Source organism: Achromobacter sp., from assembly GCF_049647645.1.
Taxonomy (GTDB): Bacteria; Pseudomonadota; Gammaproteobacteria; order Burkholderiales; family Burkholderiaceae_B; genus Achromobacter.
The window spans coordinates 1-109285 of sequence record NZ_JBARYB010000099.1 but is presented as its reverse complement, the minus strand read 5'-3'; the positions used below and the strand labels follow the sequence as shown (position 1 = coordinate 109285).

At 64.1% G+C, this 109285-nt stretch carries 100 protein-coding genes; 57 read left to right on the top strand and 43 right to left on the bottom strand.

Annotation, left to right across the window (positions count from 1 at the left end; all coding sequences use genetic code 11):
* The 5 genes from WBB14_RS12235 to WBB14_RS12215 form a co-directional block, all read left to right on the top strand.
* Positions 1-1139 (top strand): thioredoxin family protein (locus WBB14_RS12235; RefSeq protein WP_424240053.1); only part of this gene is annotated, 1139 nt, incomplete at its 5' end.
* Between the two features lie 269 nt (positions 1140-1408).
* On the top strand, positions 1409-1930 hold the full coding sequence (locus WBB14_RS12230; RefSeq protein WP_424240052.1) for a Csu type fimbrial protein: 522 nt from the start codon (positions 1409-1411) through the stop codon (positions 1928-1930).
* 12 nt (positions 1931-1942) lie between these two features.
* Positions 1943-2671: a fimbrial biogenesis chaperone gene (locus WBB14_RS12225; RefSeq protein ID WP_424240051.1), complete on the top strand. Its 729-nt coding sequence runs from the start codon at positions 1943-1945 to the stop codon at positions 2669-2671.
* Between the two features lie 32 nt (positions 2672-2703).
* Positions 2704-4983, top strand: coding sequence for a fimbria/pilus outer membrane usher protein (locus tag WBB14_RS12220; RefSeq protein WP_424240050.1), 2280 nt, complete (start codon positions 2704-2706; stop codon positions 4981-4983).
* A complete protein-coding gene (locus WBB14_RS12215; RefSeq protein WP_424240049.1) occupies positions 4980-5948 on the top strand; it encodes a Csu type fimbrial protein in 969 nt (322 codons plus the stop codon). The genes WBB14_RS12220 and WBB14_RS12215 overlap by 4 nt, the downstream gene beginning before the upstream one ends.
* 3 nt (positions 5949-5951) lie before the next feature.
* Here WBB14_RS12215 and WBB14_RS12210 read toward each other — a convergent pair whose 3' ends face one another.
* Positions 5952-6185 (bottom strand): hypothetical protein, encoded by a 234-nt coding sequence (locus WBB14_RS12210; RefSeq protein WP_424240048.1) that lies wholly within the window; start codon positions 6183-6185, stop codon positions 5952-5954.
* A gap of 227 nt (positions 6186-6412) precedes the next feature.
* On the opposite strand from WBB14_RS12210, the gene WBB14_RS12205 reads away from it, so the two are divergent.
* Positions 6413-8776 carry a mechanosensitive ion channel domain-containing protein gene (locus WBB14_RS12205; protein ID WP_424240056.1) on the top strand — a complete coding sequence of 788 codons (2364 nt, stop codon included), beginning with the start codon at positions 6413-6415 and terminating at the stop codon, positions 8774-8776.
* A gap of 88 nt (positions 8777-8864) precedes the next feature.
* Here WBB14_RS12205 and WBB14_RS12200 read toward each other — a convergent pair whose 3' ends face one another.
* On the bottom strand, positions 8865-9569 hold the full coding sequence (locus tag WBB14_RS12200; RefSeq protein ID WP_424240047.1) for a glutathione S-transferase family protein: 705 nt from the start codon (positions 9567-9569) through the stop codon (positions 8865-8867).
* Positions 9570-9673: 104 nt separating this feature from the next.
* On the opposite strand from WBB14_RS12200, the gene WBB14_RS12195 reads away from it, so the two are divergent.
* Positions 9674-9985, top strand: coding sequence for a winged helix-turn-helix transcriptional regulator (locus WBB14_RS12195; protein ID WP_424240046.1), 312 nt, complete (start codon positions 9674-9676; stop codon positions 9983-9985).
* On the opposite strand, the gene WBB14_RS12190 is transcribed toward WBB14_RS12195, so the two are convergent.
* Positions 9982-10677: a response regulator gene (locus WBB14_RS12190; protein WP_424240045.1), complete on the bottom strand. Its 696-nt coding sequence runs from the start codon at positions 10675-10677 to the stop codon at positions 9982-9984. The two genes, WBB14_RS12195 and WBB14_RS12190, sit on opposite strands and share 4 nt — an antisense overlap.
* A 331-nt stretch (positions 10678-11008) precedes the next feature.
* On the opposite strand from WBB14_RS12190, the gene WBB14_RS12185 reads away from it, so the two are divergent.
* From WBB14_RS12185 to WBB14_RS12170, 4 genes are all read left to right on the top strand, one after another.
* On the top strand, positions 11009-11947 hold the full coding sequence (locus tag WBB14_RS12185) for a TagK domain-containing protein (RefSeq protein WP_424240044.1): 939 nt from the start codon (positions 11009-11011) through the stop codon (positions 11945-11947).
* A 14-nt stretch (positions 11948-11961) separates the two neighbouring features.
* Entirely contained in the window at positions 11962-13044 is a 1083-nt protein-coding gene (locus tag WBB14_RS12180) for a type VI secretion system accessory protein TagJ (protein ID WP_424240043.1), read from the top strand.
* A 163-nt stretch (positions 13045-13207) separates the two neighbouring features.
* Positions 13208-13462 carry a response regulator transcription factor gene (locus WBB14_RS12175; protein ID WP_424240042.1) on the top strand — a complete coding sequence of 85 codons (255 nt, stop codon included), beginning with the start codon at positions 13208-13210 and terminating at the stop codon, positions 13460-13462.
* Positions 13463-13605: 143 nt separating this feature from the next.
* Positions 13606-14277: a lysozyme inhibitor LprI family protein gene (locus WBB14_RS12170; protein WP_424240041.1), complete on the top strand. Its 672-nt coding sequence runs from the start codon at positions 13606-13608 to the stop codon at positions 14275-14277.
* Positions 14278-14368: 91 nt separating this feature from the next.
* On the opposite strand, the gene WBB14_RS12165 is transcribed toward WBB14_RS12170, so the two are convergent.
* On the bottom strand, positions 14369-15049 hold the full coding sequence (locus tag WBB14_RS12165; protein WP_424240040.1) for a GntR family transcriptional regulator: 681 nt from the start codon (positions 15047-15049) through the stop codon (positions 14369-14371).
* 187 nt (positions 15050-15236) lie between these two features.
* On the opposite strand from WBB14_RS12165, the gene WBB14_RS12160 reads away from it, so the two are divergent.
* The 7 genes from WBB14_RS12160 (at position 15237) to WBB14_RS12130 (ending at position 23444) form a co-directional block, all read left to right on the top strand.
* Positions 15237-16232 (top strand): tripartite tricarboxylate transporter substrate binding protein, encoded by a 996-nt coding sequence (locus tag WBB14_RS12160; protein ID WP_424240039.1) that lies wholly within the window; start codon positions 15237-15239, stop codon positions 16230-16232.
* A 101-nt stretch (positions 16233-16333) separates the two neighbouring features.
* Positions 16334-17860, top strand: coding sequence for a M81 family metallopeptidase (locus WBB14_RS12155; RefSeq protein ID WP_424240038.1), 1527 nt, complete (start codon positions 16334-16336; stop codon positions 17858-17860).
* A gap of 441 nt (positions 17861-18301) precedes the next feature.
* Positions 18302-19504 carry a pyridoxal phosphate-dependent decarboxylase family protein gene (locus tag WBB14_RS12150; protein ID WP_424240037.1) on the top strand — a complete coding sequence of 401 codons (1203 nt, stop codon included), beginning with the start codon at positions 18302-18304 and terminating at the stop codon, positions 19502-19504.
* A 43-nt stretch (positions 19505-19547) separates the two neighbouring features.
* Positions 19548-20669, top strand: a complete 1122-nt coding sequence (locus WBB14_RS12145) for an ABC transporter ATP-binding protein (protein ID WP_424240036.1) — start codon at positions 19548-19550, stop codon at positions 20667-20669.
* Positions 20670-20680: 11 nt separating this feature from the next.
* Positions 20681-21727, top strand: a complete 1047-nt coding sequence (locus WBB14_RS12140; RefSeq protein WP_424240035.1) for an extracellular solute-binding protein — start codon at positions 20681-20683, stop codon at positions 21725-21727.
* 2 nt (positions 21728-21729) lie between these two features.
* On the top strand, positions 21730-22584 hold the full coding sequence (locus WBB14_RS12135) for an ABC transporter permease (protein ID WP_424240034.1): 855 nt from the start codon (positions 21730-21732) through the stop codon (positions 22582-22584).
* Between the two features lie 8 nt (positions 22585-22592).
* Positions 22593-23444: an ABC transporter permease gene (locus tag WBB14_RS12130; protein WP_424240033.1), complete on the top strand. Its 852-nt coding sequence runs from the start codon at positions 22593-22595 to the stop codon at positions 23442-23444.
* Positions 23445-23491: 47 nt separating this feature from the next.
* Here the strand turns inward: WBB14_RS12130 and WBB14_RS12125 are convergent, their stop codons facing one another.
* On the bottom strand, positions 23492-24256 hold the full coding sequence (locus WBB14_RS12125; RefSeq protein ID WP_424240032.1) for a hypothetical protein: 765 nt from the start codon (positions 24254-24256) through the stop codon (positions 23492-23494).
* Positions 24257-24288: 32 nt separating this feature from the next.
* The gene (locus tag WBB14_RS12120; RefSeq protein WP_424240031.1) at positions 24289-25470 is read right to left on the bottom strand and encodes an MFS transporter; all 1182 of its coding nucleotides are present in this window, start codon (positions 25468-25470) and stop codon (positions 24289-24291) included.
* Between the two features lie 331 nt (positions 25471-25801).
* Between WBB14_RS12120 and WBB14_RS12115 the strand changes: the two genes are divergently transcribed.
* On the top strand, positions 25802-27016 hold the full coding sequence (locus WBB14_RS12115) for a GGDEF domain-containing protein (RefSeq protein ID WP_424240030.1): 1215 nt from the start codon (positions 25802-25804) through the stop codon (positions 27014-27016).
* A gap of 135 nt (positions 27017-27151) precedes the next feature.
* On the opposite strand, the gene WBB14_RS12110 is transcribed toward WBB14_RS12115, so the two are convergent.
* From WBB14_RS12110 to WBB14_RS12100, 3 genes are all read right to left on the bottom strand, one after another.
* Positions 27152-27760 carry a hypothetical protein gene (locus WBB14_RS12110; RefSeq protein ID WP_424240029.1) on the bottom strand — a complete coding sequence of 203 codons (609 nt, stop codon included), beginning with the start codon at positions 27758-27760 and terminating at the stop codon, positions 27152-27154.
* A 35-nt stretch (positions 27761-27795) separates the two neighbouring features.
* Positions 27796-28725 (bottom strand): DMT family transporter, encoded by a 930-nt coding sequence (locus WBB14_RS12105; RefSeq protein WP_424240028.1) that lies wholly within the window; start codon positions 28723-28725, stop codon positions 27796-27798.
* A 403-nt stretch (positions 28726-29128) separates the two neighbouring features.
* Positions 29129-30058: a LysR family transcriptional regulator gene (locus tag WBB14_RS12100; protein WP_424240027.1), complete on the bottom strand. Its 930-nt coding sequence runs from the start codon at positions 30056-30058 to the stop codon at positions 29129-29131.
* A gap of 174 nt (positions 30059-30232) precedes the next feature.
* Between WBB14_RS12100 and WBB14_RS12095 the strand changes: the two genes are divergently transcribed.
* The 5 genes from WBB14_RS12095 to WBB14_RS12075 are packed head-to-tail and all read left to right on the top strand — an operon-like array spanning position 30233 to position 34608.
* A complete protein-coding gene (locus WBB14_RS12095) occupies positions 30233-31201 on the top strand; it encodes a Bug family tripartite tricarboxylate transporter substrate binding protein (protein ID WP_424240026.1) in 969 nt (322 codons plus the stop codon).
* Positions 31201-32358, top strand: a complete 1158-nt coding sequence (locus tag WBB14_RS12090; protein ID WP_424240025.1) for an NAD(P)/FAD-dependent oxidoreductase — start codon at positions 31201-31203, stop codon at positions 32356-32358. The genes WBB14_RS12095 and WBB14_RS12090 overlap by 1 nt, the downstream gene beginning before the upstream one ends.
* An 11-nt stretch (positions 32359-32369) precedes the next feature.
* Positions 32370-32687 carry a (2Fe-2S)-binding protein gene (locus tag WBB14_RS12085; protein ID WP_424240024.1) on the top strand — a complete coding sequence of 106 codons (318 nt, stop codon included), beginning with the start codon at positions 32370-32372 and terminating at the stop codon, positions 32685-32687.
* Complete coding sequence (locus WBB14_RS12080) at positions 32677-34062, top strand: FAD-dependent oxidoreductase (protein ID WP_424240023.1); 1386 nt, start codon at positions 32677-32679, stop codon at positions 34060-34062. Before WBB14_RS12085 ends, WBB14_RS12080 begins: the two co-directional genes overlap by 11 nt.
* Positions 34063-34116: 54 nt before the next feature.
* Positions 34117-34608: a RidA family protein gene (locus WBB14_RS12075; RefSeq protein WP_424240022.1), complete on the top strand. Its 492-nt coding sequence runs from the start codon at positions 34117-34119 to the stop codon at positions 34606-34608.
* A gap of 117 nt (positions 34609-34725) precedes the next feature.
* Here WBB14_RS12075 and WBB14_RS12070 read toward each other — a convergent pair whose 3' ends face one another.
* On the bottom strand, positions 34726-35592 hold the full coding sequence (locus WBB14_RS12070) for a LysR family transcriptional regulator (RefSeq protein ID WP_424240021.1): 867 nt from the start codon (positions 35590-35592) through the stop codon (positions 34726-34728).
* Positions 35593-35738: 146 nt separating this feature from the next.
* On the opposite strand from WBB14_RS12070, the gene argH reads away from it, so the two are divergent.
* Complete coding sequence (gene argH / locus WBB14_RS12065) at positions 35739-37250, top strand: argininosuccinate lyase (RefSeq protein WP_424240020.1); 1512 nt, start codon at positions 35739-35741, stop codon at positions 37248-37250.
* A 52-nt stretch (positions 37251-37302) separates the two neighbouring features.
* A complete protein-coding gene (locus tag WBB14_RS12060; RefSeq protein WP_424240019.1) occupies positions 37303-38268 on the top strand; it encodes a Bug family tripartite tricarboxylate transporter substrate binding protein in 966 nt (321 codons plus the stop codon).
* A 326-nt stretch (positions 38269-38594) separates the two neighbouring features.
* On the opposite strand, the gene WBB14_RS12055 is transcribed toward WBB14_RS12060, so the two are convergent.
* Positions 38595-39320 carry a FadR/GntR family transcriptional regulator gene (locus tag WBB14_RS12055; protein WP_424240018.1) on the bottom strand — a complete coding sequence of 242 codons (726 nt, stop codon included), beginning with the start codon at positions 39318-39320 and terminating at the stop codon, positions 38595-38597.
* 319 nt (positions 39321-39639) lie between these two features.
* Between WBB14_RS12055 and WBB14_RS12050 the strand changes: the two genes are divergently transcribed.
* Genes WBB14_RS12050 through WBB14_RS12005 form a run of 10 tightly spaced genes read left to right on the top strand, consistent with a single transcriptional unit; the run spans position 39640 to position 49101 of the window.
* Positions 39640-40716, top strand: a complete 1077-nt coding sequence (locus WBB14_RS12050; RefSeq protein ID WP_424240017.1) for a cupin domain-containing protein — start codon at positions 39640-39642, stop codon at positions 40714-40716.
* A 12-nt stretch (positions 40717-40728) separates the two neighbouring features.
* Positions 40729-41865 carry an LVIVD repeat-containing protein gene (locus WBB14_RS12045; RefSeq protein ID WP_424240016.1) on the top strand — a complete coding sequence of 379 codons (1137 nt, stop codon included), beginning with the start codon at positions 40729-40731 and terminating at the stop codon, positions 41863-41865.
* Position 41866: 1 nt separating this feature from the next.
* Positions 41867-42244 (top strand): RidA family protein, encoded by a 378-nt coding sequence (locus WBB14_RS12040; protein WP_424240015.1) that lies wholly within the window; start codon positions 41867-41869, stop codon positions 42242-42244.
* Positions 42245-42284: 40 nt separating this feature from the next.
* The gene (locus tag WBB14_RS12035) at positions 42285-42887 is read left to right on the top strand and encodes a glutathione S-transferase family protein (RefSeq protein WP_424240014.1); all 603 of its coding nucleotides are present in this window, start codon (positions 42285-42287) and stop codon (positions 42885-42887) included.
* A gap of 20 nt (positions 42888-42907) precedes the next feature.
* Positions 42908-43711: an ABC transporter ATP-binding protein gene (locus WBB14_RS12030; protein WP_424240013.1), complete on the top strand. Its 804-nt coding sequence runs from the start codon at positions 42908-42910 to the stop codon at positions 43709-43711.
* Positions 43708-44532 carry an ABC transporter permease gene (locus tag WBB14_RS12025; RefSeq protein ID WP_424240012.1) on the top strand — a complete coding sequence of 275 codons (825 nt, stop codon included), beginning with the start codon at positions 43708-43710 and terminating at the stop codon, positions 44530-44532. The genes WBB14_RS12030 and WBB14_RS12025 overlap by 4 nt, the downstream gene beginning before the upstream one ends.
* Positions 44533-44555: 23 nt before the next feature.
* Positions 44556-45569: an ABC transporter substrate-binding protein gene (locus tag WBB14_RS12020; RefSeq protein ID WP_424240011.1), complete on the top strand. Its 1014-nt coding sequence runs from the start codon at positions 44556-44558 to the stop codon at positions 45567-45569.
* A gap of 9 nt (positions 45570-45578) precedes the next feature.
* Entirely contained in the window at positions 45579-47075 is a 1497-nt protein-coding gene (locus WBB14_RS12015; RefSeq protein ID WP_424240010.1) for an aldehyde dehydrogenase family protein, read from the top strand.
* On the top strand, positions 47072-48685 hold the full coding sequence (locus WBB14_RS12010; protein WP_424240009.1) for a GMC family oxidoreductase: 1614 nt from the start codon (positions 47072-47074) through the stop codon (positions 48683-48685). The genes WBB14_RS12015 and WBB14_RS12010 overlap by 4 nt, the downstream gene beginning before the upstream one ends.
* Positions 48685-49101, top strand: coding sequence for a hypothetical protein (locus WBB14_RS12005; protein ID WP_424240008.1), 417 nt, complete (start codon positions 48685-48687; stop codon positions 49099-49101). The genes WBB14_RS12010 and WBB14_RS12005 overlap by 1 nt, the downstream gene beginning before the upstream one ends.
* A 136-nt stretch (positions 49102-49237) precedes the next feature.
* On the opposite strand, the gene WBB14_RS12000 is transcribed toward WBB14_RS12005, so the two are convergent.
* From WBB14_RS12000 to WBB14_RS11980, 5 genes are all read right to left on the bottom strand, one after another.
* On the bottom strand, positions 49238-50221 hold the full coding sequence (locus WBB14_RS12000; RefSeq protein WP_424240007.1) for a Bug family tripartite tricarboxylate transporter substrate binding protein: 984 nt from the start codon (positions 50219-50221) through the stop codon (positions 49238-49240).
* A gap of 330 nt (positions 50222-50551) precedes the next feature.
* Positions 50552-50908, bottom strand: a complete 357-nt coding sequence (locus WBB14_RS11995; RefSeq protein ID WP_424240006.1) for a hypothetical protein — start codon at positions 50906-50908, stop codon at positions 50552-50554.
* Between the two features lie 186 nt (positions 50909-51094).
* Entirely contained in the window at positions 51095-51220 is a 126-nt protein-coding gene (locus WBB14_RS11990; protein ID WP_424240005.1) for a hypothetical protein, read from the bottom strand.
* Between the two features lie 146 nt (positions 51221-51366).
* Complete coding sequence (locus tag WBB14_RS11985) at positions 51367-52335, bottom strand: prolyl oligopeptidase family serine peptidase (protein WP_424240004.1); 969 nt, start codon at positions 52333-52335, stop codon at positions 51367-51369.
* A 179-nt stretch (positions 52336-52514) separates the two neighbouring features.
* Positions 52515-54044 (bottom strand): MFS transporter, encoded by a 1530-nt coding sequence (locus WBB14_RS11980; protein ID WP_424240003.1) that lies wholly within the window; start codon positions 54042-54044, stop codon positions 52515-52517.
* A gap of 174 nt (positions 54045-54218) precedes the next feature.
* Between WBB14_RS11980 and WBB14_RS11975 the strand changes: the two genes are divergently transcribed.
* Complete coding sequence (locus tag WBB14_RS11975; RefSeq protein WP_424240055.1) at positions 54219-55118, top strand: LysR family transcriptional regulator; 900 nt, start codon at positions 54219-54221, stop codon at positions 55116-55118.
* 646 nt (positions 55119-55764) lie between these two features.
* Here WBB14_RS11975 and WBB14_RS11970 read toward each other — a convergent pair.
* The 7 genes from WBB14_RS11970 to WBB14_RS11940 are packed head-to-tail and all read right to left on the bottom strand — an operon-like array spanning position 55765 to position 62794.
* Positions 55765-56526, bottom strand: coding sequence for an ABC transporter permease (locus WBB14_RS11970; protein ID WP_424240002.1), 762 nt, complete (start codon positions 56524-56526; stop codon positions 55765-55767).
* A 1-nt stretch (position 56527) separates the two neighbouring features.
* The gene (locus WBB14_RS11965) at positions 56528-57286 is read right to left on the bottom strand and encodes an ABC transporter permease (RefSeq protein ID WP_424240001.1); all 759 of its coding nucleotides are present in this window, start codon (positions 57284-57286) and stop codon (positions 56528-56530) included.
* Positions 57283-58065 carry an ABC transporter ATP-binding protein gene (locus WBB14_RS11960; RefSeq protein ID WP_424240000.1) on the bottom strand — a complete coding sequence of 261 codons (783 nt, stop codon included), beginning with the start codon at positions 58063-58065 and terminating at the stop codon, positions 57283-57285. Before WBB14_RS11960 ends, WBB14_RS11965 begins: the two co-directional genes overlap by 4 nt.
* Before the next feature lies 1 nt (position 58066).
* On the bottom strand, positions 58067-59035 hold the full coding sequence (locus WBB14_RS11955; protein ID WP_424239999.1) for an ABC transporter substrate-binding protein: 969 nt from the start codon (positions 59033-59035) through the stop codon (positions 58067-58069).
* Between the two features lie 49 nt (positions 59036-59084).
* Positions 59085-59843 carry a LamB/YcsF family protein gene (locus tag WBB14_RS11950; protein ID WP_424239998.1) on the bottom strand — a complete coding sequence of 253 codons (759 nt, stop codon included), beginning with the start codon at positions 59841-59843 and terminating at the stop codon, positions 59085-59087.
* Between the two features lie 57 nt (positions 59844-59900).
* Positions 59901-60869: a tripartite tricarboxylate transporter substrate binding protein gene (locus tag WBB14_RS11945; RefSeq protein WP_424239997.1), complete on the bottom strand. Its 969-nt coding sequence runs from the start codon at positions 60867-60869 to the stop codon at positions 59901-59903.
* Positions 60870-60901: 32 nt separating this feature from the next.
* The gene (locus tag WBB14_RS11940) at positions 60902-62794 is read right to left on the bottom strand and encodes a metallophosphoesterase family protein (RefSeq protein WP_424239996.1); all 1893 of its coding nucleotides are present in this window, start codon (positions 62792-62794) and stop codon (positions 60902-60904) included.
* A gap of 82 nt (positions 62795-62876) precedes the next feature.
* Here WBB14_RS11940 and WBB14_RS11935 point away from each other — a divergent pair, with 82 nt between their 5' ends.
* From WBB14_RS11935 to WBB14_RS11920, 4 genes are all read left to right on the top strand, one after another.
* Positions 62877-63686 (top strand): IclR family transcriptional regulator, encoded by an 810-nt coding sequence (locus tag WBB14_RS11935; protein ID WP_424239995.1) that lies wholly within the window; start codon positions 62877-62879, stop codon positions 63684-63686.
* 482 nt (positions 63687-64168) lie between these two features.
* A complete protein-coding gene (gene groES, locus WBB14_RS11930) occupies positions 64169-64456 on the top strand; it encodes a co-chaperone GroES (protein ID WP_006221616.1) in 288 nt (95 codons plus the stop codon).
* Positions 64457-64493: 37 nt separating this feature from the next.
* The gene (gene groL, locus WBB14_RS11925; protein WP_424239994.1) at positions 64494-66134 is read left to right on the top strand and encodes a chaperonin GroEL; all 1641 of its coding nucleotides are present in this window, start codon (positions 64494-64496) and stop codon (positions 66132-66134) included.
* Between the two features lie 201 nt (positions 66135-66335).
* The gene (locus WBB14_RS11920) at positions 66336-67262 is read left to right on the top strand and encodes a YihY/virulence factor BrkB family protein (protein WP_424239993.1); all 927 of its coding nucleotides are present in this window, start codon (positions 66336-66338) and stop codon (positions 67260-67262) included.
* An 11-nt stretch (positions 67263-67273) separates the two neighbouring features.
* On the opposite strand, the gene WBB14_RS11915 is transcribed toward WBB14_RS11920, so the two are convergent.
* Positions 67274-67771, bottom strand: a complete 498-nt coding sequence (locus WBB14_RS11915) for a MarR family winged helix-turn-helix transcriptional regulator (RefSeq protein ID WP_424239992.1) — start codon at positions 67769-67771, stop codon at positions 67274-67276.
* Between the two features lie 82 nt (positions 67772-67853).
* A complete protein-coding gene (locus WBB14_RS11910; protein WP_424239991.1) occupies positions 67854-68588 on the bottom strand; it encodes a helix-turn-helix domain-containing protein in 735 nt (244 codons plus the stop codon).
* 249 nt (positions 68589-68837) lie between these two features.
* Here WBB14_RS11910 and WBB14_RS11905 point away from each other — a divergent pair, with 249 nt between their 5' ends.
* The 6 genes from WBB14_RS11905 to WBB14_RS11880 all read left to right on the top strand — a co-directional run bounded on the left by WBB14_RS11905 (position 68838) and on the right by WBB14_RS11880 (position 74156).
* Positions 68838-69392, top strand: a complete 555-nt coding sequence (locus WBB14_RS11905) for a GNAT family N-acetyltransferase (protein ID WP_013396140.1) — start codon at positions 68838-68840, stop codon at positions 69390-69392.
* 78 nt (positions 69393-69470) lie between these two features.
* Positions 69471-70928 carry a 2-hydroxymuconic semialdehyde dehydrogenase gene (locus tag WBB14_RS11900; RefSeq protein ID WP_424239990.1) on the top strand — a complete coding sequence of 486 codons (1458 nt, stop codon included), beginning with the start codon at positions 69471-69473 and terminating at the stop codon, positions 70926-70928.
* Positions 70929-70953: 25 nt separating this feature from the next.
* Complete coding sequence (locus tag WBB14_RS11895) at positions 70954-71415, top strand: RidA family protein (protein WP_424239989.1); 462 nt, start codon at positions 70954-70956, stop codon at positions 71413-71415.
* A gap of 6 nt (positions 71416-71421) precedes the next feature.
* Positions 71422-72393: a LysR substrate-binding domain-containing protein gene (locus tag WBB14_RS11890; protein ID WP_424239988.1), complete on the top strand. Its 972-nt coding sequence runs from the start codon at positions 71422-71424 to the stop codon at positions 72391-72393.
* 139 nt (positions 72394-72532) lie between these two features.
* Positions 72533-73096, top strand: coding sequence for a 3-hydroxyanthranilate 3,4-dioxygenase (locus tag WBB14_RS11885; RefSeq protein WP_424239987.1), 564 nt, complete (start codon positions 72533-72535; stop codon positions 73094-73096).
* A 49-nt stretch (positions 73097-73145) separates the two neighbouring features.
* A complete protein-coding gene (locus WBB14_RS11880; protein ID WP_424239986.1) occupies positions 73146-74156 on the top strand; it encodes an amidohydrolase family protein in 1011 nt (336 codons plus the stop codon).
* Between the two features lie 82 nt (positions 74157-74238).
* Here the strand turns inward: WBB14_RS11880 and WBB14_RS11875 are convergent, their stop codons facing one another.
* The 10 genes from WBB14_RS11875 to WBB14_RS11830 form a co-directional block, all read right to left on the bottom strand.
* A complete protein-coding gene (locus WBB14_RS11875) occupies positions 74239-75807 on the bottom strand; it encodes a mannitol dehydrogenase family protein (protein WP_424239985.1) in 1569 nt (522 codons plus the stop codon).
* 3 nt (positions 75808-75810) lie between these two features.
* Positions 75811-77022: a D-mannonate dehydratase ManD gene (gene manD, locus WBB14_RS11870; protein ID WP_424239984.1), complete on the bottom strand. Its 1212-nt coding sequence runs from the start codon at positions 77020-77022 to the stop codon at positions 75811-75813.
* 46 nt (positions 77023-77068) lie between these two features.
* Positions 77069-78604 (bottom strand): UxaA family hydrolase, encoded by a 1536-nt coding sequence (locus WBB14_RS11865; RefSeq protein WP_424239983.1) that lies wholly within the window; start codon positions 78602-78604, stop codon positions 77069-77071.
* A gap of 26 nt (positions 78605-78630) precedes the next feature.
* Positions 78631-79497, bottom strand: a complete 867-nt coding sequence (locus WBB14_RS11860) for a fumarylacetoacetate hydrolase family protein (protein WP_424239982.1) — start codon at positions 79495-79497, stop codon at positions 78631-78633.
* 31 nt (positions 79498-79528) lie between these two features.
* Positions 79529-80275: an SDR family oxidoreductase gene (locus tag WBB14_RS11855; RefSeq protein ID WP_424239981.1), complete on the bottom strand. Its 747-nt coding sequence runs from the start codon at positions 80273-80275 to the stop codon at positions 79529-79531.
* A gap of 13 nt (positions 80276-80288) precedes the next feature.
* Positions 80289-81695 (bottom strand): TRAP transporter large permease, encoded by a 1407-nt coding sequence (locus WBB14_RS11850; RefSeq protein ID WP_424239980.1) that lies wholly within the window; start codon positions 81693-81695, stop codon positions 80289-80291.
* Positions 81696-81747: 52 nt separating this feature from the next.
* A complete protein-coding gene (locus WBB14_RS11845) occupies positions 81748-82374 on the bottom strand; it encodes a TRAP transporter small permease (RefSeq protein WP_424239979.1) in 627 nt (208 codons plus the stop codon).
* A gap of 64 nt (positions 82375-82438) precedes the next feature.
* A complete protein-coding gene (locus WBB14_RS11840) occupies positions 82439-83413 on the bottom strand; it encodes a sialic acid TRAP transporter substrate-binding protein SiaP (protein ID WP_424239978.1) in 975 nt (324 codons plus the stop codon).
* Between the two features lie 61 nt (positions 83414-83474).
* Complete coding sequence (locus tag WBB14_RS11835) at positions 83475-84509, bottom strand: L-idonate 5-dehydrogenase (protein WP_424239977.1); 1035 nt, start codon at positions 84507-84509, stop codon at positions 83475-83477.
* Between the two features lie 49 nt (positions 84510-84558).
* Positions 84559-85296 (bottom strand): FadR/GntR family transcriptional regulator, encoded by a 738-nt coding sequence (locus tag WBB14_RS11830; RefSeq protein WP_424239976.1) that lies wholly within the window; start codon positions 85294-85296, stop codon positions 84559-84561.
* 172 nt (positions 85297-85468) lie between these two features.
* Here WBB14_RS11830 and WBB14_RS11825 point away from each other — a divergent pair, with 172 nt between their 5' ends.
* Genes WBB14_RS11825 through pyrF form a run of 3 tightly spaced genes read left to right on the top strand, consistent with a single transcriptional unit; the run spans position 85469 to position 88061 of the window.
* Positions 85469-85867 (top strand): diacylglycerol kinase, encoded by a 399-nt coding sequence (locus tag WBB14_RS11825; protein WP_054451923.1) that lies wholly within the window; start codon positions 85469-85471, stop codon positions 85865-85867.
* A 49-nt stretch (positions 85868-85916) separates the two neighbouring features.
* Entirely contained in the window at positions 85917-87236 is a 1320-nt protein-coding gene (locus WBB14_RS11820; RefSeq protein WP_424239975.1) for an NAD(P)/FAD-dependent oxidoreductase, read from the top strand.
* Between the two features lie 6 nt (positions 87237-87242).
* Complete coding sequence (gene pyrF / locus WBB14_RS11815; protein ID WP_424239974.1) at positions 87243-88061, top strand: orotidine-5'-phosphate decarboxylase; 819 nt, start codon at positions 87243-87245, stop codon at positions 88059-88061.
* A 44-nt stretch (positions 88062-88105) separates the two neighbouring features.
* Here the strand turns inward: pyrF and WBB14_RS11810 are convergent, their stop codons facing one another.
* The 6 genes from WBB14_RS11810 to ribBA all read right to left on the bottom strand — a co-directional run bounded on the left by WBB14_RS11810 (position 88106) and on the right by ribBA (position 92574).
* The gene (locus WBB14_RS11810; RefSeq protein WP_207470570.1) at positions 88106-88672 is read right to left on the bottom strand and encodes a CinA family protein; all 567 of its coding nucleotides are present in this window, start codon (positions 88670-88672) and stop codon (positions 88106-88108) included.
* On the bottom strand, positions 88669-89175 hold the full coding sequence (locus WBB14_RS11805) for a phosphatidylglycerophosphatase A family protein (protein ID WP_041656413.1): 507 nt from the start codon (positions 89173-89175) through the stop codon (positions 88669-88671). Before WBB14_RS11805 ends, WBB14_RS11810 begins: the two co-directional genes overlap by 4 nt.
* Positions 89176-89232: 57 nt before the next feature.
* The gene (gene thiL / locus WBB14_RS11800) at positions 89233-90198 is read right to left on the bottom strand and encodes a thiamine-phosphate kinase (protein WP_424239973.1); all 966 of its coding nucleotides are present in this window, start codon (positions 90196-90198) and stop codon (positions 89233-89235) included.
* A 196-nt stretch (positions 90199-90394) separates the two neighbouring features.
* Positions 90395-90889 (bottom strand): transcription antitermination factor NusB, encoded by a 495-nt coding sequence (gene nusB / locus WBB14_RS11795; protein WP_332016307.1) that lies wholly within the window; start codon positions 90887-90889, stop codon positions 90395-90397.
* Positions 90858-91388: a 6,7-dimethyl-8-ribityllumazine synthase gene (gene ribH, locus WBB14_RS11790; protein WP_006391339.1), complete on the bottom strand. Its 531-nt coding sequence runs from the start codon at positions 91386-91388 to the stop codon at positions 90858-90860. The genes nusB and ribH overlap by 32 nt, the downstream gene beginning before the upstream one ends.
* Positions 91389-91398: 10 nt before the next feature.
* Positions 91399-92574 (bottom strand): bifunctional 3,4-dihydroxy-2-butanone-4-phosphate synthase/GTP cyclohydrolase II, encoded by a 1176-nt coding sequence (ribBA, locus tag WBB14_RS11785; protein ID WP_424239972.1) that lies wholly within the window; start codon positions 92572-92574, stop codon positions 91399-91401.
* Between the two features lie 151 nt (positions 92575-92725).
* Here ribBA and WBB14_RS11780 point away from each other — a divergent pair, with 151 nt between their 5' ends.
* The 6 genes from WBB14_RS11780 to phnE (WBB14_RS11755) all read left to right on the top strand — a co-directional run bounded on the left by WBB14_RS11780 (position 92726) and on the right by phnE (WBB14_RS11755) (position 98011).
* Positions 92726-93541 (top strand): HAD-IIB family hydrolase, encoded by an 816-nt coding sequence (locus WBB14_RS11780; RefSeq protein ID WP_424239971.1) that lies wholly within the window; start codon positions 92726-92728, stop codon positions 93539-93541.
* A gap of 12 nt (positions 93542-93553) precedes the next feature.
* Positions 93554-94372 (top strand): IclR family transcriptional regulator, encoded by an 819-nt coding sequence (locus WBB14_RS11775; protein WP_424239970.1) that lies wholly within the window; start codon positions 93554-93556, stop codon positions 94370-94372.
* A 161-nt stretch (positions 94373-94533) separates the two neighbouring features.
* Positions 94534-95532, top strand: coding sequence for a phosphate/phosphite/phosphonate ABC transporter substrate-binding protein (phnD, locus tag WBB14_RS11770; RefSeq protein WP_013396167.1), 999 nt, complete (start codon positions 94534-94536; stop codon positions 95530-95532).
* Between the two features lie 6 nt (positions 95533-95538).
* Positions 95539-96309, top strand: a complete 771-nt coding sequence (phnC, locus tag WBB14_RS11765) for a phosphonate ABC transporter ATP-binding protein (RefSeq protein WP_424239969.1) — start codon at positions 95539-95541, stop codon at positions 96307-96309.
* Positions 96306-97190, top strand: a complete 885-nt coding sequence (gene phnE / locus WBB14_RS11760) for a phosphonate ABC transporter, permease protein PhnE (protein ID WP_424239968.1) — start codon at positions 96306-96308, stop codon at positions 97188-97190. The genes phnC and phnE (WBB14_RS11760) overlap by 4 nt, the downstream gene beginning before the upstream one ends.
* A complete protein-coding gene (gene phnE / locus WBB14_RS11755) occupies positions 97187-98011 on the top strand; it encodes a phosphonate ABC transporter, permease protein PhnE (protein WP_424239967.1) in 825 nt (274 codons plus the stop codon). Before phnE (WBB14_RS11760) ends, phnE (WBB14_RS11755) begins: the two co-directional genes overlap by 4 nt.
* Before the next feature lie 87 nt (positions 98012-98098).
* On the opposite strand, the gene WBB14_RS11750 is transcribed toward phnE (WBB14_RS11755), so the two are convergent.
* Positions 98099-105952 (bottom strand): autotransporter-associated beta strand repeat-containing protein, encoded by a 7854-nt coding sequence (locus WBB14_RS11750; RefSeq protein ID WP_424239966.1) that lies wholly within the window; start codon positions 105950-105952, stop codon positions 98099-98101.
* A gap of 343 nt (positions 105953-106295) precedes the next feature.
* Between WBB14_RS11750 and WBB14_RS11745 the strand changes: the two genes are divergently transcribed.
* Positions 106296-107954 (top strand): CHAD domain-containing protein, encoded by a 1659-nt coding sequence (locus WBB14_RS11745; protein WP_424239965.1) that lies wholly within the window; start codon positions 106296-106298, stop codon positions 107952-107954.
* 79 nt (positions 107955-108033) lie between these two features.
* On the opposite strand, the gene ftsY is transcribed toward WBB14_RS11745, so the two are convergent.
* Positions 108034-109113: a signal recognition particle-docking protein FtsY gene (gene ftsY, locus WBB14_RS11740; protein WP_424240054.1), complete on the bottom strand. Its 1080-nt coding sequence runs from the start codon at positions 109111-109113 to the stop codon at positions 108034-108036.
* Positions 109114-109285 lie beyond the last annotated feature (172 nt).

Here is a 109285-nt window from a genome sequence, read left to right as displayed (position 1 = left end):
CCCAGGGTTTGCGCCGGCTGGCCGGCGCTGCCGTATTGGCCGGCGTTGCCCTGCCGGCGCTGGGCTGGAACCCGGCGCTCCTCTCCAGCGCCTCCGCGCCGGGCGCCGCGCGGCTGGAGCAGCAATTGGTCGAGCAGGTGCGTCCGAGCGAAGCTGCCCAAGCGTCGCCGCGCGCAAGCGGCCCGCTCGCGTCGCTGCCTGGCGCCAACGGCTGGCTGAATTCGCTTCCGCTCAGCGCTGCCGATCTCGACGGCAAAATCGTGCTGGTCGACTTCTGGACCTACTCCTGCATCAACTGCTTGCGCACGCTGCCCTATCTGAAGACCTGGCACGATAAGTACAAGGATGCGGGGCTGGAAGTGATAGGCGTGCATGCGCCCGAATTTGCCTTCGAGAAAAACGCCGCCAACGTGCGCCGCGCGGTCGAGGACCTGGGCATCCAATACCCTGTAGCCCAGGACAACGGGTTCCTGATATGGCGCGCGTTCCGCAATCAGTCCTGGCCCGCCTTCTATCTGCTCGATGGCCAGGGCCGCCTGCGGTACACCGTCGCGGGCGAACACGATTACGAGCAGACTGAGCGCATGATCCAGCGTCTGCTTGCGGAAGCGGGCCGGACGCTGCCCGACACCGGCGTCGCCCTGCCCCCGGCTCGCGGCGTGGAAGCGCCCCCGCAGTGGTCCACGCTGCATTCGGGCGAGAGCTACCTCGGTTACGGCAAGGCCACCAGCTATGCGCCGGGCGGCACCCGGATCAGGCAGGACCGGGACACGAGCTATGTCGCCGCCGCCGAACTGGGCGCCAACCAGTGGACGCTGGCCGGGCCATGGCGGCTGGAGCCGGAGCGCGCAGTGGCCGCCGGAAACAACGGCCGCATCATCCAGCGCTTTCGCGCGCGCGATCTGCACCTGGTGCTAGGCCCATCCGCCGACGGCCGGCCGGTGCGCTTTCGCGTCACGCTGGATGGCAGGCCGCCACTGGCCGACCACGGGACAGACGTCAACGAACAGGGGGAAGGCGTGATCGACCGGCAGAAGCTCTATCAGCTCATCCGGCAGCAGACGCCGGACCGGGACCGTGTCTTCCAGATTGAATTCCTGGAGCCAGGCGCCGAGGCTTATGCCTTTACTTTCGGCTAGGCAGATCGGCACTATCGGAACGCGGTCATCGCCCAAGGCGGCATACAAGGGCAGGGCCGCCTCTTTCGAAGTTGTGTCATTTCCTTTCAGTTTTAGGCGGAGAACAGGACAAAGATCCGCGATGTCCCAGCAACCACACAAACCGAAGTGAGCGGGCGCGAAAAATCCGCTTCTGAGTCAGCAACCGAACAAGTTGGAAATAATGCGAAATAAATTGCGCCACGCCCTCCGCTAAGGTCATTCCAGCCACGACTTGGAGGAGAGCGAGCATGAAGGCCATCGGTTCTGCTGCGATTCTGTCTGCGACTATCGGCTTTTCCCTGCCCGGCGCAACCCTGGCTCAGGTGTATGAGAACGGGAGTTCGACGGCGACTTTCAATGTGTCCCTGACCGTGCAGGCGAATTGCACGATCGCCGCCGATCCGCTGGTGTTTCCGTCCACCGGCCTCCTGAGCGCGCCGGTAAACCAGGAAACGACGCTCAGGGTCACCTGCACGAATACCACCCCCTACAACGTAGGCCTGGATGCCGGGACCGCCACCGGGTCGACGGTTGCGAACCGCCTGCTTGCGGGTACGGCCCCGGGCAACACCGGCACCAATGTGGGCTACCAGCTCTACCAGAACGCCGGCCGCACGACGGTGTGGGGCAACACGCAGGGCACGGACACCGTGGGCGGCACCGGCACTGGCACGGCCCAGGCGTTGACCGTCTACGGCCGGGTTCCGCCGCAGGCCGCCCCCACGCCGGATACCTATCAATCGACGGTCACGGCCACCGTCTACTTCTGACCCCGGATCGACATGACGACGCTTGGGATCGTTCGCCAGGCGGCGGGAGCCTGTCTCTTCGGCATGGCGCTGCATGCGCATGCCGCCAGCCTGCAGATCTCGCCGGTGATCCTGAACATGGACGGCGCGGAGCGCGCAACGAGCATGACCTTGCGTAACGAAGGCGCCGAGCCCATCTATGGCCAGGTCCGCGTCTATGCCTGGCGCCAGACCACGACCGAGGATGTGCTGCAGGAGACATCGGCCCTGGTGGCCAGTCCGCCCATGATCCAGATCGCTCCGGGCGGCACGCAAGTCGTCCGTCTCTTGCAGCCCGAGGCCGCCAAGCGCCCCGGCGAGGCGTCGTACCGCCTGATCATCGACGAAATCGCGCCGCCCGACCCGTTGCGCGCAACGGGCGTGCAGGTGCGGCTGCGCTACTCCGTGCCGGTGTTCGTGGGAGCTGTGCCGCAGAGTCCGGCACAGCGGCACCTGACCTGGTCCCTGGTGCGCGACGGCCGCGATTGGGCCTTGCGGGTCGACAACAGCGGCGCGCACCGCGCGCAGCTCAGCGATGTGGCGCTGGTCTTCAACGGCAAGCGCCACAGCCTGCGGGACGGCTTGCTCGGCTATGTCCTGGGCGCCAGCGCGCGGCAGTGGCCCCTGCCCTTCCAACCCGCCATGCACGGGGCGATCACGGTCGATGCGCGGGTGAACAGCGTTCCCGTCCAGGCCGACGTGCAAGCCGATAACGGGAAGTGACACATTGCGCGCGCGCTGCACAGCTGACACTGATGCTCGCCGTCGCAGCCGTTCATTGCGGCGTGCGGGCGCAGCCCGCCCCTGCGGCGGCCATGGGGCAGGCGGCCATCGACGTCTATCTGAACGTCAGCTTCGGCGGCCAGCCCAGCCATCAAATCGCCCGCTTCGAGGACGAGCATGGCCGCCTGTCGGCGCGCGGCGCGGACTTGCGGGGGATGGGGATCGATACCCGGGCCCTGGGCATATCGGACGAGGCACGCGTTCCCCTGGAGCGGATTCCGGGCCTGAAGTACCGCTACGACGCAGCCGCGCAAGACGTCGATCTTGACATGCCGGTCCGCTATCGCATCCCGAACCGCATCGATGCGCGGGGCCTGCCCCCAGTTGCCGCCGCAACGGCAGATCGGGGCCTGCTCATCAATTACGATCTTTATGCCCGCACCGACCGCGAGAACCCGCTGGCGCTCTGGAGCGAACAACGCTATTTCGACAAGCACGGGGTCTTCAGCAATACGGGTACGGCCTATCTGTATCGCGACCTGCGGCGCTATGTCCGCTTCGACTCCAGTTGGGCCCGCTCCGATCCGGCCACGCTGACCGCCACCCAGGTGGGCGACACCATTTCCGGATCGCTGGCCTGGTCGCGCTCGATACGCATGGGCGGCCTGCAATGGCGGCGCAATTTCTCACTGCGGCCCGACCTGGTCACATTTCCCATGCCGGATTTCGCCGGCAGCGCCGTGGTGCCGTCCGCAGTCGATGTCTACATCAACAATATCCGGCGCTATTCCGGCAATGTCCCCAGCGGCCCTTTCGTGGTGGACAACGTTGCCGGCATCACGGGCTACGGACAGGCGAATCTCATCACGCGCGACGCCCTGGGCAGGCCAGTGTCGCAGTCGGTTCCCATCTACATCGACACGCGGCTGCTGGCGCAAGGCATGTCCAGTTATTCGGTCGAAGCAGGCTTTCTGCGCCGCGCCTACGGCTGGCGCTCGTTCGACTACAAGGACGATCCGGCCTTCAGCGGCACGTGGCAATACGGCGTCTCGAACGCACTGACCGTGGAAGCCCACGGCGAAGCAAGCGCCGGCCTGTACAACGCGGGCGCCGGCATGCTGGCGAAACTGGGAATGGCGGGCGTCATCAATGCGTCCCTGGCCGGCAGCGCGGGCAGGAACACGGGCCTGCAGGCCGGCCTGGGTTACCAGTATGTGGACGAGCGCTATTCCATCGACATACAAAGCCTGCGCGCAATCTCGGATTATGCGGATCTGGCGGGCAACGACGGCATCCCTGTGCCCCGCGCCAGCGACAGGGCGACGCTGGCCGTGCCATTGGGCGGCGGGCAGACCGTATCGCTGAGCTATATCGGGCAACGCTATCCGGGCGTCGAGGCCGCCCATATCGGATCGGTGGCCTACAGCACACGCCTCGGCAATCGCGCCACGCTGACCATGAGCGCCTATCAGGACTTCAATGACAGCAACAGCCGCGGCGCATTCCTCAGCCTGGGCATCACCCTGGGCGACGTTTCGCTCAATGCCATGGCCGGACGCCAGGACGGCGGCGCGTACACCAACGCCAGCGCGATCCGCAGCCCCGACTATGGCGGCGGATTCGGCTGGGGCGTGCAAGCCGGCACCTACGAGGCGGGCCGGTACGAGCAAGGCTGGGGCCGCTATCTGGGACGCTACGGCGAGATCACACTGGGCGCGCAGCGCTACGACGGACGCACCACGGGAGAACTCGACGTCAATGGCGCCGTAGTGTTCATGGATGGCGTGGCGCAGGCCTCCCGGCGCATCGACGACGGCTTCGCGCTGGTTTCGACCGGCGAGCCCGGCCTGCCCATCCTGCATCAGAACCGGGTCATCGGCCATACCGGCTCCGACGGCCATATGGTGGTGCCGGACCTGAACAGCTATCAGACCAACACGCTGGAACTCGACGGCCTGGACCTGCCGCCCAACGCGCAGGTATCGGCCTATGCGCTCGACGTGGTGCCGCAGTCCCGGTCCGGCGTGCTGGCGGAGTTCGGCATCACCCGGGAAGCCGCAGCCACTGTCGACCTGGTGGACGGCGGCGGCAAGCCGCTGCCGGTAGGCGCGCGCGTCGTGCACAGGGAAAGCGGGTCCGAAAGCGTGGTGGGCTATGGCAGCCAGACATTCGTGCGCAACCTGGGCAAGCTCAATCATCTGGACGTGCGCGGGCAGGATCTGGCATGCACTGCGCGGTTCGCCTTCCAGGCGCCAGCCGACGGCGGCCTGCCGCGCCTGGGGCCAGTGGCTTGCGTGGAGCCGCAGCCATGAAAAAGCTGATTGCCGCGTTGTTGCTGGCGGCCCTGTGGCTGACGGGAAACAGCGCGCAGGCGCAGACCTGCACCGTGTCCATGGCCCCCATCGCGTTTCCGAACGTCAATCCGGTGCTCGGCTCGTCGGTGACACAGACCGGCACGCTGACAGTGACCTGCACTTGGGGACTGCTCACAGGAGGCTATGCCCGGGTGTGCGTGAACCTGGGCATCGGCAGCGGCTCGACCGTGCAAGACCCGCGGCAGATGGCCAATGGAGCCAATCGCCTGCAGTACCGGCTGGCGCCCAACACGTCCATGAGTCCGTTGTGGGGTTCGGCCGCCAACGGCTCGACGCCCGTCGTCGTCGACCTGACCCAGCCCCTGCTGGGAAGCCAGGCCAGCGTCAACCAGCCCATCACCGGGCAGATCCTGCCAGGCCAATACACGGTGCCGACGGCCAACAACGCCACCACCGCCTACTCGGAAACCTTCCCCGGCGTGGCGACCTTCAACTATGGATTCTCCATCCTGGTCCGGCCCGCGTGCGCGTCGCTGACCTCCCGTGGCAGCTACAACTTCACTGTGCGCGCCAATGTGACCAACAACTGCACCATCTCCGCCGCCCCGTTGAACTTCGGGTCCATGGCGGACTTTCGCTCTGCCCGCCTGGCCAATACGACGCTGGCGGTGCGCTGCACCAACAACGATGCCTACCGGATACGCTTGAACGGGGGCCAGAACGGCACCGTGAGCCAACGCTACCTGCGAGACGCCACAGGCACGCGGCTGGTAAGGTATGACCTGCACACGTCGGCGGACCGCACGGTTCCCTGGGGGGACGGCACCGCGGGCACCGCATTCGTCACGGGCACGGGGACCGGCAACATCCAGCAGGTGCAGGTCTATGGACGGGTGCCCGCGCAAGCAGCGCCGCGTCCCGGGCAATACAGCGACGTGGTGACCGCCACCATTGAATTCTGATGGTCAGAACACCACCGTCCAGTGCTGCTCGCCCATCGCGCGTTGCGCGTGCCAGGGCGTTCCTTGGGAGCAGCGCACCGCCGGACGGGCCGGACCTGGACTGACCGTGCAAAGGCTGGGGACCGTAAAGCGCACCAGCATCGGCGCAAGAGGCGCGGACTTTGCCTGGTGAGCCGCCAGGCCGACGCTGCCCGCAAGCAATAGTCCCAACGCCGGGAAGAAAAACTTGGACGCCATGAAAAGCTCCAGACCAGAGTTGAGCCACTTGCAGTAACGGCGACGCGCGGATTTTCTTAAGCATGGCTCGGCCCGCCCCCTTTTTTTGGCAAGATCGCACAGGAGATTCTCTAGTGGTTGGATCCGCAACGACAGCATCGATTCCTTTCCCGCCCCGCATCCAAGCCGCCCCCCGCTGGCGGCGCCGATACGAGAGGCCATGGTTGGCGGCCCTGCTGCTGGCGGCGATGCTGTGTTGCCTGTCCTTATCCTGGCAAGCCCAGGCCGCCGGGCTGCTGCAACCGCAAGCAACGGCGGCTTCGTCCTCCGCCCTGACCCCGGCCGCGCTGGCCGACCTGTTGGAAAATCCCGAAGCGCGCAAGGCGTTGGTCGACGAGTTGCGGACGCAGGCGGCCGGCGCGAAGCCCGCTACCTCCCGCTCCCCTGGTACCGCCGCGGCGCCCGCACAGCCCGCCGAACCCGGCCTGCAGGAGCGCATGGCCGACAACGTCCAGCGCTTCCTGACCGGTCTCGCGACCGACATGGGACAGGGCGTCGAAGACATGCGCGCGCTGGCCTCGGGCGACAGCCTGCGGATGGACAGCGACGCCGCGGGCCATGCCTTGAAGCCTCTCGCGCTGGCCGCCGCCGCCACCATCCTCGCCTTCATCCTGCTGCGGATGATCGCCATGTACGTCTATGGCCGCATCGACCGCTGGGTCGCCGAACAGCGCCATCATCCCGAAGCGCCTCCCAGGCGCGGCGCGCCGGCCTCCATGCGCGTGCTGTCCCGGCGCGCGGGCGCCATCGTGGGCGCGCTGGCCATCGACGCAGGCGTGGTGCTGCTCGCCGCCATGGCGGGCGGCGCCGCGGCCCTGTGGGGCACGCCCGGCCGCGGCTCGCTGGACTCGCTGGCGGCCGTGTTCCTGCGGGCCTTCGTGTCGGTGGAAATCGTCAAGGTGCTGATCCGCACGGTGTTTGCGGTAAAGCATCCGCACCTGCGCCTGCTGCCCATGACCGACGACAACGCCAAGTACTGGAATGCCTGGCTGCTACGCATCGCCACCGCAGCCGGCTATGGCACGCTGCTGGTCGATCCCGTCGTGTCGGCTTCGCTGTCGCCTGCGCTGGGCCGGTTGGCCAATCTGCTGATCATGCTGGCAGTCTACGTCTACGCCGTGCGCGTCATATGGCGCAACCGCCAGTCGGTGCGCGAGCATCTGGACCGGCGCGCGGCCGGCGCGACCACGTTCATGGGCTCGCGACTGCACATCCTGGCGCGCGTGTGGCATGTGCTGGGCATAGGCTACTTCACCATCCTGCTGGTAGTCAGCCAGGTGGATCCGACCAACGCGTTGCCCTTCATGGCCCGCGCCACCGCGCAGACCCTGCTGGTGATCGGCGTGGGCAGCCTGCTGATCCTGCTGCTGAACGCCGTGCTGGCCAAGCCCATCAGGTTGCCGGACGACCTGCGCAAGCGCCTGCCGCTGCTGGAGGCGCGCGTCAACGCCTATGTGCCGGCCACCTTGAAACTGGTCGGCCTCATCATCCGCATCGTCCTGGTGCTGCTGGTCCTGGACGCGTGGCGCGCCTTCGACCTGTCGCGGTGGCTGGCCTCGGATTCCGGAGGCGCGGCCATCAGGATGACCGTGAACATCGCCATCGTGCTGCTGATCGCGGCCCTGGCCTGGACCGTGATCGCCAGCATCATCGAACACCGTCTCAGCCAGAGCGAGGGACGCGGCATGCCCAGCGCCCGCGAGCGCACGCTGCTGGCGCTGTTCCGCAACGCCGCGCTGATCGTCATCGTGACGATGACGCTGATGGTGCTGCTGTCGCAGATCGGCATCGATGTCGGACCGCTGATTGCCGGCGCCGGCGTGGTCGGCCTGGCCATCGGCTTCGGCGCGCAGAAGCTGGTCCAGGACATCATCACGGGGATCTTCATCCAGCTTGAAAACGGCATGAACGAGAACGACGTGGTGCAGGTCGCGGGCGTGTTCGGCACAGTCGAGAAGATGACGATACGCTCGGTCGGCATACGCACGCTGGACGGCGGCTATCACCTGGTTCCGTTCTCATCCGTCGACGTCGTGACCAACCACATGCGCGACTTCTCATACCACCTGGGCGAATACACCATCGCGCATCGCGAAAGCGTGGACGACGCCATCTTGCATCTGCGCGCCGCCTTCGCCGAGCTGATGACCGACACGGTGCTGGGGCCCGAGATCCTGGAAGACATCACGGTCGCCGGGGTCACCGCGGTCAACGAAAAGGGCGTGACCATCCGGATCCTGATCAAGACCACGCCAGGCATGCAGTGGGCCGTGCAGCGCGGCTACAACCGGCTCCTGAAGAAACATTTCGACGCCGCCGGCATCGAGCTGCCCTATCCGCACACGGTGCTGTACTTCGGCCAGGACAAGCGGGGATACGCGCCGCCAGCCAATGTGGTCATGCAGCCCGAGCGTCCCGACGAAGGCGAGAACGCCCGCGCGGCCGGGCACACCCGGCGCCCGCTGGAACCCGCGCCGCGCGGCGAGGATTCGACCGAAGTGCTGGGCAACGAGCTGGAGGCGCGCGAGGAAGGCGAAGCGCCGCGGACATAGCGACACGCGCCGGACATGGGAAGCGCATTGCGCGAGGCTGGCAGCGGCAGGCTGCCGCCTCGCTTTTGCGAGCCGCCGGTCTATCCGTCTACTTCCCGTAGGTCGCGATCACGGTCTCCAGCGGCACATGCCCCTTGCAGAGCCCCGAGTAGACGGGGCTTGCGCCATCTTCCAACGCGACGGCATATCTCACCGCGGGGTCGCTTTCCAGGCGCTGCCGCAACGCCGCCAGCTTGGGCCAACGCGATCGAGCCGCGACCTCATGGAAATCCAGCCAGCGCGCCACGCCGACCAGCACGGCGTCGGCCAGCGTCGGACGATCGCCCATCACGAACAGCGTGTCGCCCAACATCGCCTCGATCTTGTCATGGCGCTCGATGACGCGTTGTGCACCCCAGGCCCGCAGCGTTTGCTGCAATGCCGGATCGGGCGGGTCCATTTCCAGGGCGACCCAATGCGGAGTGAAGGCCGCGGTGAAGCCGGTGTTCAGGAAGGCCATGAACTGGTGCATGCGATCGGACTCGGGCGAAAGAGGATCGAAACTGATCCTGCGTTCGCTGTCCCGGTTCTCGATCCACCGCGCAATCGCCATGGTCTCCGTAAAAACAGCGCCCCGCTCGCTGACGAATGCGGGGGTCTCGTGGCGCGCATTGATTCGCGCATAAGAAGGCAGCCGCATTTCCCCAAGCATGTCCACGCGGCACAAGCGATACGGTTGTCCCAGCCACTCCAGCGCAGCGACCAATCCCATTGAACTTCCCAGCGGAAAGCCATAAACCAGTATGGGTTCCAAGATGATTTTCTCCGTAGATGAGGGTTAAGCTGCGCAGCGGATCGAATTCTACGGATCTGATAGCCTAAGTAAATTACGCACATTTTTGTCACCACGACTCTCCCATGAAAGACTTGGTTTCGCGCTGCCCCATCGAAGAAGTCATGCAGATACTGAGCGGCAGATGGCCGACGCTGCTGATCTACTACCTCAAGGACGGCACCAAGCGCTTCAGCGACCTGCGCCGCGACAATCCGACCATCTCGCATCGGATGCTGACGCTCGAACTGCGCAAGCTGGGATTGGCCGGCATCGTCCAGCGGACCGATTTCGACGGCTATCCGCGGCGCGTGGAGTATGACCTGACGCCTGCGGGAAAAGCACTCGTGCCGCTGCTGGACGCGTTGGGTGATTGGCGGGAAGGCCTTTTCCCCTAGCCGGGCATCGCCGCCAAGGCCACCGCGCCGTTCTCCGGCGCCGGGCTGCCCCCTTCCGCCAACAGCCCCATCTCGTAAGCGAACCGGAAAAGCTCCACATCGCGGTCTACGCCCAGCTTTCGCATGGCGCTGGCCTTCTGCGAACTGATGGTCTGCTTGCTGCGCTTGAACTGCTCGGCGATCTCGTTGATCGACACGCCAGACACATATAGCCGCACCACCTCCGTCTCGCGGCGCGTCAACCGCGGGACGGGCTCGGTTTGCGCAGCCGGGCGGTCATTCAGGGCAGCGCGAAGCTTCGGAGAAAAATAGGTCGCATCAGCGTGCACCGCGTGGATCGCCGAAATGAGGTGTCCAATAGCGTCGACCTTGCTCAGAACCGCACGAACCCCAACCTTGACCATCTCTGCCACTATCCCTCCGTTCTCGATGGTTGTGAACACGATGATCTTGAGATCCGGATAGCGTCTACGCAGAAACGACAGCATGGTCATGCCATCGCCAAATTCCCCTCCAGGCATTATGTAGTCAGTGACCAGGATGTCGCATTGCGACTGCGCCAGCAAATCAAAGATCTCGGTTGAATTTCTGGCTGTTCCCACTATGGAGATCGTGTGGAACTCGGCGAGTTGATACGTAACGCCTGTGATCAACGCAGGATGATCGTCGGCGAGGATGAGAGATATCTTCATGCGTCACCCCGCTAGACAGCTTTTTCGTCTGAAAATATCACCAATGTAGTACCCGGCCCCGCCGCATCATCTAGTACATATCAGAGAAATCCGTAGGGTCCTTACGAAAAATCCCACAAAAGCCGGGCGCTCCCCGAGAGACAGCCATTGATCGGCAACAGATGATTTCGCAAGCGGAAAGGTAGCGGCAAATAGGCCGCAGAATTTTCCCGCCGCCTCAGACAACGCTGATGGCTATGCGGTCGAACGCGCCGATATCATCCCTCCGGGTCAGTCTCCGGATTTCCCTCTTTCGCCCCGGATACACCAACCTCACCGGGAGCCTCATGGCATGACAGCCGTCGCCACAGATCGATCCGAACCCATTGCCTGGGGAATATCGCTGGCCGCACATGCCGGGTATCCACAGCCATCCATGCATATCCACGCTTTGCAGGCGCAGCCCTTGTGCCTGCAAACGCAAAGCGCCCGCCTCCGCCCGTATGAGGAAAGCGAGAACACCTCCACGGACCATGCGGTATTCGGCGTCGACGACGGCCGTCGCGCCTGGATCAAGAATTGTTGCCTGACGCTTTCGTGCCGGGTCAATGGCGCCGAAATGCGGCCGGGCGAACGTTGGATGCTGGCGGACCGGGACCAGGTGACCGTCGGGCTCACGCAGCTATTGGTGGTGCAGTCCGACTCTACCCAACAGTGGGACGCGTGGGCGGGAAAGCTACCCGGGAGCGACGCTCCGGACGAAGCGGCCGCACTCGAAGCGCTGCGTGCGCTTGACGACCCTTTAACGGAGGGCGGAATGCTCGCCCCCGAAGAGCGCCCGCACAATCGCGGGCTTGCGATCCCGGATGCCGCGCCGCGCGCGCAGCAGGACCCGTTTCAGGCGCTCGCCGCCGAGTTTGACCAGGCGATTCTGGGCACCCATCAAGGAGCGCGCGCCATACACACGGCGACAGCCAGCGGCCCGCAAAGCGCGCTCCCCCCTCCGCCGGATCCGTTTGATGCGGCATCGCCTGGCAGCGGCACACGCATGCTGTTGGAAGGTCTGCTATCCGAGGTCACCGACATCAACGCGATCCTCCTGGGCATGAACGAATTCGAGGCCAGCGAATTCTTCGCTGAAGCGCCTCATGAAGATGTCCTGCGGCTACTCGCCGGCAAGGCCGGCGAGCCGGCTGGCGCCAGGGCGCTGGCGGCGCTCTCCCGCCGCGAGCACCATGACCTGTCGATCGACAGCTACTTCGAGCAAGACCTTTCAGAACCCACGCAATAGGCGGCCTTCCACTCATGCCACACACCGAAGAGCAAACCACCGAACCACGTGACTCGCTGCGCCATCTGCTTGACGGACACACGCTTGCACACACGATCGAAGATACCGTTATCCAGGTGCGGAAAAATCCAGCACAGGTCAGCTTGCGCTGGATGCTGTTCCAACTGCTATGCCTCGAGGGAGAGTGGGAACGAGCGCTCACGCAGTTGCAGATCTGGGCCAGTCTCGATACCCGGCATCTCCGCGAAGCCCAAATGCTACGCGAACTCCTGCGCGCGGAGAGCTATCGCGCGGAAGTCATGGAAGGCCGCAAGCAACCCGGTTGGCTGGACCAACCGCCCCGCTGGGCCAGCCTGTTGATCCAGGCGGCCGAAGCCATGCGGGCGGAAGATCCACGGCAGACGGACATGCTTAGAACGCAGGCGCTCGACCTGGCGCCGGACGAACCTGGACACGCCAACCCCGGCCCGACCTTTGGCTGGATCAGCGACAGCGATTCCCGTCTGGGTCCGATGTGCGAGCTCATGTTCTCCGGCGGCTATCGCTGGATTCCGTTTTCCCGCATTGCCTCATTGTCCTTTCCTCCCGTAACCGCGGCACTGGACCTGGTATGGCGGCCGTGCAGCGTCACATTGCGCGATCTGACGGTTCTCAACACCTATCCGACCGGAACGCCGGGCGTTGGCTATCGCGTCAAGTATGTACGCGCGAGCGGGAGGGAAGGCCTGGAACCGAGACTCCGAGTAGTCGCCGTGAGCTTCGTTCGATGCGATGGGCGCCAGGCGGTCGGGCAGCAAGTGCTGCAGGGCCGGATCGATGTAGCGGCCGCCAGCCTGAACCCTTCGCAGTGCGCGGAGGATGATCTCGTCGGGGGCTCGTTTGGTCACATAGCCGTGTGCGCCAAGACGCAATGCCAACGCGACAATGCTGGGATCGTGCGAGGCGGAGAAGACCAGTATGCGGGTTCGGGGGTGTCTACGACGCCGCGGGCCGGCTTGTCGGCCGACGGCGCGTGGATCAGGACGATACGACTTCGCATACCCTGCTTTGGGAAGGCTCGCGATTGGTTCAGGAAGGGGGGCCGGGGCGGCGCGTGACATATCTCTATGAGCCCGCGCCGGCTGGATGGCTCTCGTATGCGCCGGCGGCGCGGCTGGTGCAGCGGAAGGCCTGCGCGAAGATGCCCTGGTCCGCGCCGGAAGTGCAATATCTGTTTGCGGACGCCGCAGGCCGAGTGCATGCCGTGGCGGACGATAGGGGTTGCTGAACAGCGCCGAGTTGTCGCCCGGCGAGTACGACGTCTTACGAAGCCTGGCCGCTGGCGCCAATGTGATGGAAATCGCGGCCCAGCTGCGCAAGAGCCCAAAAACCATCAGCACGCAAAAGGCTGCGGCCTTTCGAAAGCTTGGCGTCACCACCAACAACGGCCTGTATCGCCTGGTCGGCAAGACTGTGGATTCCGCTCAACGCGCCGGTGCCAGAGCGAAGAGCCGCTCTGGCTTGGGGCAGTGCTGATCATGCACTGACGTGACTTCCACGGGCCTCCAGGCGCTCTCGCCGTATTTGCTCCCCGAAAGACCGCCAGCCAGTAAACTGCGCCCTTATCTCGGTGCCAACGAGCTGGCCGAACGTATACACACTCTGGAGAGCTACACGCGATGATCCGTCATCTGGTCCTTGCAGCATCGTTGGCCACGGCAGGCAGCGCCGCCGCCGCCCCCTCTTTCAACTGCGCCAAGGCCACGACTCCGGTCGAAAAAGCCATTTGCGCCCAGCCGGCGCTGGCCGAACAGGACGCGGCCATCGCACAACAGTACAAAGCAGTGCGTGGCAAACTCGATGCCGAGGCGGCCAAATCGCTGACCGCCGATCAGCGCTATTTCCTGAGCGTGCGCGACAATATCTATGCCGATCCCTACACGGGAAGCACGCCGGTCAAGGAGATCGGCACCCGCATGCGTTACCGCCTGGATTTTCTGAAGTCCATCAATCCGCAGCCGCCGGCCGGGTATGTCGGCAAGTGGAGAAACGTCGAAGGCGAAATCGAGATCACTCAAACCGCCGATGGCCAGTTGTTCGTGGCGGCCAACTCGGCCCAGCCCTACCACGGCCGCTGGGTCTGCGATTTGAGCGGCAAGGCGGTCGCCTCCGGTGATAGCCTGCACGTCACCTATCAGGACGGGCCGCCCTGGACCCTGGACCTGACGCGCCGCGGCGCCGTGCTGGTGGTGCACGAAACGCCGCCCGCCGGGGTGGCCAACGACGGCTTCGGCCCGCCGTTCTGCGGCATGAATGGCAGCCTGGAGGGGGCTTGGTTCGCGGTGCGCTGAACACTGGGGTATTGGGCATGCTGAATGGACTTCGTTCCGCCCCCTAGAGAGCGGCGGGACGCCATCACTCCATGCTCAACAACCGTCGCTCTCACGCATGGTTGATCAATGCGGCCGCGTCGAAAAGATTCGCTAGATAAGTGAGGGCTTCGGAAATGTCGGTCTCTATCAATTTCCGTGCCTTGCCACCGTCTCGCTCACGCAAAGCGTCGCACAACTCATATCGCCAACCCGCGCGCACTTGCTGCACCATGCGGATGAAATCTGGATGCAACAGCCGGATGTAGGGACCGGTCTGCAGCCACAGCATTTCGATGTGCCGCACGAGTACAGGCATTTCGCTTGCCCGGTAAAGAGCGACCTGAAACTCGGCCACCTTCTGCGTGTCCTTTGCGATATCGCCTGAACGGCGGGCCGCCTCGACCTCGCCCGCCAACCGCTCCAGTACCTTGATGTCCGCCGCCGTTGCATTCGCAGCGGCGCGTTCAGCAGCCAGGCCTTCCAACGAAAGACGGATGTCCCGTAGCTCCAGCACCCGTGCTTTCGACAATATGGGCACACGCACGGAGCGGCTGTGCTCCTGCGTCAGCACGCCCTCCGCAATGAGGCGGTGCAGCGCCTCTCGAACCGGGGTCAGGCTGACCTCGAATTCCGACGCGAGTTGCCGCAGCAGCAGTTTTTCTCCGGGCGCGAAACGCCCGCAGATCAGAGACCCACGAATGCCTTGATAGACGCTCTCGCGCATAGCTGTTTCTGGGGTTGCTTCGGACATGACACGCTGCATGACGGAGTTGAATGTGACATAAAACAGGGCCAATTCTCCCAGAATTTCGCACGGCGCACTCCGGCGTCCTTGCCTAGCTACGTGGCAAGGGATTTCCCTGGCATTATTTTGTGATCACATTAATATCTATTAGTGATATATTTCTGCAACAGAATCGACACTCCAGGGATTCGACATGGCCAACACCACGTCCCAGAATTGCAGCATTGATGCCAGCCCACGCGCGCACCTAGCCCTCGCCGCCTTCCTTGCCCTCTCGAGCCTGGGGACAGCCGCCGCGGCGGCTGACTTTCCCAGGAACGAAATTCACCTCGTCGTAAATTACGGCCCCGGCGGTAGCACCGATGTAGCTGCGCGCGTTCTGGCCAAGGGCATGGAAGCGAGACTGGGCCGACCCGTGGTGGTCGAAAACAAGCCCGGTGCGCTCGGTACGCTCGGCCCAAGCTATGTCGCGCGCCAGGCGCCAGACGGCTATACCGTCGGCGTGGTCACTTATTCAACACAGGCCATCCTGCCCCACCTGATGAAGCTCCCCTATGCCGATCAGGATTTCGCCTTCGTGGCTGGCGTGGGGCGGTACCGTTACGGCATCGTGGTGCGCGCCGATTCCCCCTACCTCACTTTGCAAGACTTGCTGAACACCGCCAAGAAGGGAGATGGCGTTTTTCTCGGCTCACCCAGCGCGGCAGTCAACCTCGCAGTGCTCGAGCTAAGCCGGCAGACCGGAGGCAAGTTCGAACAAGTCCTGTACAAGTCCGGCACCGAGACTGTTAACGCGCTCCTGGGCAAGCAAATAGACGTCACCGTCGCGAACCCCTCCGACGTTCTACCGCACATGCAAGCCGGCAAACTGCGAATGATTGCGTCAGTCGGTCCGATGCGTTGGCCCGAGTACCCAGACGTACCAACTCTTAGGGAGAGCGGCTGGCCCGTGCAGATCGACTCGTCGATCGGGCTTGCAGCCCCCCTCGGCACTCCGCCCGAGGTGCTTGCCATTTTGCAAGATGCAGCCATCGCAGCAGTCCGTGATGGCGCGACGCTCGAGTCGTTCGACAAGTTGGGCATGGACGCAATGCCGCTGAACGGCGCCGAATATGCTGCACAGCTATACCAGGGCCTCCAAGAAATGGGACAGATGATTCGCGACACGAGAATGCCGCGAATCAACTGACCATAACAGCCATGGGATCATGCTGACCACCGCATGATCGTCGACTCGCCATACTCGATCATTGATTTCCTGCACATTGCTGCAACAGAGTTTGAACTGTCATGAACACCGAATCCTTGAAAATTGTTGTTGGCGGTTTTTTCCACGAAACCCATGCATTCAGCCCTCGCCGAACCACGGCAAGCGCATTCACATGGATCGAAGGTTCTGAACTCATAACTGCGATGCAAGGTGCAGGCACCACCTTGGGAGGCATCGTTTCGGAGCTGACGCAACGGGAGCACATCGTGATACCCGCCCTCTTCGCCGAGGCGGCGCCTGGCGGCCCCGTCGATGAGGACGTGTATGAGAATCTCCTAGCGCGGTTCAAGACAAGCATCGAAAGCGCTCTTGACCAATTTGGACGAATCGACGGCATCGCGCTGGAGCTGCACGGCGCCATGGCCACCCCTTCGATCAGCGATGTCGAAGGCAACTTCCTTAAACTCCTGCGCGCCTGGGTGGGCGAGGACGTGCCAATTGCCGTCGGCCTGGATCTCCACTGCCACATAACGGCCGACATGCTGAGTGCGGCGGACATTGTCAGCGCCTGCAAGGAAAACCCCCATCGCGACGTCATGGACTGCGGCCGCCGCTGCGTCCAATTGCTGGAGGCCGCGGTCCGCAAGGAGATCAGGCCGGTCTCGGTGCTCACCAAGGCGCGCATGATTCTGCCCGGAAATGCCGACACCAGTTCTGGCCCGCTCCAAGCGCTGCACGAGCAAGCCCGCCAGATGCTGCGTCAGCACCCAGCGGTATTGGATGTTTCTCTATTCAACGTTTTTCCCTATGCCAACGGTCAGGCCATGGGCCAGGGCGCCCTGGTCATCACCGACGGCGATGCCGTGCTCGCCGCCAAGTTGTCCGAAAAGCTAGCGAGCGATTTCTGGCTTCGGCGTGATGAATTTCTGGATACGCTACCGACTGTAGAAGCCGCTCTCGACAAGATTCAGGAAAACCCAAAAGAGCGGCCATTTCTTTTGGCGGACATGGGAGATCGTGTGCTTGCTGGAGCGCCAGGCGACAGCATTGAAATCCTGCGCCATGCGCAGCATCGCCAGCGGCCACTACGCGGCGCCGTCACAGTGACCGATGCACAGGCGGTCCAACAGGCGCATGCGCTTGGCGTCGGAGCTCGCTTCGCTGTCAGACTCGGGGGCCTTGTTACGCCTGGCCTGTCGTCGCTGGAAACCGAGGTCGAGGTCATCGCCTTGGGGCCGGGCAGCTACGTCGTGAGCGGGCCATACAAGCAGGGAACGCGGATTCAACTTGGCCTGGCAGCTACTTTGCGCATGCCCGACGGTTCCGTCGTCATCGCCACCAGTCAGCCTGGGCTGATTCACGATCCACAGGGGTTCCGCAGCCATGGCGTCGAACCCATCGAATTCGATTTTGTCGGCATAAAGTCCGGCTACCACTTCAAGCTGAACTTTGCGGGCATCGGAACAGCGCTCGCTGTCGCCACCCCAGGTCTTAGCATCTATGCTCCCCGCCGCTTCGCCTGGAGCAACGGTCGGATTTGGCCTGAGCACGACGTCACGGCAGATCCCCTCCTGGGACCGTGGCACTCGGCTAATCGTTTCGCCTAAGCCATTGCGGCATAGCGCGGCGCGTGGCGCACCGATATCTGGCCGGCTATTGCCACGGGCGCCCGGCGCATCGGCGGAAGCGCTCGCCACGGTAGTTCGTCTTCCCGCCCCGCGCGGCCGGAGCGCGACATCTTTCATGCCTCGCGGATAGGCCTTCTCGCAAAACAGCAATCACATTGAACGTCGATCTTTCGGCGGGCATTCGCGCGTCCACGGAACTGGGCGTTCTCACAGAAATTTCGCGGATCACTATGGATCGTCCTGGCCACATACGGGAATTCCCGATCTATTTTTGTGATCACAAATTAAATAGTTCGTGATATCTTAATTTTTCATTCACTTTCACATAAAGCACCTGCCATGACGACGCCTCATTCCCCTCTATCCCCGCGAATCGAATTTCCAGCCACCGGCACACCCTGGCCAACGCTGGAGAAGCGCTTGGATGACGCCAAGAATGGGGACTACCGCTGGGACGAAGGCAGGATGGCGCTCTATGTCTATTGGCTGGATGACGCGCTCGGCGCCGTATCGAAGAACGCCTCGGCAAAGTACTTCATGGAGAACGGCCTGGGTCGCAAGGCGTTCCCCAGTGTCCAGCGCCTTGAATCCGAAGTCATCGACATGGCGCTGTCCTTGTTCAATGCTCCGGCTGGCGCGGCCGGCAGCTTCACATCGGGGGGGACCGAGAGCATTTTCCAGGCGGTGAAATCGGCGCGTAGCCTGAAGAGAGCGACTGGGGCTGTTGCCAGCCATGAACGGCTCAAGATCGTGGTTCCGCGCTCAGCACACCCGGCCTTTAACAAGGCCGCGTATTACCTGGACATGGACGTGCAGCGTATTGCCATCGGCGACGATTTCCGGGTCGACGTCCAGGCGTTGAATGCCGCCGTTGACGACCGCACGGCACTGATCGTGGGTTCCGCTCCTGCATATCCGCATGGCGTCTACGATTCGATCGCCGCACTTTCGGAGGTCGCGTTGAAGCACCAAGTCCCACTGCATGTGGACGCGTGCGTGGGCGGATTTCTCGGCCCGTTCATGAAGCTCAATGGCGAACCCATTCCTGACTTTGATTTCTCGCTGCCTGGCGTCACAAGCATGTCGGCCGACATCCACAAGTACGGATTCGCCGCGAAAGGCGCCTCGCTGATTCTCTATCGCAACGACATCTTCAAACAACACCAGCGCTTCGAATTCGACGATTGGCCCCGTGGCCACTACGAGACGGACACCTTTCTCGGTACACGCCCGGCCAGCCCCGTCGCCTCGGCTTGGGCGGTCTTGAACTACCTGGGCACAGAGGGATATCGGGGTATCGCCAAGATCGTCGCCGATACGCGCAATCGCATGATCCAAGGAATCGAGGATATCGACGGCTTGGAGGTTCTCCGTCCTCATAGCGAGCTCTCTTTCGTGCTTTATCGATCGCGCGATCCATCGGTCGACATCAACGCTGTCGCCCAGGAGCTGGACAACAAGGGATGGTTCGTCGGCGTCGGCGTGGATCCCGTGGCAATCCATTTCATGGTGAATCCGGTGCACCAATCCATCATGGACAGGTACCTGGACGACCTGCGCGCAGCCGTCAAAAACGTACGCGATAACAAGCTGACGGCGCAAACCAACGCTCATACCTACTGAGCACCCAAGCGCTATAGCGCCAACAAGAATAGGGGGAGTCGACATGACAGCAATCACCATTGCGAACCTGTCCAAGCATTACGATGGCACGACCGCCTTGCGCGATTTGAATTTGCACGTGGAACAGGGGGAGTTCCTGACCATCCTCGGCCCTAGCGGCTCCGGCAAGAGCACTACGCTGGCCTTGATCGCCGGGCTTACGCTACCCAGCGAAGGAGCAATCTTCCTCGGCCCGCGCGACGTCACCCGACTCCCCCCCGCACAGCGCAATATCGGTCTCGTCTTCCAAAGCTATGCACTTTTTCCCCATTTGTCGGTGCGCGAGAACATCGCGTTTCCCTTGCGAATCCGGCACAACGACGCCGCCGCAATAGACAGGAAGGTGAAGGAAGTGCTCGCGTTGCTGCGCCTGGACGGTCTGCACAGCCGTCGGCCCGCGCAGCTATCCGGCGGGCAACAACAGCGCGTGGCGCTCGCGCGAGCCCTTGTCTTCCAACCCGACATCCTGCTGCTTGACGAACCGATGGGAGCGTTGGACAAACAACTGCGCGAAGAGGTGCAGGTGGAATTGCGGCGCCTGCAGCGTTCTCTGGGTACGACGACCATCCTTGTTACCCACGACCAGGAAGAGGCATTGTCCATGTCTGATCGGGTGATGCTCCTCGCCGATGGCATGATGCAACAGGTCGGGTCGCCGCAAGAAATCTACACACGGCCAAGCAATTCTTTTGTGGCCGGCTTTTTGGGAACAGCCAATTTCCTGCATGGCCGTCTTGCGACGGCAGGTTCCAATTTCATTCTTGACCTTGGAGAAGGGGAAAGGCTGGTAGTCCATCCCTCGGGACAATCACAACCGCCATCGGACGGCGATCTCGTGCAGGCGATCGTCCGGCCCGAACGGGCCACGCTATCCGCCCCATCCGCCGGGCACGCAGGCCTCAGAGGGCGCGTCCTGGACATCGTTTATCTGGGGCAGTCCGTACGCTATCACGTCCAAACCCGCCAGGCGCGTCCTTTCATAGTCGCCGCCGGCGACGAACAAGTCCGGTTCGCCATCGGAGACCATGTCGCTCTCTCGTGGCCAGAAGATGCCGTCTGGCTGCTTCCGGCCAAACGACGCGCCGCAATAGCGCCTCCCCTCGCCGCTGCCACCCACCTGCATTAATGGAGTCCTTCATGGAACGTCGCACTTTCATCAAGTCGTCGCTGGCCACCATGGGTGCGTGCGCCGCACCTGCCTTGGCGCATGCCGCAGCATCAGCGTCGGAAACGGTCAAGTCCATCCGCATCATCGCGGCCGGGGGCCAGTCCGGCGAGGCTCTCCAAAAAGGTTACATCGATCCCTACACCGCGCGCACCGGCATCAAGGTGCAACGGGAAGACACCACCGGGACGCCCCTGGGAAAACTGCGGGCGATGGTCGAATCAGGGCGCATCGACGCCGTCCTGCACGAAATCGGCGGGCCCGCCCTGGCCCAAGCCATGGCGCTTGACCTGATTGCGCCTTTGGACTGGGCGCAGATCGATCCCGCTGCGATGTTCCCCGAGGCTCGGCACACACATGGCATGGGATATCAGTATTTCTCTGTCGCGTTATCCGGACGGGCCGATGCCGCTCCGTTGGCCAACTGGAAGGATTTCTGGGATACAGCGAAGTTTCCGGGCGGGCGCTCATTGCCCGATATCCCGTACTACTCCCTACCCATCGCGCTGCTTGCCGATGGCGTGGCGCCCGAGAACCTGTATCCGATCGACTTTGATCGCGCCTTCGCCAGCCTGGAGCGGATCAAATCGCACGTACCGGTATGGTGGTCCAGCGGCGCCCAGCCCGCGCAACTGCTGTTGGATAACGAAGTCCGCTACGCGGCCTCCTATTCGGGCCGCGTAGCGGGAAACCCAAAGCTGCGGCTGGAATTCAATCAGGGGCTACTCAATATCGGCTACTTCGTCATGCCGCGAGGCGCTGCACCAGGCCAAGCCAGCGCCGCCTTTGGTCTGCTCCATCAGATGACGTTGCCTGCTTCCCAAGCGGAAGCAGCGAAGATCATCCCCTATACCGGCAACAGTCCCCACCTGGACAAGCTGCTCCCGCAGGACAAGCTGGCGCAGTTCCCGACGAGCCAGGCCAATCGGGAGGTACAAATCCTCCCCAATGAAGCATTCTGGGCCGCCCATGCCTCCGTGGTCGAAAAGCGGTGGCAACTCTTCAAGTTGGGGCTATGAACATGCACCCGACACCCAAACACGCTGCTCGGCAGCGCAGCAGCCGAGCGGAGCTAAAGCTGGTCGCACCATTGCTCATGCTGATGGTATTGGCTTTCAATCTACCGCTACTCGACACGCTAATCCGCAGCTTCGGCTGGCCACATCCGACGCTGGCGCACTATGGCGAGCTGCTCGGCTCGCCGCTCTATCTGAAGGTCATTGCCAATACCTTCATCATCTCCGCGCTCGCCACGCTGGCCTGCATGGCGCTAGGCTATCCCTTGGCATACTGGATCAACGGTCTGGCTCCCAGGGCACAACTCTTCGCCCTTGCGCTCGTGGTCATCCCATTCTGGGTTAGCGTGCTCATCCGTACCTATGCCTGGATCATCCTGCTGGGCAACGCCGGCATCGTCAACGGCCTGTTGCAAGCTGGCGGTCTCATCGACGGTCCGATCGCATTCCTGTACAACCGCGGCGGCGTAACTCTCGGCGTGGTCAATGCCCTGCTGCCCTTTCTGGTATTGCCCCTGTACGCGGCAATGCGCAAAGTCGATCCACGACTCCTGCACGCGGCGCGATCCCTGGGATCGACGGAATGGACGGCATTTTGGCGAATATTCTTGCCGTTGACTCTGCCTGCGCTCGCAGCGGGAGGGCTCTTGGTGTTCCTGATGGCTCTCGGCTTCTACGTAACCCCCATGATTCTGGGCGGCGGACGCGTGCCAATGTTGGTCAACATGCTTGATTTGCTGATCAACCGCATGCCCGACTGGAACCTGGCATCCGCCATTTCCATCGCCCTGCTGCTTGCCTGCCTGGCTCTGTACGCCACAAGCAGAAGGCTTGGGCCACTCAATCTACGTTCGTCATGAGGTCTCCCATGTCGTCAAGGCTTCTAGTGGAAGAATCCAAGGCTATGCAGGGCAGCAAGAGAATCCGCACACCAGGCCGCGCCGTACTGGCCGTCTATGCATCTCTAGTCCTGTTCTTCATTTGCATTCCCGTCGCCATCGTGGTGCCGATGTCCTTCTCGAGTTCCAGCACCCTGGAGTTCCCTCCGCCTGGCTACTCGTTGCGATGGTACGAAGCATTCTTCGGCGACCCGCGATGGATCGAAGCACTCCGGAACTCCGTATTCATCGCACTGATTTCGAGCCTTATCGCTCTTTGCCTCGGCAGCGTCGCCGCATACGGACTGGTTCGCGGCAAGTTCCGTGGCCGGTCTCTACTCGAGTTGAATTTCGCGGCGCCCATGGTGGTACCGCACGTCATTACGGGCGTCGCACTCTATATCTTCTTTGCCAACATTGGCCTGCTCGGGACCATGGGCGGACTCGTTCTGGCGCACGCGGTGCTGGCCGCGCCCTATGTCGTACTGGTGGTGTCCACCGGTCTGGCCACGCTCGATGTCCGCGTCGAGCAGGTCGCTTGCACACTTGGCGCATCGCGCGCAATTGTGCTTTGGCGGGTGGTCGCGCCAAACATGGCTCCCAATCTATTCGCTGCCTGGCTATTCGCTTTCATGATCAGCTTTGACGAAATCACTGTCACGATTTTTCTGGCCGGGACGCACGACACGATACCCAAGCGCATGTTCACTCAGCTTCTCGAACGCATCGATCCCACCATTACCGCAGTGGCGACGATGCTGGTCGCGGTTTCCATCCTTATGGTGGCGGCGATCGCCGCGCTGATGCGACGCCCGAAATTGGAGCGCAGCAGCACCGGGTAGAAGTTGCGTTGCTGCCTGCAGGCAGCAGTGCATTTCCATGCGGGCAATCAGCTCGATCCGACAGCCATGGGGCCGCATGGCTGCGGCCGCCCGGCATGCAAATCTTCGCGCGCTATCGCCTCGACAATGTGCCGCGCGTCTTCGCCCACTCCCATAATCAATGCTGACGCGCGGTTGCGTTGCCACGGGCGGCCGACATGGCTCAATCCTGGCACGGGCGAGACACCCTCGCTGTGGTGGAAGCGTCCGTTCGTGTCGACGGCGCCCGGAATATCGATCCAGTTGGTTTGGTCTCGATAGCCGACCGCCCACACCGCCGACGCCACCTTGCGGCGCTCGCCGTCGGCGAAGAGCGCCGTGTCGCCATCGGTTCCGATCAGCCTGGGCCGTAGTTCGACGCCGCGCCGCGCAAGGCTCGCCAAGCCGCGTTCGCGGTCGGGAAAAGGATCCCTGCGCCGCAATGCCTGTCCGATGAAGGACGCAGTTGGCGCCCGCATCAGCCCCAGGCTGCGCAGCCACCACCAGATCGTTTTCCCCAGTACGCATTCGGGAACCAGCTTCCTGGGTTTGCCCGTCGCCAGCATCACCGGATGCGTGGCCGAGGCCAACACGGCAAGATCGCGGCCGCTGGCCCCGTCCCCTACCACCAGGACAGGCCCGTCGGGAAGCGACTCGCCGGCGCCGAAACTCTCCGGCGTCAACTGCACGACCTGCTCGCCGAAGCCGCGCGCGACCGGCGGCTTCACCGGCGCCTGAAACCCGCCGGTCGCGACGATGACATGCGTGGCGGCAACAGTGCCTCCGTCCGACAAGTCGGCCAGAAAACTTCCATCCGCGTCCGCGCTCAGGCCTGCGCGCCACGCGGCAGCCAGCGCCAGAACACGCCGGCCGCTACCAGGCCCAGCGTGCCGACGCCGAACGATGCGCCGCCGAGCGACACCAGGGCGGTCAGCACCGACAGCGCCACCGGTCCGCCGCTCGAACCAAGGTCGGCCATGAAGCGCCAGATGCCGAGAAACTGCGTACGCGCGCCGGCTGGCGCGGCGTCGGCGCCCAGTGTCATCACGATGCCCGATCCTATGCCGTTGCCGAATCCCAGCAGCGCCGACGCCAGGATGAAACTCGCCACCCCGTTGGTGAGCGGGATCGCCATCAGGCTCAGCCCCATCAGCAGCGTGCAAGGCACCGCCACCCACATGCGGCCGCGCTGGTCCATCACCTTGCCCGCCGGATAAAAAACCGACATGTCGACTGCGGCGACCAGCCCGTAGATGAGCGAGGTGGTGGTAGCGTCAAGACCCAGATGGTCTGCCCACAGGGGTATCACCACCTGGCGCGACGCGCGTAGCGCGCTGATCAGCATCACGCCCACGCCGAGCGTGGCGTAGACGCCGCGATGGTCGCGCGCGACCTCGCCCATGCGCGCACGCCGCGCACCCGCGCCCACACCCGCCGAGGGCTCGATGTCTGGCGCCTTGATGGCAATGAATCCCGCGCCGAGCATGGCGCAAATGGCAATCCAATAGGCCCCGTCGAGCCCCAGGAAATGGATCAGCGCCGCCCCCGCGAAGGGGCCGAAGAAGGTACCGATCCGTGTCGTCCCGCCGAGCGTGGACAGGGCGCGCGCCCTGTACGCCAGCGGCACGACCTCTATCATGTAGCTCTGGCGTGCCAGCTGAAACACCGATTGTGCGCACCCCTGCATCAACATGGCCAGCGCCAGCACCCAGAGATTGGGCACGCAGATCACGAGCAGCAGGCCGACCACGCTCAACACGGCTGCGCCGGCCATGGCGCGCTTCTCGCCGTAGCGATGGGTGATCAGCGCGGACGGGATGTTGGAAAGCAGCGAGCCGACTCCGATGAGGGCGGCTATCAGGCCGGCGGTGGCCATCGACGCTCCCTGATCGCGCGCGGTGAGCGCGATCACGGGAAGGATGGCGCCGTTGCTGATGCCATAGAGCAGCGACGGGCCGAACGCCGGCACGGCGATCTGCTTCAGATTGAACGAATCGGGTTGCGGCATGGCGGGAGAATGAGAGGTCGGCCGCCTGCCAGCCGCCTTGCCCCAGGGCACGGAACCGGTCCGGCGGCCATCGGCGCGGGATGCCGGAAGTGTAGCCGCAGCCCCTCGCGCCCGGCTGTCGGCTAGCTGACAACCGCCACGCCTCTTCCCGGCCGCTCAGCGTCCAACGGACACCGGCCTTCGCTTCCCGGCGAAGATGGCCGAATCGCTTGACAATCCTTGACTGTTGAACTCTGGCGATACATTGCAACACACCGTAATATTTTCCGACACAAACCGTGTCAGCCGAGCATGCGCTCGACTGGGTGCTGTTCCACGCATTTGCCTGTCCATGCCCGCAACCCTCCTTGAATGGTCCGTGCCCGCGGCGATCCTGATGTGTGCCATCGGACTCTGCGCCGCACGCTTCATAGGCTTCAATACGCTCCGGTGGGGCTGCGCCCTGGCGTGCCTGGGCGCGGGCTACGCCGTCATGCTGGTGCAGGCCAGCGCGCTTTCCCCATATAAACAGGTCGTCGAGGATGCTTTCATTCTGGGCGGTGTCATCCTGGCCTGTCGCGCCCTCCAAAGCCGCCGCCGCAGCCAGGTTCCGCCCTACTTCGATATTGCAGTACTGCTTGCGTCGACGGCGATGGTAGTCGTCTCGGTGGTGCTGTTTGCCAGCGCAAAACTGGAGACGTTCTTCGTGCAGGCCTGTTGCGCGCTCGTGACCTGGCGGGCCACGCTGTCCTTCGCCAGGCAGGCCGTGACTACATCGGACAGGGTGCTCGCCGCCGCGTTCCTCTTCATCGCGCTGGTGTTGACGGGCCAGTGCATCCTGTACGTTGCCGCCCCGATAGCGCCGCTCGCAACGGGCGAATGGAGAACGTCTGTCTGGGGCATCCTGATCCAATACACCGGACTGCTCGGAAGCATCGTCCTGACCTTCGCGGTCTTCATCGCGACGAGCTACGACGCCATAGAGAAATACCGTCGCCATGCCCATACCGACGCCTTGACGGGCCTGCTGAACCGCCAAGGACTTGATAGCCTGCTTGCCTCCGTTTCCGGGCGCCTGTTCTCGGATGCGGCGACGCCGGCCGCGTTGATCATGGCCGACATCGACAACTTCAAGCGTATCAACGATGACTTCGGCCACCCATTTGGCGACATGGTGCTGGCGCGATTCGGCGCCCTGCTCAGACCGCAAGCAGACACCCGCATCCATGCTGCCCGGCTGGGAGGAGAAGAGTTCCTGCTGCTGCTGCCCGCAACAAATCTTGAAAGCGCCAGCGCCATGGCCGAGGAGATCCGGGCCAGTTTCGTGGCGCAGCGCTGGGCGCCGCAGGTTCCAAACTCGCGTTTCACTGCCAGCATGGGGGTGACCCTCGTACAAGCAGGAGAACCTTTCGCCAGCGCGTTAAAGCGAGTGGACGAACTGCTATACGAGGCAAAGCGACGAGGACGAAACTGCACGGTTGCGGGTGAAGCGTCTGCCGACACCTGGCATGGCCGCCGTGCGCCTGGCGACAACGCAAGCGCTCAAAGTTGTTGCGCTCAGGTATGAAATCGCCGGTCTTCGATCTGGAAGCATGCCGTCGCCATCGCCATGCCGCGACGATCACTGCTCCACGGCGCGTGGCGCATCACTATATCCCTGATTGCGGCGGCCCGGCGCACGCGCTATGGCGTCCCCCGGCCTTCAGCCCCGCCGGCCAAATAGCATCGCCAATCCGAACAGCGCGCCCAGCCCGCCAACGATAGCCAGCGACATCGATGGCTCGCGCAAGGTCAGCGCCATGATCGCCGAACCCACCCCCAGAAAGGCAATCAACAAGCCCACCAGGCGCCCCGCCGTGGAACCATAGAAATGCGTGCGACGCGCCGCCTGCGTACCGGCGGGCTGGCGCTTTTGCCATGCCGCCAACGCCTGCTCGAACTCGCGCAATAGACGTTCACGCGTGGGCAGGTCCACCGCGCTGACCAGTAACGTCGGCAGGCCGGGGCGGACCAGCTTGAGATAATCGTCAGTACCCCAGCTGGACAGCTGAGCGAAGGCGACGGGAGAGCGGCGCGAAAACTCCAGCCCCTCGGACGTCACCTTGACGGTATTGCGTGTGGGAAAACCCTTGAACGCCACCAGCGGCGGCGCCAGCAACCCCAGCACCGCCAGCACGGCCGCCAGGCCGATCGGCCCGCGGTTGAACACCACCAGCATGAAACTGCCCGCCGCCAAGGCAAAGCCCAACGGCACCGACAACTGGTGCCACCGGGTGTAGACCGACGCCTGGATCCCTCCGTTGCCAATCATGTTTGAGCCAATTGCATATTGCATAAGAGGACCGGCTATCGGCGCTGTCGCGCCTCGGCGCGACGCCGGCCGAAGTGCATGATCGCCATGCCCGAGATCGCAAGGGCGGCGCCGATGAACAGATTCGCGGGGGTGGCTTCGCCCAGCCAAAGACTGGAGAACAACACGCCGAATACGGGCACCAGCGTGATGTAGCCGGAGGCCGCGCCGGCACCCAGCATCTTCACGCCTTCGAAATACCAGGCATAAGCGATCGCGGTCGCACCGAACGCCAGGGCCAGCAGGCTGCCCCACGCGCTGGCGGGGGCCTGTCCCAACTCGGCCCAGGCGGGAGCGCCTTCCACGATCAGACTGGTCAGCAGCAACATCAGCGCGCCGATCACGGTGGTCACCGTGGTGGTGGTCAGGGCGTCCACGCCTCTGAGCACCAGCCGGCCGATCAGGGTGTAGGCCACCCAGCAGGCCACGCAGCCTAGCAGCAGCAGTTCGCCGAGGCCCAAGCCGGAACCGGCAGCGGCTTGCGTGGCCCCGCCGCCGATGGCGATATACGCGCCTATGGCCGACAGGACCATGCCGGCCAGGATGGCGGCGTTGAGGTGTTCGCGGAACAGGATCGCCGCCAGCAACAGCGTCGCGCCGGGGTTCAGCGTCACCACGATCGCGGCCTTGCCGGCCGGCACCAGCTGCAGGCTCAACATGAAGAAGCTGGAGTAGCCGAAGACGCCGGCCAGCGCGGCGGCGGCCAGGCCGAGCCATTGATTGCGCGTCAGAGACTTCAGGCCCCGCAGGGCCGAGGCGCGATGCATCCACAGGACCAACGCCACACTGGCAAACAGGAATCGCAGGCTGGCCGCAGCCAGTGGGGCCATCGACTGGGTCACGACCTTGCCCCAAGACCAGGACGCGCCCCATAGCGCCGCCATGCCGACCAGGCGCAGGTGCGTGGCCATCAACGTATTTTTCATCTGTGCTTCGAAGGTGAGGCGCGGTGGGCGCGCAAGGCGAGGGTGCAAATGCAAGGCATCGAGGTTGCCATTCTGGACAGCCGTCGATGCGCATGCGGGATTTTAGCTGGCAGTGGCAGACGCCACGGCGGCCTGGAGGCGGATGTCGAAGCCCACTGATGTTGGAACGACTCGCCATTAAAAAACAATGATTTAGAGAATTTCCACCATCGAGGGTGGAACCGGTGAGTCATTGAGTCTGGAATTTTGCGGGAAAAAGTTCATTGAACTTGGAATTCTTTGCGGCCCGCATCGCTTGGCCGCCGAATAGCCACGTTAGATCGGCTGAAATTCATGCCCAAGCGTGGACTCCCCGTGCACTGGCCACACCCAAATAACGGAACGCCTGTTGCGGGCAAAGCGACTACCGGATGCGGCTTTCACTGCGGCCACCGTTCGGCCTTCGCGCGACCGCGCGTCGCCGAGGGAGTTCACTATTCAGACATCGATATAGCTCTTTGACAGCTTGTTGCACCGGAGCATGGGGCACGAGCAACGCAAAGCATGAGAACACCACATCCCCCTTGAAAGGGATTTGCTTGATGCCCGGAACGTTAAGACTCTCGCTGACCAGCGGGTTCACGATGCTAACGCCTAAGCCCGTCGCCACCATCGTGCAGATCGCTGGAGCAAATGCCGTCTCGATGATGAGCTTGCGCTTATCCGGCCGGAAGGCATGGTCGATAATCCGGCGTGTTCCGTCGCCTGGCGGAAGTGAAATGAAGTCCTCCCCATCCAGGTCGGAAACCGTAATTTTCTTCTTGCGTGCCAGACGATGGCCATCTGGCACGATACAAACGCCTTGCTCTCGGTGCCACTCCGTCACCTTGAGATCAGAGTCGTCCGCGACATAAGCCACCAGGCCAATGTCGCACAAGCCATTGGCGGTCCATTTAGCTACAGTGGGCGAGTCACTGATCTCGACCGAAATCGGAACGTCCGGATACACCTTCCGAAGCGCGAGAAGCGCCTCTGGTAGCAGCCCAATTGCTATCGATGAAACGGTACCAATGCGTACTGCGCCGGTGCCGTGTTCGCGAATGGTTGCGGCAGCTTTCGCAATTCCATCCAGCCCGGCGAATGAGCGCGCCACTTCGCGATACAACGCGTCGGCCTCCGGTGTCGCAATGACACGCCCACCATGTCGCTCGAACAGGGGGAACCCAGTCGCTTTCTCTAGAGACTGAACCAATCGGCTAATGTTCGGCTGCGTGGTGTACAGCTGCGCAGCTGCGCCCGTCATCGAGCCGGTCACCATGACAGCTCGGAACGCCTCAATCTGCTTGAAATTCATGGCCTACCCCGTTCCTGCGCTTCAAAGAATGAAGCGTTAGCGGTGCTAATTTCACCATAATAATTTGACATGACCTACCCCACATATCTTATTTGACCGCATAGTCTACGGCCATGCAGACTCCTCCCATGTCGATGCCCCCCAACATTACTCACGAAGACATTGAGGAACGCCATGAGCATGAAGAAGGTCTTTGCAGCGGCAGCACTTGCCTTTGTCTCGACAACCGCATTTGCGCAAAACTACCCCACGCAACCGGTCAAGCTCATCGTCGGCTTTTCAGCCGGTGGCGCCAATGATGTCATCGCGAGGATCATTGCGCAGGGCATCCAAACCCGCTCGGGTCAGAGCGTCGTTGTCTACAACAAGCCCGGCGCGGGAAGCACACTAGGCACTGACGAGTTGGCTAAAGCCTCCCCGAACGGCTATACCTTGCTGCTCGGCTCCACCGGGGGCCAAGCGATTGCACCGTTCATCTACAAGACACTTCCGTACGACCCGGTGAACGACGTACAGCCCGTCACGCTGATCGCCAAAGCAGCCATTGCGCTGATTGTGAGAAATGAATTTCCAGCTAAGTCCGTCAAGGAACTTCTAGCCTATGCGAAGGCTAACCCTGGCAAGCTCAACTACGCTTCACCTGGCAATGGGACGGGCTCCCATCTGACTGCCGAGCTATTCAAGAAGATGACTGATACGGACATTGTCCATGTTCCATATCGGGGCGACATGCCCGCCATGTCCGATGTAATGGCAGGGCTCGCCGATATGACTTTCGCAAGTCTTCCATCGGCAATCGCCGGTCTCAAATCCGGAAAGGTGCGCATTCTTGCCGTCACAAGCGCGCAGCGCATGAAGTCAATGCCGGACGTCCCGACAATTGCCGAGTCGGGAGTGGCGGGTTTCGATGTCTCGACCTGGTATGGCATGTTCACGACCGGCGGCACCCCAGCTGCGGTTGTGGACTCCATCGCCCATGAGATTGCTCTGGTCGCTCAAGATCCTGCCGCGAAGTCAGCAATCGAAAAACAAGGGGTAGAGGTGGCGGTGAGCAAACCGACCGAGTTCCGCGAGTTCATGAATACGGAAATGAAGCGATGGGGCTCTCTCGCGCGCAGCCTTGATATTGAAGCAAACAACTGATGATGCCCGAAAAATCAATCTCGTCGCTTACTGACTCCTGCGACATTGCCATTGTCGGAGCGGGCCTGGTAGGTCTGGCTATCGGCTATGGAATGCTGCGACGAAGCAGAACGGTCTGCTTCTTTGACAAGGAAGATACGGCCCAGCGTGCTTCACGCAGCAACTTTGGCTTGATTTGGGTTCAAAACAAGGGCGAAAACCTGCCTCGCTATGCAGAGTGGAGCCGAGATTCGTCCCGCCTGATGCCAGCGCTGGCAACTGCCCTCAATGCCGAGACGGGCGTCGATGTTCACCTCGAACAGCCCGGCGGATTCTACTTTTGCTGGTCCGACGAGGAAATGGCGCGTCGGGCCGAGAGCATGCTGGCCCTTCAATCGGCCGTGCTCGGCGACTATCCATTTTCAATGCTTGATCATGCCGACGTCCGGGCGCGATTACCCGAAATCGGCAAGGAGGTCGTCGGCGCATGCTTCACGCCCATGGACGGTCACGTGAATCCCCTCAAGCTCTTGCTGGCCCTGGCCGAAGCGAACCACGCTCGTGGAGCGACCTACAGGTTCGGGACGAACGTTACTGACATCATTCCCGACCCCACCGGCTTTCTAGTGTCGACGGCAACTCACCGCGTGCACGCGAGGAAAATCGTATTGGCAGCGGGACTCGGCATTCGAGACCTCGCACCCAAGCTGGGCCTTCACGCGCCCCTTGTCCCGAGCAGGGGCCAGGTTCTTATCACTGAGCGGGTCAAGCGATTCCTGAGCTTTCCAACCAACAAGCTCAGGCAAACCAACGAAGGAACAGTGCAGATTGGCGACTCCGTGGAAGACGTCGGATTCAATGATTCGACATCACACGATGTCATGCAGTTCATGGCGCGCCGAGCCGTTCGTACATTTCCAATCCTGCGCGATGCGCGGATCGTTCGCGCCTGGGGCGGGCTTCGCGTGATGACGCCGGATGGCTTCCCCATCTACGAAGAGTCCGCCCGTTACCCTGGCGCGTTCGTTGTCACTTGTCACAGCGGCGTGACGCTCTCCGCTGCGCACGCGTTTCAGATCGCCCCATGGATAGATGGGGATGAATTGCCAAATGGACTCTCGGTCCTGAACAGCCGTCGATTCCAGCATGAAGCCTTGGGACCCATGTACGTCAACTGATGAAGCCTCTCATGCTGGAAAAATCCGTATTTACATCGCTAGAACCGACAGCCAAGGTCGTCGTCCAGGTGGACGGCACGAGCGTATCGGTCAATGCCGATCAGTCCGTTGCGGCTGCGCTACTCGCCGCGGGCGTGACTCCTTTCCGCACGACTCCCGTTAACGGAGCTCCTCGCGCTCCCTATTGCATGATGGGAGCGTGCTTCGAATGCCTACTTGAAGTCGACGGCAAACAGAACCAGCAATCATGCCGGATTGCCGTGCGCGAAGGCATGCGCATTAATCGGCAGCAAGGCGCGCGTTCACTAGGGAACCACGATGACCGCTGAGCAGGCCGCAGATATCGTCGTCATTGGAGCCGGTCCGGCGGGCCTTTCGGCAGCCACGGCCGCCGCCAATTCTGGTGCGCGTGTCGTCCTGCTTGATGATCAGGAAATGCCTGGCGGACAGATCTATCGTGCGATTGAGCAGGCTTCCGAAGCGCGCAAGAATATCCTGGGCAAGGACTACGCCGCGGGCGCGGGCATCGTCGAGGCCTTTCGGGCGTCCAAAGCCGTTCACGTCGGTGGCGCGGATATTTGGGACATAACTGGCGAGAGGGAAGTGCACTATCTCCGTGATGGACGATCGCATTCTCTATCCGCAGCACGGGTTGTCCTTTGTACAGGGGCGATGGAGCGGCCGTTTCCGATCTCAGGATGGACCCTGCCCGGCGTGATGACGGCAGGGGCCGCCCAGATCATGCTCAAGAGCGCCGCGCTGATCCCGCAAGAACCGGTAACGATCGCCGGATGCGGTCCGCTCCTCTATTTGCTCGCATGGCAGTATCTCCGAGCGGGCGCGAAGATTCAGGCCATCATCGATACGGCGGAATCGGTTCATGCCCTGAAACTTCTTCCTCAGGCTGTGTCCGCCATCCGCGGTTGGCGATACTTCGCCAAGGGCCTCAAGCTGATGCACAAGATTCGCAAGCATCGGACTCCCTGGTTTCAGGGCGCAACCGATCTCCGGATTGAGGGGCGGGAGCGTGCCGACGGCCTGAGCTTCTCGCACAGAGGGACGAGGCATACCGTTGCTTCCCGTCTCGTTCTCCTGCATCAGGGGGTCGTGCCGAACACGCTCATTAGCATGGGCATCGGTGCGCGGCACATCTGGGACGAAGCACAGTTGTGTTGGAGGCCAGAGGCCGACTCGTCAGGCCGCCTCAGCGTCGATGGTTTCTACATTGCCGGCGACGGCTCCGGAATCGGAGGGGCTGAGGTGGCTGCCATTGGCGGACATATGGCAGGCGTCGCTGCCGCATTCGACCTCGGCTTCCTGGACCAGGCCCGCTATGAAAAGGCGCTGTCATCGAGTCAACGAGTATTGCGCGTCCATGCTGGCGCCCGGGCGCTCATCGATGCGATGTACCGGCCGCCTGCGCACACCCGGGTTCCCGCCTCTGACGATGTACTCGTATGCCGTTGCGAAGAAGTCACGGCCGGAGATCTCCGCCACGCGGTGCGCCTGGGCTGTTCCGGCCCGAATCAAGTCAAGTCGTTCTACCGGTGCGGCATGGGTGCATGCCAGGGCCGCCAATGCAGCCTGACGGCCACGGATCTGATCGCGATGGAGCGACAGTGCTCCCCCGAGGAGGTTGGATACTTGCGCGCGCGCCCCCCGTACAAGCCCATCAATCTTGATCAACTCTCTGCCAAGCCGTAGCAGTTCGTCCGGACGAACTCGAATCTGGCACCTTCTCGCACAACGGAAAACACTATGTCCGACTCGCACGAATCCCGTCTGCAGCAAAGCGGCCTACAACTCTCTTCTCCGCCCGCACCGGCGGCGAACTATGCACCCGTAGTGCGCTCCGGAAATCTCGTTTTCATTGCCGGCCAAGTTCCTACTAAGGAGGGCAAGGATCAATACACCGGCAAAGTCGGCCGCGATGTCACGGTGGCCGACGCCGTGTCAGCTGCACGCTTGTGCGCTGCCAATGTGATTGCTCAACTGCGTGCGTATCTCGGCGGGAGCCTGGACGGCGTTGAAAGATGCGTACGGCTTGGAGGTTTCGTCAATGCCCCCGAAGATTTCGGCGGACATCCTGCGGTACTCAATGGAGCTTCCGATCTGATGGTTGAGATCTTTGGCGAATCTGGCCGCCACGTCAGAGTGGCGGTTGGATGTAGCTCGCTGCCACGCGACGTTCCAGTTGAGGTCGAAGCGACGTTCGAACTGAAGACAAATTTCGATACCAGTTCGACGTAGTCTGCGCGAACTCATTCATGGCCACTTTCTTCAGCATTTCAGACTCCAGTTTGGATGGCATTCTTTGCCCCAAATCCGTGTCTAGAAAATTAAGTGATGATTTCGGCCGCCTGGCGCCTACTCCTCCATAAGACATTCACAGAATGCCGCCATTAACGTGGATTCGGCTTGTTGTTGCGCTGCCAAAATATAGCGAGTAAACACGACCGCGGGGGAGAAAGCCAGGCTGACCACACCGGCGATCTTCAAGTGCCGCGTCACCAGAGGGTTGACCACACTGACTCCCAGCCCCATCGCCACCATATGCAATATTGTGGCTGCATATGGTGTGTCCAGAATCAGCTTGCGACGATCCGGTTCAAAAGCAGCATCAATCGCGGTCCGGGTGCCATCGCCTTGCGTCAATGAGATAAACGCTTCGCCATCCAGGTCACCCGCGGTAATCCTGCGTTTTCGCGCCAAGCGATGTCCTGTCGGCACAATACACACGCCCTCTTCCTCTGCCCAGAGGCTCGCCGTAACGCCTGGCGTATCAGCCAAGTACGAGACCAAGCCTAGGTCACAGTAGCGCGTCGCAGTCCACTTGGCGACCGTGGGTGAATCTCCGGTGTGTATTGAAATCGGCACGTCCGGATAGCGTTGGCGGAACGTCCGAATGGCCTTCGGCATAACGCTCATGGCGATAGATGGCACCGCGCCTATGCGCAACGTACCTGGCCCCACTTGGCGTATCAGGCAGGCAGCATCGGCCAGCGCATCCATGCCCAGGAACGCCCGCTGCACTTCAAGGTAGAACGCTTCTGCTTCGGGTGTCGGAACGAGGCCGCTCGCTCGGCGCTCGAAGAGACGAAACCCTGTCGCGCTTTCCAACTGCCCGATGACTCGACTGACATTCGACTGTGAGGTGTGAAGTTCGCCAGCAGCCAACGTCATGGACCTGGTCAGCATCACGACACGAAAGGTCTCGATATGTTTGAACTTCATCCAAGCGCTCTCCGGCAGGCAGGAACCACGGCATATCAAAACCGCATGCCAATGATGAAAACTGTCATTTGACGTAATGTAGCTCGATTTCCATACTCCACGAATAAGTCAGCGGGCGACTTGCACGCACAGATGGAGCAAATAAGATGAAATCGAAGGTCAGCGGCCGTTTACAGCAAGTCTCCGCGCAGGAAGTCTGCGACCACATTTATCTGCCGCGCCTGAATCGAGAGTTCACCAGCGGATTCGACTACCTTTCAGACATCAACCAAGCGCATCTGCTCATGCTTTTGCATGCAGGCCTCATGCCTCGGGAATCGGCAATCCGCTTGGCGCAGGCTCTGCTGAAAATGGAACAGGACGGTCCCTCGGCCGTGCCGCTGGATCCGCAAAGGGAAGACGCCTATTTCAACTACGAAGCCCAGCTGATGCGACTTGCGGGTTCGGATGTGGGCGGCCGCCTGCATGTGGCACGCAGTCGCAATGACATCCTCGCCACGCACGACCGGCTGCGGGCTCGCAACGCCGGCCTAGACGTCCTCGATGCGCTGAACAACGTGCGCGAGGTGGCGATATCACGCGCGCAAGAGTATGCCAACGTGGTCATGCCGGGCTACACGCATCTTCAATCCGCTCAACCCATCACGTATGGCCATTACCTGATCGCGGCGGCCGACGCCATCGCGCGCGACGCAGCCCGCATTGAGCAGGCGTTGCAACACATCGACGCCTGCCCACTGGGCGCCGGCGCACTGGCCGGCACAACGTTTCCTATACAGCGAGACCATACCGCGCGGCTTCTTGGCTTCGACCACAGCGTGGCCAATTCCCTGGATGCCGTGGCATCGCGGGACTTCGCCTGGGAACTGATGTCCGCCATGACAATCGCGTCCTTGACGTGGGGCCGGATCGCACAGGACTTCTACGTGTGGGCCACTCCCGAGTTCGGACTCATCGAGTTTCCTGACCGGGTGGCAGGCACATCCAGCATCATGCCGCAGAAGAAAAACCCCGTCGTGCTGGAGTATCTGAAAGGCAAGACCAGCCACCTCATTGCGCTGTTTACCGCGTCCATGACGGCTGTGAAGGGCACTCACTTTACTCATAGCGGTGATGGCAACCGGGAAAGCATGCGCAGTTTCTGGGAAAGCTCAGACGAGTGCATCCGCTGCCTGACGCTGTTCCGCCTAGTACTCGAGTCTGCTCAACCGGTCGAGCAGACGATGTTGCACAAGGCACGGACCAACTTCTCCACCGCGACCGATCTGGCAGACGCCCTGGTACGTGAAGTGGGCCTGTCGTTCCGCGAGGCGCATCACGCGGTGGGTGCGGTGGTGTACCAAGCCATCGAAGGCGGCCTGGCGGCCGACCAGATCACGGTAGACATGGTCAACGCTGCCGCCTCGGAGCAGTGCGGGCGCGACATCCGCCTCGATGCCGCGTCAGTACGACGGTGTCTGGATCCGCTGGCCAGCATACAAGCCCGTTCGGCCCATGGCGGTCCCGCGCCCGCTCTTGCAAGCCAGCGCATCGGCGAATTGCATGTCGCGCTGACGGAAGCCAGAAGGCTGGCGGCGGCACACCGAACCGCCGTCGCCGCCGCACGTGTCTCGCTCAAACAGAAGGTCGCCGAGCTAGCCGCGACGCCGTTGCCATAGCGCTTGACTCATACGCAGCGCTTCCTATTCTTACTACACAAGGGGTTCCATCATGAAGCTTGCCTTCACGCTCGCCACCGCCTCAGCCTTGGCATTTTCCTGCGCCGCCGTTGCAGAAACCTATCCAAGCAAGCCCATCCGCCTGATCATCCCGTTCGCCGTCGGGGGCAGCACCGACAATCTGGGCCGGGTCCTGGCGGCCCGTCTGTCGGAAAAACTGGGTCAACAAGTCGTTGCGGACAATCGCCCCGGGGCCGGCGGGAACATTGGCACCGACCTGGTGGCCAAGGCCCCGGCGGATGGGTACACGCTCCTACTAGCCACTGAAGGCACCTTGGGCATCAACCCATCCCTCTACAAGAAGCTGCCGTTCGATCCGGAAAGGGACTTCACGCCGATCGCGCTGTTCGCCAGCGTGCCCAATATCCTGGTCGTCAATCCCAAGGTCCAGGCCAAGACGGTGGGCGAGCTTGTCGCCTATGCCAAGAGCAAACCGGCGGCGTTGAATATGGGTTCGGCAGGCAATGGCACCACCAATCATCTCTCAGGCGAACTATTCCAGGCAATGACAGGTGCGTCCTTCACTCACGTGCCGTACAAAGGCAGCGGTCCCGCCATGGCGGATCTCCTGGCGAACCAGATTCAGTTGATGTTCGACAATTTTCCCGGATCGTTGCCCCAGGTAAAAGCGGGGGGACTGCGCGCCCTGGCCGTGACCAGCGCCAAGCGCTCGCCACTGCTGCCGGATGTCCCCACCATGGCCGAGGCGGGCGTGCCCGGTTATGACGTGGAGGTCTGGTTCGGCGTAGCAGCCCCCAAAGGCCTGCCCACGGACACCCTGGCGACTCTCTCCAAGGCGATCACCGAAATCACGGAGGAGCCTGCCACGGTGCAAAAGATCCTAAGCATAGGCGCGACTCCCCTGACGTCTACGCCATCTGAATTTGGCCAGCGGATCCACAGCGCCAAAGAAAAATGGGCGCCGATCGTCGCTCAGTCGGGTGCGACCATTGATTAGGACGGCTGGCTGAAGCGCCCTCGCCCATTTCGAAATCAACAACAGCCGGCAGGCATACAGGACCATGCGAGGAACAGTCGTGCGCGCTGCACCCGTGCGATCGCCTTGCCTTTAGCCCAACAGCCAAAAGGGCGTCAATCCGCAGCCGACGATGTGCTGCCGAGACGCGGTCTCCAGATGTTCCAGCTATCCCGTTCCCATCCGGGTTTTCGATCAATCGACACTGGAGACAGGATAGCCGGCGGAACCTCGACTCCAATGCAATCAAATACTTAGCGAAGCTAGCCAAAAGGCGCAATGTCGCCGCGGTGAGACCTAGCCGTGCGCTATTCGCCCATACGATCTCTTTCGCTTTTCATCCCTTCTGGCAGCGCTGGGGGCTGTGCGCCTGTTCCGACCGGGTTCAAACGATCCGCGATCTCGCGCTGAACTCGCCACAGATGGACGCGCATGCTCTGTTCGGCCGCATCCGGCGATCGGCGCGCGATGGCTTCCGCGATTGCGCGATGCTCCTGATCACGCATCTGTATGCGCTCGCGCGTGGTTTGTGTTGTGGTGGGAATGTGCAGGCGCTGGTCGGCGCCGACATGGCGCAAAAATGCGTAGAGGCTTGCCGCCAGTTGGTTCCCGGAGCTATCCGCCAGCAACTTGTGGAACGCAATATCCCCGGTCGAGCGCGCGACCCCTGATGGCGTTGTAGCGGCTTCAAGAATTTTTGCGATTTGCACCGGCGAGGCCCGGATTGCGGCCAATCGCGCAATTGCCGGCTCCAGCACCGCGCGCAGCTCGATCACCTCAAGCGCATTCGTCTCCTGGACCACTACATCGCCTTTAAGAATAGGCGGATCGTTGCGACGAATGGCAGGCCGCGGCAGTTCCGACACCTCACGCATCTTGTCCAGGGCAAGGCGTAAACGATGACGATTGACGTTCAGTTGCGCGGCGAGAACCCGCTCGGAAGGCAATTCTTCTCCTTTGCCCAACAACGCTCGGATCTGCGTAATCAACCTGCGTATGTCATTGGAAACCTCGGGTTGGCGGGTACGTGCCATTGTTTCCTCGCGTCATATTTTCGCGACCATCTTAGATTCGAAAGCGCTTAAATCGCAATAAAAATAAGCAACCGGTTGAGAATTTAGATAACTCCATTTTTTTAATTAACTCATTGTTTTTAAAATGAATTTTTTAATTTCAATGTACAGCAACCCTAGAAATTAGGGGTTTTCCATATCGAACCACAAATACCGTTTACACAACCATTGGTTGTTATTAGATTTGTTCCGCCATGTTGTTAATCAATAACTTTCAAGGGGAACGTGTATGCACCCAACCAGTCCCGCCAGCGGCGCTCGAGAAGCGGATTTGCGGTCCATGTATGAGCAGATCGACCGGAAATCCATGTTTCCGTTCTGGGCCCGCGAGAACGAGGCGCACGACGACATAAAGCAGCTCGTCAGCGGCCCCAAGGCGGTGCCTTACCGGTGGTCGTACAAGGAAGATATCCAGCCCCTGCTTGCCGAATCGGCGCGGCTGATCTCGACCGAGAACACGGACCGCCGTTCGCTGATCCTGGTCAATCCGGCCCTGGCCCCGCGCCGCGCGACCGTATCGACCCTCTACACGGCATACCGGCAGAACGATCCCAACGAGATCATGCCGCCGCACTCGCACACCGCCAGCGCCATCCGCTTCGGACTGACCGGCCAGCAGAACTTCACGGGCGTCGAAGGCGAAGACATCACCTTCCTGCCTGGCGACATGGTGCTCACGCCGCGCGACACCTGGCACAACCATGGCAATCTCGGCAACGAGCCCGCCATCAATCTGTCGGTGCTCGACTACCCGCTAGTCGAAAACCTCAATGCGCTGAGCTTCAAGCACGACTACCAGGAGAATGGCGAAGTCGTGCGCAAGCAGAGCGCCCGCTTCCAGACGGAGTACTCGCGCACGGTCTATGGCGTGGGCGGCCTGACGCCCCGCTTCGTCGACCACCGGCGCGGCGGCGGCGACTCCTCGCCCATGTTCGTCTATCGCTATGAAGCCATGCGCGAGCTGCTCTACCGCTTCCGCGACTGGGACGAATCGCCTCAGGAAGGCCTGCTCGTCGAATACACGCACCCGTTGCGGGGCGGCCCTGTGTACCGGACGATGACCTTCTTCATGCAGATGGTCCGTCCCGGAGAGAAGACGCTTCCCCTCAAGCAAACGGCCAATCTCCTGGTCGCGCCGTTCTCCGGCCAAGGTTCCATGACGATCGGCGAAGACAGCTTCAAGCTCGAGCCCTTCGACACCGTGGCCGTTCCCAGCGACACCTGGGTCCAGTACCGCAACGACCACACCGAACCGCTGATCCTCTTCATCGCCAGCGACGAGCCGGCGCTGCGCGCGATGGGCCTCTTCCATCAGTGGGGCCGCACCGCACAGGGCGACCTCATTGAATTGGTCTGAGGGAGACCGGTCTTGGCTAAAGCTTGGAATACCTCGTTGGTCGCCCATGTGGACTGCGAAGGCGGCGGGCAGGTCTGGGTGGAAGGGAACACGATGTTCGTGTCCCACATGCGGCCGCCCTATGGCACCTCGATCTACGACGTCGAGGATCCTCGGCGGCCCCGGCTGCTGGCCTCGCTCGAAGTGCCGATAGGATGGCATTCGCACAAAGTGCGGGCCAAGGACGGCCTGATGATCGTCAACTATGAGAAGTTCCGCACCGGCGCGGACGACTTTGGCGGCGGACTAGGCATCTACGACGTCAGCCGTCCCGATCGTCCCCGCCTCATCAAGCACTGGAAGACGGGCACGCAGGGCGGAGGCGTGCATCGCTACGATTTCGACGGCCGCTACGCCTACATTTCACCCACGGCTCCCGGCTTCATCGGCAACATCGTGAAGATCCTGGACCTGCAGGAACCATCGCGTCCCGAAGAGGTGGGAAGCTGGTGGATTCCCGGCCAGAACATGCAGGCCGGTGAAGACTATCCGTGGGAAAACTATGTCCCGCCTCGCTGCCATCACCCGCTGCGCATGGGGAACCGCCTGTACGTGTCCTATTGGCACCATGGAATGTTCATCCTGGATATCGAGGACCTGTCGCGGCCCAAGCTGGTCTCGCAATTCAACACAGGTCCGGCGCATCCTCACCCGACCCACACGGCCCTGCCGATGCCCATGCTGCTGAAAGGCCGGCAGATCCTGGTCGTGGCCGACGAAGACGTCGCCAAGCTGCGCCCGTCGCCGCCGGCCTTCACCTGGCTGTTCGACATCACCGACGAGCGACAGCCCATCCCCGTCTCGACGTTCCAGGTGGACGGCGTCGATCCGGACGGCACGCCGAAAGAACCCATGTCGGGCTGTCACCAGCCGGCCGAGCGCTTCACGGGCAGCGTCCTGCCCTTTGCCTGGTTCGCGCGCGGCCTGCGTCTGGTCGACGTCAGCGATCCCTTCAGGCCCACGGAAGTCGGCTACTACGAACCGGACACGCCCGCCGGGTTCGAGCGGGTTTCGTCGAACGACGTCACGACCGACTCGCGCGGTCTGCTCTATCTGCTGGACAGGCAACGCGGGCTGGACATCATCGAAAGCTCCGTCTACGGAAACTGAAATGGCATATCTACAGCAAGCCTTTGGCAAAAAAAATCCCAACCTTCCCTTCCACCCCGCAGTACGCGCGGGTGACTTCGTCTTCGTGTCCGGCCAGGTCGCCAAGGACGAGAACGGCGTGATGCAGGACGGCACGATCGAGCAATTGACGCGCAGCACCATCGAAGCGATGCGCCGCGCCCTGCAGGGCGCCGGCTGCGACCTGGCGGACGTCGTCAAGGTCACGACCTACCTGGAAGACGCGCGCGACTTCGGCCGCTACAACGGCGTCTTCAAGGAGTACTTCCCGGACGGCATGCTAGCGCGCACCACGGTAGAAGCGCGTGCCGTCATCGACACCAAGATCGAGATCGAATGCATGGCCTACAAGCCGCTTTGACCGCACGTACATAACCAAACCAATTCAAGGGAGTCTCATCATGTTGGAAGTTCTCGGCCGCGCCACGTCCGGCAATGTTCAGAAAGTGCTGTTCCTGCTGGAGGAACTGAAGGTTCCCTACCTGCGCAAGGACTACGGCAAGACGTTCGAAGGAACGACGCTCACGGGGGAATACAAAGCCATCAATCCCACGCAGAAGGTGCCGACGCTGCGCGACGGCGACCTGCACATCTGGGAGTCGCACACGATCCTGCGTTACATCGCCAACACGCACGACGGCGTAGCGCTGTACCCCGCCGATCCCGCGGCGCGCAGTCAGGTCGAGCGCTGGATGGACTGGACCCTCGCGTCGCTGAACGTCGCCTACCTGGCGGGCTTCAAAGAGGCCAAGCTGCCCGCGGAAGAGCTGACCGACGCCGCGGCCAAGCTGCTGACCGCGGAGCTGTCCCTGCTCGATGGCCATTTGGCGGGCAAGACCTGGGTGGCAGGCAATGCGTTCTCCCTGGCCGATATCTGCCTGGCCCCGCTGGTCCGGCGCTGCCTGAAATTCCCTCACGCCAAGCCCGAACTGCCCAACGTGAAGGCCTGGATAAAGCGAATCGAGGACAGGTCCGCTTTCGGCACGGCCGTCGCGGCCGGTTGAGGTCGGACATGGAGACCCGCATGCACAAACCGCCTGACGACTCGCAGATCCGCGCACGCGGACTGACTGTCGACTTCGACACTCGCGCCGGACGCGTGCGGGTGCTCAACGACATCGACGTCGACATCGCGAAGGGATCCTTCACGTCCATCATCGGCCCGTCGGGCTGCGGCAAGAGCACCCTGCTGAAGGTCTTCGCCGGACTCGTTCCGCCGACCGGCGGCGACGTCCGCGTGGCCGGCGTCCAGCCCACGGAAGCGGTGCGCCAGCGCCGCGTGGGCATGGTCTTCCAGGAAGCGGCGTTGATGCCCTGGCGCACCGCGCTCGAAAACGTCTGCTCGCTGATGCACCTGGTGCATGCGCGGCCCAAGGATGAAATCCTTCAGCGCGGCCGCGACATGCTGCGGCTCGTAGGGCTGGAGTACGCGGCCGACCGGTATCCCGGGCAGCTGTCGGGTGGCATGCGCCAGCGCGTCTCCATTGCCCGGGCCCTGGCCCTGGACCCGGAGGTCCTGATGATGGACGAGCCGTTCGGCGCCCTGGACGCCATCACCCGCGAAACCATGAGCGACTTCCTGCTGGAAATCTGGCAGCGCACCGGCAAGACCATCGTCTTCGTCACCCATTCCATCGACGAGGCGGTCTACCTCTCGGACCGCGTCTACGTCATGGCCACCAATCCCGCTCGCATCGTCGACTGCCTGCCGATCGCGTTGCCTGGCCCGCGCTGCGAAGCCACATTCGCCAAGCCCGAATTCCACGAGAAGTCCTATCAGCTTCGCCAGCTGCTCAAGACGGGCCATGCCCAGGGGAGCGCATCATGACGGCGGGTACCACCATGAAAACCAAAGCCCAGCCGCAAGTCCCTTCCGTTCCCCGGCTGCCCGGCAGGATCCGCTATGCGCTCGGCTCGGCGATGCCCAGCATCGTGCTCGTTCTGATCATCCTGGCGGCCTGGGAGGCCTGTGTCCGCGTTCTGGAGGTGCCCGCGTTTGTCGTGCCCGCGCCGACGGACATCGCGGCCGTCCTGGTCGAACGGCAGGCGGAGCTAATCCAGGCCTCGCTCGTCACGGGCGCCGAGATCCTGTACGGCTTTTTGTACTCGTGCCTCGTGGGCATCGCGATCGCGCTCCTGGTCGACCGCTATGCCTGGTTCGGCCGCGCAAGCTACCCGCTGATCGTGCTGTTCCAGAACGTGCCCAAGATTGCCCTGGCGCCGCTGCTGATCCTCTGGTTCGGGTACGACCTGCTGCCGAAGATCGCCCTGATCGTGATCATGGCCTTCTTCCCGGTCACGCTCAATATGCTGGTCGGCCTGCGGTCGGCGGACGCCAACCTGGTTGCGCTACTCAGGTCCATCGGCGCAACGCCGAACCAGATACTGCGCCAGGTCAAGATCCCGGCTTCGCTGCCGGCCCTGATGGCGGGGATGAAGGTGGCGATCACCCTGAGCGTGATCGGCGCGATCGTGGGCGAGTTCGTCGGCGCCTCGGCCGGGCTGGGCTACATGATCCAGTTCGCATCGAGTCAGATGGAAACGGCGCTGGTGTTCGCCGCGCTGGTCCAGATCTCGGTGCTCGGCGTCTTCTTCTACTACATCATTGAATTCATAGAACACCGGTTTCTGGGCTGGGCCACTCACTAATCCGAATCAACAAGGGGAAAATCATGAGATCGAGTTGGAGATTCAGCGCGCTCTTCGGAGTGCTGGCATTGTTCGGCGGCGCCGCCCATGCCAAGGACGCTGTGACCGTACAACTGGACTGGGTCGTGCGCGGCAATCACGCGCCGTTCTTTGTCGCCAAGGAAAAAGGGTATTTCGCCGACCAGGGTATCGACGTAACGGCGATCCGCAAGGGCACCGGATCGACCGACGCGTTGCGGCTGGTGGCCAATGGAAACGCCGACTTCGGCTTTTCCGACCTGCCGACGCTGATGGTCGGGCGGTCGCAGGGCGTGGCAAATTCGGCGCTGCTGGCGGTGAACCAGAAGACGCCGCTCGCGATCATTTCGCTGAAGAAGAACTTCGACCTGAAGGACGCCAAGCAGCTCAAGGACGCCAACATCGGCGTGCATCCCAGCGGCTCGACGTATATCTTCCTGAAGGCTGCGCTGGCCAAGAATGGCCTGTCTCTGGCGGACATTAAGCAGTCGACCGTTTCGCCGCCTTACGAAAACCTGCTGCTGCTGAACCGCGTGAACGTGGTGCCGGGCTATATCGACGCCGAGGTTCCCGAGCTCGAACACAAGGCCGGGGGACCGGGCTCGCTGTCCATCCTTCATGGCGCGGACCTGGGCATCCAGAGCTACGGCTCGGGCGTCTTCACCTCGGACAAGAACATTGCCCAGCGCGCCGATCTCGTTCAGCGCTTCGTGGCGGCTTATTCCAAGGCCTTTGCCGACGTGATCCTGAACCCGGAAGCGGCCGCCGACACGCTGATCAAGAACAACCCCGAATACAAGGGCAAGAAAGAAATGCTGGTGGCACAGTTGCGCGCCGACCTGGATTTCACCTTCTTCAGCGACCAGACCAAAACGCACGGCATCGGCTGGATCGACCCGGCCTTGTGGCGTTCATCGGCGACGCTCTTCAAGGAGCAAGGCGCACTGTCGCCTTCCTTCGACGATACCCAGGGATTCGACACGCGCTTCCTGGAAAAAGCGCAACCTCTGAAACGGTGAGACTAGATCATGGCAGGTAATACTCACAAGACCGCCTCGGGCAATGTCCAGCTCCCGACCAGCCACGGCGTCTTCTATGGCGGCGGCTGGCACGCGCCCCTCAGCGAACGCTGGACCGAAGTCGTGGCGCCGGGTACGGGCGAGCGGCTGATGGCCGTGGCCGATGCGGGCGCGGATGATGTTGCGCGCGCCGCCAGCGCCGCCCGGGCAGGCGCCCGGGTGTGGCGCCGGACAGCGCCGCTAGCGCGAGCCGCCACCCTGCGCAAGATGGCCCAGCGCCTGAGGGACAACGCAAAGGAGCTGGCGCTGCTCGACGCCCTGGACTGCGGCAATCCGGTGTCCGAGATGGGCTCCGACGTCATGGTCGCGGCCGCGCTGCTGGATTTCTTCGCCGGCCTCGTGACGGAGCTCAAGGGCGACACCATCCCGATCGGGCACGACGCGCTCGACTACACCGAACGCGAGCCCGTCGGCGTGGTGGCGCGCATCGTCGCCTACAACCATCCGCTACTGTTTGCCATGGGCAAGCTGGCCGCCCCGCTAGCCGCGGGCAATGCCGTGATCATCAAGCCGCCGGTACAGGCGCCGCTGTCGGCCCTGCGCTGCGCGGAGCTGATCGCAGACCTGTTACCCCCCGGCGTCTTCTCGCTCATTCCGGGCGGCGCCGATGCGGGGGCCGCCCTGGCCGCAAGTCCGGACGTCGACATGATCGGCCTGGTAGGCAGCATTCCCACCGGACGCCGGGTCATGCAGGCCGCGGCGGCGCGGCTCAAGCCCGTGGCCCTGGAACTAGGCGGCAAGAATGCGTTCATCGCATGTCCGGATGTCGACCCGGCGCTGGTGGCGCGAGCGATCGTGGACGGCATGAACTTCACGTGGTGCGGACAGTCCTGCGGCTCCACCAGCCGGGCCTTCGTGCATCGGTCCATCTATGACGAGGTCTGCGGCCAGGTGGTTCAGGCCTGCGCCGCGTTCGTGCCGGGCGACCCCACCGATCCCGCCACCACCATGGGCGCGATGATCAGCCGCGAGCACCGCGACCGGGTCAAACAGGCGATCGACGCCGCCGTGACGCAGGGCGCCCGCCTGATCGCTGGCGGCGACATTCCCCGGGCAGGCGTGCCCCCCGGCGGCTACTACCTGAAGCCCACCGTCTTTGCGGATGTATCCGCCACGTCGCCGCTGGCCACCGAGGAGTTCTTCGGCCCGGTGCTCGCGATCATCCCCTGGGACGACGAAGATGCGATGCTCGAGGCCGTGCAGCGCCTTGATGTCGGACTGACCGCGGCGATCTGGACGGCGGATCTGGCGCGCGCCCACCGCCTGGCGCGCGACATCGATGCGGGCTTCGTCTGGGTCAACGAAGTCGGAAAACACTTCCTGGGCGCGCCATACGGCGGCGTCAAGCAATCGGGCATCGGCCGCGATGAATGCATCGGAGAGATGATTTCCTTCACCCGGGAAAAGAATGTCCACATCAACTTCAGGCGGGTGAGCGCAACGTGAAGCCGGAATACGACTACATCATCGTCGGCGCGGGCTCGGCGGGCTGTGTGCTCGCCAATCGCCTGAGCAAGGACCCCGCGGTCTCCGTGCTGGTCATCGAGGCGGGCCCCTGGGACCGCGATCCGCTCATCCACATCCCGCTCGGCTGGGGCAAGATCCTGCAGCAGCGCCTGCACGACTGGGGCTACGACGCCGAACCCGCGCCGCACGCCGACGGGCGGGCCATCGAATGCGCGCGCGGCAAGGTCGTCGGCGGAAGCTCGTCGACCAACGCCATGGCGTTTGTGCGCGGCCATCCCGGCGACTATGCGCGCTGGGCACAACACTACGACCTACCGGACTGGAGCTTCGGAAACGTCTTGCCCTACTTCCGCCGCCTGGAGGATTGGGAAGAAGGACACAACGAGGACCGCGGCGAAGGCGGCCCCCTCCGCGTGCAGCGCTGCCGCTACCAGGATCCGCTACTGGACGCATTCTCCACCGCTGCGCGTCAGGCGGGCCACGCCTGGCTCGACGACTACAACGCCTCGCCGGCGGGCGGCTTCTCGCGCCTGCAGATGTCGATCCGACGCGGTCGGCGATGCAGCGCAGCCACTGCCTACCTGCGGCCCGCGCTCAAGCGCCCCAATCTGACGGTGGTGACGCTGGCCCACGTGCTCGGCCTGGATTTCGAGGGCGACCGCGTGGTCGGCCTGCGCTTTGCCCGGCAGGGGCACACCACGGCGGTGAAGGCTCGCCATGAAGTCATCCTTGCGGCAGGCGCCATCAACACGCCCGCCATTTTGATGCACTCCGGCATCGGCCCGACGCGGACGCTGAACGACGCCGGCATCGGCGTCAGGCTGGACCGCGCCGGCGTCGGCGAGAACCTGCAAGACCATATCTCCGTCATCGTCACCGCGCGCCGCCGAGAACCCGGCCCGTTTGTGCGCGGCATGCGCCTGGACCGCATCGGCGTCTCCATGGCGCGGGCCTACCTGGGCGGGGAAGGCTTTGCTGGCGACGTGCCAGGCGGCATCGTGGGGTTTGTGCAGCCGGACGGCGCGGACACGCCGGATCTGCAGTTTCTCCTGACCGCGGCGCCGTTCAACGCCCATCCCTGGCTGAATCCGGTGCGCAAGCCGTTCGCCGACGGCTTCGCGGTACGCACCGTGCTGCTGCATCCCCAAAGCCGCGGCCGGATCACGGTGGCAGGCCCGGATCCGCTGGCGGCTCCGCGGATCGACCAGAACTTCCTGGCGTGCGACGAAGACCGGATCCGGGTGCGAGAGTCCGTGCGTATCGCGCGGATCCTGCTGGACCAGCCCGCGCTGGGCGACTACGTCGCCACCGAACTGGCGCCCGGCGGCGGCGTGGCCGATGACGACGCGATAGACGCTTTCGTGCGCAAGACCGCCATCACGGTCCACCACCCCGGCGGCACATGCAGGATGGGGCGCCACGACGATCCCATGGCCGTGGTCGACGGCCGGATGCGCTGCATCGGCGTTCCGGGGCTGCGCATCGTCGACGCCTCAGTCATGCCGGACCTGACCTCGGGCAACATCAACGCGCCGGTGCTCATGCTCGCGGAGCGCGCGTCGGACTGGATACTGGAGGAGGCCCGCTGATGATGCGACTTTCGTTGCAGCGCCATCGCTGCGTCAGCCTGCTGCCGCTGGCACACAGCGCCCATCAGCGGCTGGATGACTTCTTTTCCGTGGAGTACTGCAGCCACGCCGACGAACTCCCCGCCGACACCGCGGCCCTGATTGTCGGCGGCGACACGCTGCCGTCGCTGCAGGCAGGGCTGCCGGCGCGGATCCAGTCGGTGACCGTGGTCGGCAGCGACGCGGTGCCGCCGCAGTTCGTGGAACAGATGAGGGCCAAGCACGTGCTGGTGACCTGGCCCCGGGTCGCCGGGGCCGAAGACGAGCACGAGGCGATGGAGATCTGCCACGATGTGATGGCGGCCTTCGGCTTCGGCCGCATGGGGTCGCGGCCGCGCAACGTGGTCAATGACATCCTGCTTTGTGATTGCTGCTGACCGCCTGACTGCCGCACACCGACCCACCCTCGGGGGGTAACGGCGCGAGCCCTGTTGCCGGGTGTGCGCTTGCCCAACGCGGCGGCCGAATCCGAGGGCATGCAGGTCGCAGGCGGAGCTTTTATCGTTGTTCGATCTACTGTTCCTTTAGCCCCAACGACTTCATCAACGGGGCGAACAATTTCTTTTCGTCCTGCACGCGCGCGGCATAGTCGGCCACGCGCAGCGGTAGCGCCTCGGCGCCCGCATCGAGAAAGCGCGCCTGGATATCCGGCCGCGCAAGCACTTTGTTGATCTCGGCGTTCATGTGGTCGACCACATCGTCGCGGGTGCCAGCGGCGGCATACACGCCGAACAGACTGTCCGCGAAAACACCGTCGATGCCGGCCTCAGAGAAGGTTCGTATGTCGGGCGCCACGGCAGCGCGTTGCCGGCTCGCCACCGCCAGTACCTTCAGCTTGCCCGCTTGCACCATGGGAAAGACCGTGGCGGGTCCAAACGCGAAGTCGATCTGGCCCGCTGCCAGGTCTTGTATCGCCGGCGCCACGCCGCGATACGGCGCATGGGTGGCCTGCATGCCGGTAGCCTGCTTGAGCAGCTCGCCGGCCAGATGCGGCGTCGTGCCGTTTCCGGCCGAACCGTAATTGAGAGGATCGGGCCGCTTGCGCGCGTATTCCACAAACTCTTCGAGCGTATCGACGCCAAGCGAGGACCGGACAAACAGGAACAACTGGCTGTTGGCCAGCAAGGCAACCGGCCGTAGGTCCCGCTGCGGATCGAACGGCATGCTGGCGAACATCAGTGGGTTGACCGATTCGGTCGTCGATGGATTGAGCAAGAAGGTGTGGTTGTCTCCACCGTTGCGCACAACCTCGGCTCCCGCCACGTTGCCGCCCGCACCGCCCCGATTCTCCACGATAACGGTCTGCTTCAAGGCCTCGGCCAAGTGCGGCTGCACTGTACGCGCCAGCACGTCGACCAGCCCTCCGGGTGCCAGCCCCACGACCAGGCGCACGGGCTTGACGGGCCAGGCTTGCGACGGCGTTTGCGCATGGCTGCCCGTCGCCCAGCCAGTCAGCGCCAGCATCATCATGGCCAGACAACGTCTACGCAGCAGCATGCGATTCTCCTTATGGGGGGGTCACCCCGCGATCCCGTGCACGGTGCGTCACATGCCGCACCACGGTGAACCGCCTTGATGCCTCATCGCGGCGGCGGCCCTGCATCCGCCGCTCATTCTTCACAAAAGTTTAAGCATAAAGAATCCCGGATAACCCTAACTGCCGGCGACAGGCGCGGCTTATCGAGACGGATTTAGTTCGAACAAAAAAAACGGGATGACTCCAATTCGAGTCTCCCGTTCTTATTGCAAGGTCTGCCGCCAAGCGGATTGGCAGCACTGGCCGCTACGCAGGTTAGATTCCCTTAACCCGCTCCAATCCTTCTCCTATCACGCCACCTCCCACAACGCCGCTGTCACACCCAGCAACAGCAGCATCGCCGACGCGATGAACCATCGCACGGTTTTCCGGTATTCATCCTCGGCTTCATCCTCCAAACGCAAGGCCCGGTAAAGAGCAATTATCTGCAGCAGGCTGGCGAGCAACAGGGACACGCCCGGCAGCACGGACAGCGCGCTCCAATCGCCCGGCGCGTCGAAGCCCCAGTAGCGCAGGAAACCCAGCGAAAAGCCGAGCAATACCGTGATGGCCGTAATCAATCCAGCCCGAAAGCCCTGGGGCAGTTCGCGTGGCCTGTGGCTGCGGGTCCGTACCAAGTCGTCATCTGGCGTTTCCGGTGTCATCATTGAGACATTCCGCACTGAGTACGCTACGGCCCACCCGCTACCGGTTTATGTGGGAGCGAAAACTGAACGCCTGCCATCACTCGGGGCCAGGTAGGATTGATTATGGCTGATATCGCAGCGTACTGGGGGCTGTTTCCCCCCGCGTGTTGGTAATCCCTCATTTTTGGCGATTGTGGATTCAAGCGGTCAGTGCAACATCTCGTCCAGTCGCAATCCGCTATGGCGGTAAGCCGGCTCTCCGGCGAATTGCCGGGCGAGATACTGCACGCGGTCCGTATGCAGCTCGGGATGCGCGCGTGGTACTTCGATCATGAGAAACGCCTGACTCAAAGCCAATTGGCTTTCAATTATTGGGCTTTTTTTGCGGTATTGAACGCTAGTGAAATTTTCGAAGCGGCATGGGCACCGCAGCGAGAATCATCTAGACACCGTGCCTGTAGGTTCTTGCAGCACAGAGCTCATTGCTCGCCCAGAATCTCACGCAACCATGCAGCCATGTCGTTCACCACTTCGGGCATGCGACCAGTCCCGTCCGGAGCAGCCAACCGATGGTCGAGTTCAGGATAGGCGCGGTAGTGGATGTTGCGACTGCCAGAGATACGCAGCTTGGCCACCATATCTAGCACCGCCGGTGGCGACACCGATATATCGCGTCCGGACTGGATGATGAGTGCCGGCTTGGAGATTTTCTTGAGCAGGGCCAGATGATCCAACGCCAGCGCGTCGCTCCACCAGAGATAGCCATGATCGCTGACAACCAGATCCTTTGAAGCCTGGCTTCGGACGTGATCGATAAAGTCCCGCATGCCTTGTTCGGCCTGTCCTTGCTGGACTACAGACATGGGCTCGCTGCGCACACTATGCAGCAGGTCGTCCATGAACCATTGGCCACCACCGTTAAAGGCAATGGTCGCGGCAATATGCGGTGACCTTGCGGCCAGCAGATGCGCCACCACTGCACCTTCACTACCTCCCATGGCAACGACGTGACGATACGCATGGGTGCGCAGTACATCGGCTACCACGGCTTCCAGGTCTTGTGCCCGCTGCGTCAGGCTGTCGTGCCGCAGATAGGCGACCGGACAATCAGCCCGATCAATTCCATCTACATAGGGAAGGCTTGCATCAATGCCATATTTCTCTACCGTCAGCACATCCGCTTGAGGCAGAACTTGGCTCAGGTACTGGGGGATCGCCTTGATTCGGCTAACGCTATTGCAGTCCGAGCCCTGTATTACCAGCAGCAGTTGCTCCGATTGCCGGTCTGGGTCGCGCTGGGTCAAGTAATAGGTGATAGAAGAACCGTCGGCGCGCACCAGCTGCTGCGTCGCGATATCGACAGCTGTGACCGTCGCTGCCGCTCGCGCAGACAAGGTCAGCGCGAAGGCCAACCCTACCCACAGGCACACACCGATCCGTCCCATCATCGCCAATTCTCGTACCTCATTGTCAGAGTAATCCCGCCTTCCAACGTGTTCGGATGATCAACAGGATATGGCATGCATTCACACCTGACGACCTATCAATGCGGCAAGGAGTGTAGCCGCCTTTTTTCCACTTGCTGATGACCCACGCGTTGCAAGGCTCTGCCATGAGCCTGCGCGACTCAGTGATGCATCTTCGTTTTTCCCAACAGTAGAAATACCAAAACTGCTGTCGCTGCCGCAGCAGCTGCCAAGACAAGGAGCTGGAACTGAAAGGCGCTCTCATACACCCGCAGCAAAGAATCTTGTTCCATCATCGGTAGGTGAGCCATGGCGCTTTGCAGGTCGCTCATCGCTAGCCGATTCGAAGCCTTCACCAACTCGCTCGTTTTCATGTGACCTGACGCGCCATCCTCCGCTGCAGCTGCCAAGCCCGATAGAATCCGCGCAGACAGGATGGCCCCGACCGCTGCGATGGCGACGCCATCCCCAGCCAGACGAATCGCGTTGAAGATCCCCGCCGCCATGCCGGCCCGCTCTTTGGGTACCACGCTGACCGCCAGACCGTCCATAAGGCCCCATGGCAAACCGATACCCGCGCCGATCAGCAGCATCGCGGCCAAGCGGTTACTTTGGACATCGCCAGCGATACCGTAACTCAACCAGGACAAACCGACCGCAGCGATGACAAGACCAATACTTGATAACACTCCAACATTGATCCAGCGCGCCAGTTGGCCTGCGATGAAAGGAACCACCAGTAATGGCGCAGATAACGCAATCATCATCTTCCCCGCCGCGAATGCGCTGTAGCCTTCCATCCCGATGAATCGGGCGGGCAAGATGATGAGCAGCACGATGTATGCATAGGCCGGCGCAACCGCCAACACCTGCACTCCTACAAAGCGCGCGTTAGCGAATAGGGAAAGGTCGAGCATAGGCTTGGCTCGCCGCAGCTCAATGAAGACGAAGGCCATCAACAGTCCAACGGCACCCGCCAAAGAAGTAAGTACCGACGTGTGGCCCCAGCCCTTCTCAGGGGCGAGGATGAGGCCGTAGGTGAGCACAGCGAGCCCGGCAGTGAAGGTGATAGCTCCGGGCCAATCCAACCCTGTCGCTTCGGGATCACGTGTTTCACGTGCGAATAGCAAGATCAGGACGGAAGCAAACAGTGCAACCCATGCCGGCAGTAGAAACACCCAATGCCAACCCACGCTATCGATCAATAGTCCGGCTAGGAACGGGCCAAATGCAGCTCCCGCGCCAAAGGTCGTCCCGATCAAACTGAAAACACGAGTCCGCGCGTGTCCGTCGAACTCCTGTGTCAATGCGGCCATCGCGCCCGCGAACGCTGCAGCTGCTCCCAGCCCCTGGATCAGCCTCAAAATGTCGATCCATAGAACGGATTGCATGAAAGGAATTGCAGCCGTTACGAGCGCGAACAGAACCATGCCAGCCAACCAAAGCCGCTTGCGACCATACGTGTCCGCTAGACTCCCTGCAGCTAGCGTCGCACTGCCGTAGGTAAGGATGTAGGCGTTGATGATCCAAGCAAGTTCCGCGGCGCTCCCCCCAAGAGCCTGATTGATTGAGGGCACGACCACAGCGGGGCCGGCGATGCTTAGTGGGATGACCGCTGCTGTCAGGCAGCCAGTCAAGATTAATGGTGCTTTGTAGGCTGTCGAGCCTGCGGCTGAAGTACTGGCTGTCATCGGGTATCCAGGCAATAGGCTAAAGCCACGCAGGAATCCTCACGCCGCGCCGGCTAAGGCGTGGGTGGAGTTCCGCTGTGGCACTCCCGATTAATGCTACAGGGGAATCAATTTGACAAAAATATGGGTAAATTCATTGCTGACATGACTAGTTTGTCACTTATTGGAGGCAAAATGGATAGCCTGAGTGGTATGACAATTTTTGTTCTGGTCGCTGATGTGCGTAGCTTCGCAACTGCTGGGCGCCAATTGGGCGTCTCCGCGTCGGCCATCAGCAAGGGAGTAGCCCGGCTCGAGGAAAAGCTCGGCGTGCGCCTATTTCAGCGCAGTACCCGCAGCGTCAGCTTGACACCAGAGGGCACACTGTTCCTTGACCGCTGTCGACGAATCCTGGCTGAAATCGCCGCGGCGGAGAATGAGTTGGCCAGCACAACCGCCAGTCCTAGCGGCCGCCTGCGAGTAAGCCTGCCATTGGTCAGCGGTCTGATGCTGCCAGCGCTGTCGGCCTTTGCCCATCGCTATCCGCAGATTGAGCTGGATCTGGACTTCAGCGACCGGCTAGTGGATGTCATAGACGAAGGCTTCGATGCCGTGGTGCGTACGGGCGAACTCAGCGACTCCCGTTTGATGAGCAAGCGCCTGGGCAGCAGCCGCTTCGTGTATGTCGGCGCGCCTGGTTACTTCGCACAACGAGGTACGCCGCTCCATCCGGAAGAATTGACGCAACACGCCTGCCTGATGCACCGATTTCCGACTACCGGCACGCTAGAGAAATGGCCATTGATCCGGCCCCCGTCGGAGACGGTGATTCGTCTGACGGCCAGCATGACCAGCAACCATGTCGAGACGCTTCTACATATGGCTGTGCAGGGCCACGGCATTGCCTGCCTGCCGGACTTTGCCGTCCAACCGGCATTGGAAAGTGGCGCGCTTCAGATTGTGCTGGATCGGTGGGCGGGTAGTTCCAGCACGTTTTGGGTCCTATGGCCGTCCAATCGGCAGCTATCCCCCCGGGTCCGGGCATTTGTAGATTTCATGGCAGAGAATCTATTTTCCGAGCCGAATCTTGTTTAACCCCGGTTCATGAAGCAGACTGATTTTATTTTTCACAGGTTAAGAATTTTCGCATGTCGGCATTTGGCTGAGGCCGCGTGAAAGTACTCCACCGCACGTCCAATCAAAATTGAAACGAAGTCGCGGGTCGCTCGCCTCCGTCACTTGGGCCGCCTGGTGTATGTCTTCGTAGGGTCCCACCGCCTGATTTCGAATCCCGGTAGTCGCGGACACCCTGCCCTGCCGGGCGACTCGCGAGGCCCCTTCTGACGGCTTCCGCGCCATCCATAGCGAACTTTTTCGGCCGATTCCCAAGTTGAATGAACCATTTCCTTCGGTTTTTTCAACTTCAATGAACCACAAGTTCGCCATAGCGCCCCTGTACCGGAATGCGCAGGGCGAGCAACTTTTGTTCTGAAAGGGCAGCACTCCGCTAGAAGCCGCACGCCAGCGCGATCTATGCACTTGTTGTTGGAGAGCATTCAAATTAAAAAATCAACTGCCATTGAATCAATGACTTAAGTTCTGTTGATGCATTTGACTTGCAACCGATGATTCACTTAGCTTGCACAATTCCCCGTGAAAGTTCACTTAAGTTGAAAAGCCCGCGCGACCGCCGCCCACTCGCGTAACGACATAGGCGGCGAGGTTTCGAACTGCTATTTCATTAAGGTCGTGCCCGCTGGCGGGATCGACGTTCGGTCAGGGCGTCGAACCCCCATTGCAGCAAGGCGCCCAGGGCGCCTAGGCACAGAATACCGGCGAGCATCTTTGCGGTTTGCAGCGAAAAGCGCGCGTCCATGATGATGTGGCCGATCCCGCTGTTGGCGGCCAGCAGTTCGGCCGACACTAGTGCCACGAAGGCAAAGCCGATGGCGCTGCGCATGCCGGACAGGACATACGGTCGGAGCGACGGAAGAATCACATGGAAAAAGGTGCCACGCGCCGATAAGCCCAGGAATGCTGCCGCCCGCAGGCGGATTAGTGGAATCTCCCGGCATCCTGCCATGACGCTGACCGCCACGACAATCCAGACGATGTAGGCAATGACCAGATACTTCGAGGTTTCGCCGACGCCGAACCAGACCACCAGAATCGGGATCAGCGCGATGGGAGGAATACCCTTGAGAAAATCGAACACGGGGCCGAACGAGCGCGCCAGCAGCGGCACCCGGCCCAGGACCACGCCAGTAAGAACGCCGGCGCAACTGCCGGCGACATAGCCGATGGCCACGCGCGACAGGCTGCTCCACAGGGCGCTTTCGAGGACGCCTGTGCCCAACAGTTCGATGAATTCCTTCAGCACGGCGTAGGGGTCTGGAAACAGCTCGGGCTGGGCCACGCTGCGCGCCACCGCGTACCAGACGGCGGTAGCTATAGCGAGCGAGCAGAGCGACAACGTCAATCTACGGGAATGGGACAATTTCATATCAGCGGATCCTGTATTTTGGCGACCATCGGGGCAGCAGTTTCTCGGAGCCCAACACGAACACGCGGTCCAGCATGATGCTGAGCCCGCCCAGCGTCAAAATGCCTGTCATGAGATTGCCGACGTCGAACTGAGAGCGTGCCTGCATGATCAGGTAGCCCACGCCGCTGTCGGCGCCCAGCATCTCGGCAGCCACCACGACCATCACGCCCAGGCCTACCGCCGTCCTGGTGCCGGCCAGTATTTGCGGCACGCACGAGGGCAGAATGACCCTGAAGAAGATGGCACGCTGGCTCAGCCCCAGCATCTGCGCAGCCCGCAAGCGCAGGCCCGGGACGCTGCGCACGCCCTGCCTGGCGCTCAGCAGGACCGTCAGCGACACGGTGTAGAAGAGCAACGCGTAGCGCGATATTTCGCTGACGCCGAACAACAGCAGGCTGAACGGCACCAGGGCGATGGCGGGAATCGAATTGAACATGCGCACGAAAGGGTTGACCATGGCGTCCAGCGCCGCCCACCGTCCCAGCGCGCAGCCCAGGACCGCGCCAGCCGGCACGCCAACCAGCAGTGCCACCAGCAAGCGGACCAGGCTGCTCAGAATGTGCTGCGGCAGCTCCCCCGACAGCGTCAACGCCAGCGCGCGCTGAACGGTTTCCAGTGGACCGGGAAGCAGCAGCGGGGTGGCCAGCCACCACGCGCCAAGCGACCACAGCAGCAGCATCGCAAGAATTCCGCCCGTGACAGGCATGACGTTCTTCATACCGGTACGCTCTCGGCCGATTTCTGGTTTTCGATGGCCAGTTCGATATCACGGTAGGCTTGGGCGTAGCGTGGATCGGCTGGGCCGTCGGAAGGTATCTCATCGCGCCGGAACCGGGCGATGATCCTGGCGCCAGGCCCCCTGGAGAGGATGACGATGTCAGTCGCCAGCAGCAAGGCTTCGGAAATGTCGTGGGTGATGAACAACACCGTCTTGCCGGTGCGCTGCCACAACGTCTTCAGTTCCAGCTGCAGATGGCGACGCGTGATGGCGTCCAGCGCCCCGAACGGTTCGTCCATCAACAACATGGCCGGGTCCATGACCAGGCCGCGCGCGATCTGCGCACGCTGCTTCATGCCGCCGGACAGCTCCGCCGGAAACTTGTGCATGTGCGCCGACAGGCCGACCGTGTTGAGTGCGGCGCGAACCCGGGCGGCGCGCTCTTCAGCGGACACCTTGCCCTTCAGCCCGAATTCGACGTTCTCGAACACCGTCTGCCACGGAAACAATGAATTGACGACATCCTGGAACACCACGGCCCGGTCGGGGCCCGGTCCATGGATTTCCGTCTCGTCGTAGCTGATGCGGCCCGAGGTCGGGGCCTCGAACCCCGCCACCAGGTCGAGCAGTGTGCTTTTACCCGAACCGCTGGGCCCCAGCACGCACATGAAACTGCCCCTGGGGATGGCCAGGTCGATACCGTCCAGGATCGAGGTCCTGCCGTCGAAACTCTTGCTGACCCCTGTAAGGTTCAGCTGCGTCCATTCGCGTTTGTCCATGTCATTTCTGCTCCGGCAAGACCAAAGAAGGATCGACGTCCTTGAGCACAGTCCAGTCGTAGGCGCTGTTCCAGTCGACCCGCTTGGAGATGAGCTTGCCGTCGGCCAGGAAGGACTCGATCGACTGCATCGTGGCGATGAAGGCGGGCGTCACCGTCATGTCCCACTTGTTATGGGCGATGACCGCGGCCACGTCGTCGGGTGTGGATTTCAGGTAGGAGGCCAACACGCCGCTTTGCTGCTTCATGTCGGCCGAAGCCAGGAAATCGGCGGCCTTCTTCAAGGCCTTCATGATCTTCACCGTTTCCTCGCGATGCCCCTGCAGGAACTCGCGCTTGGTCACGATGCCGGAGTACAGCACGTAGCCCTGCTTTTCTCCCCAGGTTGCGACGCCGTACTTGTTCTTGCCCATCTGCAGGATCTTGGAATCGAACGGTTTCCAGGTGGACAGCGCGTCCACGTCGCCGCGCAGCAGGGCCGCAACCTGGTCGAACGGCGCCAGGTTTACCGTGCGCACGTCGGCTAAAGACAGGCCCGCCGACTTCAAGTAGTTGTTCAACAGGTATTCCGAAGAAGACTTGGTCACCAGGGCGATCCGCTTGCCCTTCAGGAACGCCGCATCCCGCATCTCACCGGGGCCCATCACAACCAGCATGTCGGGATTGGCGGAGAACTGGCCCAGCATGACGCTGTCGCCACCCGACAGCAGGTAAAGCAGCGGCACGTCGCTGGCCACCAGGAAATCCGCCGCGCCCGAGCGAAACCCTTCGGTGGCTTCCGCTCCGCTGGTGAACGGGCGCACCGTCACGTCCAGCCCTTGCTCCTTGAAGAATCCCTGTTTGTCCGCGACGAAAACGGGCGCGAACACCGGGCTCGAACCTGCGACGATGCGTATTGTTCTTGCAGCAGCCGGCAGGGACGCCGCGCAAAAACAAGCCAGCAGGATGGCTTTGAAAAAGTGCTTTTTCATGGAGAACTCCTCTTTTCAACCTGATTACGAGCCGGCGTGGCGACGCCGATCAGCGCTTGTTGGGCCGCAGCGCGGCGACTTCACAACCCGCCTGCGCCAGCGCTTCATTGACGGCACGGGCAAGTTCCACAGCGTTTTCCATGTCGCCGTGCAGGCAGATGGAGTCGGCGGCGATGGGCAGCCAGCTGCCGTCGATCGCGCGGCGCCCGCCATCGCGCACTAGCGACAAGGCATTGGCAGCCACCTTCTGCGGATCGCGCGGCCCGCGGACGCGGTCCAGGATCAGTGATCCGTCCGAGTTGTAGTCCAGGTCCACGAAAGCCTCCTTGACCAGGCGGATGCCATGCTGGTTGCAGGCTTCCTGGACGACAGCCCCGGACAGGATCAGCAGCAGTTCCTCATCCACATCCTTCACCGCGCGCACGATTCCGCGAGCCGTCGTCGGGTCCCGGACCGCGGTGAGGAACAGCTGGCCGTGCGGCTTGACGTGGTTCAGCCGCAGGCCCCGCGTCTTGCAGAATCCCAGAAGCGCGCCAATCTGATAGACGCTGATCTCATAAACTTCCTGTTCGGACAGTTCCATGCGGCGGCGGCCGAACCCCATGAAATCGGGATAGGAAATATGCGCGCCCACCTCGCAGCCGTGACGCTGTGCGAGGGCCACCGCGGCCAGCATCGTGCCCGGATCCGCCGCGTGGTAGCCGCAGGCGATGTTCACGCTTTTTACATAAGGGATAAGAGCGTCGTCGTCGCCGAGCTTGTAGCGGCCGTAGGATTCGCCCATGTCGGCGTTCAGATTGACTTGCATGATGGTGTCCTGAAACTTGGCCACCGCGGACACGCGATGGCGGATATCACGGTTGCGCTATTGCGGCTTGGCGTCCTTGGACTCGGCCAGGGTTGCCCAGCGGCGGTAGTCGTCGGTAATGGTCTGGGCATAGGAGGCGCCGTCCTGGTAGTGCACAGCCTGCCCATAGCGCTCCTGGAACGACGCCACCACCGCCGGGTCGGTCAGAATTTTCTGCAACGCGCGGGCGAGCTTTTCGCGTGCGGCCTGCGGAATGCCGGCGGGCGCGGCCAGCGAGAAATACGAGGTTTGCGCGTAGTCGACCAATCCGGTTTCGCGCAATGTGGGTACGTCCGGCAACGCCGACCAGCGGTTGGTCCCGGCCGCGGCCAGCATGCGCAGCTTGCCGGCCTTGGCTTGCGGCAGCGTGGCGTTGGCCGAGCCGTTGACGACGTCGACTTCGCCGCCAAGCAGCGCGGTGACGCTTTCGTTGTCGCCCTTGTAGGGAATGAACACCCATTGCATGCCTAGGTCCTTGCCCAGTCGGCTCATGACCAGCTGGTTCGTGGTGCCTGCCCCCAGTGTGCCGAACGAAAGCTTGCCGGGATTGGCCTTGCCGTATTCGACCAGCTCCGCGAAGGTTTTCCACGGTGCGTCGGCGCGCACGAAAATGCCGTAGTCGTACGGGCCTACGACCGCCAGGTGGGTAAAGTCATTGAGCGGGTCGTAGGGCACGGCCTGCAGATGCGGAATGATGGTCAGCGCGGGGTAGTTGACCGTGCCCAGCGTATAACCGTCAGGCTTGGCGCGGGCGAGGTTGGACACGCCGACGATGCCGCCAGCCCCGGACTTGTTCACCACCACTACCGACTTGCCGAGTTCCTTTTCCATGCGCATGGAAATGTCGCGCGCCACCGCGTCGGTGGTGGTACCAGGAGGCAGCTGCACTATCATCTGTAGCGGGTGCTCGGGCCAAGTTTGCGCGCCAGCTTGCGCCATCGTCAGCACGCATGCGAGCGCGATGGCTGCGAGGATGGAGTGTTTCATATTGGCTTCCCCTTTCAATTTTTCCGGCGTGCTCAGAACGAGATGTCCGGCCCGATGACGAGGTCCAGGCTCTGGCCGTCTACGGTTAGGTGCAGCGATGCGCGCTGCGTTTCGCGCACGATGCTCTCGATCTGCACGGCGCGTCCCGCCAGGCGTTGAGACAGGCGGTGCAGCACCGCGGCCGCCGGACGCGGGTTGTTGCGCCGGTCGACCAGGCCGTTGCGGGCGAAGTAACCGCGGTCGATGTCCATGAAGGTGTCGAGGGTCATGAGCACGTCCGGATAGGCCGCCTTCGCAATAGCCGCTTCGGCGACGCGCGCGGCCAGCATTTTGTCGTCGTCGTTCACCGCCGAAGATTTGCGGTTGGCCAGGTTGATGTGGACGGCAATGGGTACGCCGCAGCGCTGTGCTTCCGATTGGGCGCGCTGGACCGATTCGAGCACCGGCTCGTCGCCGCCGATACGCACCACGACGCCCGCCGGCCGCGGAGGTCGCGGCTCTGTGTCGAATCGCGCCAGCAGCGGCAATTCGGCAAGGCTCAGGCCGCAGTTCATGACGTGGTCGTAATGGCCCTTGCCCGGCTCGGCCGCCGGCTGCATGACCGGGGCTAGATACAGCGGTATGCCGTGCGCGGCGTAAAGGCTCAGCGCGTTGGCGTCCGGCGCGCCGTCCGGGCCTATCCATTCGTAGGCGTCCAGTCCGGCGCCCAAGCCAGCCAGCCGGTCCATCAGCCTGGGTTCAGGCTCCGAGGTACCGAACACGGTGAAACGATGGCCCATGTCGCTCAGCAGCTTCACGCGTTCGAACGCCCGGTCGTCGCGGATGTCCTGGATGGGAATGCGCACGCTGCGCAGCCCGGCATCCCACAGGTTCAACACGTAGTAGTCGTTGCGCACGCGCTTGCGCACGAAGGCGTCCAGCGGCGGGTTGTACGGCAGCGCTTCGATGCGGGTCCAGTCGTGGCGGAAATCAGCGCCCACAGTGCTTGCGGCGTGCGCGCGCACGTCGCCGTCGACCTGCAGCGCGATCTCCTCGCCCTGCTTGCGGTCGGTCGCACCGTAGGTGCGCACGAAGCGGGCGATGTGGCCGCGTTCATGGATGTCTACGACGAAGAAGCCGAATTTCCCCAGATCGTTGCGGCCCAGTTCCTCGCCCGGCTGCGTCCGGAACAGTTCGGCGTAGTCCTGGCGGAAGTTGGTGGACGACGGCAGCGCGTACGACCACATGCCCTCATGGCGGTTCAGGAAGAAGGTGTGGACGTGCCCCGCGAACAGCGCCTCGACGCCGAAGCGCGCCGTCAGCTCCAGCAGGCGCTGGCGCGGGCCGCTGTCGATGTTGTCGTAGTGGTTCTCTTCGTCGGGTTGCGTGACGTAGGGCGGGTAGTGGGTGAACAGGAAGATGCGCCTGCCGGCCGCAGCGTCTTCCGCAAAGCGCCTTTGGAGGAACTGCCATTGGGCTTCCTCCTGCGGCAGCCCGGACCCGAGCAGGCAGGCATTGATGATGACGAAGCACACTCCATCCTGCACGAACGCCTGCCATTGGACGCCGAAGTGCTGTTCGTACTTGAGGCAGCTGTCGTCCGAAATACAGGCCGCCGGATTGCCGGGCAGATGCTTGTCGCCGATGTCGTGGTTACCCGGGGCGATATAGAACGGAGCGTTCAATCCGCGATAAAGCGAGTTCGCGAAATCCGCCGCACCGTCATAGTCGCTGGAGTGCGGCAAGGGATGGACCACGTCTCCCACATGCACGGTAAAGGCCGGCGCGATCTTGTTGATGGCCGCCACCACGACTTCGTTGCGGGGGTTGGCCTGGTGGTTGGTCTGCCAAGGCGAGGTATTGCCGGCGTCGGCAGGATTGAGGTGCGAATCGGCGACCACCGCGAAACGCATTAACCGACTACCGCTGGTAAAGTTGCTGTTCATGGCTTATAATTCAATATAGTGGAATTGATGAATATTTATTGGACATGCGTTTTATATATTCTTCTAAGGAGGGGTGTCAATCATGGCTGACCTGCCGTTTTCCCTAAGGCCGCGGCAGGAGCTCGAAAGCGAGCCGCGCTTCGCCTCGACCCTGGCCAACGGGCTGGACGTACTGCGCTGCTTCTCGGCCAACCAGCCTGCGCTGGGCAACAAGGAAATTTCGGACGCGCTGGGGCTGTCCCGCCCCACAGTTGCGCGCTTGACGTTCACGCTCGTGACGCTGGGCTATCTACGCAAGGACGAAGCCAGCAAACGCTATTCGTTGGCGCCCGGCGTGCTGTCGCTGATCTATCCGCTGTTGGTGCAATTGACGGTTCGGCGCGTGGCCGAACACGAGCTGGCCGCGCTGTCCGAAGCTGCGGGTGGCCCGATTTCCATCGGCACCCGCGACCTGCTGCAGGTTGTTTATGTGGACACCATCCACGATCGCGGCAACAACGGCGCCAAGCCCGACATCGGTTCGCCTCGCCCGCTGCTGCACACGGCGATCGGACGCGCGCTGCTGTATGCACAGGGAATCGCAGAACGCGACATGTTGCTTCCCTTGCTGGTGGCACGGGAAGGGCTTGATGCGGACGCCATAAAGGCCTCGCTCGAACAGTCGTTCGAGCAGATTGCGCGCAACGGTTTTTGCACGAGCTATGGCAGTTGGCGTCCGGAACTGGCGGGGCTGGCCGTGCCGCTGCGCTACCGCGCCGGCGACCTGCCGCTGGCGGTCAACCTGACGCAGCCGATCGAGGTGGTGAAAAGCGGCAGGATCGAAGAAGAGTACGGCCCGCGCCTTGTGCAGCTGGCGCAAAGCATAGACCGACGGTTGGGCGTGGACGTGTGAACCCCCGCCCCCCTCCGAATGTGCATGAGACCTGAAGACATACCAGCACGCGTCATGCCGCGGGCCAACTTAGACGAATCCTTCGTCATTGCGTCAATTTAGATGGTCTCGGCGCAGGCATTTTCATCGTTAGCGATGTTCAAAGCTATCGGCAAGAACATGCCCTTTCGGCCTGAATCTCTTTGTTTGCACACAACTTCTAGCATCAACCGGCCGAAAATCCGCTCCAGGTAGGTATCTACACGTTTGTTACGTTTCAAGTTAATTGAGCAAACTTGCATCTTCAATGAACTTCTACAGTTGAATGAAATTCGACAGCAGCGGGGCTACCAGGCTTTCCCCGAATATGTAACAGCCCCCTCCCTCCCCCTTGAACCCTAGAACATCATCCCTATAATTAGCACTCGACACCGGTGAGTGCTAACAAGCGCTCCCGGGCCTAACCGATCATTTCCTTCTCTTTTTTGCAACAGGAGTTCCTCATGGCCTTGCGTCCCCTGGGCGATCGCGTGATCGTCAAACGCCTCGAAAACGAGCGCAAGACTGCATCGGGCATCGTTATCCCCGACAGCGCCGCTGAAAAGCCCGACCAGGGTGAAGTCGTGGCCGTCGGCCCCGGCAAGAAGACCGAAGACGGCAAGATCCTGCCGGTCGACCTGAAGGCTGGCGACAAGGTGCTGTTCGGCAAGTATGCCGGCCAGTCCGTGAAGGTTGACGGCGAAGAACTGCTCGTCATCCGCGAGGACGAAATCCTCGCCGTGGTCCAGTAAACCCCGCCTCAAACGAATTTTCGAAGGAAGCTAAGAAATGGCTGCCAAGCAAGTATTGTTCGGTGACGACGCCCGCGTGCGCATCGTCCGCGGCGTGAATGTTCTCGCCAACGCTGTCAAGACCACCCTGGGCCCCAAGGGTCGCAACGTCGTGCTGGAGCGCTCGTTCGGCGCCCCGACCGTGACCAAAGACGGCGTCTCCGTCGCCAAGGAAATCGAACTGAAGGACAAGTTCGAAAACATCGGCGCGCAACTGGTCAAGGACGTTGCCTCCAAGACCTCCGACAACGCCGGTGACGGCACCACCACCGCCACGGTGCTGGCTCAAGCCATCGTCATGGAAGGCCTGAAGTACGTTGCCGCCGGTTTCAACCCGATCGACCTGAAGCGCGGCATCGACAAGGCTGTCGCCGCCGCCGTCGCTGAACTGAAGAAGCAATCCAAGCCGGTCACGACCAGCAAGGAAATCGCCCAGGTCGGCTCGATCTCCGCCAACAGCGACACCTCCATCGGCCAGATCATCGCTGACGCGATGGACAAGGTCGGCAAGGAAGGCGTCATCACCGTCGAAGACGGCAAGTCGCTGGAAAACGAGCTGGACGTCGTCGAAGGCATGCAATTCGACCGCGGCTACCTGTCGCCCTACTTCATCAACAACCCGGACAAGCAAGTTGCCGCTCTGGAAGATCCGTATGTCCTGATTTTCGACAAGAAGATCAGCAACATCCGTGACCTGCTGCCCGTGCTGGAACAAGTTGCCAAGTCGAGCCGTCCCCTGCTGATCATCGCGGAAGACGTCGAAGGCGAAGCCCTGGCCACCCTGGTTGTGAACAACATCCGCGGCATCCTGAAGACGACCGCCGTCAAGGCTCCTGGTTTCGGCGACCGCCGCAAGGCCATGCTGGAAGACATCGCCATCCTGACGGGCGGCACGGTGATCTCCGAAGAAACCGGCATGTCGCTGGAAAAGGCCGGCCTGGCTGAACTGGGCCAAGCCAAGCGCATCGAAGTGGGCAAGGAAAACACGACCATCATCGACGGCGCTGGCGACAGCAAGTCGATCGAAGCTCGCGTCAAGCAAGTCCGCATCCAGATCGAAGAAGCCACGTCCGACTACGACCGTGAAAAGCTGCAAGAACGCGTGGCCAAGCTGGCCGGCGGCGTTGCCGTGATTCGCGTTGGCGCTGCCACCGAAGTCGAAATGAAGGAAAAGAAGGCTCGCGTCGAAGACGCCCTGCACGCTACCCGCGCCGCAGTGGAAGAAGGCGTTGTGGCTGGCGGCGGCGTTGCTCTGCTGCGCGCCAAGCAAGCCATCACCGACCTGAAGGGCGACACGCCTGACCAGAACGCCGGCATCAAGCTGATCCTGCGCGCTGTCGAAGAGCCGCTGCGCACCATCGTCACGAACGCCGGCGAAGAAGCCAGCGTCGTGGTCAGCAACGTGCTGAACGGCAAGGGCAACTACGGCTACAACGCCGCGACCGGCGAGTACACCGACCTGGTCGAGCAAGGCGTGCTGGATCCCACCAAGGTGACCCGCACCGCCCTGCAAAACGCCGCTTCCGTCGCCAGCCTGCTGCTGACCGCCGAAGCTGCCGTGGTCGAACTGGCCGAAGACAAGCCCGCTGCTCCGGCCATGCCCGGTGGCATGGGCGGCATGGGCGGCATGGACTTCTAAGTCCCGCTACCCTTGCAAGGCCTCCCCGGCTTCGGCCGGGGAACGCAGTATCCTGAGAAACCCCCGGTCCTTCGCCCCGGGGGTTTTTCTTTTTCTGCCGCAACGCGACTTCGCCAAAGAACACGTTTGCGCACAATCTGCGGGTTTCGCCGAGGCGCATGCGTCCCTACAATGAAGGGTCCGCAGAACGAGCCTAGCCCCATGCGTTTTCCCAAGACCCTGTTGCGTGTAATGCGCCCGGCCGAAATCGGCGGGCTGTTGATGGACTCCGCCAAGCAGTGGTCCACCCATCGCGCTTCCAGCAAGGGCGCGGCGCTGGCGCTGTACATGGTGTTTTCGCTGGCGCCCATGCTGATCCTGGTGATCGCCGTGGCGGGCGCATTTTTTGGCGAGGACGCGGTGCGCTCGGAGCTGTTCACGCAGCTGCGCGATTTGATCGGCGATCGCGGCGCAGAGGTGATCCAGACGGTGCTGGCCAGCGCCCATGAATCGGGCGGCGGCTGGATCGCGGCGCTGATCTCGATTTTCGTGCTGATCTTCAGCGCCACCACGGCCTTCGCGGAATTGAAGGCCAGCCTGGATGAACTGTGGGAAGTTTCCGCCAACCAGAAAAGCGGACTGCACGGCATGGTGCGCAGCCGTGTGCTGTCGTTCGGCCTGGTGCTGGTGCTGGCGCTGTTCCTGCTGGTTTCGCTGAGCGTGAACGCGGGCCTCGCCGCCGCGCGCAGCTACTACGGCGACTTGTGGACAGCGTCGTCCTTCGCGCTGGTGGCGGAATGGATCTCCAACTTTTTTTCCTTCTCCATCGTGGTGGCGCTGTTCGCGGTGATCTTCAAGCTGCTGCCCAGCGCCAAGATTTCCTGGCCGGACGTGATACCCGGCGCGATCGTGACGGCGGCGCTATTCCTGGTCGGCAAGTGGGGCATAGGCGTCTATCTCAGCCGGGGCGCGGCGGTGTCCGCGTACGGCGCGGCGGGATCGCTGATCGCGCTGCTACTGTGGATCTACTACTCGGCGCAGATCTTCTTCTTCGGCGCGGTCTTCACGCGTCAGTTCGCGCTGCGCTTTGGCAGGAACAACACGTCCGCGCCTACGCCGGCGGACTCAACTCCCGCTCCGGACGCCTGAACCCGGCGCCGTCAGGCGGCGGCATCGTCCTGTTGCTCCAGCCCCGCCATCAGGCGCAGGCATTTCAGGAATGCCGGCCGCAGCTCCTCGGGTATCGGCGCCAGCACCTGCGCTTCCACGGCGGCGTCCTGCGGCAGGATGCGCGCCAGCAGCGCGATGCCCTCTTCAGTAATCTCCAGCGCATAGGCCCGGCCGTCCTGGGCCGAACGCTTGCGGCGCACGTAGCCCTTCTTGGTCATGCGGGCGATCATTTCGGCAAAGGAATTGCGGTCCAGCGCGATCAGTTCGGCGATGCGATTCTGGGTCGCGCCCGGATTCTGGTAGACGGTGATCAGCAGCGCCTTCTGGCGCGGAGTCAGATCTTCGTCGGGAAAGGCCTGGGCGAACAGGGCTTCGGCCCGGAAATGAGCCCGGCGCAGCAGATGGGACGCGACCTGGGTCAGATCGAACGCCTGCAAGGCCTGGGGAGCGGCCTGGTCGGCGGGGGCACGTCGGGATGTAGCGGTCATCGGGCTTCCAAGGGATGGATGTCGGCGGTCTTGGCATTGTTCCGCAGTTCTATAAGATAGCTCACGCCCCTTTCAGGCTTCATCATGCCCTGCCTTTCCGGTAGTCGGTCAACCCCACGCCGGTATGGCGCTTGAAGAACTTGCCCAAGTAGGAGGCGTCGGCGAAATGCAGCTCCTCCGCAATCTGCTGCACGGATTTCCCGGGCTGGGTAAGGCGCTTTTTTATCTCCAGCACGACCTGCCTGTCGATCAGCGTTTTGGGTGCGTCATTGAAGAACCTCCTGCTCAACTGCGACAGGTAGTACGGAGTGATGTGCAGCAGCCCTGCATAGAATGCCACCCCGCGCTGTTGCGCGCAGTGCTCCGAGATCAGTTCCCAGAATTTCCAGCAGACCGCCTCCGATCTGCTGAAGTCATTCTTCATGCCGGCTCCCAGGCCGTCCGTCTTTTCGCAAATCCACAAGAACAGGTTCTGGACATGGTTGACGATCATGGTCCGCTTGTAGGTGTCGCATTGCTCATGGATCAGCGCGGCCTGGCCCTCCCAGGCCCTTGAATACTGTGGCGACAGCTTTTCCGCAGCGAAGAACGGCGAACGGCTCAAGAAGGAAAACAGGCTGTTGGGCAGGGCGTGCGCAATCTCCGCGGCGATGGACCGGTTCATCAAATAGCAGACGCATGAGAAGTCATCCGACTTGCGTTTGATGAGCGCGATGGTGTCTTCCGCCAGGACCAGCAGATCGTTTTTCTTCATGCGGTAAGGCTTGAAGTTCACTTCCCACTCAGCGCTGCCCTCGCGGCAGATCAACACCGCCACATACGACAACGCCAAGGGGTGCCCTACCTGTCCGTCGAACCCATAGAGACCGATGCAGAAGTCTTCGGCGCCCGTATCCGAGAGTTGAGAGAGAGTTTTCATTTATGCATAAATTTTAAAGGAATCCTCATAAATTCCGGCTCTTTGTTTTCATAATTACCTTATCTACTCAAGACTGTCTGTTATCAATCGCGTGGGCAACTCCTAGAATTCCAGCTGTTGTTTTCATTGCTGAAAGGAAGGGAAATCATGCTGCGCACCGAACGCCTCATCTTGCGGCCCTGGCACACCGACGACGCGCCGAGCCTGTTTGAGTATGCGAGCGACGAACGGATTGGCCCCGCCGCGGGCTGGCCCCCGCATACAAGCGTCGAACATAGCCGGGAGATCATCCAGACGATTTTTTCGCGGCCACTGGCCTATGCCTTGACACTGAAGGCAGACAACACCGCCATAGGCCTGGTGGCGTTGCTCATGGGGAAGGACAGCAATTTCGACATTGCCGATGATGAAGCCGAAATCGCGTATTGGATCGGCGTGCCGTTCTGGGGCCACGGACTGATTCCTGAAGCCGTCAGGGAGCTGATGCGCCACGCGTTTGAAACGTTGAACTTCAACGCGCTATGGTGCGGCTACTTCGCCGACAACGAGAAGTCGCGCAAGGCCCAGGAAAAGTGCGGCTTCAAGCATCATCACACCGAGGAGAACAAGTTCAATCAGTTCATGAACGACTACCGGACGGAGCATGTCAGCCGCATCGGCAAGGAAGAATGGCAGACGCTGGCGGCTTCGAAATCGCATTGACTTGAGGCGGGCCGCTGTCTATGATCCAAAATATAGTACGTATACGTATTTATTTTGCATCCTGATCGAGCCCTGAACATGACGATCCGACAACTGCGCAACTACATCGACGGCCGCTTCGAAGACGGCGCGTCCACCTTCGACAAGCACAACCCGGTGGACGGGCGCCTGATCGCCCAGGTCCACGAGGCCGGCCGCGACCAGGTGAACCGCGCCGTGGCGGCGGCGCATCGAGCGCTGCCTGCCTGGGCAGGACTGCCGGTCGCCGCACGCACCGACCATCTGCTGGCGCTGGCCGACGGCATCATGCGGCGCTTCGACGATTTCCTGCAGGCCGAGATCGGCGACACCGGCAAGCCCGTGAGCTGGGCCGGCAAGATCGACATTCCGCGCGGCGCAGCCAATTTCCGCGCCTTCGCCGAACTGGCGCGCACGCTGGACATGGAAAGCTATATGACCGACACGCCGGACGGCAGGCAGGCGCTGAACTACGCCTACCGCAAGCCGCTGGGCGTGGTGGGCGTGATTTCGCCCTGGAACCTGCCGCTGCTGCTGCTGACCTGGAAGGTGGCGCCCGCGCTGGCCTTCGGCAACACGGTGATCATGAAGCCGTCCGAGGTCACGCCGTCCACGGCCACCCTGCTGGCCGAGGTCGCGCACGAAGCCGGCCTGCCGGCCGGCGTGCTGAACCTGGCGCACGGCTTTGGTCCAGGCTCGGCGGGCGAATTCATGACCACGCACCCGGACATCGACGGCATCACCTTCACCGGCGAGTCCGCCACGGGCGCCGCCATCATGCGGGCGGTTGCCCCCGGCGTGAAGCCGGTGTCCTTCGAGCTGGGCGGCAAGAACGCGGCGCTGGTGTTCGCCGACGCGGACTTCGACGCCGCGGTGGACGGCGTGACCCAATCGGTGTTCGCCAATTGCGGGCAGGTTTGCCTGTGCACCGAGCGCGTCTACGTCGAACGCCCGATCTATGAGCGCTTCGTCGCGGCGTTGGCGGCGCGCGCCGAAGCCTTGCGCATCGGCTGGCCCATGGATCCCGCCACGGAGATGGGGCCGCTGGTGTCGCGCAAACATCGCGAAAAGGTGCTGTCGTACTTCGCCCTGGCGCGCGAGGAAGGCGCGACGGTGGTGGCGGGCGGCGGCGTGCCGGTGTTCGGCGACGCGCGCGACGAAGGCGCCTACGTGCAGCCCACGATCTGGACCGGCCTGGCCGAGAACGCCCGCTGCATCAAGGAGGAAGTCTTCGGCCCGGTCTGCCATGTGGCGCCCTTCGATACCGAAGAAGAAGCCATCCGCCTGGCCAACGACACGCGCTATGGGCTGGCGGCCGCGGTCTGGACCCAGAACCTCACGCGCGGCCATCGAGTGGCGCAGGCGATGAAGGTCGGCCTGGCCTGGGTCAATTGCTGGTTCCTGCGCGACCTGCGCACGCCCTTCGGCGGCAGCGGCCTGTCGGGCATAGGCCGCGAAGGCGGCCGCCATTCGCTGCATTTCTATACCGAACCCACCAACGTCTGCATTAAGCTCTGACCCACCCCACGCAAAGGAAGACGCGATGAACCCGTCCCAGCCCGAGACAGGCCGACCCGGCCAGCCCGTCGTCAGCGCCACCGTCGTCGCCGGCAAGGCCACGCCGCGCGGCAAGTATCCGCACATCAAGCGCGCCGGCGATTTCCTGTATGTCTCGGGCACTAGCTCGCGCCTGCCCGACAACCGCATCGCGGGCGCCGAGGTCGACGCGATGGGCACCGCCACTCTGGACATCCGGGTGCAGACGCGCGCCGTCATCGAGAACATCCGCGACATCCTGGCCACGGCCGGCGCCACGCTGGCCGACGTGGTGGAGATCAGCACCTTCCTGGTCAACATGAACGATTTCGGCGGCTATAACCAGGTGTACGGCGAGTACTTCGACTCCGATGGTCCGGCCCGCACCACCGTCGCGGTGCATCAGCTGCCGCACCCGCAGTTGCTGATCGAGATCAAGGCCGTGGCCTACAAGCCGCAGGCGCGCTAGCGGCGCATGTCGGACTTCCGCATCACGCCCAACGCGCTCAGCCGCAAGCTGAAGCTGCACCAGCTGCAGATTTTCGAGCGTGTGCTGGCATGCCGTTCGCTGTCGCGCGCCGCCAGCGAATTGCATCTGACCCAGCCCACCGTCACCAAGGCCGTCCACGAACTGGAGACCTTCTTCGGCGCCGCCCTGTTCGAGCGCTCCAATCGCGGAGTCACGCCGACGGAACTGGCCGTGGTGCTGGGCCGCCGGGTCCACGCCATGATGGCCGAAATCCGCTACATGGCCGACGACATCGACGCGGTGCTGGGCGGCGCCAGCGGCCACGTGGTGGTGGGCACGCTGATCGCCGCGTCCGCCAAGCTGCTGCCCGAGGCCATTGCCCGCCTGATGACCGGACACCCCGGCATCCAGGTCAGCGTGCGTGAAGGGCCGACTTCCCAATTGTTGCCGGCGCTGGCCACGGGGGACCTGGACATCGTGGTCGGCCGCCTGCCCGGCGCCGATATGGCGTCCATCTCCGGTGTGGCGGTGGACCATCACAAGCTGTACCGCGAGGAGCTGTGCCTGGTGGCGCGCGCCGCCCATCCCCTGGCCGGCGCGCCGCCCGCGGCGCTGGCTGAACTGACCGACCATATCTGGATCCTGCCCGCCCCCAGCTCCCCGCTGCGCGCCTCGATCGAGCGCAGCTTCCTGGACGCCGGCCTGCGCCTGCCGGCCCGGCATGTCGAATCGCTGTCCCTCCTGACCAATATCGGCGTGCTGATGCACAGCGACGCGCTGGCGCTGCTGCCCTACGACGCGGCCGCGCCCTTCCTGTCCACTGGCATGCTGGCCCGCCTGCCCACCGACGCCTTCGGCGCGTTTGGCGACGTGGGCTACTCGGTGCGGGCGGACCGCCCGCTGACGCCAGCCTGCCAGCGCCTGGTCGACTATTTGAAGCAGATTGCCGCGCAACGCGCCGAAGCCGGCGCTGGCTGAAATTCTGGTCAGGGTTATCCCGCCATAGACACCACGCATACCCGGCGGCGTAATTTCTATTGTGCAGGTCCGCAAGGTCCCGCCTAGACTGCGGGCTATGGGGCAGCCGCGGTCCGCCCTCAGACTCCCGGAGATCCTCATGCCCGCCTATGGCCCGCCACTGAATTTCCAGCGCTGGATCGACGATCACGCGCACCTGCTCAAGCCGCCGGTCGGCAATCAGCAGATCTGGCAGGACGCCGATTTCATCGTCACCGTGGTTGGCGGCCCCAACCATCGCACCGACTACCACGACGATCCGCTGGAAGAGTTCTTCTACCAGTTGCGCGGCAACGCCTGGCTGTCGCTGTGGGTGGACGGCAAACCGGAGCGCGTGGACCTGAAGGAAGGCGACATCTTCCTGTTGCCCCCACACGTGCGGCATTCGCCGCAACGTCCCGAGGCCGACAGCGCCTGCCTGGTCATAGAACGCCAGCGCCCGCAGGGCCTGCTGGACGGCTTCGAATGGTATTGCCCGCAATGCGGCAGCCTGGTGCACCGCGTGGAGGTGCAGCTCAAGAGCATCGTGACGGATCTGCCGCCGCTGTTCCAGGCCTTCTATTCCAGCACCGAGAAACGCACCTGTCCCGGTTGCGGCGAAATCCATCCCGGCAAGGGCCATGCTCCCGCCGCGCAGGCGGCTCCTGCCTCGCCTCCTGTCTAGCGTGGCCGCAAACCGTCAGACTCCCGACCGACTTCTTTTCCATTTGCACATGACCCAGAAAATCGACATGCACGCGCACTTCTTCCCGCCGATCACCCGGCAGGAGGCTGCGGCGCTGGATCCGGTCCACGCCCCCTGGCTACGGCTGGACGGCGATGGCTCCACCGGTCAGATCATGGCGGGCGAGCGCCCCTTCCGTCCGGTGGACGCCACCTTGTGGGACCCGGCCCTGCGCCTGGAGCAGATGGACCGCAACGGCGTGGACCTGCAAATCCTGTGCGCCACGCCCGTCATGTTCGGCTATTCCTATCCCGCACAGGCGGCCGCCGACTGGGCGGCCCGCATGAACGACCTGGCGCTCGAACACTGCGCCCATGCGCCCACGCGCCTGAAGGCGCTGGCGCAGGTGCCGCTGCAGGACCTGGAGCTGGCCTGCAAGGAAGCGTCGCGGGCCCGCGCAGCCGGCCACCTGGGCGTGCAGATAGGCAACCACGTCGGCCCGCGCGACCTGGACGACGAAACCCTGGTGCAGTTCCTGATCCACTGCGCCAACCATGACATCCCGGTGCTGGTGCACCCCTGGGACATGATGACCGACGGCCGCATGAAAAAATGGATGCTGCCATGGCTGGTCGCCATGCCCGCGGAAACCCAGCTGGGCATACTGTCGCTGATCCTGTCGGGCGCGTTCGAACGCATCCCCCGCAGCCTGAAGCTCTGCTTCGCGCATGGCGGCGGCAGCTTCGCCTTCCTGCTGGGCCGCGTGGACAACGCCTGGCGCCATCGCGACATCATCCGCCAGGACTGTCCGCAGCTGCCCTCTTCCTACACCGACCGCTTCTACACCGACAGCGCGGTGTTCGATCCGCGCGCGCTGCGGCTGCTGATCGACGTGATGGGCGAGGACCGCGTGCTGCTGGGTTCGGACTATCCGTATCCACTGGGCGAGCAGGAAGTGGGCAAGCTGGTGACCCACGCCGGACTGCAGCAAGACGTGCAGCAGAAGATCCTGTGCCGCAACACGGTGGAGTTCTTCGGCCTGGAGCGGCGCGCCGGGTGACGGACGGGGAAAAACAGAACAGCGGGTCCCACGCCTGGGCGTGCAGCGCTGCTTGTAGAGGCAGGCGGCACGCCGCCTGCGGTCATGCGGCCGGCATGGGCTGGACCGAGCCTTCCGGGACCGGGACCGCGTCCCGCTCCAGGGCTTCCAGCGCGCCCAGCACCCCGAACGTCCGCAGCCGCTCCAGGTGCAAGGCCAGCGCGTCGACGAAGGCGGGCTTCCTGCCCAGGTCGCCGAAAACCGGCCGGAATCCTGCTACCACCGTGGCTCGGCGATGCGCCGCCTGCGCCGGGGACGAAGCCGTCGCGGCCACGTCGGCGCGCGCCAGCAGTTTGGCCAGCGCCCCGGCCAGCGGATCCTGGATGGAATAGGCGTTGCCCAGTTCGTCGTAGCCACGCAGGTAGTGCAGCCACGCTGCCACGGCGAGGGCCAGCCGGCCGAAATCGTCGCCCCGTTGCATGCGGTCGCGGATGGCGGCAAGCAGGCGCTGCGGCACCTTCTGCGAGCCGTCCATGGCGACTTGACGCGTGCGATGCGGCAGCGCCGGATTGGCCACGCGCGCAAGAAAGCGCAAGCGGTACTCTTCCAGCCCCGACTCGGGGATGCCGCGCAGCGTGGGGCCGAGTTCCAGCCGCATCATGTCATCGACGTAGCGGCGCAGCGCCGGCGTGGCGGCGGCCTCGCTGTTGGTGCGCAGGCCCAGCATCGAACCCAGGTACGCGAATGCGGAATGCGGCGCGTTGACCATGCGCAGTTTGAGGCGTTCGTAGGGCGCGGCGTTGCGCACGAAGCTGGCGCCCGCGGCGTCCCAGGCGGGCCTGCCGGCCGCGAACTTGTCCTCGATGACCCAGTTCAGGAAGGGCTCCCCCACCACGGGCCACGCGTCCTCGAAGCCCAGCCGTCGCGCCACATGCGCGCGGTCTTCGTCCTGCGTGCCCGGCACGATGCGGTCCACCATGGAATTCGGAAAGGTGCAGTGGTTGTCGATCCACGCGGTCAGGCCCACGTCGACCCGCAGCGCGAAGGCCAGCACCAGGCTGCGCAACGTATCGCCGTTGGCGTGCAGGTTGTCGCAGGACAGCAGCGTGAGGGGAGGCAGGCTGCGCTCGCGCCGCAGCGCCAGTCCGTATACCAGCATGCCGATGGTGCTGCGCGGCCTGACCGGATTCGCGAGGTCGTGCGCGATGTCCGGGTCGTCCCAGCGCAGGTGGCCGGTGGACGGCTCGTGGCTATAGCCTTTTTCGGTGACCGTCAGGCTGACGATGCGGGTCTGGGGGGAGGCGATGCGCTCCAGCACGGCCTGCGGATCTTCCTCCGCCACCACGATCCGCAGCACCGATCCGACCACCCGCAGTTGTTCCCGCGCCTGCCCATCCGGGCCCGCATCGCGCAGCGCCAGGGTGTACAGGCCGTCCTGCGGCGTCAGCGCATCGCGCGTGGCGGGGCTGCGCATCGAAACGCCCACGATGCCCCAACTCAGGTCACCGCTGGCGGCCATGGCCAGGTCCGTCAGCACCGCCTGATGGGCGCGGTGAAAGGCGCCTATGCCCAGGTGCACGATGCCGGGGGTCACCCTGCTGCGGTCATAGGCGGGAGATTCCACATCCTCGGGTAGATGTGCCAGGGACTCCGAGTTCAAGCGTTCGAGCATGGATTACCAGTGCCATAGTGCGCCATCATGCGCCTGCCGGTTGACCGGCAGGTAGGCGCGTTGGTAGGGATATCTGGCGGCGAGCGTTTCGTCGATGTCGACGCCATGGCCCGGCGCGTCGCCAGGGTATAGCATGCCCTGGTTGAAGCTGTAAGCATGGGGAAACACTGCGTCGGTCTCTTCGGTGTGCCGCATGTACTCCTGGATGCCGAAATTCGGCACCCACAGGTCGAAATGCAGGGCGGCTCCCATGCAGGCCGGCGACAGGTCGGTGGCGCCATGGCAGCCGGTCCGCACCTGGTAGAGCGCGGCCAGATCGGCGATGCGGCGCAGATGCGTGATGCCGCCCGCATGCACCACCGTGGCGCGAACGTAGTCGATCAACTGGTTTTCGATCAGGTCCTTGCAATCCCAGATGGTGTTGAACACTTCGCCCACGGCCAGCGGCGTGACCGTGTGCTGGCGGATCAGCCGGAAGGCTTCCTGGTTCTCCGCCGGCGTGGCGTCCTCCATCCAGAACAGGCGGTAGGGCTCCAGCGACTTGCCCAGGCGGCCAGCCTCGATGGGCGTGAGCCTGTGATGCACATCGTGCAGCAGGTGGGTGTCCCAGCCCACTGCGTCGCGCACCCGCTGGAACAGGCGCGGCGCGTGATCCAGGTATTTTTCCGTGGACCAGTCATGCTCGGACGGCAACGAGGCATCGGCCGGCTCGTAAAACAGGCGGCCGCGTCCCACGCCATAGACCGAGTTCAGTCCCGGCACCCCGCTCTGCGCGCGGACGGCCAGATAGCCCATCTCGCGATAGCGCAGCACCTCGTCCACGGTTTCGTCGATGTCGCGGCCATTGGCGTGGCCGTAGACCATGACGCCCGAGCGGCTCTTGCCGCCCAGCAGCTGGTACAGCGGCATGCCCGCGGCCTTGGCCTTGATGTCCCACAACGCCGTGTCCACGGCGGCGATCGCGGACATGGTGACCGGGCCGCGCCGCCAGTACGCGCCGCGGTACAGGTATTGCCAGATGTCCTCGATCTGCTGCGGGTCACGGCCGATCAGGCAGGGAATCACGTGCTCGGTCAGATAAGCCGCCACGGCCAGCTCGCGGCCGTTGAGCGTGGCGTCGCCGATGCCGTACAGGCCTTCATCGGTTTCGATCTTCAAGGTAACGAAGTTGCGGCCGGGGCTGCAGACGATAACGCGCGCTTGGATAATCTTCATGGATGGTCCTGTGGAATGCTGGAAATTCCTGGCCGACGCCGGGCTCCTACATCACCGCGCCCAGTTGCCAAGGCACGAATTCGTTCTGGCCGTAGCCGTGTTCCTCGCTGCGCGTGCGCCGGCCCGAGGCCGTTTCCAGCATCAGACGGAATATGCGCTCGCCCATCTGGGCCACGCTTTGCGCGCCGTCAACAACTTCCCCGCAATTGATGTCGATGTCGTCGGACTGGCGCTGCCACAGCGCCGTATTGGTCGATAGCTTCAACGACGGCGCGGGCGCACAGCCGTAGGCCGAACCGCGGCCGGTGGTGAAACAGATCAGGTTGGCGCCGCCGGCGACCTGGCCGGTCGCGGAAACCGGGTCGTAGCCCGGCGTATCCATGAACACCAGCCCGCGTTCGCGGACCGTCTCGGCATACTCATACACGTCGGCCAGGCGGGTCGTGCCGCTCTTGGCGATGGCGCCCAATGACTTTTCCAGGATGGTGGTCAGCCCGCCCGCCTTGTTGCCCGCCGAAGGGTTGTTGTCCATTTCGGCGTCGTTGCGGGCACAGTAGTCCTCCCACCAGCGCAGCCGGGCCAGCAGCTTGGCCGCCACCTCGGGGGTGGCCGCGCGCCGGGTGAGCAGGTGCTCGCCGCCGTAGATCTCCGGCGTCTCCGACAGGATGGCGGTGCCGCCATGGCGCACCAACAGGTCCACCGCGGCGCCCAGCGCCGGGTTGGCGCTGATGCCCGAATAGCCGTCGGACCCGCCGCACTGCAGGCCCACGGTCAGCTTGCCCGCGGGCACGGGTTGGCGGCGGACCCGGTCGGCCTGCGCCAACATGGCCCGCACCAGCTCGATCCCGCGCTCCACCGTCTTGCGCGTGCCGCCGGTCTCCTGGATGTTGAAGGTGTGCAGCAGGCCGCTCTCGCGCAGCCCTTCCTGCTCCATCAAGCCGCCGATCTGATTGGTCTCGCAACCCAGGCCCAGCACCAGCAGGCCCGCGAAATTGGGATGCCTGGCATAGCCGCCCAACGTACGGCGCAGCAGCCGCAGCGGCTCGCCCTCGCTGCCCGTGGCGCAGCCCGCGCCGTGCGTCAGCGCCACCACGCCGTCCACGTTGGGATAGCCGGCCAGCGCGTCCGGATGGATGTCGCGGCGGAAATGATCGGCGATGGCGCGCGCGGCGGTGGCCGAACAGTTCACGCTGGTGAGGATGCCGATGTAGTTGCGGGTGGCGACGCGGCCATCGGCCCGCAAGATGCCGTCGAACTGCGCGGGCTCCTCCACATAATCGGTAGCGCGCGCGTCGGCGCCGACTGCGTAGTCGCGCTCGAAGTCGGAGAACTCCAGGTTCTGGGTATGGACATGCGAGCCGGGCGCGATGTCGCAGCGCGCCACGCCGATGACCTGGTTGTAGCGCCGCACCGGTTCGCCAGCGGCAATGGCACGCGTCGCCACCTTGTGCCCGGGCGGCACCAGCCCGCGCACGACGACGTTTTCGCCGGCCAGGCGCGTGCCGCCGGCCAACTGGCGCCTGGCGATCACCACGTTGTCCGCCGGATGGATGCGTATGACCGCGGTATCGGTTTCTGACATGGAAGGCTCCTGGCTTGCGCGCGCCGCTAACCGTCGATCAGCGACGGATCCCAGGCGTGGACGCGCTGCCGCTGCTCGCCCAGGCCCGCAATGCCCAACCGCATCTCATCGCCGGCCTTCAGGTACACGGGCGCCGGCTTCTGGCCCATGCCCACGCCCGGCGGCGTGCCGGTGCTGATCAGGTCGCCCGGGTACAGCGTCATGAAGCGGCTGACGTAGGACACCAGTTGCGCCACGCCGAACACCATGGTGCGGGTGCTGCCGTTCTGATAGCGCTTGCCGTTGACGTCCAGCCACATGTCCAGCGCCTGCGGCTCGGCGATTTCGTCGGCGGTAACCAGCCACGGGCCGATCGGGCCGAAGGTGTCGCAGCCCTTGCCCTTGTCCCAGGTGCCGCCGCGCTCGATCTGGTACTCGCGTTCGGACACGTCATTCACCACGCAATAGCCGGCCACGTGGTTCATGGCGTCGGCTTCGCTGACGTAGCGGGCGCGTTCGCCGATCACCACGCCCAGCTCGACTTCCCAGTCGGTCTTGACGGATGCTTGCGGCAGCACCACCGGATCATTGCAGCCGACCACGGCCGAGGTGGGTTTCATGAAAATCACCGGCTCGGCCGGCACCGGCAGCCCGGATTCGGCGGCATGATCGGCGTAGTTCAGGCCGATGCAGATGAACTTGCCCATGCCGCTCCAGGGCGGCGCCAGGCGGCCCGGGCGGTCCACCAGGGGCAGGCTGGCCGGGTCCAGCGCGCGCAGCGGCGCCAGGCCGGCGTGCGTGAGCGTGGCGGCGGCAATGTCCGGCAAGACTGCCGATAGATCCCGCAGCTGCCCATTGGCGTCGAGCATGCCGGGTTTCTCCGCGCCTTTCGTGCCATAGCGCAACAATTTCATCGCATGTTCCTCATATGTGTGTCGTGAATGTTCAGTTCGACCAGCCGCCGTCGATCACCTGGGCGGTACCCGTGGTGAAGGCGGACTCGTCGCTGGCCAGGTACAGCGCCAACAAGGCGATTTCCTCGGCGCTGCCGATGCGGCCCATGGGTTGGCGGGCGACGAAGGCCGCCTCGACGGCAGCCAGCGTCTGTCCGCCGGCGCTCGCCTGCGCCTCGATGCGCTGGCGCAGCGAAGGCGACTCCACCGTGCCCGGGCAGATGGCGTTGCAGCGTATGCCCTGCCCCACGTAGTCCGCGGCCACGGACTTGGTCAGCCCGATCACCGCCGCCTTGGTGGATCCATAGACGCAGCGGTTGGGCGCGCCTTTGATACTGGACGCCACCGAGGCCATGTTGACGATGGAACCGCCGCCGCGCGCCAGCATGCCGGGCAGGCAGGCGCGGATCATGCGGTACATGGACTTCACGTTCAGCTCGAACGAGAAGTCCCAGGCCTGTTCGTCGCAATCCAGGATGGTCCCGGCATGCACGAAGCCGGCGCCGTTGAACAGCACGTCCACCGGCCCCGCGTCGGCAATCAGCGCGGCGACTGCGCCGGCATCGGTCACATCCAGCGTCCTGCGCCGGCATCCCGCCAGCGTCTCGAGCGCCCCGCCGTTGATGTCCAACGCCAGCACGTCGGCGCCTTCGCGAACATAGGCCTCGGCCACGGCGCGGCCTATGCCCTGTCCCGCGGCGGTGACGATGGCGGTCTTGCCTTGCAGTCTTCCAGTCATGGCGTTTTCCTTTTTACTTGGCCATGCCCATGGCGGTGGGCAGCCAGAGCGTGATCTGCGGGATGTAGGTAATGGCGATCAGCGCCACGAACAGCGGCACCAGCCAGGGCAGGATGGCTACCGTGGTCCGTTCCACCGACAGTTTGGATACGCGCGCCAGCACGAACAGCACCATGCCCATGGGCGGGTGCAGCAGGCCTATCATCAGGTTCAGCGTCATGATCAAGCCGAAATGGATCGGGTCGATGCCAAGCTTGAGCACGATGGGCAGCAGGATAGGCACCAGGATGGTGATGGCGGCGATGGTGTCGATGAAGCAGCCCACGATCAGGATCAGCACGTTGGCCATCAGCAGGAACACCCACTTGTTCTGCGTCACGCTGAGAATGCCGTCGGTCAGCGCCTGGGCGGCCTGGGTGGTGGTCAACAGCCACGCGAACACCGAGGCAGCGGTGACGATGAACAGCACCGACGCCGTGGTCTCTATGGTGTCGAAAGTGGCCTTGGCCAGGGTCCGCAAGGTCATGGAGCGATAGCGCACCAGCCCCAAGAACAGCGCCCATATCACGGCGGCCACGGCGGCCTCCGTGGGCGTGAACCAGCCCAGCGTCATCCCTCCGATCAGGATGACCGGCGCCATCAACGCCATCACCGCCGAAAAGTTGTAGCGCCAGTCCAGCGCCAGCAATACGGCAAAGGCGATGCCCGCGGCCAGGTTGGCCGACACGCCGGCCTCGGTCATGAGCCAGATCGACAGCGGGAACGCCAGCACGATGCCGACTTCCAGCCCGGCCGCGCCCAGCCGCTTCCAGTTGAAGGACACATCGCCGCCCCAATTGTTGCGGCGCGCATAGTAGGCCACGGTCAGCATCATCAGCACGGTCAGGACCGCGCCAGGAATGAGCCCCGCCAGGAACAGCGAGCCGATCGACACGTTGGCCATCATGCCGTAAATGACGAAAGGCAGTGACGGCGGGATGATGGGCCCCAAGGTGGCCGAGGCGGCCGTCACGCCCACCGCGAACTCGGTCTCGTAGCCATGGTCCTTCATGGCCTTGATTTCGATGGTGCCCAGGCCCGCGGCGTCGGCGATGGCGGTGCCCGACATGCCGGCGAACACCACCGAGCCGATGATGTTCACCTGCCCCAGCCCGCCGCGCATCCAGCCCACCAGCGCCACGGCGAAGTTGTAGATGCGGCCGGTGATGCCGGCGATGTTCATCAGGTTGCCGGCCAGGATGAAGAACGGCACGGCCAGCAGCGGGAAGGACTCCACGCCCGCGATCATGCGCTGCGCCACCACCACGTCGGGCACGCTGCCCGAAATCAGCACGAACAGCAGCGACGCGCCTGCCATGGCCACCGCCACCGGCAGGCCGACGATCATCAACAGCAGAAAGGTCCCGATCAGTATGCCCATGTCTCGCTTCCGGTTGTCGTTGTCGGATTCCGGGAGCTGTCCCGGACCAGCTTTAGTCCTGCGACTCGTAGGCCGCGGGGTTTTCCAGGATGGAATAGCCCTGGCGCCAGTTGCGCGCCGACACCTGCACGGAGCGCAGGAACATCAGGACGAATCCGGCCAGCGCCATCCAGTAGACAAAGGCCTTGTTCCAGAACAGCGTGGTCATGGGTTCGTCGCCCACCAGGACGATGTAGCGGTACGTGAGCCACACCGCATAGCCGAAGAAGGCCGTGCGCAGCAGGTCGATGACGGTGGCCAACACGCGGCCAACAGGGCGCGGCAGATAGCGGTACAGGAAGTCCACCTGGATATGGCGGCAGGCGCGCACACACATGGCCGAACCGATGAACACCACGCCGATCAGGCAATAGACGGCGAGTTCCTCGGTCCAGGCGTAGGAATCGTTCAACACGTAGCGCGAAAAAAACTGCAGGAAGACCAGCAGGGCCATGACCCAGAAGATGCCCAGGCAGATCCAGTCCTCGGGCTGGTACCCAGCCAGGCTGACCTCGTGCTGGTCGGCTTCCTCGAAGCTGTGGACGATCTCCTCCGCCGTGGCGGGCGGCTGCTGCCCGGCGGGATGGACAGGGTTGCTGCTGGCGGCCGCCATGACGGCGGCCTTGGCATCGGAATGCATGGCGTTCCCCTTGTGCGGAATCGGACGGGTCGAGGCGAGGCCGCCTGGGCGGCCCCGGGCGCGCTTACTTCACGGCCTGGATCCGTTCCCAATCCGATTTTTCGTAGCCGTACTGCTTGAACGGCACTTTCTCCAGCACGGTGTCGCGGAAATCCGCGACGTTCACTTCCGCCACGTTGAGGCCGCGCTTGCGGAATACCTCGACCATCTTCTTCTCGCTTTCGGCGACTTCCGCGGAGGCCTTTTCCGCCGCCTGCTGCGCGACTTCGGAGAAGATCTTCTTGTCCTCGTCGGACAGGCTCTTCCATAGCTTGCCCGAGATGACCGTGTTCAGGTGATCGACGATGTGGCCGGTGAGGATGATGTTCTTCTGCACTTCGTAGAACTTCTTGGCCTCGATGGTGGTGAGCGGATTCTCCTGCGCCTCCACGGTGCCGTTCTGCAAAGCCAGGTAGACCTCGGCGAAGGCGATCGGCGCGGTGTTGGCGCCGCAGGCGCGCGGCATGGCCAGGTAGGCGGCCACGTCCGGCACGCGGATCTTCAGGCCCTTCATTTCGGAGCACTTGGTGAAGGGGCGGTTGGACGTGGTCTGGCGCGTGCCGTAGTACGTGGTGGCGACGATGTGGTTGCCGCTTTTCTCGTCGTAGCCACGCGTGAGCTCCTTGTAGATATCGCTCTTGGTGTAGGCGATCAGGTGCTCGGGATTGCGGAAGATGTAGGGATAGTAGGTGACGCCGATGCGGGGGAAACTCTTGGCCGCGAAGCTGGAGCCCGAGATGATCATATCCACCGTGCCCAGGGTCAGGCCCTGGTTGATATCGTTTTCCTTACCCAGCTGCGAGGCCGGGTACACGTCGATCTGGTAGCGGCCGTTGGTGCGTTTGCCGATTTCCTGCGCTGCCCAGACGGAAGCGGTATGGAAGGGTTCGGATGTCTCGTACACGTGGGCCCACTTGAGCTTGGTCTGCGCCAGCACGCTGCCGCTGGCGGCGAGCGCCAGGGCGGCAACCAGCGCCTTGACGGCGTTGCCTAGGTTCATGTCGTCTCCTCGTTGTTTTTTGAATGCCCGTCCTGGCGGCCCGTGTTGAGCCGCCAGCGGGTCATGCTTCAACTACAAGTTGCACCTTGGTACTGCGACTGCGATCCGCCGCCAGCTCGAAGGCCTCGAATGCCCGCGACAACGGCAACTGCGCGCTCATCAGGGGCCGCACGTCCACCTTGCGCGTGCGCAGGTAAGAGACCGCCCAATCGAACTCCACGCCCGCGCGGAACGCGCCGACATAGTCGAGCTCCCGCGCCATGATGTTGTTGGCCGGAAACGCGATGCCCTCGGCGGGCAGCGTTCCCACTTGCACGATGCGGCCGCCGCGCCGTGTCGCGGTCAGGCAGGTCGCCAGCGCCGCCGGGCTGCCCGCGGCCTCGATGCTGATGTCGGCGATATCGGCCAGATCCGCGGGCGCGAGCAAGTCGCTACGCATGGCCTCGTCGGCGCCGACCTGGCGCGCCATGTCCAGGGGTCGGTCGGCCACGTCCATCACGGTCACGCGCGCCGCTCCCGCCAGCCTGGCGGCCAGCACGGTCATGCAGCCTATGGTGCCGCCGCCCGTCACCAGGACATGCTTGCCCATCATCGGTCCGGCCCGGTTGACGCCGTGCAGGCCGATGGACAGCGGTTCGGCACAGGCGATTTCACCCAGCGAGACATCCTCTTCCGGCACCGGCGTCAATTGCCGCTCGCCCATCACGAAGCGTTCGCGAAACATGCCTTGCACATGCGGGTAGATGCTGGCGCTGCCGAGAAAGCGCATGTTGCGGCACAGATTGTCGCGGCCGGCGCGGCAGTAGTCGCAGCCGCCGCAAGGGTGTGAGGGATTGATGGCGACCTTCATGCCCGGCGCCACCGAGCGCACGGCGGCGCCGGTCCGCAGCACCACGCCCGAGGCCTCGTGGCCGGGGATGAGAGGCTCGCGAATGACGAAGGCGCCCACGCGGCCATGCAGGAAGTAGTGCAGGTCGGATCCGCAGATGCCCCCGGCGCCCAATCGCAGTTCGACCTCGTGCGGCGCCAGCGGCGCGACTTCGTCCGGTTCCAGGCGCAGGTCGCGCGCCCCGTGGATGCGACAGGCCAGCGTCATGGCGACTTGCTCCTTGGCGTTCCGAACGGGGGGCACCTGCGCGGGATGCTCATGGTTCCGGCTGCTCCCGGCTGGCTAGTGGTTGGCCGGGAGCGTCCGCGCCGGGCCAGCTTGCGGTGAGGCGGTCGTGCGAGCAGGCCAGATGATGATGCATGGCAGCGCGCGCGCCGCGGTCGTCCCCGGCGCGGATGGCGTCGATGACCTTGCGATGCTCGGCAATGGCGGCCGCCCAACTGGAAGGATTCTCGAAGTAGTCGCCCAGCTTCACGGACAAGGGGTTATGGCGCTCGTCGAACAGTTCGCTCACCACACGCACCAGCACGGCGTTGTTCGCCATCTCGGCGACACGCAGGTGGAACAGCCGGTCTCCGCGGATCGGCACGTTGCCGGCCAGCGCCTCGTCTTCCATGGCGCCGACGGCTTCAGCCAAACCATCCACCAGCGCGGGGGAGTTGCGCAGCGCAGCCTGTGCGGCCAGTTCACCTTCGATCACCTGGCGGGCGCGTATGGTTTCCAAGGGGCTCTCGGCCATCAGGCTGGCGCGCGGGCCGCCGGCCAGGCTTTGCACATAGACGCCCGAACCCATGCGGACTTCCACCCAGCCTTCGACCTCCAGCGCGATCAGCGCCTCGCGCACCGAAGGACGCGACACGCCCAGCTTGAGCGCAAGATCGCGCTCGGGCGGCAGACGCGCGCCGACCGGAAACTCGCCCGTCTCGATCAACAGGCGAAGCTGGTCGGCGATCTGGCGGTACAGGCGGCGAGGTTCGATGGTCTGGATAGGCATGGACTGGGTGGAAAATTCAGGCCAAAAGGTAAAGTGGCCTTACCAATTGACCAAATCTTGCGCCGCTCCCGCATGCGTCACAATTAGGGTTTGCCCAAAGATGCACGCGATGGCTTCGCGGGCAATGCATATCTGTTAAAAAGCCGCCACACCCAGCCCACTTTCCGCACCCATGTCACAGAATCCGCATCATTCGCCCTACAAGAGCACGGGCGGCCTGCGTCGCATCCTCAACGCGCTGCGCTACTCCTTGCAGGGCCTGCAGGCCGCCATCAAGTACGAGGCGGCCTTCCGCCAGGAACTCGCGCTGGCCGTGCTGATGATCCCCGCCGCATTCTTCCTCGGCCGGACCACGGTCGAAGTGTTTTTCCTGGTGGGCACGGTGATCATGGTGTTGGCGGCGGAGCTGCTGAATTCCGCCATCGAAGCGCTGGCCGACGCGCTTTCCGTCGAATCGCACCCGCTGCTGGGCCGCGCCAAGGACCTGGGCAGCGCCGCAGTGATGCTGCTGCTGATCTTCGCCGGGACGGTCTGGGTGGGCGTGGCCATCAGCCGTTTCGTCATGCATTGACACGGCTAGTCATCTCCGGGGAGATGCGCCGCTATTTATACTGGAAGCCATGATGCCTAGATCGACGCCCAACTCCTCTGAGCGCATTGTCATCGTCGGCGGCGGCGCCGGCGGCCTGGAATTGGCGGCCAAGCTTGGCCGCGTGCATGGCCGGCAACACATCACGCTGGTCGACAGCCGTCCCTTCCATATCTGGAAGCCCTCGCTGCATGAAGCCGCCGCGGGCACGCTGGACATCCACCAGGAAGGCCTGTCCTACCTGATGCTGGCCCACATGAACGGGTTTTCGTTCGCGCAGGGCCGCCTGGAACGGGTCGACCGCGAGCAGCGCCGCGTCACGCTGGACGCGGTGAACGACGCGCAAGGCCAGGAAGTCCTGCCGCGCCGTGAACTCGCCTACGACACCCTGGTGCTGGCCATGGGCAGCACCTCCAATTTCTTCAATACCCCTGGCGCGGCCGAACACGCGGTGACGCTGGACTCCACCGAAAACGCCGAGCAATTCCGCCTGACCATGCTCAAGGCCATGGCGCTGGTGGACCAGGCCAAGGTACGCAACCCCTCGGCCCGGCTCGATCTGGTGATCGTGGGCGGCGGCGCCACCGGCGTCGAGCTGGCGGTGGAACTGGTCGAGGCCAGCCACGTGGTCAGCGCCTATGGCCTGCCCAATTTCCAAGCCGAACGCGACCTGGCCATCACCTTGGTCGAGGGCGCGCCGCGCATCCTGTCGGCCCTGCCCGAGAAAATCTCGGTGGCGGCCACCAAGCGGCTGACGGAGCTGGGCATCCGGGTGGAAGCGTCCTGCCGGGTCTCGGAGGTCACCGCCGACAGTGTCAAAACGGCCGACGGCCGCGAATTTCCCGCCCAACTCTGCATGTGGGCAGCGGGCATCCAGGGCCCGGCCCTGCTGGCCGATCTGGGCCTGCCCCTGAACAAAGTCGGCCAGCTCGAAGTCAATGAACGGCTGGAAACCCCCGATCCGCATATCCTGGCGCTGGGCGACTGCTGCGCCGCGCCCTGGCGCGACGGCCGCAGCGTGCCGGCACGCGCCCAGGCGGCGCACCAGGAAGCCGACTATCTGGCCAAGAAGCTCACCGCGCGCCTGCGCCACGCGGCCGAGCCCACCGGACCCTACGTCTACGAGGACCACGGCTCGCTGGTATCACTGGGCCAGGATGCCGGCGTCGGCAGCCTGATGGGCAAGCTGGCGGGGCGGGGACTGTTCGTAAGCGGTACACTGGCACGCCTGATGTACATGAGCCTGCACCTGATGCACCACAAGGCGGTGCTCGGCATCTCGCGTACCGCCTCCCTTGCCCTGGCCCGCCTGCTCATGCGGCGCACGCGCCCGCGGGTCAAACTGCACTGAACTCCCATGAATTTCCTGCAAAAACTCGAACACGCCTGGACCACCAGCAACTCGCTCCTGCAAGTCGGGCTGGATCCCGATCCGCAGCGCTTCCCCCGCGAACTGCAGGATAAGCCGGACGCCATCTTCCAGTTCTGCCGCGACATCGTGGACGCCACCGCGCCCTATGCGTGCAGCTTCAAGCCGCAGATCGCCTACTTCGCCGCGCACCGCGCCGAAGACCAGCTGGAAGCGCTGTGCCAGCACATCCGAGAAAAGCATCCGGACCTGCCCATTGTGCTGGACGCCAAGCGCGGCGACATCGGCTCCACCGCCGAAAACTATGCCCGTGAAGCCTACGAACGCTACCAGGCGCATGCGCTGACCGTCAGCCCCTACATGGGCCTGGACTCGGTCGAGCCCTACCTGGCATGGCGCGACCGCGGCGTGATCGTGCTGTGCCGCACCTCCAACCCCGGCGGATCGGACCTGCAATTCCTGAAGATGGACAATGGCGAGCCGCTGTACCTGCACGTCGCAGGCCTGGTCGCCGACAAGTGGAACGCCAACGGCCAGTGCGGCCTGGTGGTGGGCGCGACCTTCCCGAATGAACTGGCTGCCGTGCGCCAGCGCATCGGCGACGCGCTGCCCCTGCTGGTACCGGGCATCGGCGCCCAGGGCGGCGACATCACCGCCACCGTGAACGCCGGCGCCAACGCCGCCCGCAGCGGCATGATGATCAATTCGTCCCGCGCCATCATCTACGCCAGCGGCGGCGACGACTGGCGCGAAGCCGCCGGCACGGCGGCCAAGGGCCTGCGCGACTCAATCAACGCGGTGCGCTGAACCGGGCGGGGGGCTTGCCCCCCAAGCCGCGGCAGTTCCTTGCTTCAGCGCCGATTGACCGGCGCTCCCAACAACTCCAGCAGGCCGCGCAGCGCGTAATCCACCGCTGCCTGGCGCACTTGCGCGCGGTCGCCCGGGAACACGTGCGTGACGGCGCGGCTGCTGATGCCCTCGCCCGCACGCAGCGCGAAACCGAAGCACACCATGCCCACCGGCTTGCCGGGTGTGGCCCCGCCAGGACCGGCAATGCCGGTCGTGGATACCGCTACATGCGCGGCGGGGGACGCCAACAGCACGCCGTTGGCCATCTCCAGCGCGACCGGCTCGCTGACGGCGCCGAAGTGGTGCAAGGCATCGGGCGACACGTCCAGTTCGGAGACCTTGGCTTCGTTGCTGTAGGTGACGAAGCCGCGTTCGAACCAGTCGCTGGAACCCGCTACCGCCGTCATGGCGCCGGCCAGCAGGCCGCCGGTGCAGGATTCGGCCGTGCCCAGCATCCAGCCCTTGCGCCGCAGCGTTTCGCCTAGCCTTTCGGCCAGCGCCAGCGACGTGGCCTGCGCCAGCTGTTCGGCCGACAGATTGGGCCGGGTGCCTTCTTGTTGTCCGCTCATCCCAAGACTCCTGTGCGCACGACCAGCGCCATGACCAGCAAGGCGTATGCGGCCGCCACGATATCGTCCCACATCACGCCAAAACCGCCCTTGATGTGGGCATCGAAGAACTTGATGGGAGGCGGCTTGACGATGTCGAACGTGCGGAACAACACGAACGCCAGCGCCTGCGATAACCAGCCCGCGGGCGTCAGCCAGAGCACCAGCCAGAACGCCACCATCTCGTCCCAGACCATTCCGACATGATCCGACTGCTGGAGTTCACGGCCGACGCGATGGCAGGCCCAGCATCCGTACAAAAAAGCCAGTGCCAGGAACACGCCTATCGCCAGGTCCGACGCGGCAGGCGCGGCGGCGACCCAGATCGCCCAGGCCAGCAGCGTGCCCCAGGTGCCCGAGGCCGGCCGGATCAGGCCGCTGCCGAAGCCGAAAGCGATCAGCCGGCCGGGATCCCGGCAGACCCAGGACAACGGCGGATAGGCGGTCCGGGCGCGGTCGCGCATGGAGGGAGGACGATTGTCGGTCGCGGACATGGGAGTAAGGAGGGGAAACGCGGCGGATCAGGCCGCGGGAAAGTGATCGAAACCGGCCGGCAGCTCGGCCAGGGGCTGGCCCTGGCTGTCCAGCACCGACAGCCCGGGCTGGGCCTGGGTCTGTCCCACGCGGGTCACGCGGACGCCGGCCGAAGCCGCCGCGGCCAGCACGGCCTCGCGCCGCGAGACGGGCGCGGTGAAGCAAAGCTGGTAAACGTCGCCGCCGCCCAGCACCGCGCGGCGCAACCGCGCCGTGTCCAGGGAAACCAGGGCGGGCGCTGCAGGCAGTTGGGCGTAGTGCAGCGTGGCGCCCACGCGGCCGGCGGCCAGGATATGGCCCAGGTCCTGCAGCAAGCCATCGGAGATATCGATGGCGGCATGCGCGATGCCGCGCAGCGCCAGGCCCAGCGCCACCTGGGGCTGCGGCCATTCGAGGGCGCCACGAGTCGCCGCGAGCAGCGCCGCATCAGCAGGGTACTGGCCATCCAGCAGCCGGTAGGCGACATCGGCCGCCCCCAGTTCGCCCGATACCCAAATGTCGTCCCCAGCGCGCGCGCCGTCGCGGCGCAAGGCCTGCCCGGCGGGTACTGCGCCGAACACGGTGACGCTGATGGCAAGGTCATGCGTGCTGCGGGTGGTATCGCCGCCGATCAGCGGGCAGCCGTGAGCGGCGGCCAGCGCATGGAAACCTTCGGCGAACGCCGCCAGCCAGGGCTCGTCCAGACGCGGCAACGCCAGGCCCAGCACGCAGCCGATGGGGCGCGCGCCCATGGCGGCCAGATCGGACAGGTTCACCGCCAGGGCCTTATGCCCCAGCGACTTCGGATCCACGTCGGGAAAGAAATGGCGGCCTTCCAGCAGCAGGTCCGTGCTGGTAGCCACCTGTTCGCCGGGCGGCACCGGGAACAGGGCGCAATCATCGCCCACGCCCAGCAGGCCGGCAGGCGCCGCGCGGGTGAAATAGCGCGCGATCAAATCAAATTCGGACGCCAAGGCAACTCCGCAGTCCGGCACGGCAGCGCCGGCATTGAATCCCACGGGGGCTTACCGCCCCCAACAAATCAGAGGGGCCACCCGCTCTGCCCCTCGCAAGAAACTGGTGCCTCCCAAATCCGGGCCGCGCGGATCCGGCTCCGCCGGTCCGCAGCGGCGCCCCCCTGGGGGGGAAGCGCGCAGCGCTTCGGGGGGGTTACCTCTTGTTGACTTCGTTGGCGCGCACGTCGGCAGCCAGCTTGTCCAGCACGCCGTTGACGAACTTGAAGCCGTCGGTGCCGCCGAACGACTTGGCCAGTTCGACGGCTTCATTGATGGCGACCTTGTACGGCACTTCGACATGATGAATCAGTTCGAAGCTGCCGATCAGCAGGATGCCATGTTCGACAGGCGACAGTTCGGCCAGCGGACGGTCGACATAAGGCGTGAAACGCTCGCGCAGCGCGGGCGCTTCGCGCAGCACGCCATGCAGCAAGGTCTTGAACCATTGCGCGTCGGCCTCGGAAAAATCCTCGGTGTCGCGCAGATGGGCGTCGATCTCGCCAGCGTCCTGCGTGCCTTCGCCACCGCGCAGCAGCCACGCGTACACGCCCTGCAGGGCGAATTCGCGTGCGCGGCGGCGCGCGCTGCGCGCGTTGGCGCGGGCTTGCGCCGCGCTATCAGCGCTGGTCGTCGTCTTCTTCGTCGTCAAAATCTTCGTCCTCGTCTTCGTCGTCTTCGTCTTCTTCCTCGGGTTCCAGGGCCGCCACCAGGTTGGCCATTTCAACGGCCACCTGGGCGCAATCGCGGCCCTTGCCGGCGGCGCGCGCCTGCGCCTGCTCGTCGGTGTCGACGGTCAGCACGCCATTGGCGACGGGGATGCCGGTTTCCAGGGAAATACGGGTGATTGCAGTGGCCATTTCATTGCTGACCACTTCAAAGTGATAGGTCTCGCCGCGGATGACCGCGCCCAGCGCGATCAGGGCGTCGAATTCAAACGTTTCGGCCATGTGGGACAGGGCCACGCCCAGTTCCAGGGCGCCCGGAACAGTGGCGACCATCACGTCGCGCTCGTCCACGCCCAGTTCGGCCAGTTCCTTCAGGCACGCTTCGAGTTCGGCCTGGCCGATTTCCTCGTTGAAGCGGGCGCGTACGATGCCGATGTGCAGCCCTTCGCCGTTCAGGTCGGGGGTAAGGATGTAAGGGTTCATATGTCGGCCTTCAGTGTGTTGCGGGAGTATTCGGAGGGTCGCAATCGTAACCCGTAATGGTGAGCGAGAAGCCCGCCATGCTGGGCATCTTGCGCGGCCGGGCCAGCAGCTTCATCTGGCCCACGTTCAAGTCACGCAGAATCTGGGCGCCAATGCCGTACGTGCGCAGGCCGTAACGGTCGGCATTGGCGGGGTTGGCCTGAGCCTTCGGGTCATTCCAGCCGGCGATCTGGCCAAACAGGTGTTCGGTGGACGATTGGCAATTCATCAACACGAGTACTCCCGCCGGGGCGGCCGCGATGGCCTGCAGGGCTTTTGCCACGCCCCAGCTATGCGGGCTGGCGCCGGTGTCCAGCACGTCCAGCACGGAGGCTGGCTCATGCACCCGCACCAGCGTCTCGGCATCGGGAGTCACGTTACCATGCACCAGCGCCAAATGGGCGGAGCCGGTGGCGGCATCTTCGTAGGCCACGGCCTCGAACTCGCCCCAGGCTGTCTGCATGGTGCGCTTGCCCACGCGCTTGACGATGGATTCGTGTTCGCTGCGGTACTGGATCAGGTCGGCGATGGTGCCGATCTTCAGGCCGTGCTCGCGGGCGAACTGCACCAGGTCCGGCAGGCGGGCCATGGTGCCGTCCGGCTTGAGGATTTCGCAGATCACGGCGGCGGGCGTCAGGCCGGCCATGGCGGTCAGGTCGCAGCCTGCCTCGGTGTGGCCGGCGCGCACCAGCACGCCGCCGGGCACCGCGCGCACCGGGAAGATGTGGCCGGGCTGGACCAGGTCCGAGGGCTTGGCGTCACGCGCCACCGCCACCTGGATGGTGCGGGCGCGATCGGCGGCCGAAATGCCGGTCTCGACGCCTTCGGCGGCCTCGATCGACTGCGTGAAGTTGGTGCCGTAGCGCGTGCCGTTGCGGGCCGCCATCAGGGGCAGGTCCAGCTGGCGGCAGCGGTCTTCGGTCAGGGTCAGGCACACCAGGCCGCGGCCGTGCGTCACCATGAAGTTAATGGCTTCGGGCGTGACGAATTCGGCGGCCATGACCAGGTCGCCCTCGTTTTCACGGTCTTCCTCGTCAACCAGGATGACGATGCGGCCGGCGCGCAGCTCGGCGATGATCTCGGCAACAGAAGCGATGCCGAAGGATTCCGGCTCGGAGCCGGGCAAGGGGGACAACTGGACGGACATGGCGGGCACGTAAACCAGGCGGGAAAGCCCGGATTTTACCGCCCCTGGAGGCGGAACCCCTATCCGGCCCTGCCGACCCCGTCCGCCGGGGGCGTCCGGTAAACTTTCGCCCGGAGACCACCCCTTAAAAACCGAGCCAAGGAAACCCCACATGCAAGCCCTTGCGGCCATGCCTTTGACCGTCGCCGCGGCGGTCCGCGTCGTGCTGACCGACATCGACGACACGCTGACCACCGAGGGCCGCCTGCCGGCGGACGCCTACGCGGCGCTGGAGCGCCTGGAACAGGCCGGCATCCAGGTCGTGCCCATCACCGGCCGCCCGGCCGGCTGGTGCGACCATATTGCCCGCATGTGGCCGGTGCGCGCCGTGGTCGGCGAAAACGGCGCGTTCTACTACGCCTATGACCGCCAGGCCCGCCGCATGACCACCCACTACTGGACCGACGCCGCCTCGCGCCTGGCCAGCCGCCGGAAACTGGACGCCATCCGCGATCGCGTCCTGGCCGAAGTACCCGGCGCCGCCGTGGCCAGCGACCAGGACTATCGCGTGGCCGACCTGGCCATCGACTTCTGCGAGGACGTGCCGGCCCTGCCCGATTCCGCCATCAGCCGGATCGTCCAGATCTTCGAGGAAGCCGGCGCCCAGGCCAAGGTCAGCTCCATCCACGTCAATGGCTGGTTCGGCGACTACGACAAGCTCACCATGACGCGCACCATGTTCCAGCGCGAGTTCGGCGCGGACGTGGCGAACGCCTTGGACAGCACTCTGTTCATCGGCGACTCGCCCAACGACGAGCCCATGTTCGCCTACTTCCCGATTTCGGTCGGCGTGGCCAACATCCAGGCCCAGCTGCACCGCCTGACGCACCGCCCTGCCTTCGTCGCCGCTTTCCATGGCGGCGCGGGCTTCGTCGAAATGGCCAACCGGCTGCTCGCCGCGCGGTCCACCCCTGCACAGCCGGCCTGAGGTCCGCACACCGTGGCGACATCCCCTTCCGCTTCATCCCCGGCCGCCAACGACGGCCGCCGCAGCATCCAGTCGATCGAGGTGGGCGTGCCGCTGCTGGCCGCCCTGGTCGACGCCGGCAAGCCCCTGACCCTGCGCGACCTGGCTGCGGGCGCCGGCATGACCTCGGCCAAGGCGCACCCTTACCTGGTCAGCTTCATCCGCGTCGGCCTGGTACAGCAGGACGCCATCACCGGCCAGTACGAGCTCGGCCCCTTCGCCCTGCAGATGGGCCTGGTGAGCCTGCAGCGCCTGGACCCCGTGCGCGTCGCCATGCCGGAAATCGCCAAGCTGCAATCGGAAATCGGCCATACCCTGGGCATCGCCGTGCTCGGCTCGCACGGCCCCACCATGATCCACATGACCGAAGCCAGCTACCCGGTCCACGTGAACATGCGCAAGGGCACGGTGATGTCCATGCTGCACACAGCCACCGGCCTGGTGTTCGCGGCCTGGCTGCCGCCCAAGGTCAGCGAGCACTACATCGCGCGCGAGGAAGGCGACACGGCCGTCATCGCCAGCACGCCGCCCCCGCGCAAGGCCTCGCGCGCCAACATCGAGGCGCAGCTGGCCGACATCCGGGTGCACGGCATGGCGCGTGCGTTGGGCAATCCGCTGCCGGGCGTGGACGCGCTGTCGGTGCCGGTCTTCGACAACACCGGCAGTATCGTCCTGGCCCTGACCAGCCTGGGCCCCACCGGGTTGTTTGACGTGGCCTGGGACGGCGCCATCGCCCGGCCGCTGCTGGCCTGCGCGCAGGAAATCTCGCGCAAGCTCGGTTACCGGGGCTGACAGGCGGAAATTCGCGCAAAAACGAACATAAATCGAAAAAAACGAACAAAAGCCGAAAAGAAACACAGGGACTTTCCCGAGTGCGCCCCCTCCTCTTCCATGTTTGAATTCAGGTTGAATTAAGTGACACGTCACACAAACAAAGAAAGAGGAGACACAAGATGCAAGCTCTGCGCCTGCTTCAGGCGGCCACGCTGGCCGCCTTCGCCCTGGGTGCGTCCGCCGCGCAAGCCGCCGACGCCTGCTCCAACCGCGGCGACCTGGACCAGATGTACTGCGACGCCAACAAGGACCTGGTGGCCGACACGCCCACCGATCCGGCCAAGCTGAAGACGCCCTCCACCCTGGTGTTCACCTACACCCCAGTGGAAGATCCGGCGGTCTACGAAGACATCTTCAAGCCCTTCACCAAGCACCTGTCCGAATGCACGGGCAAGCGCGTGGTGTTCTATCAGGTGCAAAGCAACGCCGCGGAAATCGAGGCCATGCGCTCGGGCCGCCTGCACGTGGGCGGCTTCTCGACCGGCCCCACCGCCTTCGCCGTGAACATCGCGGGCGCCGTGCCGTTCGCGGTCAAGGGCTACGCCGACGGCTTCCAGGGCTACAACCTGATCGTCATCGTCAAAAAGGACAGCCCCTACCAGAAGCTGACCGACCTGAAAGGCAAGAAGCTCGCGCATACCGCGCCTTCGTCGAACTCGGGCCACATGGCGCCCGTGGCGTTGTTCCCCAAGGAAGGCCTGACCCCCGACAAGGACTACAAGGTCATCTTCTCCGGCAAGCACGACCAGTCCGTCATGGGCGTGAACTCCGGCGACTACGACGCCGCCGCCGTGGCCTCGGATGTGTTCAAGCGCATGGTCGAGCGCGGCCAGGTCAAGGAAGCCGACTTCCGCGTGATCTACAAGAGCGAGAAGTTCCCAACCTCGTCGTTCGCCTATGCGCATGATCTGGAACCCAAGTTCCGCGACCAGATGCTCAAGTGCTTCTACGACTACCGCTTCCCCGCGGAAATGTCGAAGGCCTTCGACGGCGCCGACCGCTTCTATCCGGTGACCTACGAGAAGGACTGGGCCATCGTGCGCCAGGTCGCCGAATCCGGCGGCGAAAGCTTCAACCGCGCCGCCTACGACCGCGAATCCGCCAAGAGCAAGAAGTAATTCCGTATGACGACGTCGCTACGCATTTCCGGCCTGGTGAAGGAATACCGGGCCGGCCGGCCGGTACTCAACGGCATCGACCTGCAGATCGCGGGACAGGGGCTGACCGCCATCATCGGCCCCTCGGGCACCGGTAAGAGCACGCTACTGCGTTGCATCAACCGGCTGATCGAACCCACCAAGGGCGAGATCGTGCTGCAGTCGCAGGATGGAACCGTGGACCTGGCCCGCGTGCGTGGCGCGTCGCTGCGCCGCGCGCGCCGCCGCATCGGCATGGTGTTCCAGGAATACAACCTGGTGGAACGCCTGACGGTCATGGAGAACCTGCTGACCGGACGGCTGGGCTACACCTCCGCCGTGAAGGCCTGGATGCGCCGCTTCGACCCCGAAGATATCCAGCACGCCTACAAGCTGCTGGATACCGTGGGCCTGGCGGGCTTTGCCGACCAGCGCGCCGACGCGCTGTCGGGCGGCCAGCGCCAGCGCGTGGGCATTGCCCGCGCGCTGATGCAGCGCCCGCAGCTGCTGCTGGCCGACGAGCCCACCTCGTCGCTCGATCCCAAGACCTCCGTCGAGATCATGGAGCTGCTGTCCGAACAGGGCAGCGCCACGGGCATCCCCGTCATCGTCAACATCCACGACGTCGAACTGGCCCGCCGCTACGCCACCCGCATCGTCGGCATGTCCGGCGGGCACGTGGTCTATGACGGCGACGGCCAGGGGCTGGACGCCGCCATGCTCAAGACCATCTACGGAGGCGAGTCTTGGCTGGAATGATCCCACCCAAAGGCGCCCGCCCCTTCGCCATGTCCGGGCGCGCCAAGGCGGGCATGCTGTTGCTGCTGGCCTACACGCTGTACGCAAGCGCGCAGCTGGACTTCAGCTGGACGCGCTTCGAAACCGGCATGGGCCACGCGTCCACGTTCCTGGCGCGCATGTTCCCGCCCAACTTCGAAAAGCCCGCCACCTTGTGGAAGGGCATCGCGGAGAGCTTGGAAATCGCGGTGCTGGCCTCGGTGCTGGGCATCATCATCGCCCTGCCCATCGGCTTGCTGGGCGCGCGCAACATGATGCCGACCTGGGTCTCGTGGCCCGCCCGCGCCATCGTGGCGCTATGCCGCGCGCTGCACCCCGTCATCGTCGCCATCCTGTTCGTCAAGGCCGTGGGCTTTGGCGCGCTGGCCGGCATCCTGGCGCTGACGGTGGCCTCGGTCGGCTTCATCGGCAAGCTGTTCACCGAAGCCATCGAGGAAATTTCGCTGAAGCAAGTGGAAGCCGTGCGCGCCACCGGCGCGTCGTTCGCCAACGTGATCATCTTCGGCGTGCTGCCGCAGGTGTTCGCCCGCTTCATCGGCTTTGCGACCTACCAGTTCGACTCCAACCTGCGCAACTCCACCATGGTGGGGATCGTGGGTGCGGGCGGCGTGGGCGGCACGCTGTTCTCGGCGTTCCAGCGCTTCGATTACGACTTCGTCAGCGCCATCCTGCTGACCCTGATCGCCATCATCATGCTGGGCGAAATCCTGGCCGGCTTCGTGCGCGCCGTGTTCCTGGACAACCTGGGCTTTGACCGCATCCTGCAAGGCCGTTTTGCCGGCGCGCGCGGCATCGGCAGCGGCGCAACGCCAGTCAAGCGCAAGGCGGAGGTGGACGAATGAACGCCCATGCCTCCACCTTGAATCCGGCGGGCTCGCCGCGCGTCTGGCAGCGCTACAGCATGGGCCAGCGCCTGTTGCGCTTCGCACTCTACCTGCTGGTGGTCGCGGCCATCGTGCAGGCGATCCGCGGCGTCGAGGTCATTCCGGAGTTCCTGTACGACGCGCCGGAGCAGATGGCCGATCTGTTCCGGCGCATGTGGCCGATAGACTGGGCCTACTACCCGGACGGCGTGCACGGCGCGCTGATCGAGACGCTGCACATCGCCACGCTGGGCACCATCCTGTCCGTGGTGATGGCGGTGCCGGTGGGCCTGCTGGCGGCCAACAACCTCACGCCCAGCAAGACCGTCAACATGCTGGCCAGGCTGATCCTGGTGTCCAGCCGCTCGGTCAACTCGCTGGTGTGGGCGCTGCTGTTCATCGCCATCTTCGGGCCGGGCGCCCTGGCCGGCACGCTGGCCATTGCGTTCCGCTCCATCGGCTTCGTCGGCAAGCTGGTGGGCGAAGCCATCGAGGAAGCCCAGCGCGGCCCCATCGAAGCGGTCACCGCCACCGGCGCCAGCAAGGCATCGGTGATCTGGTACGCCTACTGGCCGCAGATCCGCCCCGCCTTCTGGTCCATCGTGCTGCTGCGCTGGGACATCAACGTGCGCGAATCGGCGGTACTGGGCCTTGTGGGCGCTGGCGGCATCGGCATGGCGCTGGACACGGCGCTGAACCTGTTCCAGTGGGACCGCGTGGCGCTGGTGCTGGCCGCCATCTTCGCCGTGGTCGTGGTGGCCGAAATCATCATCACCCAAGTCCGCAAACGCATCCTCTGACGCGTCCGCGGATTTCTACAGCGTTCCTTTGCCCCGCCCGGAAACGGGCGGTTTTTTTTGGCAGCTAGCCCTGGACGCCAGCAACGATCAGAAGCGCACGCTCAGGCCCGCCCTGACACCGTGATCCTGGGCGCCGCTGGCCAGCTGCCCTTGGTACGACAGATCGAACGAGACCTTGCGGGAGACCTGCACGTCGAGCGCCGCCTCGAGCACGGCGCTGTTCTTGGCGATGGGCACACCGGCCACCGTAAAGGCATTGCCCGCGGCAAAGGCTTGGGTGGCGACAGGCTTCAAGTCGCCGAACGCATAGCGCCAGCCCAGCGATCCTTTGGCGGTGGCTTGCGCGCCGCCCAGTTCGAAGCCGGACGTGATCCGCGAACCCAGTGTCGTGTACGTGGTCTCGGTGGTCTGACTGTTCGCGCGCAGCGCCGCCGCGCCGCCGCTCTCGGCATAGCCGTCGGTCTTGAGATTGACATAGGCCACATTGGCGAAAGGCTCGAGCGCGGCAACGCCAGTGTCTATGCGATAGCTGAGGTCCGCGAACACCTGGGCGGTACGCCCGTCGTAGCTGGCCTTGAGCCGGTCGGAATAGCCGGGCATGGAGACCGAGCGTCGCGTGGCGATGTCGTGCCAGCTATAGGTCAGGCCGCCACGCAGGCCCAGCGCGCCCCACTGGCCGCCGCCGTAGGCGCCCAAGTGGTAGTTATCGCTATCGCCGGAGGAAGAGCGATCCTGCACGTTGAAATCCGTGCGGCTGTAGCCGGCCATCAGGCCCAGCCGCCAAACGTCGGACACGGGCGCGTCGACCCCCAGCAGGAAGCCGCCGGTCGAACTCTTGACCTGGGCGGCGTTGCCGTCGCCGTCGATATGACGCCAGGAACCCATGCCCTGGATCCAGCTGGCGGGGCCCATTGCGGTCGCCGCGGCCAGCCTGGCGCCGTCCCCGGCGGACGCCAGGACCGGCACCGACGACGCCCCAACCGCGCCAACGGCCGAGCGCAAGCGCTCGCTGGCGGCATCGCGCACATAGCGGCTGTCCTCGATCAGCACGGTTTTGGCCGATGCATGGATCTCGCCGGACAACTGGTCGAAGCTGGCGCGCAGCAGACCCTTGTCGTCCGGCAGCACGGCGATCGCATCGTAAAGCCCATTGCCCGCCGCCATGCCGATGCTGTCGATGGCGCCCGCCGCCGCGCGCTGGTTGCGCGTGTCGGCGGCCGAGGCCATCGCGGTGCCGTTGCGCGCCAATTCCAGCGACACGCGGCCCGCGCCGTAGTCGTAGCCCAGTTTCGGCGTCAGGAAGGCATAGTCGGAGGTCACCGTGTCGAACCGGCCGGACAAAGTGCCATCAGCGGCCAGTAGCGTGTAGACGGAACGCAGTCCGTAGTCGCCGTCGATGCCGATATGCGCGACGGAGCCGCCATTGATTGTGGCACTGCCTGTGACATGGATGAGGTCGGCCTCGGCGCCACGCGGATTGGTTTCCACGGCGTAGCGCGCGCCGCTCTCGATGACGAGATCGCCATCGACGGTCAGCGTGCCAATGGAATTGCCCGGCGCCAGCGTGGCGCCGGCCGCCACTGTTACCGTCGAGCCGGCTCCCGAACCCACGGTCCCCGCGCCTGCGAGCACGCTGCCCGCACCGATGTTCAAGCCACCGCCCAGCTTGCCGTTCAGGGCGAGCCTGCCGCCCTGAACCGTTGTGCTACCGGTAAAGCCCGAGCTGTCGCCGGTCAGTCCCAGCGTGCCGGCGCCGCTCTTGACCAGTGAGCCGTTGCCGGAAATGGCGCCGCCGAACGACGCATTCGCGCCCTGATCGAACACCAGCGTGCCGTTGTTTTCGACGTTGCCCAGTATCGAAGCGGCATTGCCAACCAGGATGCCGTCCCGGATCAGCGTATTGCCGTAGGCATTGGCCGAGCTGTCCAGGCGCAGCGTGCCGGCCCCGGTCTTGATCAGATTGCCGCTACCCGAGACCATGCCGGTCAGGCCCAGCGTCGTGCTGGCGGCGACGTCGAAGGTCCCTGTCTGCGCCAGAGCGACCGTGCGAGCGATATCGAAGCTGCCCGTGGTCGCCAGCGTGCCGCCATTGAACGTCAACGCGCCCGCGGCCGCGCCCAGGTTCGCGTCCTGCGCGACCTGCAAGACGCCGCCTGCGATCGCGGTACCGCCGGCATGGCTGTTGCTGGCGCTCAAGATCAGCGTGCCGGCGCCAAGCTTGGCAAACCCGCCAGCGCCCGAAACCGTGCCGCTCAGGCCCAGCACCGTGCCCGCAGCCACGTCGATGCGACCCGACTGCATCAGCGATATCAGGCGCGTGGTATCAAATGACGCGGTGGTCGCCAGCGTGCCGTCGCCGAACGCTACCGCGCCAGCCGCTGCGCCCAGGTTCGCGTCCCGCGCGACCTGCAAGGTGCCGCCATCGACCCGCGTGCCACCGGCGTGGGTATTGCTGCCGCCCAGCACCAGCGTGCCAGCCCCGGTTTTGGCGAACATGCCGCCTCCCGACACCGTGCCGTTCAGGCCCAAGACCGTGTCTGCGGCGACGTCGAAGCTGCCCGACTGCGCCAGCAGGACGGCGCGCGAGGTTTCGAACGACCCCGTGGTCGCCAGCGCGCCGCCGTCGAACATCAGCGCGCCCGAGGCCGCGCCCAGGCTCGCGTCCTGCGCGATCCGCACGCTGCCGCCAACGATACGCGTGCCGCCGGCATAGGTGTTGTTGCCGCTCAGCACCAGAGTGCCGCCCCCCGCCTTGATGAGCATGCCGCCACCCGATACCGTGCCGGCCAGGCCCAAGGCGGTACCGGCTGCCACGTCGAAGCCGCCCGCCTGCCCCAGCGTGATCGCGCGCGCAGTGTCGAAAGTCCCGGTAGTCGCCAGCGTGCCGCCGTTGAAGCTCAGCCCGCCCGTGGCCGCCCCCAGGTTCGCGTCGCGGCCAACCTGCAGCACGCCGCCCGAGATGGTCGTACCGCCGCCATAGCTGTTGTCACCGCTCAACACGAGCGTGCCCACGCCGACCTTGGTCAGGGTCCTGCCGTCCCAACCGCTGGCGGCATTGCCGGCTTGATCCGTCAACGCCGCTCCCACCTGGAAGCTGTCCGTGGCGTTGGTCAGCGTGAACGTGCCGTGCGCCAGGTTGTTGCCGGCGCTCCAGGACAAGCCATAAGTCGCCAGGTACTGCATATTGTCCGCCGACTTGCGCGTATTGACGCTCATGTAGTCCACGGCGCCCGTGAAGCCGCCTACGCTCACCGACGCGAAGTCTCCGCTGATGCCGTGGCGGGTATCGATCAACACCTGGTCGAGCCGGCTCGTGTCGGAGATGCCCGCCAGCCGGAACGTCACGCCATCGCCCAGCAAGACGCGATCGGACTGCAAGGCGGGGTGGCCAGTCGCCGCCGCGATCTCCAGGGCCGTGCGGTCGGCGAGATCGGTATCACCCGCCACCGACAGCACGGCCGGCCCCTGCACCGACAGCGTGCCGCCGGCAACCTTGAGATCGCCGTTCAGGCGGTTTGCCGCGCCCGCGACGCCGTTGCCATACTGCAATGTGCCGCCCGTCACCGCGGCCGAACCGCCCAGCACGCCTTGCACGATCAGCCGCCCCTGCGACACGGTCGTCTCGCCTGTGTACGAGGCGTGATTGCCAGCCAAGTCCAGAGTGCCCGCGCCGGTCTTGATCAAATTGCCGCTGCCAGAAATGGCGCCGCCAAAGCTCGCATCGGCGGCCTGCTCGAACACCAGCGTTCCGTTAATGCCGACATTTCCCGAGACCGAACCGGCATGTCCGACCAGCGTGCCTGCCTGAATCCACGTATTGCCGTAGGCATTGGCGCCGCTGTCCAGGCGCAAGGTGCCTGCGCCGGCCTTGAGCAGGTCTCCGTCGCCCGACACCTTGCCCGTCAGGCCCAGCGCCGTGCCGGCGGCCACGTCGAAACTTCCTTGCCGCGTCAGCGCGATCGCGCGCGCCATGTCAAGGGTGTCGGTGGTGGCCAGCGTGCCGCCATCAAGCGCCAGTCCGCCAACAGCGGCGCCCAGGTTCGAATCATTGGAGATTTGCAGCCTGCCGCCATCGATGCGCGTGCCGCCGGTGTAGCTATTGCTGCCGCTCAACACCAGCGTGCCGGCTCCGGATTTCGCAAGCATGCCCGAGCCTGACACCGAACCCGTCAGGCCCAGCGACGTGCCAATTGCCACGTCGAACCCCGCCGCCGCCGCCCCCCCCAAAGTCACGGCGCGCGACAAATCAAAGGACGACGCCGTCGCCAGCCCGCCGCCGGTGATGTAGAGACGGTTGACTGGCGCCCCCAGGCTGGCATCGCTCTCGATCTGCAATGTGCCGCCGGCAATCGTCGTGCCGCCGATGTAGCTGTTGCTTGAGCCCAGGGCCAAGGTACCCGCGCCGGTCTTGACGAGGCCCCCCCCGCCCGAGATTGGCCCATTGACCCCCAGCCTGGCACCATCCTCCACGTCGAAGGTTCCTGAGTTCGCCAACGTGACGGCACGCGCGGTGTCGAAGGAGTCCGTGGCGGCCAGCGTGCCGCCGTTGAAAGCCAGCCCGCCCGAGGCCGCGCCCAGATTCTCGTCGCGCGCCACTTGCAGCGTGCCGCCCAGGATCTCGGTGCCGCCCGTGTAATGGTTGTTCCCGCTCAGCACCAGCGTACCCGCGCCCGCCTTGGTCAGGCTGCGGCCGTTCCAGCCTTTCGCGGCATTGGGCGCCTGGTCGGTCAGCGCCGCGCCGGCCTCGAACCGGTCCGTGGCGCCAGTCAGCGTGAACGTGCCGCCTGCCTGATCGTTATTGGCCATCCAGCTCAGACCATAGCTGGCCAGATACTGCCGTTGATCCGCCGATTTGCGCGTGTTGACGGCAAGGTAGTCCACCGCGCCCGAATAGCCGCCGACGCTCACGGATCCGAAGTCCCCGCTGATACCGGTACGGGTATCGATCAGAACCTTTTCCGCCATCCCCGCGCCGGTGATGCCGTTGATCCGGAAAGCAACGCCGTCGCCAAGCGTGACGCTGCCCGCCTGCAGGACCGGCCCGTTCGCGCTGGTGTCGACGTCCAGCACGGTGCCGTCAGCCAGGCCAACATCGCCCGCCACCGACAAGGTGGCTGCGCCCTGCACCGACAGCGTGCTACCCGCAGCGCTCACCTTCAGGTCGCCGCTCAAGCGGTTGGCCGCGCCTGCAACGCCATTGCCATACTGCAAGATGCCGCCCGTGACCTCCGCCGAACCGCCCAACACGCCCTGCACGGCCAGCGTGCCCGCCGACACCGTCGTCTTGCCAGTGAAGGCGGCGTGGTCGCCGGAGAGCACCAGCGTACCTGCACCCTGCTTGACGAGCGCGCCAGCCCCGAAGATGCTGCCCGAGAAATTGCCATTGATCGACTGTTCGAACACCAGCTTCCCACCGTTGCTGACGTCGCCGGAGATCGAAGCGGCATTGCCGATCAGCGTACCCGACTGGATCCAGGTATTGCCGTAGGCATTGCTCGCCTTGTCCAGGCGCAGCGTGCCCGCGCCGCTCTTGATCAGGTCGCTGCTCCCCGCCACGCTGCCGGTCAGGCCCAGCACGGCGCCGTCAGCCACGTCGAATCTGCCATGCTGCGCCAGCGCGACGGTGCGTGAGGTGTCGAAAGAGTCCGTGACCGCCAATGTCCCGCCGCTGAAGGTCAGCGCGCCGGAACCCAGATTCGCATTGTTTGCGACCTGCAGCGTACCGCCGGCGATCACCGTGCCGCCGCTGTAGGTGTTGTTGCCGCTCAGCACCAGAGTGCCCGCTCCTGCCTTCGTCAACGTGTTGCCATCCCAGCCGGTCGCGGCATTGGCGGCCTGGTCCGACAGCGCCACACCCACGTCGAAACGGTCCGCAGGGTTGGCCAGCGTGAAGGTGCCATGGCCCAGATTGTTGTTGGCGGTCCAGCTCAAATCGTAGGTGGCGCGATACTGCAGGCCGTCCGCGGATTTGCGCGTGTGGACGGTAAGGTAATCGACGGCGCCCGTGAAACCGCCCACGCTCACGCCGCTGAAATCACCATCGATGCCGTTCGTGCTCTGGATCAGTACCTTGTCGAGCTGGCTCCTGTCGGAAATGCCGCTCAGCTTGAACACCACGCCGTCGCCCAGCTTGACCTTGTTTGCCTGCAATGACGGACTGCCCGCGCCGGCCGCGATGTCCAACACGGTGGCGTCGGCCAGATCGACATCGCCTGCGACCCCAAGCGTGGCGCCTCCTCGCAGCGCCAGCATGCTGCCGGCGCCGGAGACTTTCAGGTTGCCGCTCAGGCTGTTGGCCGCGCCCGTGGCGCCAGCGCCATACTGCAGCACGCCGCCCGTCACCTCGGCGGATCCGCCCAGTTTGCCCGTCACGGTCAACTTGCCGCCCGACACCTTCGTCGCGCCCCTGAAGCCGGAGCTATCGCCCTCCATGATGGTGGAGCCGGCAATCTGGTTCAGCTGGTGTATGCCGTTGCCCGTGCTCTTCAACGGCACCAAGAATCGATAGCCCGCATCTGTATGGTTGAAATTCAGGGTGGCGTTGCCCTTGCCGAATTCGATTGCCGAAGCGTTGAGCGTACCGGCCGCCACCGCGGCCTGGGATGTCTGTCCGCCAATGTTGATCATGCCGGTCGTACCCAATCCTGGGAACAAGCCTTCCTTGGCCAGAGAAACCACCCCCGTCCCGCCAGGGCCGGCCGTGACGGTTCCCGCGTCCGCGATCGTCAAGCTGCCGGTGCCAAAGCTGAAAGAGAGGCCGAAACCCAGATTGAGCGCGCCGATATTGTTCCAGGAAGCGCCGACGCCGCTGACGACCACGTTGCCCGTACCGTTCATGCTGCCGATGTAGCTATCCGTGTTCGAAACCAGCCCTCCCGGCCCGATAGCCAGCGTACCCCGCCCTGATATATCCCCCACCCGGAGAAAGCCCATGTTGATCCAGTTCGCCCCCGACACCGTGACGTTGCCGTTGGAACCTGCCTGGCTTCCGATGTATCCGTCGGTGCTGGACAGGTAGCCGCCTTGCTGGACGGACACTGTGCCCCACCCGCCGTTGGCGACCGACAGGGCAGCGCTATTCAACCAGCGGGCCCCCGCCCCCGAAACCGTCACTTCGGCCATGTCGCCGCCCGGGGCATTGACCGTGCCGAACTGATTGGAAACCAAGCCCCCAGCTTCGACGGCGAGCTTGCCCGATCCAGCGCCGCCGACGAAGACATTGCCCGAATTCTCCCAGGCCGCGCCCGCGCCGGATACCGTGACGGCTGCCGTCGCGCCGAGCACCGCGCCGGCGTCGATCCTGCCTTCCGTCGTGCCCAGCCGGTTGAGTATCCACAGGTTCCCGCCCGATACCGTGGTGTTGCCGGAAAAGCCTGAGCTATCACCGAGCAGCCGCGTGGTGCCGGCATAGTGATTGAGCCGATGCGTGCCCGCCCCGCTGATCAGCGCCGCGTTGAATTCATGGGTGTTGTTGGTGTTGAAGTTCAGCGTGCCCGTGCCCGCGCCGAACGCGAGTTGCGACGTTGCCAGAAAACCCGCGCCCGCGGGCGCCGCACCGGGAGCCGCGCCGACGTTGATCGTGCCGTGAGCCGAGGCCAAGTCGGCCAGAATCACAGTGTAAGGGGACACCATTGTCACCAGGCCGCCATCGGCGACGGTCAAAGTTCCCACACTGGATATGCCCACGACGAGCGAGGCGGCGACCGTGACACCAGAGCCCGAGTAAGTTCCTAGGGTGCTATCGCCGGTGGAAGTGACCGTCGGCCCCGCCTGTGCCGCGCCGGCCGTGCCCAGGGCCGCCAGCAACATCGCCGTCACCGGCAGGCGCCTGCGGGATCGGCCCCTGCGGCAACCGCCCTTGCCTTGCCCGCGGGCATGTTCGCTCGCGACTTGCCACAATCCTGCGCTGCGATTGAAGACGATGCGATACGTATGATTCATTGGGCTCTTCTTCTGTAAACGGGGCCCGCAGGAACAGTTGCCGGACGGACGCGCGTGGAAACCGGGCTGCGAAGCGCGTTACCCGCCAATTACAATTAGAAAAGCGATCCGTAACATTGCATATCACTGAAACTAGGTAATTTCAGGATCGGTGCCGGCGCCAGGACATATGGCGACTGCGCCTCCAACAGACCCTTCGCTGGTCAAGGCGCTTCCCCCTTCGCCCGGTTGTTGATGCGCCGCAAACACGTCTATGCTCCATGTGAAATAAATATGACCGGTCATCAAATCCCTCCCTTCGTTTGATTAAGATCTCGGCTTTTGCCGTTGGACACTCGCCGCCATGTCGGAACAGGAATTGAAACTGCACGTGCCCGCGGCTTCGCGCCAGGCGGTGCAGCGTGAGGTCAAGCAGCGCGAGGCGACCCGCATCCGCTTGCATGCCATGTATTTCGATACGCCGGAACGCGAGCTTGCGCGGGCGCGCATCGCCATCCGGCTGCGCCAGGAGGGCCGCGACTGGGTGCAAACGCTGAAGATGCCCGGCATCAATGCCATTACCCGCATCGAACTCAACCATCCGCGCCCGGGCCCGGTGCTGGACCTGTCTGTGTATGCCGGCACGGAAGTCGAAGCCGCGCTGGCTGCCGTCAAGGGCGAATTGGGCCTGCGCTACGAAACCGACGTGCAGCGGCTGCTGCGCAAGGTCCGCACGCGCTACGGCACGGTGGAGCTGGCCTATGACACCGGCATCCTGCGCGCCGGCGCGCTGGAACTGCCGATCTCCGAACTGGAATTCGAACTGGTGTCGGGCCGCCCCGCCGCCATCTTCGCGGCGGCGCGCGGCTGGCAGCAGCGCCACAGCCTGGTGCTGGATCCGCGCAGCAAGTCCGAGCGCGGCGACGCGTTGGCCCAGCTGGCGCAGCGCCTGGCCGACACCGACGCCATCCCCGGCGACGACATCGAAGCCCGCCGCGCGCAGGCCATCGCGCAATTCTGGGCGCCGCGCGGCGCGGCATCGGTCAAGTTGCGCGAAGACATGACGGCGCCCCAGGCCATGGCGCGCATCGCCGCCGAATGCCTGGACCAGATCGCGCGCAACGCCGCGGCGCTGGCCGAGGTCGACACCGAAGGCGTGTACCGCGCCGGCAACTCCGAACACGTGCATCAGCTACGCGTGGGCGTGCGCCGGCTGCGTTCGGCCTGGAAGTTGTTCGACGGCTGGATCGCGCCGATTCCGGACGCCCTGCTGCAAGGCGTGCGCACGCACTTCGCCGCCTTCGGCGCCAACCGCGACCAGGACGTGCTGAATGAAACCGTGGCGCCCGCGCTGATGCGCGCGGGCATGCCGGTCATTCCCATGGAAGCCGCGCCCCCGGAACAGGACGCCCGCAGCATCGCCGGCGGCAAGGCCTTCCAGGCCTGGCTGCTGGAGCTGCTGGAATGGAGCCTGGACGTGCCGCCGGCCCTACCCGCCGCGGACAGCCAGACCATTGCCAACGGCACGCCCAGCGACAGCGCGCCCGAACCCGCCATCCGGCTGGAAGGCGGCGTGGCCGGCCCCAGCATCAGGCCCACCATCATTCCGATGCTGGCGCCCGAACCCGATCCGCAGCGCCTGCACAAACAGCTCGCGCGGCGCCTGCATCGCTGGCACAGCAAGGTGGCCGACCAGGGCACGCAGTTCGCGACGCTGGACATCCCCACGCGCCACGAATTGCGCAAGCGCGGCAAGCGCCTGCGCTACTGCCTGGCGTTCTCGGAATCGCTGCTGCCCTCGGGCAAGCTGCGCGGCTATCGCAAGCTGTTGTCGCGCGTGCAGGACGTGCTGGGCGAAATCAACGACCTGGCGGTGGCCAAGGACTACTACGAGTCGTGTACCGCCACCCATCCGCAAGCCTGGTTCGCCCTGGGCTGGATCAGCGCCCGCCTGGAAGAACTGGCGGACGACGCGCAGAAAGCCTTCGACGACCTGGCCGCCAGCAAACCATTCTGGAAGTGATGCGGGCTTGAATGCAAAAGGGACGGCAAGCGCCGTCCCTTTTGTTTGGACCGACGCTGGCGCGCCGGACCGATGAGCCTCAATCCGCCAGCAAGGCCCCGGCGAACTCGTCCGCCACGAAGGGCTGCAGGTCTTCCAGGCTTTCACCCACGCCGATCCAGTACACCGGAATCGGGCGTACGCCCTGGCTGCCCGCAGCCACCGCGGCCAGCGTGCCGCCCTTGGCGGTGCCGTCCAGCTTGGTCACGACCAGGCCCGTCAGAGTGATGGCGGCGTCGAAGGCACGGATTTGCGCCAAGGCGTTCTGGCCGGTATTGCCATCCACCACCAACAGTACCTCGTGCGGCGCGGCGGCATCCGCCTTGCCGATGACGCGGCGGATCTTCTTCAGTTCTTCCATCAGATGCAACTGCGTGGGCAGACGGCCCGCGGTATCCACCATCACCACGCCGATGCCGCGCGCGCGGCCCGCGTTGACGGCGTCGAACGCCACTGCGGCCGGATCGCCGCCGTCCTGCGAGATCACCGTCACGTTGTTGCGGCTGCCCCATTCGACGAGCTGCTCGCGCGCGGCTGCGCGGAACGTGTCGCCCGCCGCCAGCAACACGCTGGCGCCCTGGCGCTGGAAGGTATGGGCCAGCTTGCCGATGGAAGTGGTCTTGCCGGCGCCGTTGACGCCGGCGATCATGACGACCAGGGGCTGGGTGCGCTTCAGGTCGAAGGCGCGCTCCAGCGGGCGCAGGTGGTCAGCCAGCAGTTGGCGCAGGGCCGTCTTCACCTTGGCCGGATCCTCGATGCGTTCCTTCTTGACCCGGGCGCGCAGCGCGGTCAGGAGCTTTTCGGTGGCCTCCAGGCCCGCATCGGCCATAATGAGCGCCGATTCGAGTTCCTCGAACAGGTTCTCGTCAACCTTCACGCCGACGAAGATGCCGCCTATGCTCTGGCCCGTGCGCGACAGGCCCTGCTTCAAGCGGGACAGCCACGAGGCCTTCTTGGGGGCTTCAGCGACGGGCTCGGGAGCCGGTACGGCCGGCGCAGCCGCAACGGGCGCGGGAGCGGAGATCGGCGCCGGCGTTGCTACCGCTGGCGCGGAAACCGCGACAGGTGCGGGAGCCGCTGCCGGGGCAGGCGCTGGCGTCGGAACAGGTGCCGGCGCCAGAACAGATGCCGGCGACGATGCCTGAGCGGGCGCCGGCGAAAACGCTGCGGGCGCAGCCGGCGCGGGCGTTACAGCCGGCGCTTCATGCGACGCAGCAACAGGCGGCGGAACAACAGGCGTTGCAGCCGGAACGGCGGCAGCCGGGGCAATGACGGCCGGCGCGGCGGCGGCC

Bases quoted from the DNA above. Each gene is read 5' to 3' on its own strand.
- WBB14_RS11885 (WP_424239987.1), top strand. From the start codon at position 72,533: ATGCCCGCCTATGGCCCGCCACTGAATTTCCAGCGCTGGATCGACGAT.
- WBB14_RS11850 (WP_424239980.1), bottom strand. From the start codon at position 81,695: ATGGGCATACTGATCGGGACCTTTCTGCTGTTGATGATCGTCGGCCTG.
- WBB14_RS12005 (WP_424240008.1), top strand. From the start codon at position 48,685: ATGATGCGACTTTCGTTGCAGCGCCATCGCTGCGTCAGCCTGCTGCCG.
- WBB14_RS11855 (WP_424239981.1), bottom strand. From the start codon at position 80,275: ATGACTGGAAGACTGCAAGGCAAGACCGCCATCGTCACCGCCGCGGGA.
- WBB14_RS12210 (WP_424240048.1), bottom strand. From the start codon at position 6,185: ATGGCGTCCAAGTTTTTCTTCCCGGCGTTGGGACTATTGCTTGCGGGC.
- WBB14_RS12135 (WP_424240034.1), top strand. From the start codon at position 21,730: ATGCACCCGACACCCAAACACGCTGCTCGGCAGCGCAGCAGCCGAGCG.
- WBB14_RS12165 (WP_424240040.1), bottom strand. From the start codon at position 15,049: ATGTCCGAAGCAACCCCAGAAACAGCTATGCGCGAGAGCGTCTATCAA.
- WBB14_RS11920 (WP_424239993.1), top strand. From the start codon at position 66,336: ATGCGTTTTCCCAAGACCCTGTTGCGTGTAATGCGCCCGGCCGAAATC.
- WBB14_RS11825 (WP_054451923.1), top strand. From the start codon at position 85,469: ATGTCACAGAATCCGCATCATTCGCCCTACAAGAGCACGGGCGGCCTG.
- phnE (WP_424239967.1), top strand. From the start codon at position 97,187: ATGAACGCCCATGCCTCCACCTTGAATCCGGCGGGCTCGCCGCGCGTC.
- WBB14_RS12105 (WP_424240028.1), bottom strand. From the start codon at position 28,725: ATGAAAAATACGTTGATGGCCACGCACCTGCGCCTGGTCGGCATGGCG.
- WBB14_RS11865 (WP_424239983.1), bottom strand. From the start codon at position 78,604: ATGTCAGAAACCGATACCGCGGTCATACGCATCCATCCGGCGGACAAC.
- phnD (WP_013396167.1), top strand. From the start codon at position 94,534: ATGCAAGCTCTGCGCCTGCTTCAGGCGGCCACGCTGGCCGCCTTCGCC.
- WBB14_RS11935 (WP_424239995.1), top strand. From the start codon at position 62,877: ATGGCTGACCTGCCGTTTTCCCTAAGGCCGCGGCAGGAGCTCGAAAGC.
- WBB14_RS11895 (WP_424239989.1), top strand. From the start codon at position 70,954: ATGAACCCGTCCCAGCCCGAGACAGGCCGACCCGGCCAGCCCGTCGTC.
- WBB14_RS11960 (WP_424240000.1), bottom strand. From the start codon at position 58,065: ATGGACAAACGCGAATGGACGCAGCTGAACCTTACAGGGGTCAGCAAG.
- WBB14_RS12000 (WP_424240007.1), bottom strand. From the start codon at position 50,221: ATGCTGCTGCGTAGACGTTGTCTGGCCATGATGATGCTGGCGCTGACT.
- WBB14_RS11810 (WP_207470570.1), bottom strand. From the start codon at position 88,672: ATGAGCGGACAACAAGAAGGCACCCGGCCCAATCTGTCGGCCGAACAG.
- WBB14_RS11980 (WP_424240003.1), bottom strand. From the start codon at position 54,044: ATGACAGCCAGTACTTCAGCCGCAGGCTCGACAGCCTACAAAGCACCA.
- WBB14_RS11940 (WP_424239996.1), bottom strand. From the start codon at position 62,794: ATGAACAGCAACTTTACCAGCGGTAGTCGGTTAATGCGTTTCGCGGTG.
- WBB14_RS12195 (WP_424240046.1), top strand. From the start codon at position 9,674: ATGAAAGACTTGGTTTCGCGCTGCCCCATCGAAGAAGTCATGCAGATA.
- WBB14_RS12115 (WP_424240030.1), top strand. From the start codon at position 25,802: ATGCCCGCAACCCTCCTTGAATGGTCCGTGCCCGCGGCGATCCTGATG.
- WBB14_RS11745 (WP_424239965.1), top strand. From the start codon at position 106,296: ATGTCGGAACAGGAATTGAAACTGCACGTGCCCGCGGCTTCGCGCCAG.
- WBB14_RS12055 (WP_424240018.1), bottom strand. From the start codon at position 39,320: ATGGCACGTACCCGCCAACCCGAGGTTTCCAATGACATACGCAGGTTG.
- WBB14_RS11955 (WP_424239999.1), bottom strand. From the start codon at position 59,035: ATGAAAAAGCACTTTTTCAAAGCCATCCTGCTGGCTTGTTTTTGCGCG.
- WBB14_RS11780 (WP_424239971.1), top strand. From the start codon at position 92,726: ATGCAAGCCCTTGCGGCCATGCCTTTGACCGTCGCCGCGGCGGTCCGC.
- ribH (WP_006391339.1), bottom strand. From the start codon at position 91,388: ATGAACCCTTACATCCTTACCCCCGACCTGAACGGCGAAGGGCTGCAC.
- WBB14_RS12070 (WP_424240021.1), bottom strand. From the start codon at position 35,592: ATGAAGTTCAAACATATCGAGACCTTTCGTGTCGTGATGCTGACCAGG.
- WBB14_RS12040 (WP_424240015.1), top strand. From the start codon at position 41,867: ATGGCATATCTACAGCAAGCCTTTGGCAAAAAAAATCCCAACCTTCCC.
- WBB14_RS12230 (WP_424240052.1), top strand. From the start codon at position 1,409: ATGAAGGCCATCGGTTCTGCTGCGATTCTGTCTGCGACTATCGGCTTT.
- WBB14_RS12215 (WP_424240049.1), top strand. From the start codon at position 4,980: ATGAAAAAGCTGATTGCCGCGTTGTTGCTGGCGGCCCTGTGGCTGACG.
- WBB14_RS11990 (WP_424240005.1), bottom strand. From the start codon at position 51,220: ATGATCGAAGTACCACGCGCGCATCCCGAGCTGCATACGGACCGCGTG.
- WBB14_RS11835 (WP_424239977.1), bottom strand. From the start codon at position 84,509: ATGACGCTGGCCTGTCGCATCCACGGGGCGCGCGACCTGCGCCTGGAA.
- WBB14_RS12185 (WP_424240044.1), top strand. From the start codon at position 11,009: ATGACAGCCGTCGCCACAGATCGATCCGAACCCATTGCCTGGGGAATA.
- WBB14_RS12190 (WP_424240045.1), bottom strand. From the start codon at position 10,677: ATGAAGATATCTCTCATCCTCGCCGACGATCATCCTGCGTTGATCACA.
- argH (WP_424240020.1), top strand. From the start codon at position 35,739: ATGAAATCGAAGGTCAGCGGCCGTTTACAGCAAGTCTCCGCGCAGGAA.
- WBB14_RS11970 (WP_424240002.1), bottom strand. From the start codon at position 56,526: ATGAAATTGTCCCATTCCCGTAGATTGACGTTGTCGCTCTGCTCGCTC.
- WBB14_RS12110 (WP_424240029.1), bottom strand. From the start codon at position 27,760: ATGATTGGCAACGGAGGGATCCAGGCGTCGGTCTACACCCGGTGGCAC.
- WBB14_RS12020 (WP_424240011.1), top strand. From the start codon at position 44,556: ATGAGATCGAGTTGGAGATTCAGCGCGCTCTTCGGAGTGCTGGCATTG.
- WBB14_RS12095 (WP_424240026.1), top strand. From the start codon at position 30,233: ATGAGCATGAAGAAGGTCTTTGCAGCGGCAGCACTTGCCTTTGTCTCG.
- WBB14_RS12090 (WP_424240025.1), top strand. From the start codon at position 31,201: ATGATGCCCGAAAAATCAATCTCGTCGCTTACTGACTCCTGCGACATT.
- WBB14_RS12025 (WP_424240012.1), top strand. From the start codon at position 43,708: ATGACGGCGGGTACCACCATGAAAACCAAAGCCCAGCCGCAAGTCCCT.
- WBB14_RS12060 (WP_424240019.1), top strand. From the start codon at position 37,303: ATGAAGCTTGCCTTCACGCTCGCCACCGCCTCAGCCTTGGCATTTTCC.
- WBB14_RS11860 (WP_424239982.1), bottom strand. From the start codon at position 79,497: ATGAAATTGTTGCGCTATGGCACGAAAGGCGCGGAGAAACCCGGCATG.
- WBB14_RS12100 (WP_424240027.1), bottom strand. From the start codon at position 30,058: ATGAATTTCAAGCAGATTGAGGCGTTCCGAGCTGTCATGGTGACCGGC.
- WBB14_RS12220 (WP_424240050.1), top strand. From the start codon at position 2,704: ATGCTCGCCGTCGCAGCCGTTCATTGCGGCGTGCGGGCGCAGCCCGCC.
- WBB14_RS11875 (WP_424239985.1), bottom strand. From the start codon at position 75,807: ATGCTCGAACGCTTGAACTCGGAGTCCCTGGCACATCTACCCGAGGAT.
- WBB14_RS11880 (WP_424239986.1), top strand. From the start codon at position 73,146: ATGACCCAGAAAATCGACATGCACGCGCACTTCTTCCCGCCGATCACC.
- WBB14_RS11820 (WP_424239975.1), top strand. From the start codon at position 85,917: ATGATGCCTAGATCGACGCCCAACTCCTCTGAGCGCATTGTCATCGTC.
- WBB14_RS11905 (WP_013396140.1), top strand. From the start codon at position 68,838: ATGCTGCGCACCGAACGCCTCATCTTGCGGCCCTGGCACACCGACGAC.
- WBB14_RS11750 (WP_424239966.1), bottom strand. From the start codon at position 105,952: ATGAATCATACGTATCGCATCGTCTTCAATCGCAGCGCAGGATTGTGG.
- WBB14_RS11915 (WP_424239992.1), bottom strand. From the start codon at position 67,771: ATGACCGCTACATCCCGACGTGCCCCCGCCGACCAGGCCGCTCCCCAG.
- WBB14_RS11845 (WP_424239979.1), bottom strand. From the start codon at position 82,374: ATGCATTCCGATGCCAAGGCCGCCGTCATGGCGGCCGCCAGCAGCAAC.
- WBB14_RS12140 (WP_424240035.1), top strand. From the start codon at position 20,681: ATGGAACGTCGCACTTTCATCAAGTCGTCGCTGGCCACCATGGGTGCG.
- WBB14_RS11965 (WP_424240001.1), bottom strand. From the start codon at position 57,286: ATGAAGAACGTCATGCCTGTCACGGGCGGAATTCTTGCGATGCTGCTG.
- WBB14_RS11890 (WP_424239988.1), top strand. From the start codon at position 71,422: ATGTCGGACTTCCGCATCACGCCCAACGCGCTCAGCCGCAAGCTGAAG.
- WBB14_RS12160 (WP_424240039.1), top strand. From the start codon at position 15,237: ATGGCCAACACCACGTCCCAGAATTGCAGCATTGATGCCAGCCCACGC.
- WBB14_RS12130 (WP_424240033.1), top strand. From the start codon at position 22,593: ATGTCGTCAAGGCTTCTAGTGGAAGAATCCAAGGCTATGCAGGGCAGC.
- WBB14_RS12035 (WP_424240014.1), top strand. From the start codon at position 42,285: ATGTTGGAAGTTCTCGGCCGCGCCACGTCCGGCAATGTTCAGAAAGTG.
- WBB14_RS11840 (WP_424239978.1), bottom strand. From the start codon at position 83,413: ATGAACCTAGGCAACGCCGTCAAGGCGCTGGTTGCCGCCCTGGCGCTC.
- WBB14_RS12180 (WP_424240043.1), top strand. From the start codon at position 11,962: ATGCCACACACCGAAGAGCAAACCACCGAACCACGTGACTCGCTGCGC.
- WBB14_RS12155 (WP_424240038.1), top strand. From the start codon at position 16,334: ATGAACACCGAATCCTTGAAAATTGTTGTTGGCGGTTTTTTCCACGAA.
- WBB14_RS12170 (WP_424240041.1), top strand. From the start codon at position 13,606: ATGATCCGTCATCTGGTCCTTGCAGCATCGTTGGCCACGGCAGGCAGC.
- WBB14_RS12075 (WP_424240022.1), top strand. From the start codon at position 34,117: ATGTCCGACTCGCACGAATCCCGTCTGCAGCAAAGCGGCCTACAACTC.
- WBB14_RS11805 (WP_041656413.1), bottom strand. From the start codon at position 89,175: ATGCGCGACCGCGCCCGGACCGCCTATCCGCCGTTGTCCTGGGTCTGC.
- WBB14_RS11985 (WP_424240004.1), bottom strand. From the start codon at position 52,335: ATGATGGGACGGATCGGTGTGTGCCTGTGGGTAGGGTTGGCCTTCGCG.
- WBB14_RS12085 (WP_424240024.1), top strand. From the start codon at position 32,370: ATGCTGGAAAAATCCGTATTTACATCGCTAGAACCGACAGCCAAGGTC.
- WBB14_RS12015 (WP_424240010.1), top strand. From the start codon at position 45,579: ATGGCAGGTAATACTCACAAGACCGCCTCGGGCAATGTCCAGCTCCCG.
- WBB14_RS12080 (WP_424240023.1), top strand. From the start codon at position 32,677: ATGACCGCTGAGCAGGCCGCAGATATCGTCGTCATTGGAGCCGGTCCG.
- WBB14_RS11975 (WP_424240055.1), top strand. From the start codon at position 54,219: ATGGATAGCCTGAGTGGTATGACAATTTTTGTTCTGGTCGCTGATGTG.
- WBB14_RS11945 (WP_424239997.1), bottom strand. From the start codon at position 60,869: ATGAAACACTCCATCCTCGCAGCCATCGCGCTCGCATGCGTGCTGACG.
- WBB14_RS11830 (WP_424239976.1), bottom strand. From the start codon at position 85,296: ATGCCTATCCAGACCATCGAACCTCGCCGCCTGTACCGCCAGATCGCC.
- pyrF (WP_424239974.1), top strand. From the start codon at position 87,243: ATGAATTTCCTGCAAAAACTCGAACACGCCTGGACCACCAGCAACTCG.
- groES (WP_006221616.1), top strand. From the start codon at position 64,169: ATGGCCTTGCGTCCCCTGGGCGATCGCGTGATCGTCAAACGCCTCGAA.
- WBB14_RS11950 (WP_424239998.1), bottom strand. From the start codon at position 59,843: ATGCAAGTCAATCTGAACGCCGACATGGGCGAATCCTACGGCCGCTAC.
- WBB14_RS12050 (WP_424240017.1), top strand. From the start codon at position 39,640: ATGTATGAGCAGATCGACCGGAAATCCATGTTTCCGTTCTGGGCCCGC.
- manD (WP_424239984.1), bottom strand. From the start codon at position 77,022: ATGAAGATTATCCAAGCGCGCGTTATCGTCTGCAGCCCCGGCCGCAAC.
- WBB14_RS12030 (WP_424240013.1), top strand. From the start codon at position 42,908: ATGCACAAACCGCCTGACGACTCGCAGATCCGCGCACGCGGACTGACT.
- groL (WP_424239994.1), top strand. From the start codon at position 64,494: ATGGCTGCCAAGCAAGTATTGTTCGGTGACGACGCCCGCGTGCGCATC.
- phnC (WP_424239969.1), top strand. From the start codon at position 95,539: ATGACGACGTCGCTACGCATTTCCGGCCTGGTGAAGGAATACCGGGCC.
- WBB14_RS12120 (WP_424240031.1), bottom strand. From the start codon at position 25,470: ATGCCGCAACCCGATTCGTTCAATCTGAAGCAGATCGCCGTGCCGGCG.
- ribBA (WP_424239972.1), bottom strand. From the start codon at position 92,574: ATGTCCGTCCAGTTGTCCCCCTTGCCCGGCTCCGAGCCGGAATCCTTC.
- WBB14_RS12145 (WP_424240036.1), top strand. From the start codon at position 19,548: ATGACAGCAATCACCATTGCGAACCTGTCCAAGCATTACGATGGCACG.
- phnE (WP_424239968.1), top strand. From the start codon at position 96,306: ATGATCCCACCCAAAGGCGCCCGCCCCTTCGCCATGTCCGGGCGCGCC.
- WBB14_RS12205 (WP_424240056.1), top strand. From the start codon at position 6,413: ATGCTGTGTTGCCTGTCCTTATCCTGGCAAGCCCAGGCCGCCGGGCTG.
- WBB14_RS11995 (WP_424240006.1), bottom strand. From the start codon at position 50,908: ATGATGACACCGGAAACGCCAGATGACGACTTGGTACGGACCCGCAGC.
- WBB14_RS12225 (WP_424240051.1), top strand. From the start codon at position 1,943: ATGACGACGCTTGGGATCGTTCGCCAGGCGGCGGGAGCCTGTCTCTTC.
- WBB14_RS11900 (WP_424239990.1), top strand. From the start codon at position 69,471: ATGACGATCCGACAACTGCGCAACTACATCGACGGCCGCTTCGAAGAC.